At 68.1% G+C, this 112,886-nt stretch carries 112 protein-coding genes, 1 tRNA gene and 1 pseudogene (2 of these 114 only partly in view); 69 read left to right on the top strand and 45 right to left on the bottom strand.

Annotated elements, in window-relative coordinates:
* From scpB to AC3RX0_RS07700, 6 genes are all read left to right on the top strand, one after another.
* A protein-coding gene (scpB, locus tag AC3RX0_RS07725) for an SMC-Scp complex subunit ScpB (RefSeq protein ID WP_491505331.1) crosses the window boundary here: on the top strand, positions 1–62 show its 3' portion. It extends 568 nt beyond the left edge of the window; 62 of the gene's 630 nt are visible here — the last part of the coding sequence; its start codon lies off the left edge, out of view; the stop codon is at positions 60–62.
* Positions 59–838, top strand: a complete 780-nt coding sequence (locus tag AC3RX0_RS07720; RefSeq protein ID WP_491505330.1) for a pseudouridine synthase — start codon at positions 59–61, stop codon at positions 836–838. Before scpB ends, AC3RX0_RS07720 begins: the two co-directional genes overlap by 4 nt.
* Before the next feature lie 5 nt (positions 839–843).
* Positions 844–1,956 carry a prephenate dehydrogenase gene (locus tag AC3RX0_RS07715; protein ID WP_491505404.1) on the top strand — a complete coding sequence of 371 codons (1,113 nt, stop codon included), beginning with the start codon at positions 844–846 and terminating at the stop codon, positions 1,954–1,956.
* Entirely contained in the window at positions 1,949–2,632 is a 684-nt protein-coding gene (gene cmk, locus AC3RX0_RS07710) for a (d)CMP kinase (protein ID WP_491505329.1), read from the top strand. Before AC3RX0_RS07715 ends, cmk begins: the two co-directional genes overlap by 8 nt.
* Entirely contained in the window at positions 2,622–4,145 is a 1,524-nt protein-coding gene (der, locus tag AC3RX0_RS07705; protein WP_491505328.1) for a ribosome biogenesis GTPase Der, read from the top strand. The genes cmk and der overlap by 11 nt, the downstream gene beginning before the upstream one ends.
* Positions 4,146–4,208: 63 nt before the next feature.
* Positions 4,209–5,114 carry an NUDIX domain-containing protein gene (locus AC3RX0_RS07700; RefSeq protein ID WP_491505327.1) on the top strand — a complete coding sequence of 302 codons (906 nt, stop codon included), beginning with the start codon at positions 4,209–4,211 and terminating at the stop codon, positions 5,112–5,114.
* A 215-nt stretch (positions 5,115–5,329) separates the two neighbouring features.
* Here AC3RX0_RS07700 and AC3RX0_RS07695 read toward each other — a convergent pair whose 3' ends face one another.
* The 3 genes from AC3RX0_RS07695 to AC3RX0_RS07685 are packed head-to-tail and all read right to left on the bottom strand — an operon-like array spanning position 5,330 to position 6,538.
* Positions 5,330–5,686 (bottom strand): RNA-binding S4 domain-containing protein, encoded by a 357-nt coding sequence (locus AC3RX0_RS07695; protein WP_491505326.1) that lies wholly within the window; start codon positions 5,684–5,686, stop codon positions 5,330–5,332.
* A complete protein-coding gene (locus tag AC3RX0_RS07690) occupies positions 5,679–5,897 on the bottom strand; it encodes a hypothetical protein (RefSeq protein ID WP_491505325.1) in 219 nt (72 codons plus the stop codon). The genes AC3RX0_RS07695 and AC3RX0_RS07690 overlap by 8 nt, the downstream gene beginning before the upstream one ends.
* 50 nt (positions 5,898–5,947) lie before the next feature.
* Positions 5,948–6,538 (bottom strand): GNAT family N-acetyltransferase, encoded by a 591-nt coding sequence (locus AC3RX0_RS07685; protein WP_491505324.1) that lies wholly within the window; start codon positions 6,536–6,538, stop codon positions 5,948–5,950.
* Between the two features lie 227 nt (positions 6,539–6,765).
* Here AC3RX0_RS07685 and AC3RX0_RS07680 point away from each other — a divergent pair.
* A tRNA-Pro gene (locus AC3RX0_RS07680) sits at positions 6,766–6,839 on the top strand.
* Between the two features lie 247 nt (positions 6,840–7,086).
* Here AC3RX0_RS07680 and AC3RX0_RS07675 read toward each other — a convergent pair.
* The 5 genes from AC3RX0_RS07675 to AC3RX0_RS07655 form a co-directional block, all read right to left on the bottom strand.
* Positions 7,087–7,341 carry a hypothetical protein gene (locus AC3RX0_RS07675; RefSeq protein WP_491505323.1) on the bottom strand — a complete coding sequence of 85 codons (255 nt, stop codon included), beginning with the start codon at positions 7,339–7,341 and terminating at the stop codon, positions 7,087–7,089.
* Between the two features lie 61 nt (positions 7,342–7,402).
* Positions 7,403–9,046 carry a hypothetical protein gene (locus AC3RX0_RS07670; RefSeq protein WP_491505322.1) on the bottom strand — a complete coding sequence of 548 codons (1,644 nt, stop codon included), beginning with the start codon at positions 9,044–9,046 and terminating at the stop codon, positions 7,403–7,405.
* Positions 9,043–10,035 (bottom strand): tyrosine-type recombinase/integrase, encoded by a 993-nt coding sequence (locus tag AC3RX0_RS07665; protein WP_491505321.1) that lies wholly within the window; start codon positions 10,033–10,035, stop codon positions 9,043–9,045. Before AC3RX0_RS07665 ends, AC3RX0_RS07670 begins: the two co-directional genes overlap by 4 nt.
* A gap of 75 nt (positions 10,036–10,110) precedes the next feature.
* On the bottom strand, positions 10,111–11,052 hold the full coding sequence (locus tag AC3RX0_RS07660; RefSeq protein WP_491505320.1) for a site-specific integrase: 942 nt from the start codon (positions 11,050–11,052) through the stop codon (positions 10,111–10,113).
* Positions 11,039–11,398 carry a hypothetical protein gene (locus tag AC3RX0_RS07655; protein ID WP_491505319.1) on the bottom strand — a complete coding sequence of 120 codons (360 nt, stop codon included), beginning with the start codon at positions 11,396–11,398 and terminating at the stop codon, positions 11,039–11,041. The genes AC3RX0_RS07660 and AC3RX0_RS07655 overlap by 14 nt, the downstream gene beginning before the upstream one ends.
* Positions 11,399–11,555: 157 nt before the next feature.
* Here AC3RX0_RS07655 and AC3RX0_RS07650 point away from each other — a divergent pair, with 157 nt between their 5' ends.
* The 11 genes from AC3RX0_RS07650 (at position 11,556) to AC3RX0_RS07600 (ending at position 25,721) form a co-directional block, all read left to right on the top strand.
* On the top strand, positions 11,556–12,119 hold the full coding sequence (locus AC3RX0_RS07650; RefSeq protein WP_491505318.1) for a hypothetical protein: 564 nt from the start codon (positions 11,556–11,558) through the stop codon (positions 12,117–12,119).
* Between the two features lie 1,152 nt (positions 12,120–13,271).
* Positions 13,272–14,834 carry a type I restriction-modification system subunit M gene (locus tag AC3RX0_RS07645; protein WP_491505317.1) on the top strand — a complete coding sequence of 521 codons (1,563 nt, stop codon included), beginning with the start codon at positions 13,272–13,274 and terminating at the stop codon, positions 14,832–14,834.
* Positions 14,834–16,036: a restriction endonuclease subunit S gene (locus AC3RX0_RS07640; protein ID WP_491505316.1), complete on the top strand. Its 1,203-nt coding sequence runs from the start codon at positions 14,834–14,836 to the stop codon at positions 16,034–16,036. Before AC3RX0_RS07645 ends, AC3RX0_RS07640 begins: the two co-directional genes overlap by 1 nt.
* Positions 16,037–17,104 carry a hypothetical protein gene (locus tag AC3RX0_RS07635; protein WP_491505315.1) on the top strand — a complete coding sequence of 356 codons (1,068 nt, stop codon included), beginning with the start codon at positions 16,037–16,039 and terminating at the stop codon, positions 17,102–17,104.
* On the top strand, positions 17,101–20,142 hold the full coding sequence (locus AC3RX0_RS07630) for a type I restriction endonuclease subunit R (protein ID WP_491505403.1): 3,042 nt from the start codon (positions 17,101–17,103) through the stop codon (positions 20,140–20,142). Before AC3RX0_RS07635 ends, AC3RX0_RS07630 begins: the two co-directional genes overlap by 4 nt.
* Positions 20,143–20,342: 200 nt before the next feature.
* Positions 20,343–21,257 carry a hypothetical protein gene (locus tag AC3RX0_RS07625; RefSeq protein ID WP_491505314.1) on the top strand — a complete coding sequence of 305 codons (915 nt, stop codon included), beginning with the start codon at positions 20,343–20,345 and terminating at the stop codon, positions 21,255–21,257.
* A 290-nt stretch (positions 21,258–21,547) separates the two neighbouring features.
* Positions 21,548–22,108 carry a hypothetical protein gene (locus AC3RX0_RS07620; RefSeq protein ID WP_491505313.1) on the top strand — a complete coding sequence of 187 codons (561 nt, stop codon included), beginning with the start codon at positions 21,548–21,550 and terminating at the stop codon, positions 22,106–22,108.
* A gap of 233 nt (positions 22,109–22,341) precedes the next feature.
* Positions 22,342–23,361 (top strand): hypothetical protein, encoded by a 1,020-nt coding sequence (locus AC3RX0_RS07615; protein ID WP_491505312.1) that lies wholly within the window; start codon positions 22,342–22,344, stop codon positions 23,359–23,361.
* Between the two features lie 192 nt (positions 23,362–23,553).
* The gene (locus AC3RX0_RS07610) at positions 23,554–24,729 is read left to right on the top strand and encodes a hypothetical protein (protein ID WP_491505311.1); all 1,176 of its coding nucleotides are present in this window, start codon (positions 23,554–23,556) and stop codon (positions 24,727–24,729) included.
* The gene (locus AC3RX0_RS07605; protein WP_491505310.1) at positions 24,726–25,166 is read left to right on the top strand and encodes a hypothetical protein; all 441 of its coding nucleotides are present in this window, start codon (positions 24,726–24,728) and stop codon (positions 25,164–25,166) included. Before AC3RX0_RS07610 ends, AC3RX0_RS07605 begins: the two co-directional genes overlap by 4 nt.
* 279 nt (positions 25,167–25,445) lie before the next feature.
* Positions 25,446–25,721, top strand: a complete 276-nt coding sequence (locus AC3RX0_RS07600) for a type II toxin-antitoxin system Phd/YefM family antitoxin (protein WP_491505309.1) — start codon at positions 25,446–25,448, stop codon at positions 25,719–25,721.
* 171 nt (positions 25,722–25,892) lie between these two features.
* Here the strand turns inward: AC3RX0_RS07600 and AC3RX0_RS07595 are convergent, their stop codons facing one another.
* The 4 genes from AC3RX0_RS07595 to AC3RX0_RS07580 all read right to left on the bottom strand — a co-directional run bounded on the left by AC3RX0_RS07595 (position 25,893) and on the right by AC3RX0_RS07580 (position 29,076).
* Positions 25,893–26,909 (bottom strand): hypothetical protein, encoded by a 1,017-nt coding sequence (locus AC3RX0_RS07595; protein ID WP_491505308.1) that lies wholly within the window; start codon positions 26,907–26,909, stop codon positions 25,893–25,895.
* A gap of 136 nt (positions 26,910–27,045) precedes the next feature.
* On the bottom strand, positions 27,046–27,474 hold the full coding sequence (locus AC3RX0_RS07590) for a hypothetical protein (protein ID WP_491505307.1): 429 nt from the start codon (positions 27,472–27,474) through the stop codon (positions 27,046–27,048).
* Positions 27,452–28,117: a hypothetical protein gene (locus AC3RX0_RS07585; RefSeq protein WP_491505306.1), complete on the bottom strand. Its 666-nt coding sequence runs from the start codon at positions 28,115–28,117 to the stop codon at positions 27,452–27,454. Before AC3RX0_RS07585 ends, AC3RX0_RS07590 begins: the two co-directional genes overlap by 23 nt.
* Positions 28,118–28,281: 164 nt before the next feature.
* Positions 28,282–29,076 carry a hypothetical protein gene (locus AC3RX0_RS07580; protein WP_491505305.1) on the bottom strand — a complete coding sequence of 265 codons (795 nt, stop codon included), beginning with the start codon at positions 29,074–29,076 and terminating at the stop codon, positions 28,282–28,284.
* A gap of 1,209 nt (positions 29,077–30,285) precedes the next feature.
* Between AC3RX0_RS07580 and AC3RX0_RS07575 the strand changes: the two genes are divergently transcribed.
* On the top strand, positions 30,286–31,572 hold the full coding sequence (locus AC3RX0_RS07575) for a P-loop NTPase family protein (protein WP_491505304.1): 1,287 nt from the start codon (positions 30,286–30,288) through the stop codon (positions 31,570–31,572).
* On the opposite strand, the pseudogene AC3RX0_RS07570 reads toward AC3RX0_RS07575, so the two are convergent.
* Both AC3RX0_RS07570 and AC3RX0_RS07565 read right to left on the bottom strand, forming a co-directional pair.
* Positions 31,569–31,766, bottom strand: a pseudogene (locus AC3RX0_RS07570) (integrase core domain-containing protein); the annotation flags it as partial. The gene AC3RX0_RS07575 and the pseudogene AC3RX0_RS07570 overlap by 4 nt on opposite strands.
* Before the next feature lie 668 nt (positions 31,767–32,434).
* The gene (locus AC3RX0_RS07565) at positions 32,435–33,037 is read right to left on the bottom strand and encodes a hypothetical protein (RefSeq protein ID WP_491505303.1); all 603 of its coding nucleotides are present in this window, start codon (positions 33,035–33,037) and stop codon (positions 32,435–32,437) included.
* A 179-nt stretch (positions 33,038–33,216) separates the two neighbouring features.
* On the opposite strand from AC3RX0_RS07565, the gene AC3RX0_RS07560 reads away from it, so the two are divergent.
* A complete protein-coding gene (locus AC3RX0_RS07560) occupies positions 33,217–34,530 on the top strand; it encodes a hypothetical protein (protein ID WP_491505302.1) in 1,314 nt (437 codons plus the stop codon).
* A 5-nt stretch (positions 34,531–34,535) separates the two neighbouring features.
* Entirely contained in the window at positions 34,536–35,009 is a 474-nt protein-coding gene (locus AC3RX0_RS07555) for a hypothetical protein (RefSeq protein ID WP_491505301.1), read from the top strand.
* 24 nt (positions 35,010–35,033) lie between these two features.
* On the opposite strand, the gene AC3RX0_RS07550 is transcribed toward AC3RX0_RS07555, so the two are convergent.
* A complete protein-coding gene (locus AC3RX0_RS07550; protein ID WP_491505300.1) occupies positions 35,034–35,477 on the bottom strand; it encodes a GNAT family N-acetyltransferase in 444 nt (147 codons plus the stop codon).
* A gap of 40 nt (positions 35,478–35,517) precedes the next feature.
* Positions 35,518–35,928, bottom strand: coding sequence for a VOC family protein (locus AC3RX0_RS07545; protein ID WP_491505299.1), 411 nt, complete (start codon positions 35,926–35,928; stop codon positions 35,518–35,520).
* A 158-nt stretch (positions 35,929–36,086) separates the two neighbouring features.
* Between AC3RX0_RS07545 and AC3RX0_RS07540 the strand changes: the two genes are divergently transcribed.
* Positions 36,087–37,115: an Atu2307/SP_0267 family LLM class monooxygenase gene (locus tag AC3RX0_RS07540; protein ID WP_491505298.1), complete on the top strand. Its 1,029-nt coding sequence runs from the start codon at positions 36,087–36,089 to the stop codon at positions 37,113–37,115.
* A gap of 79 nt (positions 37,116–37,194) precedes the next feature.
* On the opposite strand, the gene AC3RX0_RS07535 is transcribed toward AC3RX0_RS07540, so the two are convergent.
* Positions 37,195–37,980, bottom strand: coding sequence for an SDR family NAD(P)-dependent oxidoreductase (locus AC3RX0_RS07535; protein ID WP_491505297.1), 786 nt, complete (start codon positions 37,978–37,980; stop codon positions 37,195–37,197).
* Between the two features lie 116 nt (positions 37,981–38,096).
* On the opposite strand from AC3RX0_RS07535, the gene AC3RX0_RS07530 reads away from it, so the two are divergent.
* The 4 genes from AC3RX0_RS07530 (at position 38,097) to AC3RX0_RS07515 (ending at position 40,883) form a co-directional block, all read left to right on the top strand.
* Positions 38,097–38,705, top strand: a complete 609-nt coding sequence (locus AC3RX0_RS07530; protein WP_491505296.1) for a TetR family transcriptional regulator — start codon at positions 38,097–38,099, stop codon at positions 38,703–38,705.
* A 96-nt stretch (positions 38,706–38,801) separates the two neighbouring features.
* On the top strand, positions 38,802–39,200 hold the full coding sequence (locus AC3RX0_RS07525) for a ChaB family protein (protein ID WP_491505295.1): 399 nt from the start codon (positions 38,802–38,804) through the stop codon (positions 39,198–39,200).
* A gap of 347 nt (positions 39,201–39,547) precedes the next feature.
* Positions 39,548–40,021 (top strand): DUF805 domain-containing protein, encoded by a 474-nt coding sequence (locus AC3RX0_RS07520; protein ID WP_491505294.1) that lies wholly within the window; start codon positions 39,548–39,550, stop codon positions 40,019–40,021.
* Positions 40,022–40,121: 100 nt separating this feature from the next.
* On the top strand, positions 40,122–40,883 hold the full coding sequence (locus tag AC3RX0_RS07515) for a lipoate--protein ligase family protein (protein WP_491505293.1): 762 nt from the start codon (positions 40,122–40,124) through the stop codon (positions 40,881–40,883).
* Here AC3RX0_RS07515 and AC3RX0_RS07510 read toward each other — a convergent pair.
* The 4 genes from AC3RX0_RS07510 to AC3RX0_RS07495 are packed head-to-tail and all read right to left on the bottom strand — an operon-like array spanning position 40,805 to position 42,600.
* A complete protein-coding gene (locus AC3RX0_RS07510; RefSeq protein ID WP_491505292.1) occupies positions 40,805–41,470 on the bottom strand; it encodes a DNA alkylation repair protein in 666 nt (221 codons plus the stop codon). The genes AC3RX0_RS07515 and AC3RX0_RS07510 overlap by 79 nt on opposite strands.
* Before the next feature lie 28 nt (positions 41,471–41,498).
* A complete protein-coding gene (locus AC3RX0_RS07505) occupies positions 41,499–41,855 on the bottom strand; it encodes a YciI family protein (RefSeq protein WP_491505291.1) in 357 nt (118 codons plus the stop codon).
* Entirely contained in the window at positions 41,852–42,283 is a 432-nt protein-coding gene (locus tag AC3RX0_RS07500; protein ID WP_491505290.1) for an SRPBCC family protein, read from the bottom strand. Before AC3RX0_RS07500 ends, AC3RX0_RS07505 begins: the two co-directional genes overlap by 4 nt.
* Positions 42,280–42,600 (bottom strand): ArsR/SmtB family transcription factor, encoded by a 321-nt coding sequence (locus AC3RX0_RS07495; RefSeq protein ID WP_491505289.1) that lies wholly within the window; start codon positions 42,598–42,600, stop codon positions 42,280–42,282. Before AC3RX0_RS07495 ends, AC3RX0_RS07500 begins: the two co-directional genes overlap by 4 nt.
* Before the next feature lie 73 nt (positions 42,601–42,673).
* Between AC3RX0_RS07495 and AC3RX0_RS07490 the strand changes: the two genes are divergently transcribed.
* The 3 genes from AC3RX0_RS07490 (at position 42,674) to AC3RX0_RS07480 (ending at position 45,350) form a co-directional block, all read left to right on the top strand.
* Positions 42,674–43,912, top strand: a complete 1,239-nt coding sequence (locus AC3RX0_RS07490; RefSeq protein ID WP_491505288.1) for a sensor histidine kinase — start codon at positions 42,674–42,676, stop codon at positions 43,910–43,912.
* Positions 43,909–44,535 (top strand): response regulator, encoded by a 627-nt coding sequence (locus tag AC3RX0_RS07485; RefSeq protein WP_491505287.1) that lies wholly within the window; start codon positions 43,909–43,911, stop codon positions 44,533–44,535. The genes AC3RX0_RS07490 and AC3RX0_RS07485 overlap by 4 nt, the downstream gene beginning before the upstream one ends.
* A gap of 185 nt (positions 44,536–44,720) precedes the next feature.
* Positions 44,721–45,350 (top strand): DUF4822 domain-containing protein, encoded by a 630-nt coding sequence (locus AC3RX0_RS07480; RefSeq protein WP_491505286.1) that lies wholly within the window; start codon positions 44,721–44,723, stop codon positions 45,348–45,350.
* Between the two features lie 138 nt (positions 45,351–45,488).
* On the opposite strand, the gene AC3RX0_RS07475 is transcribed toward AC3RX0_RS07480, so the two are convergent.
* Complete coding sequence (locus AC3RX0_RS07475; RefSeq protein WP_491505285.1) at positions 45,489–46,136, bottom strand: GntR family transcriptional regulator; 648 nt, start codon at positions 46,134–46,136, stop codon at positions 45,489–45,491.
* Between the two features lie 137 nt (positions 46,137–46,273).
* Between AC3RX0_RS07475 and AC3RX0_RS07470 the strand changes: the two genes are divergently transcribed.
* Positions 46,274–47,731: an MFS transporter gene (locus tag AC3RX0_RS07470; RefSeq protein WP_491505284.1), complete on the top strand. Its 1,458-nt coding sequence runs from the start codon at positions 46,274–46,276 to the stop codon at positions 47,729–47,731.
* Positions 47,732–47,777: 46 nt separating this feature from the next.
* Here AC3RX0_RS07470 and AC3RX0_RS07465 read toward each other — a convergent pair whose 3' ends face one another.
* The 8 genes from AC3RX0_RS07465 to AC3RX0_RS07430 form a co-directional block, all read right to left on the bottom strand.
* A complete protein-coding gene (locus AC3RX0_RS07465; RefSeq protein ID WP_491505283.1) occupies positions 47,778–48,515 on the bottom strand; it encodes a maleate cis-trans isomerase family protein in 738 nt (245 codons plus the stop codon).
* A gap of 2 nt (positions 48,516–48,517) precedes the next feature.
* The gene (locus AC3RX0_RS07460) at positions 48,518–50,023 is read right to left on the bottom strand and encodes a dihydroorotase (protein ID WP_491505282.1); all 1,506 of its coding nucleotides are present in this window, start codon (positions 50,021–50,023) and stop codon (positions 48,518–48,520) included.
* A 1-nt stretch (position 50,024) separates the two neighbouring features.
* Positions 50,025–50,801 carry an aspartate/glutamate racemase family protein gene (locus AC3RX0_RS07455; protein ID WP_491505281.1) on the bottom strand — a complete coding sequence of 259 codons (777 nt, stop codon included), beginning with the start codon at positions 50,799–50,801 and terminating at the stop codon, positions 50,025–50,027.
* A 39-nt stretch (positions 50,802–50,840) separates the two neighbouring features.
* Positions 50,841–51,482: a GntR family transcriptional regulator gene (locus AC3RX0_RS07450; protein WP_491505280.1), complete on the bottom strand. Its 642-nt coding sequence runs from the start codon at positions 51,480–51,482 to the stop codon at positions 50,841–50,843.
* A gap of 123 nt (positions 51,483–51,605) precedes the next feature.
* A complete protein-coding gene (locus AC3RX0_RS07445) occupies positions 51,606–52,943 on the bottom strand; it encodes an MFS transporter (protein WP_491505279.1) in 1,338 nt (445 codons plus the stop codon).
* Between the two features lie 519 nt (positions 52,944–53,462).
* Positions 53,463–53,897: a GNAT family N-acetyltransferase gene (locus tag AC3RX0_RS07440; protein WP_491505278.1), complete on the bottom strand. Its 435-nt coding sequence runs from the start codon at positions 53,895–53,897 to the stop codon at positions 53,463–53,465.
* A 134-nt stretch (positions 53,898–54,031) separates the two neighbouring features.
* Positions 54,032–54,301: a hypothetical protein gene (locus AC3RX0_RS07435; protein ID WP_491505277.1), complete on the bottom strand. Its 270-nt coding sequence runs from the start codon at positions 54,299–54,301 to the stop codon at positions 54,032–54,034.
* 165 nt (positions 54,302–54,466) lie between these two features.
* Positions 54,467–55,000: a DUF488 domain-containing protein gene (locus AC3RX0_RS07430; RefSeq protein WP_491505276.1), complete on the bottom strand. Its 534-nt coding sequence runs from the start codon at positions 54,998–55,000 to the stop codon at positions 54,467–54,469.
* 67 nt (positions 55,001–55,067) lie between these two features.
* On the opposite strand from AC3RX0_RS07430, the gene AC3RX0_RS07425 reads away from it, so the two are divergent.
* Both AC3RX0_RS07425 and AC3RX0_RS07420 read left to right on the top strand, forming a co-directional pair.
* On the top strand, positions 55,068–55,718 hold the full coding sequence (locus tag AC3RX0_RS07425) for a helix-turn-helix transcriptional regulator (protein ID WP_491505275.1): 651 nt from the start codon (positions 55,068–55,070) through the stop codon (positions 55,716–55,718).
* Positions 55,715–56,977: an MFS transporter gene (locus AC3RX0_RS07420; RefSeq protein WP_491505274.1), complete on the top strand. Its 1,263-nt coding sequence runs from the start codon at positions 55,715–55,717 to the stop codon at positions 56,975–56,977. The genes AC3RX0_RS07425 and AC3RX0_RS07420 overlap by 4 nt, the downstream gene beginning before the upstream one ends.
* A gap of 36 nt (positions 56,978–57,013) precedes the next feature.
* Here AC3RX0_RS07420 and AC3RX0_RS07415 read toward each other — a convergent pair whose 3' ends face one another.
* The 3 genes from AC3RX0_RS07415 to AC3RX0_RS07405 all read right to left on the bottom strand — a co-directional run bounded on the left by AC3RX0_RS07415 (position 57,014) and on the right by AC3RX0_RS07405 (position 59,232).
* Positions 57,014–57,550: a hemerythrin domain-containing protein gene (locus AC3RX0_RS07415; RefSeq protein WP_491505273.1), complete on the bottom strand. Its 537-nt coding sequence runs from the start codon at positions 57,548–57,550 to the stop codon at positions 57,014–57,016.
* A complete protein-coding gene (locus tag AC3RX0_RS07410) occupies positions 57,547–57,993 on the bottom strand; it encodes an OsmC family peroxiredoxin (RefSeq protein ID WP_491505272.1) in 447 nt (148 codons plus the stop codon). The genes AC3RX0_RS07415 and AC3RX0_RS07410 overlap by 4 nt, the downstream gene beginning before the upstream one ends.
* A 69-nt stretch (positions 57,994–58,062) precedes the next feature.
* On the bottom strand, positions 58,063–59,232 hold the full coding sequence (locus tag AC3RX0_RS07405; RefSeq protein WP_491505271.1) for a polysaccharide deacetylase family protein: 1,170 nt from the start codon (positions 59,230–59,232) through the stop codon (positions 58,063–58,065).
* A gap of 136 nt (positions 59,233–59,368) precedes the next feature.
* Here AC3RX0_RS07405 and AC3RX0_RS07400 point away from each other — a divergent pair, with 136 nt between their 5' ends.
* Positions 59,369–61,087, top strand: coding sequence for an AMP-binding protein (locus AC3RX0_RS07400; RefSeq protein ID WP_491505270.1), 1,719 nt, complete (start codon positions 59,369–59,371; stop codon positions 61,085–61,087).
* Between the two features lie 82 nt (positions 61,088–61,169).
* Here AC3RX0_RS07400 and AC3RX0_RS07395 read toward each other — a convergent pair whose 3' ends face one another.
* The 3 genes from AC3RX0_RS07395 to AC3RX0_RS07385 all read right to left on the bottom strand — a co-directional run bounded on the left by AC3RX0_RS07395 (position 61,170) and on the right by AC3RX0_RS07385 (position 64,008).
* Entirely contained in the window at positions 61,170–61,757 is a 588-nt protein-coding gene (locus AC3RX0_RS07395; protein WP_491505269.1) for a DUF222 domain-containing protein, read from the bottom strand.
* A gap of 172 nt (positions 61,758–61,929) precedes the next feature.
* The gene (locus AC3RX0_RS07390) at positions 61,930–62,532 is read right to left on the bottom strand and encodes a DUF222 domain-containing protein (RefSeq protein ID WP_491505268.1); all 603 of its coding nucleotides are present in this window, start codon (positions 62,530–62,532) and stop codon (positions 61,930–61,932) included.
* A gap of 333 nt (positions 62,533–62,865) precedes the next feature.
* Positions 62,866–64,008 (bottom strand): serine hydrolase domain-containing protein, encoded by a 1,143-nt coding sequence (locus AC3RX0_RS07385; RefSeq protein WP_491505267.1) that lies wholly within the window; start codon positions 64,006–64,008, stop codon positions 62,866–62,868.
* Positions 64,009–64,066: 58 nt separating this feature from the next.
* Here AC3RX0_RS07385 and AC3RX0_RS07380 point away from each other — a divergent pair, with 58 nt between their 5' ends.
* The 14 genes from AC3RX0_RS07380 to AC3RX0_RS07315 all read left to right on the top strand — a co-directional run bounded on the left by AC3RX0_RS07380 (position 64,067) and on the right by AC3RX0_RS07315 (position 76,364).
* A complete protein-coding gene (locus AC3RX0_RS07380; RefSeq protein ID WP_491505266.1) occupies positions 64,067–64,936 on the top strand; it encodes a glycosyltransferase family 2 protein in 870 nt (289 codons plus the stop codon).
* A gap of 74 nt (positions 64,937–65,010) precedes the next feature.
* Entirely contained in the window at positions 65,011–65,382 is a 372-nt protein-coding gene (locus tag AC3RX0_RS07375; RefSeq protein WP_491505265.1) for a PNPOx family protein, read from the top strand.
* 110 nt (positions 65,383–65,492) lie between these two features.
* On the top strand, positions 65,493–66,515 hold the full coding sequence (locus AC3RX0_RS07370; RefSeq protein ID WP_491505264.1) for a YihY/virulence factor BrkB family protein: 1,023 nt from the start codon (positions 65,493–65,495) through the stop codon (positions 66,513–66,515).
* 331 nt (positions 66,516–66,846) lie between these two features.
* On the top strand, positions 66,847–67,242 hold the full coding sequence (locus AC3RX0_RS07365) for a type IV pilin protein (RefSeq protein ID WP_491505263.1): 396 nt from the start codon (positions 66,847–66,849) through the stop codon (positions 67,240–67,242).
* Positions 67,243–67,342: 100 nt separating this feature from the next.
* A complete protein-coding gene (locus tag AC3RX0_RS07360; RefSeq protein WP_491505262.1) occupies positions 67,343–67,741 on the top strand; it encodes a type IV pilus modification PilV family protein in 399 nt (132 codons plus the stop codon).
* Positions 67,738–68,262: a pilus assembly FimT family protein gene (locus AC3RX0_RS07355; RefSeq protein WP_491505261.1), complete on the top strand. Its 525-nt coding sequence runs from the start codon at positions 67,738–67,740 to the stop codon at positions 68,260–68,262. The genes AC3RX0_RS07360 and AC3RX0_RS07355 overlap by 4 nt, the downstream gene beginning before the upstream one ends.
* A complete protein-coding gene (locus AC3RX0_RS07350; RefSeq protein ID WP_491505260.1) occupies positions 68,253–69,869 on the top strand; it encodes a hypothetical protein in 1,617 nt (538 codons plus the stop codon). The genes AC3RX0_RS07355 and AC3RX0_RS07350 overlap by 10 nt, the downstream gene beginning before the upstream one ends.
* Positions 69,870–69,877: 8 nt before the next feature.
* Complete coding sequence (locus tag AC3RX0_RS07345) at positions 69,878–70,735, top strand: prepilin peptidase (protein WP_491505259.1); 858 nt, start codon at positions 69,878–69,880, stop codon at positions 70,733–70,735.
* A gap of 9 nt (positions 70,736–70,744) precedes the next feature.
* Positions 70,745–71,782 carry a type IV pilus biogenesis protein PilM gene (gene pilM / locus AC3RX0_RS07340; protein ID WP_491505258.1) on the top strand — a complete coding sequence of 346 codons (1,038 nt, stop codon included), beginning with the start codon at positions 70,745–70,747 and terminating at the stop codon, positions 71,780–71,782.
* Entirely contained in the window at positions 71,782–72,438 is a 657-nt protein-coding gene (locus tag AC3RX0_RS07335) for a PilN family protein (RefSeq protein ID WP_491505257.1), read from the top strand. The genes pilM and AC3RX0_RS07335 overlap by 1 nt, the downstream gene beginning before the upstream one ends.
* Complete coding sequence (locus AC3RX0_RS07330; protein WP_491505256.1) at positions 72,435–73,145, top strand: hypothetical protein; 711 nt, start codon at positions 72,435–72,437, stop codon at positions 73,143–73,145. Before AC3RX0_RS07335 ends, AC3RX0_RS07330 begins: the two co-directional genes overlap by 4 nt.
* Positions 73,142–74,278 (top strand): type IV pilus twitching motility protein PilT, encoded by a 1,137-nt coding sequence (locus AC3RX0_RS07325; RefSeq protein ID WP_491505255.1) that lies wholly within the window; start codon positions 73,142–73,144, stop codon positions 74,276–74,278. The genes AC3RX0_RS07330 and AC3RX0_RS07325 overlap by 4 nt, the downstream gene beginning before the upstream one ends.
* Position 74,279: 1 nt before the next feature.
* Entirely contained in the window at positions 74,280–75,518 is a 1,239-nt protein-coding gene (locus tag AC3RX0_RS07320; RefSeq protein WP_491505254.1) for a type II secretion system F family protein, read from the top strand.
* 219 nt (positions 75,519–75,737) lie between these two features.
* Complete coding sequence (locus AC3RX0_RS07315) at positions 75,738–76,364, top strand: hypothetical protein (RefSeq protein ID WP_491505253.1); 627 nt, start codon at positions 75,738–75,740, stop codon at positions 76,362–76,364.
* On the opposite strand, the gene AC3RX0_RS07310 is transcribed toward AC3RX0_RS07315, so the two are convergent.
* The gene (locus AC3RX0_RS07310) at positions 76,254–77,831 is read right to left on the bottom strand and encodes a GspE/PulE family protein (protein ID WP_491505252.1); all 1,578 of its coding nucleotides are present in this window, start codon (positions 77,829–77,831) and stop codon (positions 76,254–76,256) included. The genes AC3RX0_RS07315 and AC3RX0_RS07310 overlap by 111 nt on opposite strands.
* Positions 77,832–78,019: 188 nt before the next feature.
* On the bottom strand, positions 78,020–78,901 hold the full coding sequence (locus AC3RX0_RS07305; protein ID WP_491505251.1) for a LysR family transcriptional regulator: 882 nt from the start codon (positions 78,899–78,901) through the stop codon (positions 78,020–78,022).
* Positions 78,902–79,098: 197 nt separating this feature from the next.
* On the opposite strand from AC3RX0_RS07305, the gene AC3RX0_RS07300 reads away from it, so the two are divergent.
* The 4 genes from AC3RX0_RS07300 (at position 79,099) to AC3RX0_RS07285 (ending at position 82,621) form a co-directional block, all read left to right on the top strand.
* Complete coding sequence (locus AC3RX0_RS07300; protein WP_491505250.1) at positions 79,099–80,031, top strand: NAD(P)-dependent oxidoreductase; 933 nt, start codon at positions 79,099–79,101, stop codon at positions 80,029–80,031.
* Positions 80,032–80,084: 53 nt separating this feature from the next.
* Positions 80,085–81,590, top strand: coding sequence for a CoA-acylating methylmalonate-semialdehyde dehydrogenase (locus AC3RX0_RS07295; RefSeq protein ID WP_491505249.1), 1,506 nt, complete (start codon positions 80,085–80,087; stop codon positions 81,588–81,590).
* Positions 81,591–81,713: 123 nt separating this feature from the next.
* Complete coding sequence (locus AC3RX0_RS07290) at positions 81,714–81,941, top strand: response regulator (protein ID WP_491505248.1); 228 nt, start codon at positions 81,714–81,716, stop codon at positions 81,939–81,941.
* A gap of 11 nt (positions 81,942–81,952) precedes the next feature.
* Positions 81,953–82,621, top strand: a complete 669-nt coding sequence (locus AC3RX0_RS07285; protein WP_491505247.1) for a CYTH domain-containing protein — start codon at positions 81,953–81,955, stop codon at positions 82,619–82,621.
* Positions 82,622–82,718: 97 nt separating this feature from the next.
* Here the strand turns inward: AC3RX0_RS07285 and lpdA are convergent, their stop codons facing one another.
* Positions 82,719–84,116, bottom strand: coding sequence for a dihydrolipoyl dehydrogenase (lpdA, locus tag AC3RX0_RS07280; RefSeq protein WP_491505246.1), 1,398 nt, complete (start codon positions 84,114–84,116; stop codon positions 82,719–82,721).
* Positions 84,117–84,125: 9 nt separating this feature from the next.
* Complete coding sequence (locus AC3RX0_RS07275; protein WP_491505245.1) at positions 84,126–84,677, bottom strand: copper resistance CopC family protein; 552 nt, start codon at positions 84,675–84,677, stop codon at positions 84,126–84,128.
* A 199-nt stretch (positions 84,678–84,876) separates the two neighbouring features.
* On the opposite strand from AC3RX0_RS07275, the gene AC3RX0_RS07270 reads away from it, so the two are divergent.
* From AC3RX0_RS07270 to AC3RX0_RS07260, 3 genes are all read left to right on the top strand, one after another.
* Positions 84,877–85,365 (top strand): FHA domain-containing protein, encoded by a 489-nt coding sequence (locus AC3RX0_RS07270; protein ID WP_491505244.1) that lies wholly within the window; start codon positions 84,877–84,879, stop codon positions 85,363–85,365.
* Positions 85,365–86,054: a transcriptional regulator FtsR gene (gene ftsR, locus AC3RX0_RS07265; protein ID WP_491505243.1), complete on the top strand. Its 690-nt coding sequence runs from the start codon at positions 85,365–85,367 to the stop codon at positions 86,052–86,054. The genes AC3RX0_RS07270 and ftsR overlap by 1 nt, the downstream gene beginning before the upstream one ends.
* Positions 86,055–86,217: 163 nt before the next feature.
* Positions 86,218–86,763 carry a MerR family transcriptional regulator gene (locus tag AC3RX0_RS07260; protein ID WP_491505242.1) on the top strand — a complete coding sequence of 182 codons (546 nt, stop codon included), beginning with the start codon at positions 86,218–86,220 and terminating at the stop codon, positions 86,761–86,763.
* 351 nt (positions 86,764–87,114) lie between these two features.
* Here the strand turns inward: AC3RX0_RS07260 and AC3RX0_RS07255 are convergent, their stop codons facing one another.
* Entirely contained in the window at positions 87,115–87,927 is an 813-nt protein-coding gene (locus tag AC3RX0_RS07255) for a ParA family protein (RefSeq protein WP_491505241.1), read from the bottom strand.
* A gap of 94 nt (positions 87,928–88,021) precedes the next feature.
* Here AC3RX0_RS07255 and AC3RX0_RS07250 point away from each other — a divergent pair, with 94 nt between their 5' ends.
* Genes AC3RX0_RS07250 through def form a run of 3 tightly spaced genes read left to right on the top strand, consistent with a single transcriptional unit; the run spans position 88,022 to position 94,229 of the window.
* On the top strand, positions 88,022–91,429 hold the full coding sequence (locus AC3RX0_RS07250) for a pyruvate carboxylase (protein ID WP_491505240.1): 3,408 nt from the start codon (positions 88,022–88,024) through the stop codon (positions 91,427–91,429).
* 50 nt (positions 91,430–91,479) lie between these two features.
* Positions 91,480–93,735: a nucleotide-binding protein gene (locus AC3RX0_RS07245; protein ID WP_491505239.1), complete on the top strand. Its 2,256-nt coding sequence runs from the start codon at positions 91,480–91,482 to the stop codon at positions 93,733–93,735.
* Between the two features lie 2 nt (positions 93,736–93,737).
* Entirely contained in the window at positions 93,738–94,229 is a 492-nt protein-coding gene (gene def, locus AC3RX0_RS07240) for a peptide deformylase (protein ID WP_491505238.1), read from the top strand.
* 33 nt (positions 94,230–94,262) lie between these two features.
* On the opposite strand, the gene AC3RX0_RS07235 is transcribed toward def, so the two are convergent.
* Positions 94,263–96,098, bottom strand: coding sequence for an AMP-dependent synthetase/ligase (locus AC3RX0_RS07235; RefSeq protein ID WP_491505237.1), 1,836 nt, complete (start codon positions 96,096–96,098; stop codon positions 94,263–94,265).
* Positions 96,099–96,269: 171 nt separating this feature from the next.
* Here AC3RX0_RS07235 and AC3RX0_RS07230 point away from each other — a divergent pair, with 171 nt between their 5' ends.
* The 3 genes from AC3RX0_RS07230 (at position 96,270) to AC3RX0_RS07220 (ending at position 99,504) form a co-directional block, all read left to right on the top strand.
* Positions 96,270–96,962, top strand: a complete 693-nt coding sequence (locus tag AC3RX0_RS07230; RefSeq protein WP_491505236.1) for a lysophospholipid acyltransferase family protein — start codon at positions 96,270–96,272, stop codon at positions 96,960–96,962.
* Between the two features lie 26 nt (positions 96,963–96,988).
* Positions 96,989–98,326: a class II 3-deoxy-7-phosphoheptulonate synthase gene (locus tag AC3RX0_RS07225; RefSeq protein WP_491505235.1), complete on the top strand. Its 1,338-nt coding sequence runs from the start codon at positions 96,989–96,991 to the stop codon at positions 98,324–98,326.
* 242 nt (positions 98,327–98,568) lie between these two features.
* Positions 98,569–99,504, top strand: coding sequence for a putative endonuclease domain-containing protein (locus AC3RX0_RS07220; protein ID WP_491505234.1), 936 nt, complete (start codon positions 98,569–98,571; stop codon positions 99,502–99,504).
* Between the two features lie 138 nt (positions 99,505–99,642).
* Here AC3RX0_RS07220 and pknB read toward each other — a convergent pair whose 3' ends face one another.
* Together pknB and AC3RX0_RS07210 are read right to left on the bottom strand one after the other, a co-directional pair.
* The gene (pknB, locus tag AC3RX0_RS07215; RefSeq protein ID WP_491505233.1) at positions 99,643–101,580 is read right to left on the bottom strand and encodes a Stk1 family PASTA domain-containing Ser/Thr kinase; all 1,938 of its coding nucleotides are present in this window, start codon (positions 101,578–101,580) and stop codon (positions 99,643–99,645) included.
* A 91-nt stretch (positions 101,581–101,671) separates the two neighbouring features.
* Positions 101,672–102,955 (bottom strand): LysM peptidoglycan-binding domain-containing protein, encoded by a 1,284-nt coding sequence (locus AC3RX0_RS07210; protein ID WP_491505232.1) that lies wholly within the window; start codon positions 102,953–102,955, stop codon positions 101,672–101,674.
* 138 nt (positions 102,956–103,093) lie between these two features.
* On the opposite strand from AC3RX0_RS07210, the gene AC3RX0_RS07205 reads away from it, so the two are divergent.
* Positions 103,094–103,444, top strand: a complete 351-nt coding sequence (locus AC3RX0_RS07205) for an Rv2175c family DNA-binding protein (RefSeq protein ID WP_491505231.1) — start codon at positions 103,094–103,096, stop codon at positions 103,442–103,444.
* A 9-nt stretch (positions 103,445–103,453) separates the two neighbouring features.
* Here the strand turns inward: AC3RX0_RS07205 and AC3RX0_RS07200 are convergent, their stop codons facing one another.
* On the bottom strand, positions 103,454–104,551 hold the full coding sequence (locus AC3RX0_RS07200; RefSeq protein ID WP_491505230.1) for a polyprenyl synthetase family protein: 1,098 nt from the start codon (positions 104,549–104,551) through the stop codon (positions 103,454–103,456).
* A 65-nt stretch (positions 104,552–104,616) separates the two neighbouring features.
* Here AC3RX0_RS07200 and AC3RX0_RS07195 point away from each other — a divergent pair, with 65 nt between their 5' ends.
* The 8 genes from AC3RX0_RS07195 to murD form a co-directional block, all read left to right on the top strand.
* Entirely contained in the window at positions 104,617–104,976 is a 360-nt protein-coding gene (locus tag AC3RX0_RS07195; RefSeq protein WP_491505229.1) for an SCO2097 family morphological protein, read from the top strand.
* A gap of 239 nt (positions 104,977–105,215) precedes the next feature.
* Positions 105,216–105,647, top strand: a complete 432-nt coding sequence (gene mraZ / locus AC3RX0_RS07190; RefSeq protein ID WP_491505228.1) for a division/cell wall cluster transcriptional repressor MraZ — start codon at positions 105,216–105,218, stop codon at positions 105,645–105,647.
* Between the two features lie 106 nt (positions 105,648–105,753).
* Positions 105,754–106,722: a 16S rRNA (cytosine(1402)-N(4))-methyltransferase RsmH gene (rsmH, locus tag AC3RX0_RS07185; RefSeq protein ID WP_491505402.1), complete on the top strand. Its 969-nt coding sequence runs from the start codon at positions 105,754–105,756 to the stop codon at positions 106,720–106,722.
* Positions 106,719–107,291 (top strand): cell division protein FtsL, encoded by a 573-nt coding sequence (ftsL, locus tag AC3RX0_RS07180; RefSeq protein ID WP_491505227.1) that lies wholly within the window; start codon positions 106,719–106,721, stop codon positions 107,289–107,291. Before rsmH ends, ftsL begins: the two co-directional genes overlap by 4 nt.
* Positions 107,292–107,295: 4 nt before the next feature.
* Positions 107,296–109,077: a peptidoglycan D,D-transpeptidase FtsI family protein gene (locus AC3RX0_RS07175; RefSeq protein WP_491505226.1), complete on the top strand. Its 1,782-nt coding sequence runs from the start codon at positions 107,296–107,298 to the stop codon at positions 109,075–109,077.
* A gap of 16 nt (positions 109,078–109,093) precedes the next feature.
* Positions 109,094–110,506, top strand: a complete 1,413-nt coding sequence (locus AC3RX0_RS07170) for a UDP-N-acetylmuramoyl-tripeptide--D-alanyl-D-alanine ligase (RefSeq protein ID WP_491505225.1) — start codon at positions 109,094–109,096, stop codon at positions 110,504–110,506.
* Entirely contained in the window at positions 110,503–111,612 is a 1,110-nt protein-coding gene (gene mraY / locus AC3RX0_RS07165) for a phospho-N-acetylmuramoyl-pentapeptide-transferase (protein WP_491505224.1), read from the top strand. The genes AC3RX0_RS07170 and mraY overlap by 4 nt, the downstream gene beginning before the upstream one ends.
* On the top strand, positions 111,594–112,886 hold the 5' portion of the coding sequence (murD, locus tag AC3RX0_RS07160; RefSeq protein ID WP_491505223.1) for a UDP-N-acetylmuramoyl-L-alanine--D-glutamate ligase. It continues 264 nt past the right edge of the window; 1,293 of the gene's 1,557 nt are visible here — the first part of the coding sequence; its start codon is at positions 111,594–111,596; the stop codon falls past the right edge of the window. The genes mraY and murD overlap by 19 nt, the downstream gene beginning before the upstream one ends.

The raw sequence follows: 112,886 nt of genomic DNA, 5'->3' as shown, positions 1-112,886 counted from the left end.
TCGACGACATAGGCTCGGACGGCCTGGACGAATCGCGGGTCGGAAGGGGGAGCGGGCGATGACACACGCCGAGGGTGTGCGCCTGCAGAAGGCCCTCGCACACGCGGGAGTGGCTTCGCGCCGGGTCGCCGAAGAGCTGATCGCCGCCGGCCGCGTGCGCGTGAACGGCCAGGTGGTCGACGAGCTCGGCTCGCGCATCGACCCCGAGAGCGACCTCATCGATGTCGACGGCGTCGCCGTGCAGCTGGACCAGACGAAGCGCTACGTCATGCTGAACAAGCCCACGGGCATCGTCAGCTCGATGCGCGACGACCGCGGACGGCCCGATCTGCGGCGCTTCACGAAGGAGTGGGACGAGCGCCTGTACAACGTGGGGCGGTTGGATGCCGACACCAGCGGTCTGCTGGTCCTCACGAACGACGGCGGCCTGGCCCATGTGCTCGCCCACCCCTCGTTCGGGGTCACCAAGGTGTACATCGCCAAGGTGCGCGGCACCGTCACCCCGCAGACGATCGGACGCCTCACGCGCGGCTTCGACCTCGACGACGGCCCCATCCACGCCGACAAGGCGCGACTGCTGGACCGGTCCGCCGGCACGAGTCTGGTCGAGCTGACCCTGCACTCGGGCCGCAACCGCATCGTGCGCCGCATGATGGCCGAGGTGGGGCATCCCGTCGTCGACCTCGTGCGCCGCCAGTTCGGGCCCCTTCACCTGGGAACTCTCCCCGTGGGTTCGGTGCGCGAGTTGACTAAAGTGGAACGCGGCGCGCTGCTCACTCTGTCGCGCCGTGAGCCTGCGGACCCCACTCCGCCGGAGGATGATCCGGAGACCTCGTGAGCGATATGACGACCGTGCCTGCACGCGGTGCTGCACGCACCTCGGGGACGGTGCGGATCGTCGGGTCGGGGCTGCTCGGGGCGAGCATCGGCCACGCGCTGACCGCGCTGGGCATCGACGTCGCGCTCGACGACACCTCGCCGGCGGCGCTGCGCCTGGCCGTCGACTACGGCGCCGGCCGCACCGCCCGCGCCGACGACCGGCCGCGCCTGGTCGTGGTCGCCGTGCCGCCGGATGTCACGGCCGCCGTGATCGCGCACGAACTGGCCGCCTTCCCCGACGCCGTCGTCACGGACGTCGCCAGCGTCAAGCTCGAGCCGTTGCGCGCCCTGCGGGAGCGCGGCGTGGACCTCACGCACTACATCGGCTCGCACCCGCTGGCCGGACGTGAGCGGGGCGGGGCGATATCGGCCCGCGCCGACATCTTCATCGGGCGGCCGTGGGTCGTCTGCCGCGACGCCGAGACGAGCGCCGCCGATCTGGCCGTGGTCGAGGGCCTCGCCCTGGACCTCGGCGCGATGCCGCTGGAGATGGACCCCGCCGAGCACGACCGCTCGGTCGCGTTGACCTCGCACGTGCCGCAGCTGGTCGCGAGCCTGCTCGCGGGGCGTTTCGTCGACGCCGCCGAAGGGTCGCTGCAGCTGGCCGGGCAGGGCGTGCGCGACACGACCCGCATCGCCGCATCGGCCCCGGAGCTGTGGGTGCAGATCCTCGGCTCGAACGCCGGACCGGTCGTCGACATCCTCGATGCGCTCGCCGGCGACCTCGCGGGCGTCGCCGACGCGCTGCGCCACCACGATGCGCCGGGCGCGCGCCGGGCCGTTGCCGACACGATCCGTCGCGGCAACGAGGGCGTCGACCGGCTGCCCGGCAAGCACGGCCAGAACCGCCGGTTCGACCAGGTGGTCGTCATGGTCGACGACACCCCGGGCCAGCTCGGCCGCCTGTTCGGCGAGCTCGGCGAGCTCGATGTGAACGTGGAAGACCTGCGCCTGGAGCACTCTCCGGGCGCCCAGTTCGGCCTCGCCGAGATCAGCGTCACCCCGGCCGCCGTGCGCCGCGCGGTGGACGGCCTGACCGAGCGCGGCTGGAAGATTGCGAGCAGCACCATTGACTGACATCGTCATCGTCGCCATCGACGGACCCGCCGGGTCCGGCAAGTCGAGCGTCTCGAAGCAGGCGGCCCGTGCCCTCGGCTTCGGGTACCTCGACACCGGCGCCGCCTACCGGGCTCTCGCGTGGCACGTGCTCGAGCGGGGTGCGGACACCGCCGACGCCGACGCGGTGCGGGCTGCGGCATCCGACTTCCCATACGCCATCTCGCTGGATCCGGACGACTACTGGGTGCGGGTCGGCAACGTCGACGTGACCGCCGCGATCCGCGAGCCGCGGGTGTCGTCGGCGGTGAGCCCGGTCGCGCGCATGCCCGAGGTGCGTGCCCAGGTGAACGCCCTGTTCCGGCGGCTGGCCGCCGAGTCGGCCCGGCCGGGCGTGGTGATCGAGGGGCGCGACATCACCACCGTCGTCGCCCCCGATGCGCCGGTGCGGATCCTGCTGACCGCGGCCCCCGAGGTGCGCGCCGCGCGCCGCAGCGCCGAGCTGGTGGGCCACGATGCCGCGGACGTCGCGGCGGCCCTCCACAAGCGCGACGCATCCGATTCCACGGTGGTCGACTTCCTCAACGCCGCAGAGGGCGTCCAGGTCGTCGACTCCACCGAACTCGACTTCGCGCAGACCGTCGATGCGGTGCTGCGCGTCATCCACCAGAAGCAGGAGAGAGCCCATGGGCGCTGACGACGAATACGAGGGCGGGCCCGACCACCTCGCCGAGCGGCTCGCCGCGATGGACGAAGACCTCGCCGACCGGCGCGCCGACGCCCTGCGCGCGTCGCTGGACGATTACGAGCTGGAAGATGAGGATGCCGAGCTGCTCGAGGGCGTCGCCCTCGGCGAGGACGGCATCGAGTACCTGCCGGCCCTGCCGGTCGTCGCGATCGTCGGCCGGCCGAACGTCGGCAAGTCGGCGCTCGTGAACCGCATCCTCGGCCGGCGCGAGGCCGTGGTCGAAGACACCCCGGGCGTCACCCGCGACCGCGTGATGTACAAGGCGGAGTGGATGGATCGCCCGTTCACGCTCGTCGACACGGGCGGATGGGAGCCCGACGCCAAGGGCATCGACCGTTCGGTGGCCGCCCAGGCCGAGGTCGCGATCGACCTGTCGGACGTCGTGCTGTTCGTCGTGGACGCCATGGTCGGGGCCACCTCGACCGACGAGCACGTCGTGCGACTGCTGCGCAAGTCGGGCCGGTCGGTGTTCCTCGTCGCGAACAAGATCGACGACGCCCGGCAGGAGCCCGAGGCCGCGGCTCTGTGGAACCTGGGCCTGGGGGAGCCGCACCCGGTCTCGGCGATCCACGGCCGGGGCGTGGCCGACCTGCTCGACGAGATCCTCAAGGTGCTGCCGGACGAGTCGGCCGTGGCCAAGCAGGAGATCGGCGGCCCGCGCCGCGTCGCGATCCTCGGCCGTCCGAACGTCGGCAAGTCGTCGCTGCTGAACAAGGCCGCCGGCGAAGAGCGCGTGGTCGTCAACGAGCTGGCGGGCACGACCCGCGACCCGGTGGACGAGATCGTCGAGCTCGGCGGCAGGCTGTGGCGCTTCGTCGACACGGCCGGCATCCGCCGCCGGGTGCACCTGCAGCAGGGCGCGGACTTCTACGCGTCGCTGCGCACGTCCGCCGCGCTCGAGAAGGCCGAGGTCGCCGTCGTCGTGCTCGACGTGTCGCAGCCGATCAGCGAGCAGGACATCCGCATCATCGACATGGTGCTCGAGTCGGGCCGCGCGCTCGTGCTCGCCTACAACAAGTGGGACGTGCTGAGCACGCCCGAGTTCGAGAACATCGACCGGCGCCGCTACCTCGAGCGCGAGATCGAGCAGGACCTCGCGCACGTCGCCTGGGCGCCGCGTGTGAACATCTCGGCGCGCACCGGTCGGCACCTCGACAAGCTTGTGCCGGCGCTCGAGACGGCGCTGGAGTCGTGGGACACCCGCATCCCGACCGGCAAGTTCAACGCGTTCCTGGCTGAGCTCGTTGCCGAGCACCCGCACCCGCTGCGCGGCGGCAAGCAGCCGCGCATCCTGTTCGGCACGCAGGCGGGCACGCGTCCGCCGACGTTCGTGCTGTTCACGACCGGATTCCTCGACCCCGGCTACCGCCGGTTCGTACAGCGCCGGCTGCGCGAGCTGTACGGCTTCGAGGGCTCGCCGATCGTGATCAACATGCGCGTGCGCGAACGTCGCCAGCGCTGAGCGCGTGCGACGCTGCGTGACGCGGCGGGCCCCGGCATCCTCGCACTGTGACAGGCTGGAACGGTGAGGATCGAGTATCCCGAGTTCGGCGAGCATCGGCGTCCGTCCGGTCCGCGCGACCCCGGCGATGCCTGGGTCGTCACCGACGAGGGCGACCGGTACTGGGGCCGGTACGGCGCGGCGGGACTGCTGGCGTACGACCGCGACCGCGGCGTGCTGCTCCAGCACCGCGTGTCGTGGAGCCACTTCGGCGACACGTGGGGGCTGCCCGGCGGCGCGCGTCACGAGGGCGAGTCGGCGTGCGACGGCGCGCTGCGCGAGGCGCAGGAAGAGGCGGGCGTGCCCGACGGCGCCGTGCGCGCCCGGCTCGAGAGCGTGCTCGATCTGGACGTCTGGACGTACACGACGCTTGTCGGCGACGTGGTCGACCCGTTCGAGCCCGTGATCAGCGACCCCGAGAGCCGGGCGCTCGAGTGGGTGCCGGTCGACGCGATCACCGATCGGCCGCTGCACCCCGGGTTCGCCGACGCGTGGCCGCGGCTGCGCGGGCTGCTCGAGCTGCGCCCGGCGGTCGTCGTGGATGCGGCGAACGTGATCGGCTCGGTGCCCGATGGATGGTGGCGCGACCGCGCCGGTGCGGCGTCGCGGCTCGTGGACCGCGTGGAGCGCCTCGCGAAGCGGGGAGTCGGCGCCGCCGCCCTCGACCTTGCCGAAGACACGTGGTTCCCCGAGTTCTCGGTCGTCGTCGAAGGGCAGGCGAAGGCGATGGATGCCGCCGCCGACGGTGTGCGGATCGTGCGGGCCGCGGCATCCGGCGACGACGCCATCGTCGATCAGGCCCGGCTGCTGGCCGAGGCGGGGCGCCGCGTGACCGTCGTCACGAGCGATCGCGAACTCGTCGATCGTGCGCACGACGTCGGCGCCGGCACCCGCGGCACCCGCTGGCTGCTCGACCTGCTCCCCGCGTAGCCCCCGGACCCCCGCCTCAACCCAGCTCCGCTCAGCTCAGCCCAGCCCAGCTCCGCTCAACCCGGCCCAGCCCAGCTCAGCTCGGCTCGGCTCAACCCAGCTCAGCTCAGCTCAGCTCGGCTCAGCTCAGCTTGCCGCACCGAATCCATAGGGATTGGGCGAGTCAACACCCTATAGGGCATGGATTCGCCCAGTCCCTATGGATTCGGGCCGTCTCACCGCCCGCGCAGGCGGTCGATCTCGCGGCGCTCGCGCTTGGTCGGGCGCCCCGCACCCCGATCGCGCTGCGCGACGACGGGAGCAGGGTCGCGCGCGGGGGTGCGATCCTCCATGGCGGTTGCGGCCACGGCCGCGCCGACCCGCTTGGCGATCGTCTGGCGCACAACCAGGATCCGGTCGAAGCCGGCGATCCGAACCCGCAGTTCATCGCCGGGCCGCACGGCCTGGGCGGCCTTGACCCGCTCGCCGTTCACGCGCACGTGCCCCGCCCGGCATGCTGTCGTCGCCGCCGAGCGCGTCTTGTACACGCGCACGGCCCAGAGCCAGGCATCCACCCGCACGGAATCAGCCATGCGCCAGCCGTTCCATCCGCGGTCCGATCTGTCGCCCGCGGACGGCTCGGACCATGCCCGCCGCGATCAGCCCCTGGCCCAGGCAAGAGGTCAGCATGACGAGCGGACTCGTCCCGTCGTCGTCCGCGGCGAGGGCTGCCACGTGCACGATCGACACGACGACGTAGGGGAGGAAGCCCACCCACCGGGCGGCAAGCGACACTGGCGGCACGGGTCCATCGTAGGCGCGCGCCGCGTGGCGTTCGCGGCGACCCGACCCCGTCAGGCCGCCTGATCGTCGAGCGTCAGCTGCACGATGGCCAGGTCGGGCTTGGGGCGCGCGACCTCTTCGAACCCGGCGGCGAGGAACACCGACAGGATGCCGATGTACAGGTCGTTCGTCGGCCGCTTCGTGCGCGGCACGTCGACCGGATACGCCTCGAGCACCCGGGCGCCGTTCGCGCGCGCGTGGTCGACAGCGGCCTGCAGCAGCTCGTGGTTGAGTCCCTTACCGCGGAACTCGCGGCGCACCACGAAGCACGTCACCGCCCAGACGTCCGGATCGTCCCAATCGTGCGGCGAGGCGGCGAACGTGCGTGTGTGCGCCAGGCGTGTCTGGGCCGTGCGGGGCCCGACGCGCACCCAGCCCGCGGCTTCGCCGTCGACATAGGCGATGAGGGCGGGGGAGGGCGCGGCCTCGAGTTCGGACCGCAGCATGTCGGTGCGCTCTTCGCGGGACGTGTTCTGCCAGTCCTTGTTGCGCAGCATCCACCACTGGCACTGGCAGCTGGCACCGTCGCCGCCCCCGGTCAGCGCGTGCTGCGCGTCGTCGAAGCGGCCGGCGGTGGCGGGTTCGATCGTGATCGTTGACATGTCCGCGACCGTAGTCGGCGGGTCCGACATCGACAAGGGCGGGAACTGAAGTGGTCGGCGACGCCGTTGTCGCCGACTTCCGACAGCCTACGTTCGCGGCGCGGGAAGCCGGGTAACGTTTCGGCATCGTTGTCGATGGATGCCGCAGCCTGGCATGGTTCGGGTGTCGTTTCGCGCAGTCCGCCCGGACGGGTTAGGATGGTGGAGTTGTCCACTCCGGTGGGCATCGGGATGTGGCGCAGCTTGGTAGCGCACTTGACTGGGGGTCAAGGGGTCGCAGGTTCAAATCCTGTCATCCCGACGGAATGGGCTGTTGGCAATACTGATTGCAAAACAGCTGGAGAAAAGGGAAGGGCGCCTGCTTCGAGCAGGCGCCCTTCCCTTTTTCGTGTCTGCGGAGTTCGACGCGAGTCCGTAATGGTGATTTCTGGCGATCCTGGGAGAGAAAACACGAACGCGCCCGGTTTTCGGGCGCGTTCGCTTGTCCTGGTGTAGCGGGGGAGCATGCCGGCGTGCCGCCGGCGGGCGTTGTCAGCGCGTGAGGGATCTCACGTGCGCATCGGCGTCAGCGTGAGCGGGTCGCGTTCCAGAGCGCCTGGGGGCGTTGATGACGAGGTTGTTCGATTGCCCCGGGGGATGGTGAGGTCACCGTTGCCCGTGGTCTTGGTGTAGCGGTTGGCCCACACGCGGTCGCGGCGGCGGAGGATGGGAGCGCGCGGTGCAGTGCGCGCGCGTTCAATCGCCTGGTCGCTGAGGAAGGCGGCGATCTTGCGGAGGTTGTGGTTGACGATCAGGAGCGTCACGAGAATCTGTGCGGCGGCGATACCGCGGACGCGGCGGCGTCCTGCGGTGGCGATGTCTTCGTCACCGGATGCCTTGAGCTGCTGGTTCTCGGACTCGACGGTGTTGCGCGTGGTCGTGGAAGGTCTCCCACTCCTCGCTTCCATAGTCGAAGGCCTGCTGGGGTGCTTGCATCTCGGTCAGGTCGAACGAGGCGGAGTGCTTCTTGCAGATGGTGTCCAGGAACTCCTCTTCGAGGGTCTCGGGCTCCACCTCGGGGCGGTTCTTCTTGGCCGCGGTGAGCATCATCTCTCGCAGTGGGCAGGTCACCGTCGGGCTGGGGCCGAGGGCGGGGCAGCGGAGCATCGTCTTACCATCGGCCTTGGCCTTCTGCTTCACATGCAGGCGGTAGGCCTTCCGTTCCTCCAGGCGCGCGCGGAACGTCTCGACATCGATCTCCTTGTCGAGGAAGTTCTTCGTTGCGTTCAATAGTGGCGCCGGTGTGCTCGGGCAGTAGACATCGCCTTCGACGAAAAGCCCACCATGCTGGCCGCCCTTCACACCGACGCGGTCGGAACGGTAGTCGGTGGACGGGGTGAAGCCGGTCTTCAGGGCTGGCTTGAGAAGTCGGAACGGCTTGGCGTTGGCCCAGTACTGCTTGTCCGCGTCGGCGATCCCAGGTGCGAGTTCGAAACTTGCTGCTGCTTCGAGGAGACGCGCGGCTTCCTCCGCTACCTCCATGTTCGGGATGCTCAGCGAGGCCGCGACGACGAGGCTAGGGAACCGCTTCGAGCCTGGCTGTTCGGCATCGACTCGGACGGCGAGGTTCGCCACCCAGCCCCAGTCGTAGTTCGCCCACTCGCCTCGCCCGGGCGCGGTCTGGTCGACCTGACCCTTCTCGTTGTCGACTCGCTCGCCCTTGCCGCTCTTCACATGCCATCCGGCGAACGCGTCGACGGGGCCGGGGCTCATCTCACCGAGGTTTGCGGTGCGCTCCGCCTTGACTTTGCTTGCGAGGTTGACTTTGCTTGCGAGGTTCTTCCGACTGTATCCCTTGGTGGTGGGGGTGCCGATGTAGGTCTGGTCGAAGGAAACATCCAGCTGCTTCGTCGCCCGACGGACGGCCCGCGGCTGCGCCATGAATGTCATGCGAATGAACAGTCGGGTGTACTCGTCGAGACGCGCCTTGTACTTTTCCGCGCGCTGCTCGTCGTGGTTTCGGAGGATTTCCTGAATCTGTGTGTAGGTCTTGGCGGTGTAAAGCTCCTGGGGGTACGGGTCCATCAGCTTCTTCATCCTGTGGAACGCACGGATCGTGTTCGTGTACCACTTCTTTGCAGTGGCGACATGGGTGGCGAAGCTCACGGGCGACTCGGGGAGGTCGAGAAGTTCGCGGGACTGTGCGGACAGCCGGTGCTGCAGCACATAGGCGGCACGCCGGATATGCAGCGGGGCTCCTTCGTGGGCCAGGAGCAGGAGAGCGGTGAGCACGGCACGGATGGAGATCATTGCGGGCCGACCGCCCATCCCGTCGGGGTTGGAGTCTTCCGCCGCCCAGCGGTCGAGCTGCTCGAGAATCCCGGACTGCCGCACGCGAGTTTCGATCAGCGCGACGGTGACATCGTCGAATTGCTGAAGGTTGCGGCCACGGCCGAGGATCTCACGCTCCGTGATCCCGCACTCGCTCTCGCCAGGTGCACCGTAGTAGTCGACGTCGGTGGAGATCATCGCGCGACCTCCGCTCCGACGAGCTGAGCTGTGAAGTCGGTGACGTCGAGCGCGTTCGCGTGCTCGTAGTACCTCACAAGCGACTCGTAGTGGTCGAAGCCGGCGATATCCCGCAGGACCTGGAGGGGGACGTGGTTGTTGATGTGGTGCACGAGCCAGGCGGCGCGAAGGGCGGCAGGGGTGGGGCGTACCGGGGCTGGATGGTCGGTCAGGAAGGTCTGGATGGTGCGAGGCGGGTACTCTTCGAAGCGGTGCCCGCGGAACAGCGGTTCGCTAGTGTGCTCGCGGCCTTCGATACTGCGCAGCAGCACACGTGCCCACGCGTGTCGCACGGGAACGCGGCGGGGGTGCGCGCCGACGACGTTGATGAACACGACGTCGCCGTCGCGGTCGATGTCGCTGACACGCGCATCAACGATCTCTGCCGCGGTCATGCCCGCGCCTCCGGCGAGGCCGAGGAGGGCCTGTGCGTTCTGCCGCTTCTTGATGGTTGTGAGCGAGTTCGCCCAGCTGTGCATCGTGGCGATCTGCTTGGTCGTGAACGGGGCGCGAACATTGCCGCCGGGGAGCGGCAGGGCCACGAGATCGGCGTCGGCGAGTTCGCGGCCGACCTTCACGAGTTGGCGGGAAACGCCCCACCGGTGTGACACGGACCGGTTGGTGTGAGCGGACGCGAGGTACCGGTCGATGTTGAGCTGCGTGTAGACGCGCTCGATGGACAGGTCGGTGCCAGTGCGCGACCAGACCCATATGTGGAAGCGGGCGGTCATGGTCACCAGCCGGCGGGTGCCGTCGTACGTGCTGGGGAGCATCGCGGCGGCCGTCGCGATGGTGAAGGACCGTACCGCGTCCCATGCGCCTTTCTCGCACGCATCGTTCGGCCGATACCCGAGCATGATGCGCCATGCGAACTCCGGGATCTGCGGGCTGGACTTGCGGAGTTCAGCGAACTGGGTGGGAATGTCGGTGAGTCGGTGTTTCGGGGTCATGCAGCGCATGTACGCGGCGCGGACGAAAAGCTCGCGTGCGGCGTGTCGCGCCCGACACAACACCGGGCACCTTCCCTACTCAGCCCGACTGTCGGGCATCGCCTTCCGCGGCGGATTCGGTGCTCGTGTAGGAAGGAACTTCGTGACCCGGTCGAGCGCGGCCAGGTTCTCCAACCCGGCAATCCGCAGCAGTTCGCCGGGCGGCGTTCCGGACTGCAGGTGGGTCAGCATCCACGTCGTGCGCATTCGTGCTGGCCGCACGTCCAGCTCCGTCGTGTGCCCGCGGTGCAGGAAGTCGGTAACTTGTCCGGGCCGAACGCCGGTACGGCCGCGCCGGAACAGCCAGTCGTCTAGTGCGGCCCCACGTACCGCCTCCCGAAGCCCCGTCTCCCACGCAGGAAGGACCGGGACCAGGCGTGGCCGCCGATCCCACACCAGCACATGCACGCTGTCATGCCGTACGTCCACGTCGCTGACGCGAAGGGCCAGGAGTTCGCGTGTTGCCAATCCCGCCCCGAACCCTAGCGCGAGCAAGACGGATGCATCTTGGCGGCGCGTGCTGCTTCCCTGGCCACTTGCCCAGCTGCGCAGGGCTGCCACCTCCGACGGGGCATACGGGGGAGTGGGCTCGGATCGTGTGATGGGGAACGGCTGCTCGGAGGGCGGCGTGACGGCATCGACGATGGCGAACAGCATCGACCGGTACGTTGCGCGACTACCGCGGGTATATGCGGTCATTCCACGGTGAACAAATTCCTCGACGACGCGCCGACGGAAGATGCGGCCCACCTCCAGGTCCAGACCTTTGGTCTGCCACGCCCACAGCACGAACGCTGCCGCAACCGGATACAGTGCCCGCGGCTCACGCCCCGTGAGCCGCACTGTCCTGGACACCGCGGCCACAACGACCGGCTCTAGCGCGTTCCAGTACGGCGCGGCCTTGATCGGCACGAATCGGGCAGCGACGATATTAGCCGGCTCGTCCCTGACCTCGTCGCCGCGGTCATGCGCTGTCACGGCGCGGTCCTTCTGGGCGCGGTCCTTCTGCGTGCGGATGAGCAGGAGATACGGCGCTCTTGATGCTGATGACGGCCGCAGTGCTACGGCGCGTGAACGTCACACCGGGAACCTTCCGGTCGATGAGCAGCACCATCGGAACGCCGACTCGGCACGTCGCGACGGTGAGTATCGTCGCCGGCGCGGGATCGATGACGACGCGGACGCTAGGGCCGACCTCCTCGGTCCTCGTGACCAGGCGCTGATCCATATCCAAGTGGTGCGTCGCGCCGTCCTCGGTTGCGACGACGAAAACGCCCTCCGTCTCGTCCTGCAGGCGATCCAGTGAGTCATCGTGAGGCGCCATGGGACCTCCGTTCGCGTGACCGTAACGCTACGAGAGCCCGGCGCACTGGCTCCGCCGACTCAGGGACAAACGCGCCGGCACGCCGAGTGGTCACCGCCGGAACACCGGCTGCGCATAGGTGCATGTGGACGCACCCTCGCGCCCCGAAAGGACCAGCGTGCCCGCCCCGAGCCACGAAGAACTCCACGCCCAAGCCGTTGCCCTGTGGCGTTCAACCCAGCCGAACGATCCCGCCGCCATGATCTACGCCGACGCGGTCACGACGCTGTTCGCCGGCGGGCCTGTGAGGCAGCGGCGTGCGACGAAATGGATCACGACGCTCCACCGATATGAGGACCACTGGTGGGAGATCGGGCAGGCACCGCGGGAGAACACCCGAGACCGATCCACACTGCCCGACGGGGAACGCAACCTCGGCGAGTGGGCCCGGTACCAGCGTCGCTTCGAAGATCAGCTCAACGGCTACCAGCGTGCACGCCTGGACGTGTCACCCGCGTTCGAGTGGGACCCGCTCGAGGCCCTTTGGCGAGGGCGGTTCACCGCGTGTGTGACGTTCGTGCAGATCAACGGGCGACTTCCCAGGCTGCACGCCGACGACCGCGAAGAGTTCGCACTGGCGCGCTGGCTGGGCCGCCAGTTACACCGGCTTCAATCGGGCAGGCTGGATCAGAAGCGCGCACACGAACTGCACCACTTGCTTCGGATCAGCCGGCGCCTCTGACATCGTCGCTCGCTCCGCGCACCGCCGCGCCCGAGTAGGCAACAGGCAGAGTTGTGAAGACTTGAACGCCTCAGAATCTTTCCCGCGACACGCCGCGACACGCCGAGGAGCGTTCTCCACATGAAATAGCATTTAGCAAACCACGCCGACTGCTCCGTCTGTGGATAACCCTTGCATAGGCGTCGAGAATGCCGGAATCCTGCGGAAGCGGGGCCGCTAAGTTGCCCTGCCCGCTGTGGATGAAACGGTGTAAAAGCTGTGTAGAGCCTGTTGAGAACGGCGAGAAACTACTCGGATGTAACTACTATCCCTAGTGGTCGGTCGCAATGTCCGTCCCCATATGTACCATTGAGGTGTAGGAAGCACGACAAGCCCGAGAAGGCCTCGGGTCGAGCCGAGGGTCTCAGGCTTGCGAGCGTCAACTTTGGACGGTGTGACGTTCTCAAGCTTAGACCCAAATGCGGGTTAGGTCACCATTGACTCGACTCCGGCTCTAGTTCTTCCTCGCTCGTAGGAACGGAGCCAGTGATGGTTTCTAAGTTGGTGCCCGGAGACAAGGCCCCGCGTTCGGGGCAGTATGTGCAGGTCGGCCCGCGTGGCGGACACGGCGCAGAGCGCACGGTGACACGCGGGGAGCCGATGCCCCCGACGCCGAAGCCGAACATGAGCTACAAGCTCGTGGACGCGACGAAGCACGGGAAGCGCTGATGGTCGTGCGACGGGTCAATGGCCCGTTCACCATCACATGCCGCCACTGTGGCGCGAAGTACGGCCCGTTCACTCGGGTTTCTTCGTTCAAGTGCGGTAAGTGCGGCTGGATCGTTCGCATCGGCTGATCTTCGGCACGAAAGGCGGGGGTGCGGCTTCGGCTGCACCCCCGTTCTTCAGGTGAGGCTCCCAATCACCCACTCTCACCCGTCGGTTCAGCAGGCGCGACTAACGCACCGGCTACCGCTGCAAGCCGTCTCATTCCTTCGCGCACCCGGGCGCATTCACTCGACCACCTCCGCGCGGATCGTGCTCGGGCGTAAGGATCGGGCGGGCTGTGACGTCGATTGTGTGGGCCGGCGACGTCGGCGTACGCCGCTACATTGGGGATTGCCCGCCGCCGCCTTAGCTGGTGCGCGCCGTCACGGGCGCAAGGAGAAACCCATGACACCGACCACCAAAGAAGCCCAGCGCGCCGAGCTGCACAAGACGATCTGGCGGATCGCGAACGACCTGCGCGGGTCAGTAGACGGGTGGGACTTCAAATCCTATGTGCTCGGGATGCTGTTCTACCGCTTCATCTCTGAGAACCTCACCGCCTACATCAACAAGGGCGAACACGACGCCGGCGACAACGGCTTCGACTACACTCGCCTCCCAGACGAGCAGGCCGAGTTCGGGCGTCAGGAGACGGTGGCGGAGAAGGGCTTCTACGTACTCCCGTCAGAACTGTTCCAGAACGTGCGCCGTCGCGCACCCCAGGATGAGAACCTGAACGAGACTCTTGAGCGGGTGTTCAAGAACATCGAAGGATCAGCGGTCGGCACCGACAGTGAAGACGACCTTAAGGGCCTGTTCGATGACCTCGACGTAAACAGTTCGAAACTCGGAAACACTGTTGCCCGACGCAACGACAAGCTCGTCAAGCTGCTCGACGCCATCGGCGACCTGCCGCTGGGGAACTTCGAAGACAACGCGATAGACCTGTTCGGCGACGCCTACGAATACCTCATGCAGATGTACGCCTCCCAGGCCGGCAAATCCGGTGGCGAGTACTACACACCCCAAGAAGTCTCCGAAGTCCTCGCCCGCATCACCGTCATGGGCAAGACACGCGTCAACAAGGTCTACGACCCCGCAGCCGGCTCCGGGTCCCTGCTGCTGAAGTTCGCGAAAGTCCTCGGCCGTGACCACGTCGGCGGGTTCTACGGTCAGGAGGTCAACCTGACCACCTACAACCTCGCGCGGATCAACATGTTCCTGCACGACGTCAACTACGAGAAGTTCGATCTCGCCCACGGCGACACGCTCCTCGACCCGCAGCACCGGGACGACGAGCCGTTCGAGGCCATCGTCTCCAACCCGCCCTACTCCATCAAGTGGGAGGGCGACGCCAACCAACTCCTGATCAACGACGACAGATTCGCGCCCGCCGGTGTCCTTGCACCGAAATCGAAGGCCGACCTGGCGTTCACGATGCACATCCTCAGTTCTCTGGCTGTCAACGGCACCGCCGCCATCGTCGAGTTCCCCGGCGTGCTCTACCGCGGAGGAGCGGAGCAGAAGATCCGCAAGTACCTCATCGACAACAACTACGTCGACGCCGTGATCCAGCTGCCACCGGACCTGTTCTTCGGCACAACCATCGCCACATGCATCATCGTGCTCAAGAAGTCCAAGGCCGACAACGCTGTGCTCTTCATAGACGCGTCGGCCGAGTTCAAGCGAGTCGGCAATAAGAACAAGCTGATGCCAGGCGACCAGCAGAGGATCCTCGACGCGCTGGAGAACCGAGCGGACGAAGCTCACTTCGCCACGCTCGTGCCCAATGAAGACATCGCCACCAAGGCGTACAACATTGCGGTGTCGTCGTACGTAGAAGCTGAGGACACTCGCGAACAAATCGACATCACCGCGCTGAACGCGGAAATCGCCCGCATCGTCATCCGACAGGCCGAATTGCGTACGTCTATCGAGACTATCGTTGCGGATCTGGAAGGCGCGTGATGAGCCGCATCGATGATCTGATCGCGGAGTTTGCTCCGCACGGGGTGAGGTTTAGAGAGCTCGGCGAAGTTTTGGGAAACCGGGACAGTCGGCGTAAGCCGGTCACTCGCTCGGTCAGGGTTGCTGGCGACTACCCGTACTACGGGGCTAATGGCATCCAAGACTACGTTGCCGAGTACATCTTTGAAGGCACATTCTTACTAATGGGTGAAGACGGGAGCGTCATCCAGAAGGACGGTACGCCTGTTCTGAACTGGGCAAGCGGAAAGATTTGGGTGAATAACCACGCCCACGTGCTCGTACCGCGGGACAGTTCGATTGACTTGCGCTTCATGTACTTCTACCTGCAAACGGTGGACATCACGGCCTACGTGACTGGAGGAACACAACCCAAGCTCAATCAGCGCAACCTTAACCGCATTCCCGTGGCGGTCCCGCCTCTCGAGGTGCAGCGGGAGATTGTGAGAATCCTGGATCAGTTCACTCAGCTGGAGGCGGAGTTAGAGGCGGAGTTAGAGGCGGAGTTAGAGGCACGTCAACAGCAATATGCGCACTATCGGGATGACCTGCTTTCCTTTGATGACTCGGTCGCCAGGATCGCGATGGGTGAGGTCATCGAGGACTTGAGAACAGGCCTCAATCCTCGCCAGAACTTCAAGCTGAACGCGCCCGGCGCGAAGAACTTCTACATCACGGTTCGTGAGCTCGCCGGGTTCACGCTGCGTCCGACGGAGAGAACTGATCGTGTTGATGATGCCGGATTGGCTCGCATCCAAGCGCGATCTCACTTGAAAGCTGGCGACGTCCTGTTTTCAGGCACTGGAACGATTGGACGGACGGCATTGGTCGCCGAGGAACCCACTGATTGGAACATCAAGGAAGGTGTCTACGCACTGACGCCGAGGCAGGGCATCATCCGGTCTCGGTTCCTGATCCATCTGTTGCGCTCTAGAGATACTCGCCGGCGCATCCTGGCTTCGGCTGATGGATCAACGGTCGCGAGCGTCTCCATGGCCTCGCTTCGACGTGTACTTCTGCCGGTGCCAAGCCTCGAAGAGCAAGATCGACGTGTCTCACTATTGGATAGCTTCGAGACACTCACCAACGATCTCAGTATCGGACTCCCCGCTGAGATCGCAGCTCGCCGTAAGCAGTACGAGTACTACCGTGACAAGCTGCTGACCTTCAAGGAGGCTGTCTAGATGACGAGCATTCACGGCACAGTCGCGAGCTTGGCCGACGAGGTAGTGCAAGGCCTCGCCGACTCGCGTAGCGCCCTGATTTACGCTCCGAACACAATCGGTAAGACTCGGCTCGCTCAGCATCTTAAGGAACGCGATCCGGAGGGCGTAGTTCTCTACAACTCCTTTGTTGAGGACGTATTCACCTGGGACAATGAGCGAGTCGTGCTCAAGATGAACTTGGCGTCGGAGCTATTAAAAACTATCGTGACTCAGGGTCTTGACAGTGCGATCATCGATAATTTCCAAGCTTTCACGGGCGGCAGAATCGAACCGAGGCTTGACTTCGAAAGCGGGGAGGTTAGCTTTGGAATACACAAGGGTGACGACAGCTCCACGGACGATATCAAGATATCGCGCGCAGAAGAGAGCATATTCGTTTGGAGCGTCTACTACTCTGTTTTGAGTGAAGCAATTGAAACGCATCGTGATAGCCCCGAGCTGCGTTCAACGTCTGACTATGACCAGCTAACGCTTGCGGTCATAGACGACCCAGTTTCATCTATGGACGATGTGCGCATCGTGTCGGTGGCGCTCGCGTTATCGGACCTTATTAAGCGCGCGTCGCAGATCGATTTGAAATTCGTGATCTCGACTCACCACGCTCTCTTCTTTAATGTTCTGTTCACCTCGCTCCGTCGGAAGAGTGACCGAGCCTACGTTCTTGCGCGGGGGCGAGACGCAGGGTGGACACTTGCTAAACAGCCGAAGGACTCGCCTTTCAGCTATCACCTCGGCATTATCGAAGATATTCAAGAAGCGATCTCCGCGAATGCGATTGATCGAGCCCACTTCAATCAGTTCCGAGCACTGCTCGAGAAGACGGCCAACTTTCTCGGATACACAGGCGGTTGGGGCGATCTGCTCGTCGGACCAAATGCCGCCCTGGTGACGAAGGTACTTAATCTGTACAGCCACGACCGATTCTCTGATATCGATGCTTACGACGTGGCCGAAGAGTACAAAGAAGCTTTTGGCGGCGAGTTTCAGGAGTTCCTGAAGACGTTCAGATGGGCGGCCGCCGAATGAGTAGTACTGCTCGACCAAAGTATGACCCCATCGCCGTGTCGTCTGAGAGCACGGTCGTTGCTGAGTACATCCCTGATATGGCGGGTGCTGGTTCGTATCAGTCCGAGTCTGCGCTTGAGCAGGAGCTGATCCGGGTCCTGAAGTCGCAGGCATACGAATATCTGCCGGTCACGTCCGAGGCGCAGATGGTCGCGAACCTGCGCACCCAGCTGGAAGCACTGAACCAGATCACGTTCTCCGACACGGAGTGGGCGGAGTTCTTCGAGACGAAAATCGCTGGCAAGAACGACGGCATCGTCGAGAAGACTGTGCGCGTTCATGAGGATCACGTCCAGCTTCTGAAGCGTGATGACGGGTCTACCAAGAACATCATGTTGCTGGACAAGCAGAACATTCACAACAACCGTCTGCAGGTCATCAATCAGTACGAGATCGGCCACGGTGAGGGCGGCGCCACGTACGCGAACCGCTATGACGTGACGGTGCTCGTCAACGGTCTGCCGATGGTGCATATCGAACTGAAGAGGCGCGGTGTGGATATCCGGGAGGCGTTCAACCAGATCGACCGGTACCAGCGGGATAGCTTCTGGGCCGGTTCGGGCCTGTTCCAGTATGTGCAACTGTTCGTGATCAGCAACGGCACGCTGACGAAGTACTACTCGAACACGACGCGCAGCCACCACATCATCGAGGGCAAGAAGCAGACCAAGGGGCGGAAGACGTCGAACTCGTTCGAGTTCACGTCGTGGTGGGCGGATGCGCAGAACAAGCCGATCCAGGACCTGACCTCGTTCGCGAAGACATTCTTCGCCAAGCACACGCTGCTGAATATCCTGACCCGTTACTGCGTGCTCACCGCTGACCGGTTGCTGCTGGTGATGCGCCCGTATCAGATCGTCGCGACGGAGCGGATTCTGCAGCGGATCGACATTTCCACGAACTACAAACGTCTCGGCACGGTCGCCGCGGGCGGGTATGTGTGGCACACGACCGGGTCTGGGAAGACCTTGACGAGTTTCAAGACCGCGCAGTTGGCGTCGAAGCTGTCCAGCGTGGACAAGGTGCTGTTCGTCGTGGACCGCAAGGACCTCGATTATCAGACGATGCGAGAGTACGACCGTTTCGAGAAGGGGGCGGCGAACTCGAACACGTCGACGGCGGTGTTGAAGAAGCAGCTCGAGGACCCGGGTGCGCGGATCATCATCACGACGATCCAGAAGCTGTCTCACTTCGTCCGCGCCAACAAGGGCCACGAGATCTACTCGGGCCATGTCGTGGTCATCTTCGATGAGTGTCACCGGTCGCAGTTCGGCGACATGCACACGGACATCACCCGGGCGTTCAAGCGGTACAACCTGTTCGGGTTCACGGGGACTCCGATCTTCGCTGCCAACGCCGGCAGTGGTGGTAACCCGGGGTTGAAGACCACGGAGCAGGCGTTCGGGGACAAGCTGCATACGTACACGATTGTCGATGCGATCTCCGACAAGAACGTGCTGCCGTTCCGGATCGACTACGTCAACACCGTCAAGGTCGGTGCAGTGGTCGACAAGCAGGTGTCGGCCATCGACACGGAGAAGGCGCTGCTGGCGTCGGAGCGCATCAGCCAGGTCGTCGAGTACACGCTTGAGCACTTCGACCAGAAGACCAAACGCACCGCCGGATACACCCTCGACGGCAAACGGGTGCGCGGCTTCAACGCCATCTTCGCCACCGCGTCGATTGATGCCGCACGCCGGTACTACAACCACTTCCAGATCCAGCAGGCGGAGCTCCCGGAGGACCGTCGCCTCAAGATCGGGCTGATCTACTCGTACGGGGCCAACGACGCCAGTGACGACGGCATCCTCGATGATGAAGCGTTCGACACGGATGCGTTGAGCGCGGACGCCCGTGGATTCCTGGAGGATGCCATCCAGGATTACAACGACATCTTCGGTACGAGCTTCGACACCACGTCGGACCGGTTCCAGAACTACTACAAGGACCTCTCGCAACGGTTGAAGAACCGCGACCTGGACCTGGTGATCGTCGTGAACATGTTCCTCACCGGGTTCGACGCGACCACGCTGAACACGTTGTTCGTGGACAAGAACCTCCGAGCGCACGGCCTGATTCAGGCATACTCGCGCACCAACCGCATCCTCAACTCCGTCAAGACCTACGGCAACATCGTCGCGTTTCGTGACCTGGAAGAAGAGACCAACGCCGCCCTGGAGCTGTTCGGCAATAAGGACGCCCGTGGTGTCGTGCTCCTCAAACCGTACGGCGAGTACTACGGCGAATACGCCGAGAAGGTCCAGGAGCTGCTCGCGTCGTTCCCTCTGGGACAGCAGATCGTGGGGGAGGAGTCGCAGAAGGCGTTCATCCAGCTGTTCGGGCAGATCCTGCGGCTGGAGAACATTCTCACCGCGTTCGATGACTTCGCCGGGCACGAGAAGCTCACTGACCGGCAGGGGCAGGACTACCGCAGCGTCTACCTGAACCTGTATGCCGAGTTCCGCAAAGACTGGGCCGCCGAGAAGGAACTCATCAACGACGATGTCGTGTTCGAGATCGAGCTGATCAAACAGGTCGAGATCAACGTCGATTACATCCTCATGCTCGTGCAGAAGTACCGGGCGGAGCACGGCGACGGGGAGGACAAGGAGATCCGCTCTGAGATCTCCCGTGCCATCGATGCCAGCCCGACATTGCGCAACAAGAAGGACCTCATCGAAGCGTTCGTAGACTCCGTCTCCGTCGACGGATCCATCGACGAGGAGTGGCAAGCGTTCATCGCCGCCAAACGGGAGGCGGAGCTGGAAGCGATCATCGAGGACGAGAGCCTCCGGGCGGAGGCGACCCGGGAGTTCATGGGGACCGCGTTCCGTGACGGAATCCTCCGCACGACGGGCACCGCAATTACCGACGTGCTCCCACCTGCCAGCCGTTTCGCCGCGGACGGCGGCCATGGGGAGAAGAAGCAGCGTGTGATCGCGAAGCTCGGCGCGTTCTTTGAACGGTTCTTTGACCTCGGCCGCGGAGCTGGCGACTAGGGATGTGCTGGCGTCGGTTGAACGGGTGGGCAACAGCCGTGTAAACGCCGGCAACGAACGCCGCGGCAGGGTGGGGGCCAAAGGCTTGTCGTCATCGACTGGTGCTCTTGAGCTAAGAACACCGGTCGCCGCCGGGATATCTGCGGTCGTTCTCGTTGAGCGAACGTAGTGGCGCAGTAGGTTGACGGGTGGAGGGCTCAGTGGCATCGGACTTTACGCGCAACATCACCAGGATCGAGGCGCAGCTCACGGCAGAAGCTGACAGCAGCAGCTTTCTTGCCGGCGGCCAACTGGAATGGACGTGGGCGGTGGCCATGCCATATCGGGTGCTCGCTGACCCGTACGGGATGGGCGTCATGCCGCTGTCGCCCGCTGACACGGTTCGGCGCAACGAACATGGCTTCTCAGAGGGCAACTTCGAGCATGGTCTGGGCTACTTCGCCGCTCTCCAGTCGTTTCTCACCTATTCGTTCGGGTGGACTCGTCGTGACCGGGGTCTGCTCTGGTGGTACGACCACGGCCAGCCAGTGGAGGACTCCCGATTCGCGCTGTTGAAAGCCGTCTGGGACGCCGATGGCATGTTGCTCCGCTACCTCGCCTGGTGCGTGGAGCGCGCTTCACATGCCCCATCCTCACGGTGGCTCGGCGAACCGCTGCACCGGTGGGCGTCAAAGGTGGACCACCGGCCGGTCGTTCTGTCTCCTTCTTGGCGCGACCGGCTAACTCGAGAGGCTGCGGCCGCAGAGTCAGACGATCTCTGCACCACACCCTGGGGCAAGCACCTTGAACATGGCGACCACATTGGGGCGCCCTCCGGTTGGGATTGGGCCGGATACGGGGGAACCGCGACGGCTCCGCGCGAGATGGATGGTGCCGCGCGACTGGTGGGAGTGGACGCCTACAGGCGACGCGCGATTCTTGTCACTGACTTCGTCGGCGGCTGGTACGAAGCCCTCGCTGAGCTCGGTGCGGAGTTGCCGCCACTCGACACGGGCAGAAGCTGGCGAATCGACGTCTTCGTAAAGCCGATTGGTTACCTGGGCGAATACCGACGGTCACGGGCCACTGGACTGTGGTTCGCCGGACGGCACCGATACCACACGGTCGGAAACTGAACGCGCGCAACTGACCCGCGAGAGTTCCGCAGGGCCTCAGCAGCATCGACGTTGGCTACGCCGCGTCACGAGTGGCTGTCCGACCCGCAGCACAACGATGTCGCGGGATCGGTTGTCTGCGACCACCGATCAACGGAATCGTCGAGACCGTCAGATTAATCGAGCCCCGGCGCCGGCCGCGCCGGCTGGACGGAGACTTCGATGATGATGCCACACCGGACGAACTGTCTGCCCATTGTTTACCAGCCTCGAGTGCCGGCCACTGGCGGTGCACCCTGGAGACGGCGGCCGTGACCGACCAGGACCCGTCAGCAGGTCATAAAGCGACACAGCCGCCACTGACCGAGCAATCAGAGCCGGGCAGCTACCTGGTTATCACCGCGTCGCGCACCCTCTATCACGTGCAATTGGTCACCCGCGACCAGCCCCCGACCATCACCCGATATCCATCTCAGAACTCGCTGCTGCTCGACGGCAAACCGCTGACCGGCGTACGCAGCTTCTCCTTCGACACGAAGACGGGACTCGGCCAAGTCGACTGGTGGAAGGAGAACACCGCCGATTACGACCAACCCGACCGTCCATACTTCGGGACAGTGCGCGCCACCAGCCGCGTCATGCTCATCCTCCAGGTCGGCACCGCATTCGAACATGAGCCGGCATCCTCGAGCCGCACCCAGCACACGGAACACGTTGACGCCCTGCTCGCCGGGCTCCGCACAGCATTGGCAAGCGTCGATCCGGACGAGGACTTTGTTGACCTGTTGACCCTGCTCGAGCGGCGTGGACGTGAGCCGGGATCCGGCGTGGGGACGGATGCGGGGCCAGTCGGACATGCCGGGCGAGACTGATGGCGTGCAATGACGCACCGGTCCCTCTGATGGATGTTGTCGCGGAGACTCGCCAACTGCTGGAGGATCTCGATGACGTGCCCTGGCCGCAGATGGACGTTCTGTTCTACATGCGTGGCTACGACGAGCTTCACCTCGCACTGGAGCGATTGCTGGATGCCATCACACGAGAACACCGGGACCCGTAACGGGACTCTCGCCGCCCGCTCTTGCGCCAGCCGCGGGAGGTGGCGATGACGACGCTTTTCGCGGTTCGCAGCATCCACACTCTTACCATCGTCGATGTCGCCGCTCGCACGATGCTATCTGCGCCCCTTACCGTTACGCCCACCCGCCAGCCTGCATGGGAGTCGGTGAACCTGGAGCTTGAGGGACCCCCGGGCGCTCCCGCACGCGCGCTCACTGATGCCACCGTCCTCGATGACATCGCCTTCACCGGCGGCGTGCTCAGGCGGACAGGAGAAGCCGATGGCGACGTTGTCCTGTGGGTCGTGCCCGTGCGCACCTACGAGCATCATCCTGCTCACGCCGACATGGTGCTCGCGGGCGGCTACGTGTTCATTCACGGACCATCGGGCTCGCACTATCGCATGCAGCCACACGGAAGAAATGCCCGAGCGCGCCGGTTGGGTGACGACCTCGACAACCTTCGGGGTGACGCGCCATTGTTCGCGTTCCAATGCCCGCGGGGACTCGCGTCGGCCATCATCTCCGCTGGGGACCCGGTGACCAGTCGCCGGCCCTCGAGAGCCGAGCGGCGCGTCACGCTCCTACTGACGGCGTCTGGTTCCATTCACGCCATCACCCGCGGCGGTCAATGGAAGAAGCTCACTTCGCAGAAGGGCAGCATCCCGGCCGGGTGGGGTGCGTGGCGCACAGCACGGGTGACTCGCATTCCGTCCAACGCTGCCGACGCGCGCACAAGAGTCGTGGAGGCGTTACAGCAGCGGGATGCGGGCGGAGGCCTCGCAGGCATCCGTCCCGGGGACCACGTCTACCTCTCGACCGATAACGAGTGGACCGTCACAAGTCGCGTGGTTCGAGTCGTCTCTGGGGCCTTCATGGATGAAGTCTCCGGTGCGGAGGACGACGTGTTCGTGTTGGCAGCGGCTGATGCGGCATGGGTCCTCGAGAAGGGAATGCTCATGCGCATGCCCGACGGTGAGGTCAGTCGGGCGCCGCGGTTTCTCGCGGTGGGTGACCAGCTCGCGGATTCTGTCATCACACACGTGACACGGGTGGACAAGGAGTGAGCCACTCGTGCAGGACTGTGGGGCTGGAGGCGGCCCAGGGAGGCGCAACAACGGACAGACGGCCCCGAGACGTCGGTAAACGTCTTCGGGTGGGCCATCGCGCATATCGAAGACGCGTCGTCGGCGGCGTGTCGCGTCGAGGCGGCAGAGCTGCACCGAGATAGTGAACGAGGAGCAGAGCTTGGGGGAGCTATGCAGGTTCATGTCAGTCTCGGTGGGGGCCGAGTACGCATCGAGCGCGATGCACTCGTTGCGTTGCTGGACAACTCCGTCGCGAACGACCGAGCTGCATACCGGCATGCTCTCGAGAGCGGCGAGATCAACTACACCGACCTCGTGGACGTTGCGCGTGGGGGGAACATTCCGGTCCCGCTCTTCTTTGCGCCGACGGCCGTTATCGAGTCTCAACTTGAGCTTAAGAGGCGGAAGCTCCTCAACGGCCTCACCAAGATCTCGTTCTCACTGAACGCTCGCGATCCGGTCAAACTGAGGGACATCGAGCTGATTCTCAAGGACCTGATCCGCAAGCAGCAGCTGCTGAAGAAGCATGACCCGACGCTGGCGAAGAATGCCATCGTTGGATCACTTTCCAGACGTGGAAGGAGCGTCGAGGCAGACGCTGCACGCCTCGTGGAGATGCTCGGCATCACACCGGAGACGATTCGCGAGGCGCCGAAAAAGGACACGGCGGTGGACCGGCTCATCCTGCGGCTGGAGAAGAACCAGGTGCTCGTTTCGCAGAGTCAGCGCCTCTTCATGCCGCAGCGTCTGCACGGGCTCCACTTCAGCGGGATGACAGTCAAGGACGCGAAGGTGCCCTACATCTTCCTTCCCAGCGGCGACGAAGGCGAACGCATCTCACCCGCGGGGCGCCGCACCTTCACCCTCACGCTGCTGACAGTGCTGGTGGCGCGCGGCATCTTCGCGCCCGTGAACTACGACAGCACAGCAGCGGCAACCACCGGCAAGTACGAGTACGACCTTGCTGCCCAGATTCTCATGCCCGCAGCGGAGTTCAAGAGGTTCCGCCCACGCACGCGTGCCGACTTCGAGGCTGTGGCGGACGAGTTCAGGGTCACCCCGAGCGCCGCAATCGTTCGAGCCCTCCGCCTGGACCTCATCGACAATGACACTGCCGGGGCGCATTTGGCCGAGCTGCGAGCGGAGTTCGCCAAGCAACCCAAACAGCGGCGCAACACCAGCAAGCCGGTCAACGCGGTGCGCAAGTACAACGGCCGCGAACTGTCCCGACGCATGTTGAGAGCCCTCGATGAAGGAAGACTCTCGGTCGGTGACTTCTGCCGTGAGGTGTGCCTCAACAACCTCGCCCCGAGCGACATCGAACAGTTCCGGCGAGGCTTGCGATGAACGAGACCTTCTACCTCGTCGACAACAACGTCCTTGGGAAGCTCACCTACGCTCAGCTTGGATCCGCCTTCTTCGCTCAGTACTGTCGAGTGCCGGACGAGGTGCTCCACGAGGCTGGCCCTGCCCGCGCGGCAGCACTCCAGACGGTCCGCTATCCGACGACACCTGATGTGCTGAGGGCCGTACAGACAGTTATGGCAACTGTCCCGGCCAGCGACATCAAGCTGGTCAACCTATACCGCAACAAGGGCACCGCCGATCCCTTCCTCATCGCCTGCGCCCTCGTGGAACAGCAGAACTCAGCCGACATGTTGATCCGGCCAGAGTGGGTGCTCGTCACCGACGACGATGCCGTGCGGAGAAAGGCCGAGGAGTTCAACATCGCCTGGATCTCATCCAATGAGCTTGTGGTGTTGCTTCAGGCAGAGTCGGCCTAGAGGCGGTCGGCGTGGAAGAGTGTCAGGTACCGAAGCATGCTGGGCGAACGAGCCACCTGGTAAGCCCTTGTGGCTCCCTTTGCCGGAGGTGTGCCCCGGGTGAGGACCGTCTGTTCGACATTGCCACGCATTCGCGTTCCCCAGACGTGCGATGCGGGCAAGGCCCCGACACGCCCTTCGGATTCCGTACGTTGGCGCACATGAGCCGCGTTGCCGAGGAATATGCGTCGAATTCAGCCAGGGCTGTCAATTCGCTCAGAGTAGGGCGAGCATGTCACTATGCGGACTGTGTCGCTCCCTGAGGCCAAAGCCAGGCTTTCGGAACTCGTGAAGCATCTCGAGCGCGAGCCCGGGTTAATCGGGATCACCGACGAAGGGCGTACCTCGGCGGTTCTGATGAGCAAGCACGTGCTGGACGCGTTGAATGAGACGCTGTTCTGGTTGTCGCAGCCTGGCATACAGGAAGAGGTCGCAGAGACGCGGGCGCGGCTCGCGGCCGGGGAGGCCCGGACTGCCACAGAAGTGGATGCACGGTACCGGTTGCGTCTGCTGTGATCTCCGACGTTCGGTTCGCGGACGCGGTCCCCATCGTTTGACGGACAACCGAGGAAGATCGCCTGGCTGCTCTGCGGTCGCTTCGTGAAGTTCCAGGGCGCCTTTAAGGAGTCCGCCAGCTTCCTCGGGACCCGACGGAGGCGCAGACAATTGCTCTGTTGACTGTTGCTCTCAGTGCCCGAGCCGCATGCCAAGCCGAGCATGCAAGGCGCTGAGTTCGGTGCGCGTCCGGGCAGCGACCTCAGCGAAACTAAGCGAGTAATTGTGCTCCACCAAAGCCTGCCGGGGACGCCGAGCATCAAGAGCAGCAGCAGGGTACCCGTGGTGCGGCGTGTAGTGGATTAGGTCGTTTCGAAGCTGTCGTGCAGGGTCGCCGTCAGTGAGATCGTTCACGGGGACAAGATCAGGGAAGAGCCGCCGCACCGTCTTCGTCGCATGAAACAATGCAATGTACTGAAGCTTGAAGACCGTTGCGTCGTCATCCGCGATAGCCGGCGCCGCGAGAGTCAGGAACGCTAGCGAGTTCCATATGAGATGAAGATAGCCGGACTCAGGCAGGTCGAGCCCCGAACTGCCGTAGTACTTGGTGCTGCGAACATCGCGGTTCCGGAAAGGCCTCAGCGCATCGATGAACGATGAGGCAGCGCTGACTCCATTGGTCAGGCTGGCGGCCTGTCCGACCATCGTCGCCGCCATCCGCTCCACGACCGGCCTCCTCTCAAGAGCGTGCTTTCCGAGAATCACCCCAACCAAGTGAGTGTTCAGCACGACAGTGCCGCCGTGAAGATACAGCCCGAGATCCGACTCGAAACGACGCGCCCACGCGTAGGGGGTGTTCCCGAGAAACGCATCCGCATGGGCAGCGGTGAGCTCACTGAACCTCTCGATGGCGCCGGCCTGACCTTCCTTGCTCGCATCGAACCATTTCGATGCATTGCGAATCTCCGCAACAAGGTGGAGCTCATCCGCGGGGAGTCCCGCCGCAACGTTTGGGGCGTGCTGTTTCAGCCACTTCCGGGTCTCATGGGTGATGATCGCCAGGGCAGGAGTAAGTGCCATTGAGGCAATGGAGCTCTGTTTCGAAGGGCATCGCTGCAGGGCGCGAGCTGTCCGAACGACGAAGCGAGCATCCTCAAGAATAGATGCGACCGAGGCCGCCGCGTGCGCTTCGCTGAGTCCTGCGGCCATCGTGAGTTCATCGTACGGGGTGAGGCCCGTATTGGGTCAGCCAAGCGGCGGGACGGAGCTGTACTCGCTCAGAAGCCCAGGAGGGTCTGCACGTGATGTGATTCCGGCCCGGCGCCTCACTCCGTGACCGGTGGCCTCAGGCGGGTATCACCAGCGGCAGGAAGTTCCCGTCTGCGTCGAGGGCGGACAAGGGGTCGTGGTGGGCCACATCTACATCGATGAACTGGTAGCGGCGGGTGAGGAGATCTCGGATTCGTCCTTCGTGCGGATGCTCTGGCAACGGGCGCAGCCCCCACCGCATAGCGACCTGCGCGGTGTGCATGTAGAGGAGGCGGTTAAGGTCCTGGAGGTCGATAGGTCGCGGGATCGGAGGCTCGTCAGCAGTTTCCGGGCGTCTCATGAAAGCTAGCTCCCGAGAAGGGTCGAGTGAGTCAAGATCAATGCTCAGATGCTCGATGCGCCATTGGAGGGCCACATTGATGAGTGCCCCGATGATCTGCCAGTCCAGCCATCCATCGGCCCGGAGATCTGTGACGCGCTTCCTAACGCCGTCGTCGGTCAGCATTGCGCCATGGAGTACTTCCAGACCGCCGCATTGTCGTATGTCGTCCAAGTGGCCGCCACAAACTGTTCGTGGTCATATCCGGGACCGGGCTCAGTTGACGCGGCGAGTGGGGTGTCATGGGTTGGGGGGAAGGCGGACGAGGACGCCGCGGTGACGCGGCGGCCCATTTCCCGAACTTGTTCGACTCGAGGAAGTCGGCCGATTCCTGATAGGGCCGGACGCACAGCAGTTTGTGGTGGAGCCCGTCGGCCAGCATCAGCTCTATGATCGACTGCAAGTCGTCTTTGGGGCGAACGTGCGTGATGCTGACTAATCCGAGTGTTGTGGCCACCAGCTGCCCCGCCAACCTGTTGACGTCTGTCGCGGACTCGCTCACGGTAATGGTCGCGGCGTAGACGTCCGCCCCCGGGGAGGAGATCGACGCGCGCCCTCGCCCGGTGGGTTTCACGACGATGATCGCATTGACTGTGCAGGGCAAGAGTACGGGGTGGTGCTTGGCGATGTCGGCGAGAACGACCTGGAATGCGGCGATGAATCCTTCCGCAGCCAGCACGTTGCGGTGTTCGTTGGAGAAGGTGAAGACCCATCGAACGCCGAGTGCGCAGAAGTCCGCGCGCCGCTGCGGTCCGAGGTCCGCGAACACCGGCCCGGTGAAGTATGTCGATGCTTCGTCTTGGAACGTCTCTTCGTCCTGGTCGACGAGGGCGTCTGGCTGAAGTGCCTATTCTGCAAGGTAGTCGTGGAGCTCCCCGGGGGTGTGGGCGTCTTCAAGAAGAGGTTCGAGCTCTGGCCAGAACTTCCTCACCGTTACAAGTTGTCCGAGTTCGTTTGCAGCTGACTGGCAAGCGCGGGGTATCGGTCGAGGTCGAATCCGCCCGGAGCGTGAGCGGCGCGGGCGAGCATGGCCATCCGCGTCAACGCAGAAGCTTCCACCCGGCAGCCGGTGAAATGCGTCGCTGAGGCAGCGTCGAAGAGAGCCGCGGGGACCGCTGCTCTCGTTTCGTCCTTACTGCTGAGGTTCGCGAATGTGGCGGCGTGGAACGCATACATCTTCGCGGCGTGGTTGAGGTAGATGCTGGAGATGAACCGGAGGATGTTGACAGCATTGTCTGCCAGGTCTCCGCGCAGGCATCGAGCCTTCGCCTTGTGGAGCTCACTTAGAGCGTCGAGAAGCTGCCCGCGCCTATAGAACGACACAGCGCGGGAATGGCAACGCTCGGCAACCGTCGCGTCGCCTTCGACTTCAGCAACAGCATCGTCGAACGCGTCCCGGACAGCTGAGTACCCCGACTGCGTCGCCAAGAGCGGGGCCCAAAGGTTGAGGACATCACTGATTCGGCTCAGCGCGTACCCTCGCGCAGGAGGGAGGAGAGCGGCCAACTTAGTCAGGTACGCCATCGCTGTCGGCAGGGAGACAAGCTCATCCGCGTCGATGATGGTGTCGTCGATGACATCAAGGTCGGCGACGATGCCAGCGCCTGCCGCGGCGTCGACCCGTGCAGGGGTGCCGCTCGTGGCTTCGATACGCCCCAAGTCTGGGAAAAGGTGCCGCACGAGATAAGCGAGAGCGACGATGCCCAACGAGAACGAAGGAAGTCCCACCAACCAGCGTCAGTGTCGCTGTCAGACAAAGTTCTCATACGGCGGGGGCAAGAGGTGTCAGCCGTAGTATCCGGAGATACTCGCGACAAACAGGATAAGCGCAACGCTTCCGGCAACGGCCCCTACGATCCCGAGTGTGACGCCCTGCTTCCATCTCGGGAGGGGCTTTGCCACTCGCCCAGCGGCAATCGCGTAGATGCTCAGTCCGAGACCGACTGGGCCGATGATTGAGAGCCAGGTGCCTGTGAGGAAGTACCCGGCGACCGCCAGAGTGAGGCCCGTGATGGCGGGCCCGAGCTTGAACCGGCCACTGCGGACGGCCGTCGTCTGAGTGAAGTACGGTGCGGCCCCGTATTGAACCGGTGGGGCTTCTCGCGCGGGTGGGATCGGGGTGGCCGTCCGTCGTTGCCAGTTTGCGTAGTAGGCACGCGCAAGTGCCTCATCGCCCGCCACACGCTGAGCCTCCGGGCCCGAGATCTCGAGCCCAATCGCGCGCCGACCATAGTCGGATCGAAGCACTGCTCTGAATTGCTCGAACGAAGTTCCCACCAGCTGACCATATTGCGGCTCCGGGCGTCCAGCAAGACAGTGCGGTGCGGTGTAGGGATAGCCATGCGACCGCTCCAGCCTCGGGCGCCCCCGACAGGCGGTGCGCAGCGCGCCCGGGCAGCGGGGGACGAGCACCGAGCTAGGCGTACCTATGCAGGTAGATGGGCGAGCGCAGAAGCGGTCGAGAACGAGCGACTCAACGCGCGGGGCGTAAATGTCTCGGCATTCATAGCTTTCACGACACCTGCGGCGGTGCTAGCGTCTGCGCAATGGCGGTACCGCGAACACGGGGGACCGGTGGATGATGAAGTGGAGTCAGTTGAGGCCGATAGGGCGTACCGTTCTCGCGACTCCATCGTCCCCACGACGGAGTATGAGGGCACGAACGCTGCGCGCATTTGCACGCGCACGGGGTATGTGCCCTGACTGCAATCAGGCGCGACCACAGTTATCGAAGACGGAGCGTACGGCCTTCATGCATCTCAGTCATATCGAGGTTCAAGGATTTCGGGCCTCGGCAGACCCCATTGGTCTGCGATCTACCGACGTAACAGTTTAGGCCCGGAATCTCGCAAGAGTTTCCGGGTCTTCTGCGTGTCTGGGACCGCCGAGGGCACGTAAAGGGCACGCGTCGTCCACTGGCTCTGCCAGTATTGGCGCATGGCAGAAGCGCGCGTCTACACCGTGTACGAGGTCTTCGGGATGTCGCGTGATGTCCCTCCCAACTACATCGTCCGGAAGGCTGTCGACGCGGCGTTCGTGGACGCCCTCACGCAAGACAAACACATCGTTGTGCATGGCAGCTCGAAGCAAGGGAAGACTTCGCTGCGGAAGTACAACCTGAGTGAGGATGAGTACCTCGTCGTAACTTGCTCCAATAAGTGGACGCTGCGCGACCTGCACACCGCGGTCCTCAAAGCCGCGGGATATGTAGTGGAGGGCACCACTACCCGAACGGTCGGTGGTGACTTCAAGATCCGGGCGGAGATCAAGGCGGGATTAAAGGTGCCCTTCGTCGAGATGGGAGGCGCGGGTGGTACGGATGTTGGACACCACTCAGAGAACAAAGTGGAGGAACGAAGCCTCGAACTCGATCCGTCAGATGTGAACGACATCATCACAGGGCTGGCGGAAGCCGAGACGCCCAAGTACATCGTGCTCGAAGACTTCCACTACCTACCGGAGGAAACTCAGAAGGATTTCGCCGTAGCGTTGAAGGCCTTTCACGAGGCGTCAAGTCTCAGCTTCATCGTGGTGGGAGTGTGGATCGACGAGAATCGCATGACCCAGCACAACGGCGACCTGGGCGGACGCGTGGTCTCGGTGAATGTCGACAAGTGGGAAGAAGATGATCTCCGTAGTGTGATCTCCGCGGGCGCTGACCTGCTCCGCATCAGGTTCGATGATGACTTCATCGACTCTGTTGTTCGGAGCGCGATGGACAGCGTGTGGATCGTGCAGGAAGCGTGCAAGCTCGCGTGTGAGGCCGCAGGGATCTTCCAAACTCAAAGCCAGATCGCTGCTGTAAGCGGCGACGGTGAGGCTTTGGTGAAGAAGGTTGTTGATTCCGACTCCGCCCGTTTCAACGGCTTCTTGACTCACTTCGCCGACGGGTTCAAATCGACTCGACTAGACATGTACCGCTGGCTATTGTTCGCGGTGGTGACCGCGGATCCCGGCACACTTGAGGCTGGAATCTCCTATAACGAAATCTCGAAGGTCATCAACGCGGCTCACCCTGAAGAGAAGATCAACCTTGGAAACATCACGCTCTCACTCGCAGCCATATCGACGCTGCAGGTGAACAAGCTGGCGGTGAAGCCAATCGTCTTGGACTACGACCAGACAGCGAGACGACTGGCCATCGTTGACCGAAGCTTCCTCGTTTGGTTGCAGCATCAGGAGGAGGCTGATCTGCTCGAAACCATCGGGGTTGAGCCGCGCTAGATGTACTTCCCTGTGAGGTTGTGAACGCGGGCTGAGGGCACTTCGCCTCCGATTCCGGTGCGGGGTCTGTGGTGGTTGTAGTGATGCAGCCAGGCGGTACACGCGGCTGCGCGCTCGTCTTCGCTGGCATAGGGCCTCGCGTACGCCCACTCCGCGGCGAGAGTGCGGTTGAAACGCTCCACCTTCCCTTTCGTCGGGACTGCTGCACGGATAGGTGACAGGTTGTAGTCACGCGGCCAGTGCAGCAGTCCCGCCGGCGGAGATTCGACTCCGGAACTATGGCATTCATCGAGACGCATTCTCCGCGGCGTGTAAGACGCTTGAGTGGTTTGGCTTGCTGACTGTGAAACCGATGGGGCGACACGAAGACGGTCGCGCCGAAGAGGGAGTGCTGCAGGTCCACAGGCTGGGGCTTGTGCACGATGGGTTTGAGGTGCCTGCGGTCAAGGCTGTTGCTGACACGCTGAAGGTGCAGTTGTCGCGGCGCTGATGCCTGGAGCTGGGGCCAGCGTGCAAAGGGTCTCGCTCTCAGTTCGGCGGCCGTCGCCCTTGCGATCCTCGCGCAGCACCGGCGGGCGCCTGCCGCCGAGCGCTGGCTCATTCGCACTCTGAGTGGCGTTCCATACTCGCGGAGCGCCTCGGCACTGTCTTGCATCAGGTTGCTGTCGCCGACACTTGGCACGCTGACCGAGCAACAGGAAAAGCGTCCTACTGCTACAGGAAAGGATGCTCGGACAGCTCGGCGCTTCGTGCACCACCCAGGGTTGTGCCAACAGCCCACGGAATGCGAGAGGGACCGGCCGGATGGCCGGTCCCTCTCGCATTCCTCACGACGGAGCCGAGCCCGCATCGCGGCGCTGCGTCACTTCGCGTCGTAGCTGCAGGTGACCGTGCCGCCGGTGGATGTCTCGTCCGCGACGACGGCGCCGTTCCACAGGATCTTGCAGCCGACCGGGGCGGACGTGCCCTTCGCGGCTGTGACGGTGATCTCGGTCGACGACGACTTCGTGGTGAAGCGCTTGAACCCGCTCGTGTGCCACTCCTCGTCGGTGTAGATCTGGAAGTCGTCGGCGTACGTGACGGTGAAGGTGGGGCCGCCCGTGGCCTGCACCTCGACCTGCGCCAGCTGCGGGCGGGTCATCAGGCCGATGACGAGGCATCCGATCAGCACCGCGTCGATGACGAGGGCGACGATCGCGAGCGTCAGCGCCCCGGCGAGTCCACGAGGCCCGGCGTCGGGCCTGCGGGCGCGGACGCTCAGCACGAGTGCGACCACGCCTGCCGCCGCGCCGACGACCAGGACGGGAAGAAACAGAGGGCTCGGAAAGCCGGGAAGCAGCGGGAACAGCATCGCGGCGATCACGAGCGACACGATCGCCAGCCAGAACGCGATCAGTCGGCGGCGTCGCGTCGGCCCGCCGGCTGTCATCGTCGGCTGGGCGGCTGATCCATCCGCGTGCGTCATAAGGTCCCTTCATCGTGCGACCGGACGGCCTGCGACCGGGTCGCCCTGGAGTCTATCCGCACCGAAACCGCCCGGCAGATGGGGAATTGTCCCCATGGGCCGCTGCCGGCCTCGACCGTAGGGTCGAATCGAGGGGCGTGGCGCCCCGGCTGAGATCGATCGCGCGGGAGAGAAGGACCATGGCCGGATACGAAGAGCTTTCCGACATCATCGGACAGATGAAACGGGCCGCGATCGACTGCTGGATGGCCGACCAGAGCTTCTATCCGTCGTGGGGCAACGACCAGATCTACGCCAAGTGGGGGTGGATGCTCAACTTCTACAACCGTCCCGATGCCAACGGCAACGGCGGCGGCGATGGCAACGGCGTCAACGACTCGTGCGCCGCGCAGTTCGACGAGATCCGCGCGGCGATCGACCAGCGCGTGTCGCAGTGGCTCGGCTTGCCCGACGGCTCGCTGTGCGTGGCTCCGCAGCAGGCGGCCAGCTCGTCGGCCGCCATCTTCGGCGCATCCGGCACCGGCGCCTCGGTGCAGAACAACGGCGAGATCGTGACATCCAACCAGACCGTCAGCGAAGTGCTCATCAACAAGATCGAAGGGCGCTTCAAGGCCCCCTTCCTCGACAAGTACTACTCGCAGTTCTCGAACATCCAGTACGGGCTGGGCGCTGCCTGCGCGATCCTCGAGGCGAACTACTCCGCCGAGAACAAGATGTGGCCCGCCGCCCGGGCAGACGTCACCAAGATCTGCGAGGACGCCCGCGACGCGTGGGCTGCGACCGCGGAGCAGGAGGCGGCAGCGTCCGGCACCCTCACCCTGACCGTGGTCGGCGCCGTCGCCGGTGCTGTCGCCACCGTCGCCACCGCGGGCACCGCGGCGCCCGCCGTCGCAGCCCTCGTGGGGCTCTCGACCGTGGCGACCGGCGCGGTCGCCGGCATCGCCGCGACCACGGCGGTCTCGGGCGGCAGCTACCTCGACATCCTGAGCTCCCTCGACGAGGCCTTGAACGACCTCAACGACGCGCTCTACAAGCAGGAGGACGCGCTGAACACGATGATGTCGGACGCGGTCAGCACGATCCGCGGCGACCTCGCCAGCTTCGACCTCGACGCATTCAGCCTCGGCACCTATGCCGGCGACGACGGTTCGATCAGCATGCAGCAGGAGAACGCCGACATCATCTCCAACAGCATGACCCGCATCGACGGGGCACTGGGAAGCGCCTCCACGGCGCTGGGCAGCTCGCCCGAGTCGAGCCCCACCCCTCGGGACTATCGCATCGGGTACAGCGCAGACGGCACCCACTGGACCGCCAGCGAACTGTATGCGCTCACGGCACGCTGCCTGACGCTCACGATCTCGGAGTACGGGCGGGGCCAGAAGCTGTTCGAGGCGACGGTGGCCGACTACTTCAACACCGACGCCCACGCGAAGCAGCAGGTCGCATCGCTGATCGCCGACGAAGCCCTCACCACGGACGTGGGGGTGTGAGCGGCATGGAGAGCCGATTCCTGGGTCCCATCGTGCTCGACGGAGGCATCGGCGGCGGGACGATGGATGCCTCGATCCCGTTCGAGGGCGCGCCGTTGGCCGTTCGCATCGAGATCGACTTCCCCGACAGATTCGGGGAGACGATCCTGAACGACATCGACATGGTGCTGGGGAACCTGCCGTTCGTGGACGGGCTCGCCCGCGAGGCGATCGCCGATGGACTGCGCCGGGAGAGCACCGCGGCAGCGCAGATGTACCGGGTCTGGGAGCGCAAGCAGTCCGGCAGCGAGGAGGAGTTCCTCAACGCGCTTCGGCCGGCGCAGATCACGATCCTCCCGGACGGCGGCCGTGGCAGCCGGGATCGCGTCACGATGACGTACGGACCCGCCGATGCCACGGTGTCGGGGAAGATCACGGTGCGGTTCGTCGAGCCGAGCGGCCCGGAGCTCGCGCCGCCGCCCCGCGACGGATTCGCCTGAGCCTGCTGCCCACCACGCCGCGAGTCAGAGCGCCAGCACGACGTCGATGTAGGCGACCGGCCCCACAGAGTGGCGGCTGCCCGGAACCTCGCGCATTCCGCGAGCGACATAGAACGTGAGGCTGGTGTCGCGGGACTCGGCCCAGAGGGTCGCCGCGCCGCGGGCGCGCAGCCGGGTCCGCGCAGCCTCGAAGAGCGCGGATCCCACGCCCCGGCCCTGCAGCACTGCGGCCACGGCCATCTGCCGCAGCCGCCACGCCGGCATGGCGACCGGGAACGCGGGGTCCGCGGGGATCAGGCTGGCGACCCCGACGACCGTTCCGGCGCCGTCGGCGGCAGCCAGGTGGAAGGCGCCCGGGATGTCGTCGTCTGGCATGTGCAGGTCGAGATCGACGCGGTCACGACGCAGCAGCGCTCGCCGCAGCGGATAGGTCGCGTCGAGGGGCACCTCGAAGACGTCCCACGTCATGACCCGAGTGTGTCACGGACCGGCGCCGCCGGGCGGGCCCTCAAGCCTCGACGGCCTGCCGCGGCGGGTTGTGCATGAACTCGATGCGGATGCCGTTGTCGTCCTCGAGGAACGACGCGTAGTACCGGTCGGTGAACCGCGGATACTCCTTCGGGTCGCGCACGACCGTCCAGCCGGCGTCGAGGGCGATCGCGTGCAGCTCGTCGACCTGCGCGCGCGAATCCACGGCGAACGCCAGGTGCTGCCATCCGACGCGGCCGTGGACGTGCGGGCCGGTGCCCGACTCACGGGCCGGCATGAGGATCAGCTCCGTCTCGTCGCCGGTGTGCCACGCGACGGAGTTGTCGGCATCCTGACGGATGTAGCCGAGTGCCGTCAGCACGGGGTCGAACTGCGCGATCGACCGGGGCAGGTCGTCGACGGTGATGCCGAGATGATCCACGAGAGCCATCGGGCCATCGTAGAAGACACCGCCGACACCCGCTGCCGACGCACTGCAGGACACGACCGCCCGGGTCTGAGTGTCCTCGCCGCTGTGACGGGGCCGTGTCGTGAGCGGGATGCCGCGGCCCTGGGAATCCGGCGCGGCGATCGCGGGTTGTTCCCGGCGTGAAACAGATCGAATTCGGACTCGACACCTTCGGCGGCGTCACGCGCGACGCACAAGGAGCGCCCGTGCCGCACCCGCAGGTGATCCGCGACCTCGTCGACGACGCGGTCGTCGCCGATCAGGCGGGACTGGACTTCTTCGGGGTGGGGGAGCACCACCGCCCCGACTTCGCCGTCTCGAGTCCCGAGATGGTGCTGGCCGCCATCGCGTCGCGCACCGAGCGCATCAGGCTCGGCTCGGCCGTCACGGTGCTCAGCTCGGACGACCCGGTGCGCGTGTTCGAGCGCTTCGCGACGCTCGATGCCGTCTCGAACGGGCGGGCCGAGATCGTCGCCGGCCGCGGCTCGTTCATCGAGTCGTTCCCGCTGTTCGGCTACGACCTGGACGACTACGAGGTGCTCTTCGAAGAGAAGCTGCAGCTGCTGGCCGCGCTGCTGAAAGAGGAGCCCGTCACCTGGCAGGGCTCGACCCGGGCGGCCCTGAGCGACCAGCGGGTCTTCCCCACGACAACGAGCGGCCTGAAGGCGTGGGTCGGCGTCGGCGGCAGCCCCGAATCGGTGGTGCGCACGGCGCGGTACGGGCTCGGCCTGTTCCTGGCGATCATCGGCGGGCCTGCGGCCCGGTTCGCGCCCTACATCGACCTGTTCGAGCGCGCGCAGGATGAGTTCCGCATCGCGCATCGGCCGATCGCCGTGCACTCGCCGGGCCTGGTCGCCGACACCGACGAGCAGGCGCGCGAGATCGTCTACGACGGATGGCTGGCGATGCGCACGCAGATGGGCCGCGAGCGCGGCTGGCCGGCGCCGTCGCCGGGCGATTTCGAGCGCGAGATCGAGACCGGCGCGTTGTACGTCGGCGGCCCCGAGACCGTGGCCAAGAAGATCGTGCGCACCCTGCAGACGCTCAAGGTCGACCGGTTCGACCTCAAGTACGACCAGCCGGTGCCGCACGCCGACCAGCTGCGCTCGATCACGTTGTACGGCCAGAAGGTGGTCCCGATGGTCGAGGACATGCTGGCCGACATGTGACCCGTCGCGTCTCGCGGTCTCGCGGGGCGGAGACGGTGCGCATGGGCGGGGTCGGGTCCCGCCCGTGCGGGTCTGAGGGTCAGAAGTGGGTGCCGCCGTCGATGCGCACCTCGGTGCCGGTGATGAACGCGCCGTCGTCGCTGGCGAGCATCGCCACGACGCTCGCCACGGTCTCGGGACCGGCGAAGCCCTGGCCGAGCGCCGGCTGCAGCTTCATGAACAGGGCCATGTCGGCGTCGGCGGGAAGGCCGGGACCCTGGCTCTGCTTGCTCTGACCCGAGCCGTCGGTCATGCCCGATGAGATCGAGCCGGGCTGCACAGCCGTGAACCGGATGCCCTGCTTCGCGTACTCGGCGGCCAGCGCGTGGGTCATCGACTGCACACCGCCCTTGCTGGCGGCATAGGCGGCCATGTACGGGTGGGCGAACATCGCCGAGGTCGAGCTGAAGTTCACGACGGCGGCCCCCGTGCCCTCGAGCAGCGCGGGGATCGACTCGCGGATCATCAGGAACGTGCCCACGAGGTTGATGCGCAGCACCTGCTCGAACGCGTCGAGGGTGGTCTCGAGCGTGTGCGACGAGCGCAGGATGCCGGCTGCATTCACGAGCGCGTCCAGACCCCCGAGCCAGGCCGCGGCATCCGCGACGCCGGTCTTCACCGACGCCTCGTCGGCGATGTTCACGACGACGGTGTGCAGACGATCGGCGGCATCGCCGGCCTTCGTGGCCGTGTCGGCCAGTCCCGCCTCGCTGACGTCGGCGGCAACGACCCGCCCGCCCTCGGCGAGCATGCGCAGCACGGTGGCCTGTCCGATTCCGGATCCGCCGCCGGTGACGAGGACGCGGCGACCTTCATAACGGTTCATTGTTCGACCTTTCGACGATGTCCGACTCTGTGATCTGCACGGTATGTCAGCATGGCATATCGTGTCATTTGGTCCAACTCTGTCGCTCGGTCGCGTATTCCCCGTAGGGTGAAGCCATGGATGCCGCACCCTCGCTGACCGAGAGGCGCAAGGCCGCGACGCAGCTCGAGATCGCCGACACGGCGGCGCGGCTGTTCGCCGAGCGTGACGCGAAGAGCGTGACCGTCGAGGCGATCGCGGCGGCATCCGGTGTGTCGGTGCGCACCTTCTACCGCTACTTCCCGACGAAGGAGGATGCCGTCGGCCCGCTGCTCACGGTCGGTGCCGCCGCCTGGCAGGGCGCGATCCACGACGCGGGCGACGGCGACCCGCGCGAGATCGTCTCGGACGCGATCGCACGCGTGCTCACACCGGCCACGCCGCTCGAGCGGGAGGCGATGGTACAGACCCGCGGGCTGCTGCGCGCGGCCGCCGCCGACCCCGCCCTCCAGTCTGTGTGGCGCCGCGTCAACGGCGACTCCGAGACACGGCTGCGCGAGCTCATCGCCGCCCGGCTCGACGAGGGCGCCGATCCCCTGACCGCCCGACTGCTCGCGGCGGCGGCGACCGACGCGATCCGGGTCGGCCTCGAGCAGTGGTCGGCGACGGACGCGTCGGACGAATCGCCCGCGGATCTCGCCCTTCGCGCGTTCGAACAGCTTTCGGAGGGCATCCGAGGCGTATAGGCCCCTGCCGCAACTCGCCTGCGTTTGCAAGGCCCTTCCGTGCTCGCCCGCTCAGTGCTTCTGTTGCGTGCAGGGGCAACGGAAGGGAGACCCGCAATGCCCGCATCCAAGGAACTGCCCGACACGCTCAAGCGCTCGCCGAAGCACGCGCAGGAGATCTGGTCGAAGGCGCACGATTCGGCGGTGGGGACCTATGGCGAGGGCGAACGATCCCACCGCACCGCGTTCGCCGCGCTCAAGCACGAATACGAGAAGGTCGGCGACCACTGGGAGAAGAAGGGCAAGGCGGGCCCGAGCGACCGCAAGGCCGCCGGTGATCGGAACACCCGCGCCAAGACCCGCGGCGGCGTCGATGCCAATTCGACGAAGCAGCATCTGTACGACGTGGCCAAGAAGCTCGACATCGACGGCCGCTCGTCGATGTCCAAGAGCGAGCTCGTCGACGCGATCGACAAAGCGAACCGGCGCGAGACCCGCAAGGCGCGGGAGCGCTGAATGGCGGGCCCGACTGCGATCCTGCTCAACTGCACGCTCAAGCCGTCGCCGGCCCCGTCGCGCACTCAGCTGCTCGGCGGCCAGGTGCCCGGTCGTGGTGGGCGACGAGGACGGTGTCTACCACATCACCGACATCCGCTGCTGCGCGAGCGTCCGTACCCGGTGTGACCGCCGTCGTACCGGTACCGTCCCACGGGTCTCGGCAGCGCCGGGCGATGCGAGGACTGTGAAACGGATATCGCGCTCCTGTGAGCGCGCACCGCGGGCCGGTGACGGCGGGAGGATTCCCTTGGAGCGGCCCGCAGCGCGGGCGGGCTGCGCCGTTGCCCGGAACGCAGGAGGCGACGATGACACACACCCCCGATCGACCGCGCGAGCCGCACTATCCGGTCTCGCTCGACGCGCCGTACTACGGCGCGAACTTCGCCATCGCGTTCACGCGGTTCTGGAGGAAGTACGCCACCTTCAGCGGGCGCGCGAGTCGCAGCGAGTACTGGTGGTGGATGCTGTGCGGCGGCGTGGTGGCGGTCGTGCTCCTGTCGATCTATGTGCCGTCCCTGCTCGCAGCACGCACCGGCCACGGCTTGCGCATGGACACCGGGCTCGCGGTGGTCATCGTGCTCGGCGGGGCGTGGTTCCTCGCCTCGATCGTGCCGTCGCTGGCGCTGACCTGGCGGCGGCTGCACGACACGAATCGCAGCGGCTGGTTCTGGCTGCTGGGACTGATCCCCAGCGTGGGCTGGATCGTCATCCTCGTGCTCATGCTGATGCCCACCGACGCGCGGGGCATGCGCTTCGACCGGGCGCCCGTGCCGGTGTGACCCGCACCGACGGTCTGCCAGACTGAACCGGTGAGCATCGCGACGACCCGGCTTCAGGGCCATGAGACCCCGTACGTCGGGCACCGCTGAGCCGATGCCGATGCTCCCCGCAACCCTGCTGATCCGCGACGAGCCGGCGTCGGATGCCGCGTCCGCCCTCGAACGGTCCGTGGAGCTGCTGCGCGACGTGGCAAGCGGCGCGATCGCCGACGACCGGGTGGTGCGCACCTACGCGCCGCCGCCGACCGTCGCCATGAGCCGGCGCGAGAGCCGCATGGGCGGGTTCGACCGGGCCTGCGCCGAGGCTGTCGCCCGCGGCTTCGCGCCGGTCGTGCGCCCGACCGGCGGCCGGGCGGTGGCCTACGACGAGTCGTGCATCGTGTTCGACCTGATCGAGCGCGAGCACGATCAGGCCGGTCCGCAGGACCTGTTCGCCCGGGTGGGTGACGCGCTCGTGTCGGCCCTCGGGCGCCTGGGCGCCGACGCGCGCGTGGGCGACGTGCCGGGGGAGTACTGCCCGGGCGAGTTCAGCATCAACGCGCGCGGCGCGGTCAAGCTCGTCGGCACGTCGCAGCGCGCCGTGCGCGGGGCGCGCCTGCTCAGCGGCATGGTGCCGCTGGGCGCAGTGGACCACCTCGTCGACGTGCTGCGGGTCGTGAACACGGCGCTCGCGCTGGAGTGGGATGCCGCGACCTTCGGCACCCTGCAGGACGAGGCATCCCCCGCCTCTCGCGTCGCCGTCGCAGACGCCCTGGTCGGCGCCCTCATCGACCTGCCGTCGCCTCAGCCCTCGCGCCGACGGACGATCTCTGCGATCCACACCGGCGCGAAGGGCGAGGTGCATCCCGGCGGGGTCGGGTAGTCCGCCAGCACCTGCAGCCGCTCGCCGATCGCGACCGCCCGCGCGCGGCGGGACGGATGGTGGATGCCGATTTGGGCGAGCGTGTCGTTCATCGCCCACTGCAGGGCGGGCGCGGCATCCTTCATCTCCCGCTCGATCTGATCGAGCAGAGCGTCCAGATCCAGGCCGTCGGGGCGCTTGACCACCCGCTGGCTCGTGAGCGACCAGGCTGCGGCGGCCACCACGGGGTCGGGGTCGTCGAACCAGCGCACGCGCAGCTCGTCGGCCAGCGGCGACTTCTTGGCGACGTAGTTCACGAACCAGTCGGTGACCTTCGGCACCCGGGTGTCCCGCATCATCGCGTCCAGCTCGTCGGCGTCGAATGCGCGCGGCGAGCAGACGAGCAGCGCGACCAGCCGGGCGGGGGTCTCGCCGGTCGCCCACAGCGCGCGGGCGAGCGCCTGGTCGGTCTTCAGGGGCTTCGCGACGGCGCGCAGCTTGGTGAGGTTCACGCCGTGGTCGTCGCCGTGCTTCTCGTTGACGGCGCGCATGCGCGGGTCTTCGAGGTCGGCGAGCCGGGCGCGGATGTCGTCGACGGCGGTGGTCATGCCCTCGAGGGTACGTGACGGGCGCGGCTCACGCGGTGCCGAGCACGTCCGCCACTCCGGTCGGCGGCGCACCCGGGCCGCCGATGAGCATGCCGGCGGGCACCCGCCACGCCGTCACCTCGGGAGTGAACGCGCCGGCGAGCACGCCCGGATCCTGGGCCGACAGCATCCTGGCCTCATCGATCGGACAGGTCATGATCGCGATGCCGTCGACGCCCGGGGCGTTCTCGGCGGGCCCGGCGGCGATGAGCAGCCCGCGCTGCCAGAGCGCGTGCAGGTGCGCCAGATGCGCGTCCTGCACCCGCATCCGTTCGTCGCCGTCGAGCGTGGGCCCGGGTCCCGGCAGCAGCCGCACCAGCACGAACTCGTCGAAGGACAGCGTCATGCCAGGCCGCTGCCGGTCTCGAGCACGGACTTGAGACCGGCGATGATGAACGACCAGCCGCGCACGTTCACTGCCGTCTTCGGGGCGTCGGCCAGCCGGTCGTGCACGACGGTGAGCTTGACGAAGCCGGCGTCCTGCGGCTCGATCGTCCAGGTGACGCGGCTCTCGGGCTCGGCGGCAAGCTCGGGGTCGTAGAGGCTGCGCCACCCGTGCGACAGGCGCCGCGGCGGATCGCATTCGTAGATGTCGTTGTCGCCCCACACCTCGCCGTCGGGGGAATGCGACACGATGCGGCCGCCCACCCGCCAGTCGGCGTCGACGGTGCTGCCGAAGAAGTACTGCCGCCGGAACTCGGACGTGGTGATGGCCTGCCACACCTTCTCGGCGGATGCCTTGATGTAGGTCTCGAAGACCAGTTCGTCGGTCATGATGACTCCAATCGCTGCTTCAGGTCGCTGAGAGCGGCGGCCCTGTTCTCGACATACCGGTGGATCCACCGGTCGTGGATCACCCGGATCGGCATCGGATTCAGGTGATGACGGGTGAGGCGACCGTCTCTGCGGGTCACGACCAGGCCCGCGTCGACGAGCAGCTTGAGGTGCTTCATGACGCCGAACCGGGTCATGTCGGGCGCCACCGCCTCGAGCTGGGTCAGCGACTGGCCGTCCTCGGCGAAGAGGGCGTCCAGCAGCCGGCGCCGAGTGGGATCCGCGAGCGCCTTGAAGACTCTGTCGTCGTCGTCCACCTGTCCAGATTAGGTGACTATATAGTCACATGTAAAGGACTTTCGGAGAGGATGCCGGAATACTTGACGTGACATGACCACGACGCCGAACCCTGCGGTCACGACCGCGAGCCATCCCGCGATCCCGCGCCCGGGCGTGCGGCTGCCCGCGGTCGACCGCGCCGTCGACATCGGGTTCGGCATCCTGCTCGTCGTCTGCGCCGTGCGCTACTTCACGTACCACGAGTTCGGCGGCCACGGCATCCTGGCCCTGATCCTGGCGCTCGGCGCCGGCGCCAGCTACGCGGCCGCCGTGCTCGGGCGCACGCGGGCGCCCGAGCACGGGGCGACCCCGCGCGCAGTCGTGGGCACGCGCCAGGGCATCGGCCTGCTGGTGGCCACCGCGTTCTGGCTGCCGCTCGCCGTGATCGCGCCGTCGTTCGGCTGGTGCGGGTTCGCGCTGTTCTTCGCGGTGCACCGTGTGCTGCGCGGCGCGGTCGCGTTCGCACTGTCGGCGGCCATCGTCGTGGCCGTCAGCGCGGGGCTGCTGCTGATGTCGCACGGCGAAGACCTGGGGCTCGTGCTCGGGCCGTTCTTCGGCGGCATGGTGCTCGCGTCGGCCTACGCCGCGCTCGACCGGGCGCTGCAGACGCAGCGGACCCTGATCGGAGAGCTCATCGACACGCGCGAGCAGCTCGCCCGCTCCGAGCGCGACGCCGGAGCACTGGCCGAACGCGAGCGGGTCGCCGGCGAGCTGCACGACACCGTGGTGCAGCGCACGGCGAGCGCGCTGCTGCTGCTCGAGTCCGCCGAGCTGCAGGACGACGGCTCGCCCGGCGTCGTGCGCGAGGCGCGCGACGCGCTGCGCCGGTCGCTGGTCGAGACCCGCCAGCTCGTGCAGGGGCTGGCCGACCCCGCCCAGGCGCCGGCGTCGCTGGCCGCCGTGCTGGGTGCGCAGGCCGTCGCCGCCGGGGCGGCGTTCGACGTCGTCGGGCACGAGCGCGCGGTGCCCACGCCCGTCCTGCACGCTTTGCAGCGGGTCGTGCAGGAGTCGCTCGTGAACATCGGCAAGCACGCGCACGCGCAGCACGCGCGAGTCACCGTGACCTACTTCGCCGACGAGGTCGGCGTCGACATCGCCGACGACGGCGTCGGCATGGCGGCGGACGCCGCCGACGCCCGGGCGACCGACGAGGGCGGCTTCGGCATCCGCGCCATGACGTGGCGCATGCAGAACCTGGGCGGGCGCCTCGAGATCGAGTCCCAGCCCGGCCACGGCACGGTGGTCGCCGCGGCCGTGCCGGATCGGACGAGAGGGGATGCCGCGTCATGATCCGGATCCTGCTGGTCGACGACCATCCCGTGCTGCGGCACGGCGTGCGCACCCTGCTGGACACTCAGCGCGACTTCGAGGTCGTCGCCGAGGCGGGCGGACTGCCGGATGCGTCGGTGATGGCCGAGGCGCATGCGCTGGACGTGGCGCTGGTCGATCTCGATCTGGGCGCGGGCGAGCCCGACGGCATCGAGGTGACGCGGGCGATCCGGCGGCTGCAGCCGCGGGCGCGGGTGATCGTGTTCACCGCGTACGACTCCGACTCCGACATCGTGCGGGCCATCGAGGCCGGCGCCACCGGGTACCTCGTGAAAGACAGCAGGCCCGCCGAGCTGTTCCAGGCGATCCGTGCGGCCGCCGACGGCGACCAGGCGCTGGCCGGGCGCATTGAGGCGCGGCTGCTGCGACGGGTCGACCGGCCCGACGAGACGCTCACCGCTCGCGAGCTCGAGGTGCTGACCCTCGCCGCCTCGGGCCTGTCGAACCGGGACCTGGCACGCGAGCTGATCGTCAGCGAGGCCACCGTCAAGACGCACCTGCACCACGCGTTCATCAAGCTCGACGTCGACAGCCGCCAGGCGGCGATCGCTGCCGCGGTCAAGCGCGGGCTGATCCGGCTCTGAGGCGCGTCCGGGCTGTGGGGCCGTCTGCGGGGCCGGTCTGCTCAGGCACCTCGAAGGCATGATCAACCGAAAGGTTGACGGCCGCGGCGAATCCCGCCCATAGCGTGGAATGCGTTCGGTCAGGCCGCGGCGAAGAGCCCGGGCAGGATCGGGCGCAGACCCCGACCACAGACAGGAATCACGTCATGAGCTCTCGCTTCACCCCCACTCGCGGCTCGCTGATCGCCGCGTCGACCATCGCCGCCGTCGCCCTGGGCCTGGTGCCCGCCGGCGCCGCGATGGCCGCCCCGCAGCAGGCGCCGGCCGCCGCCGTCTCGCACGCGTTCAAGAGCCCCTCGGCGGTGCTCTCGTCGACGGCCTGGCAGACCACGGACGCGGTCGACCAGGACGGCAACCACATTGCGCTCACCGACGCCGCCGTGGCGAACTACGTCGGCTGGGCGTACTACAAGACCGACGGCTCGTTCACGATGTACAACCTCGACGACTCGCCGAAGATGCAGGGCGACTGGAGTGTCTCGGCCGACGGCACGGAGCGCACGCTCGTGGCCAAGGACGCGGACGGCAACGTGCTGTTCACCCGCGTCGTGCCCATCACCGAGCTGAGCAAGCGCGTGTTCACCTACCGCGTCTACCCGAACGCCGGTGACACGAGCGTCTACTACGACATCGTCCACACCCCGACCCGTCACACCGAGCCCGGCACCACCGCCGGCAACGGCCACGGCGACAACGGCCACCACGGCGCCGGCAACAGCGGCAACGGCAAGGGCGGCCACCACGGCCACCACGTCAACCACGGCGACCGTCGCTGACGCACAGCCCGGACGCACAGCCCGGAAGCACAGCCCGGAAGCACAGCCCGGAAGCACAGCCCGGACGAGAGCGGCCGGTGCGGGAGATCTCCTCCCGCACCGGCCGCTCTGGTCGTATGAGGCGCTGGGCGCTTGCGGTCAGCGGCCCTGCACGGCGTCGGCGGGCGCGCGCTTGATCTCGCGGCTGGTCTCGAGGTGGGCTTCGGCCAGGGCCGCGGCGGACGCGGCATCCCGTCGCTCGATCGCGTCGAACAGGGCCCGGTGCTCGCCGACGACCGTGTCGACGGCGTCGTGCTGCCCGAGCACCCACCGCAGCCGGCTCGACAGTGTCACGCCCAGCTCGCTGAGCAGGGCGTTGCCGGCCAGCTCCGTGGCGATCTCGTGGAAGTCTGCTTCGGCCCGCCGGGCGGCCACGACATCGCCGGCGGCGACCGCGGCGGCCTCGGCATCCACGCTCCGGCGCAGCCGGTCCAGGCCCTCGGCCGTACGACGCTGGGCGGCCAGCTTGAAGGCGAGCACCTCGAGCGCCGAGCGCACTTCGTCGATGTCGGCGATGTCGCTCGGGGTGAACTCGCGCACGATCGCCCATGAGCGGGGCCGCGCAGTGACCAGGCCCTCGCCGATGAGCGTCTTCAGCGCGTCGCGGACGGGGATGCGGCTGACGCCGAGCTGGTCGGCGAGGTCGCGCTCGACGAGCTTCGATCCGGGCTCGCGCACTCCGTCGAGGATGTCGTTGCGGATGCGCGCGGCGATCCGGTCCGCCTCGGAGCTGTACTGGTGGCCCACGGGTCCTTCTCCCTACGTGTCGTGGGATGCGTCATGGTATACCGTATCGCGGCACGGCTGGGAGACGCTCGCGGCCGGGCGGAGAGACCCTCGCGCCCTGGCACTCCCGAGCGCAGCGCCGACGATACGGTGGAGCGATGGCGAACGACCCGCGGTGGGAAGAGTACACGCCCGACCCCCGCCGGTGGCAGGTGCTCGGGGTCCTGGTCGTCGTCCTGTTCATGTCGCTCATGAGCGTGAGCAGCATCAACGTCGCGCTGCCGACGATCGAGGCGGGCCTGCACGCCACGCAGTCCGAGCTGCAGTGGGTGCTGTCGGGGTACGCGCTCACGTTCGGCATCGGTCTGGTCGCCGCCGGCCGCGCCGGCGACATCTACGGGCGGGCGCCGCTGTTCGTCGCCGGGGTCGTGGTGTTCACGGCCGCCTCGGTGTGGGCGGGGTTCGCCCCCGATCCGTTGCAGCTGAACCTCGCCCGCGCCGTGATGGGCGTCGGGTCGGGACTGCTCAGCCCGCAGGCGGTCGGCATGATCCAGCAGTACTTCCGCGGCGCCGAGCGCGGCCGCGCGTTCGGCATCTTCGGCAGCGTCGTGGGCGTGTCGGTCTCGATCGGCCCGCTGCTGGGCGGGCTGCTGATCCAGGCCGGGGGAGCGGCGACCGGCTGGCGGTGGACGTTCTTCGTCAATCTGCCGATCGGCATCCTCGCGATCGTGCTCGCCGCGGTGTGGATCCCGAAGCCCCTGCTGAACAGCCACCGCACGCCGGTGCCCGGCCAGACGCCGCCGAACCGTGACCTCGACCCGGTCGGATCGGTGTTGCTGGGCCTTGCCGTGCTGGCCGTGATGGTGCCGTTCCTCGAGTCGGGGGCCTCGCCTCTCGTCTGGATCGCGCTGCCGGCGGGCATCGGCATCCTGCTCCTGTGGATCTGGTGGGAGAACCGCTACAAGGACCGCGGGCGCGAGCCGATGGTCGACATGCAGATCTTCCGCGTCACGAGCTTCGCCAACGGCACGCTGTTGGTGGCGCTGTACTTCCTGGGCGTGACGAGCGTGTGGGTGCTCGTTGCGCTGTACATGCAGGACGGGCTGCATCACACCGCCCTGGAATCGGGCCTGGTGGGCCTGCCGAGTTCGATCCTGTCGGCTATGGCAGCTCTGTGGGCGGGGCGCAGCGTCGCCAGGCTCGGTCGCAAGGTCGTGATCGGCGGGCTGTACTCGGCCCTGGTCGGACTCGTGCTGAGCATCGTGGTGGTGTGGCTGCACGCGATCGGCGCGGCCAGCGAATGGTGGCTGCTGGTGAGCCTGTCGTTCATCGGCATCGCGCAGGGCGCGGTGATCAGTCCGAACCAGGCGCTGACCCTGGCCGAGGTGCCGCTGCAGTACGCGGGCAGCTCGGGCGGCATCATGCAGACCGGGCAGCGGATCGGCACCTCGGTGGGCATCGCGATCATCACGGCGATCGCGTTCGGCGTGCTGGCTGCGACGAACTGGTCGGTCGCGTTCAATGCCGGCTTCGCAGTCATCATCGTCGTCGTCGCGATCGCGCTGCTGGTCGCCTACCGGGACCTGCGTCAGCGGCACGGCAACGCCTGGCTCTGACCGACGCGCAGGGGGCGGATGCCGCGGCCCGGCCGGGCGTCCCGGATCAGGCGAGCAGCCGACCCCACTTGGGGTCGAGCAGCGGCGCGCCGGCGAGCTCGAGGCAGCGCCAGAGCGTGACGGCGACCGAGTCGAGCACCGGTACCCCGGTGCGCTGCTCGACCTCTTCGGCGACGGGCGCGCCGTAGAGGTTCGTGCACAGATAGACGAGCGCGTCCGGGCGGTGGCCTGCGACCTCGACCGAGGGCTCGACGAGGCTGTCGGGCAGCACCCGCGCGAAGGACTCGTTGTCGCTCAGGCCCACGGCGTGGTGCGCGGCGACCGTGATGCCCTCGGTGCCGTAGCGCTGCACGACGAGCTCGTTCACGTCGGGCGTGTACGGCGTCACGAGCCCGACCGTGCGGGTGCCGAAGCGGGCGAAGGCGTCGAAGTACGCGAGCGTCGAGGTGGTGGCCGGGATGCCGGTGGCCCGGGTGATCTCGCGGGCGATCGCGTGATCGTGCTCGATGCCCAGCCACGACCCCGACGTGCCGTTCCAGGCGATCACGTCGACGTCGGCGGTGGCCAGCAGCTCGGCCGCCGCGCACATGCCGGCGGTGTCGAACTGCTGGTCGGAGCCCGAGTCCAGTGCGATGCGGGTGACCGGGATGCGGGCGGAGTGGATCGTCACGTCCTCGCGATCGCCGAGGATGCGATAGCTCATCGGCTCGAGGCACGTGTTCGACGACGGCACGATCATGCCGATCCGCGTCGGGCGGGCGGGGGTCACGGTGTTCTGCGACATGGTCATGCCGCCTTCACCGATGAGTCCGCCGACGATTCAGCCGCGGTGTCCGAACCGTGCGCGGCCTCGGCCGAGACCTGGTGCGGCGCACGGGCGACGAGCCCCTGCCGTGCCTGGCTCTGACCGCCGCGCGCGACGAAGCGGCCCACAGGCCCCGGGTCGTGGAACCCCTCGGCGTCCTTGACGACCCGTCCGCCGGCGACCACGGTGTCAGGCCAGCCCCACAGCCGGGTGCCGTGGAACGGCGAGAAGTCGGTGCCCATGTGCAGGTCCTCGCCGTCGACCCGGCGGGACTCGGCGGGGTCGAAGATCACCAGGTCCGCGTCGAACCCCTCGGCGATCGCGCCCTTGCCGGGCAGCGCGTTCACGCGCGCGGGTCCGGCCGAGAACAGCTCGACGAAGTGCTGCAGCAGGGCGTCGTCGACGGTCAGCTGCGCGCCGTCGGGGTCGATCAGCGCGGTGAAGGCCGCCGGCATCCGGGTCTCGACGCCGGGCAGTCCGTGCGGCATCTGCCGGATGTCGTCGCTGTGCTCGCGCTTCTGGCTCAGGTCGTAGCAGGAGTGGTCGCTGGCGATGCCGTGCACGTCGCCGCCGCGCACGCGCTCGCGCAGCCCCGCGACGGTCTCGGCCGACCGCATCGGCGGGCAGCACGCGAACCACTCGGGGAACTGCGACGCGTACACGCTGTCGTCCAGCAGCACGTAGTGCGGGCAGACCTCGGAATAGGCTTCGTGCCCGCGCGCGCGGGCTTCGCCGACCAGGTCGACGGCGCCGGGCGTGGACTGGTGCACGAAATAGACTGCCGCGCCGGTGTATTCGGCCATCGCGAGCACGTCGCGCACCGAGGCCTCTTCGGCCAGCTCCGGCCGCGTCTCGGCGAGGTGTTCGATGCCGATCCGGCCGGCGTCGGCGTGGTCCTGCGTGCAGTCGACGATCATGGCGTCGTGCTCTGCGTGGATGAGGGTCAGCCCGTCGAGGCGCTTCATCTCCTTCATCACCTTCAGCACGGTGTCGTCGTCGCTCATCGTGGTGCCGCGGTTGGTCATGTACATCTTGACCGAGCGGATGCCCATGTCGGCCAGCTCGTCGAGCTGGGCCGGGACCGTGTCGTCCCACGTGATGACCGAGCCGTGCAGCGCGACGTCGCAACGCGATTCGCGGGCGAGCTCGCGCTTGTTGCGCGCGGCCGCCAGGGGCGTCTCGGACGCGTCGCGCGGGATGCCGAAGTCCATCACGGTGGTGGTGCCGCCCCACAGGGCCGCCGACGAGGTCAGCGCGTAGTCGTCGACCGTGCGGTAGCGGCCGGTGATCTGCGCCACGTGGCAGTGTGCGTCGACGCCGCCGGGGATCACCGGCAGCCCGCGCGCGTCGATCACGCGGTCGGCGGGCGGAATCGGCGCGGACGCGTCGAGGACGGCGTCGATGCGGCCGTCGGTGACGACGATGTGGCCGTTCGTGGTGTGATCGGCGTTCACGATCTTGGCGTGGGCGATGACGAGGTCGGTCATGTCACTCGCCTCCTTCCGGGGTGGCGGACGTGTTCTGGGTCAGGGTGAGGGCGCGCTCCAGGTCCGCCGACAGCCCGGTGCGGGGTTTCACGGGCGGTGGAGCGAAAGCGCCGGCGCGATGGATGCCGCAGGCCAGGCCCACGACGGCTTCGGTCAGACGCACCCCGGCGCCGATGCCGTCGATCACCGGCACCGGGATCTGATCGGCGACGCTGCGGGCCAGGCCCGCCAGCGGTGCGCCGGCGAGGATGATGACGTCGGCGCCGTCCTCGGCCACCGCCTGCTGGGCGAGCGCCACCAGGGTCGGGGCGAAGTCCTGCTGCACGGTGTCGATGCCGCGCAGCGCCTGCGAGATGGAGCGGATGGATGCCAGGCGGCCGGACAGGCCGAACCCCTCGACGCATTCGCGGTACCACGCGGTGATCCGGTCCGAGATCGCGATGATCGAGAAGCGGTGCCCCTGCAGGGCCGCGGCGCAGAACGCGGCTTCCGAGATGCCGATCACGGGCACGTCGACGAGCTCCTTCAGCGCCGGCATCCCGGGATCACCGAACGCGGCGACGACGACGCCGTCGACAGTGCCTGCGTGCGCGGCGATCACCTCGGCGACGGCGCCGGCGGCGATCAGCGACTCGAGCCGCGTCTCGATGTACTCGACGCCGTACGGGGCGGTGGCCAGCACCAGCTCGGTGCCGGGGGCTGCCGAGCGCTCGGCCTCGGCGCGGATGAGGGCGGTGACGTCCTCGCTGGTGTTGGGGTTGATGACCAGGATTCTCATGTCAGTCTTTCGTCGGCAGACCCGGCTGCCGGCGACGGCTCACACGGTGTCTGAATACTGTTCGCGGTACTTCGCGATGTGCTGGGCGGACTGCGCGGCCGCCCGGTCGGGGTCCCGGCTGGCGATGGCCTCCAGCAGGTCCCGGTGTTCTTTGACCAGCTCGGGCAGGTCCCGGACGTGCCGGAACAGCCAGTGCATGCGTCCCTGCAGGGGCTCGAGCGCCGTCTTCAAGAAGGCGTTGTCGGCGATCGCCGAGACCTCGTCGTGGAACTCGCTGTTCAGCCGGTGCACGTCCATCAGATTGCCGCGGGCGAGCGCCTCGCTCGCCTGGTCGACCAGCGCGGTCAGCCGGTCCAGGTCCTCGCTCGTCGCGCGCTCCGCGGCGAGTCGGCAGGCCAGCACCTCCAGGGCAGAGCGGACATTGAACAGATCGTCCACGTCCCTGGGCTCGAGGGTCGCCACCACCGAGCCGCGGGCCGCCGGCTCCGTGACCAGTCCCTCCTGCTGCAGCATCCGCAGCGCTTCGCGGACGGGCAATCGCGAGACGTTGAACTCGGCGGCCAGGTCGCGCTCCACCAGCCGCGCCCCCGGGGCGTAGCGGCCCTCGAAGATGCGGGTGCGCACGGCGTCCCTGATGGTCTCCCGCAGTGGGGCGACACGCTGACCGGCCTCCTGTGGCAACGGGTCCCCTTCCGCCGGAGGTGTTGGAATCCCAGCCTACCGACGGCGCGGGGCCGCGCCGCCCGCGACCCGCGCACGGGCGGGTGCGGGCGGCACGTCCCGTGCCGATGGAGGCTGAGATGGTCACGCCGCCAGCCGCTTGCTGTAGTCGAGCGACAGCACCGAGACGCCCATGATGATGGCCGAGGCGACGAAGTAGAGCAGGGCCCAGGTGAAGCCGCCGGTCGCGCCGACGATGAAGCCGATCGCGATCGGGGTGACCAGACCCGCGACGTTGCCGCTGAGGTTCATCGCGCCGCCGAGCACGCCGGCGTCGGCGCGTCCGCCCAGCGTCGCGGGCACCGACCAGAACAGGCCGACCCAGCGCAGGAAGAACAGCACGACCGACAGCAGCGTGACCGCGGTGATCGGGTCGCCCACGATCGTGACGCCCACCAGGCCCAGCGTGACGATGAGGCTCGAGATGCCGAGCATCGTGCGCATCACGGCGTTCGCGCCGTGGCCGCGCGAACGCAGCCGGTCGGCCAGCAGGCCGCCGAGGATCTCGCCGACGAAGCCGGCGCCGAAGATCACGAATGTCGACCAGCCGACCGTCTTCAGGTCGAAGCCCTTGGCCTCGGCGAGGTAGAGCGGCCCCCAGGTGAGCAGGCCGTAGAACACGCCGTTGAAGCCGAGCCAGCCCAGGCACATCGCCCAGAACGAGCGGTAGCGCAGGTACGGCAGCAGGCCGCGACGCTTCTCGGCGCCCTTGGGCGCGAGCGCCTCTTCTTCGCGGTGCGCGGCCTCGATGTAGTCGGCCTCGGCGACGTTGACGGCCTTGTGCGCACGCGGGTTGTCGCGCACGTACCACCAGACGATCAGGCCCAGGATGACCGTCAGCGCGCCGGCGATGATGAACGCGGTGCGCCACGAGCCCGAGGTCGCGATCAGCCACGTGATGAGGATGCCGCCGACACCCGCGCCCAGCGGTGCGCCGGCGTCGAGGATCGTCGCGCCGCGGCCGCGCTCCTTGGCCGGCATCCACAGCGCGTTGAGCTTGCCGCCCGACGGCATGACGCCCGACTCGGTGACGCCGATCGCGGAGCGTGCGATGAACATGCTCATGAAGCCGCCCGCCAGGCCCGACACGGCGGTGGCTGCACCCCAGCCGACGCACGATGCGGTGACGACCTTGCGCGGTCCGAACCGGTCGATGAGGTACCCGACCGGGATCTGCATGAGGGCGTACGTCCAGAAGAACGCCGACAGCAGCAGGCCGACGAGTTCGGGGGAGAGGTTGAAGTCCTTCTGGATGACGGGCAGCGCCACCGAGATCGATCCACGGTCGACGTAGTTGACCGTGACCAGCACCAGCAGCAGGCCGAACAGCTTCCACCGCACCCGGCTGGGCTTGGCGTCGCCGGTCAGGTCGACGCCCTGTGGGACGGCGACCGGCGCGGTCTTGTCTTTCTGAAGGGACACGAGGTCCTCCTTCGCATCGTCGGGAAGGGAGATCCGGCTCATCGGGGAGCCTGAACCCTGGGTATCGGGATCCCAGTTTGGGATCCCAGAATGAGAGTAGGACTGGATGGCATCGTCGTCAAGGGTTGGGATCCCAGATTTCTCGGCGGGTGGACGCCGTGGCCCGCCGTGCGCGGAATCGGAGATCCCGCCCGACGCGCCGGAGTTCGGCATCTCGCCCCGGCGTGTCGGCGCCGAACTCCGATTCCGTGCTCGGATAGTTCCGGGGATGGATGCCGCGGCCCCTGCCGGGCGCAGGGGGTCCCACGTTCATCGAATGACGTTAGATGTTTTCGTATACCAAAGATAGTGGAGGGACCTGTGCCTCATCCTCGTCGGCGGGATAGGTGACGGTCTCTCCGGGGTCATCGCCGCTGCTTTCCAGCGCGCTCGGTGTCGCACCGCAGACCCCGGACGTGGGCCGGGTCCCGCTTCGCACGCTACGCGAGTCTCAGCCGCACATAGCCCCGAAGCGGACTCTCAAGGTGTGAAACGCAGCACGTTCGTGTCCCTTCGGACGAATCCAACTGACTCGTAGAGTCGCAGCGCGGCCTCGCGGGACGGTCGCGATGTCAGCTCCAGTGAGCGAAAGCCACGGGCCACGGCGATGTCGATCATCGAAGTGAGCAGAAGTCGCCCGAGGCCCTGTCCCCGCACCGACTCGTCTGCCACCACATCCTCGACAAGACCGCGAAGTCCCGAGGGCAACGGAAACGACACGAGAGTCGCCATGCCCACGATCACTCCGTTCTGGCGTGCCACCAGCAGCTCGGTTGCATCATGGCTGAGCATTAGCTCGATCCGCGCCCGATCATATGCTGCCGATGAGGACAACTGCCCGAGCAGACGTTCGATCATCGATGCGTCGGAGTCCGTCAGCACAACAAGCGTCTCGACATGGGGATTATCGGCCACGTCACTGAGGGTACCCGAGCGGATTGGCGCTGACGCCTCGGCGAACGGAGAGGGATTGTACTCGTCTCGGCGAGAGCCACGCTCCAGGAGAATTCGGCATCCTCGAATACGCACCTCCGGCGGTTGGTCGCCCGCTACGACATAGCCTGCGCGAAGATCGGGGCGGCGACGAAGTAGCCGACGACAATGAGGGGGCTGGCTGCGAGTGGAGCCCACGAGAGGTCTCGTGCTTTCCAAGGGGTGATGATCGCTGCGGCGATCGTGAGCGCAAAGGAGGCGCCGGCAAAGCTGAAGTACACCGCCACGGCGTGTTGGCCGCCGGTCCAGTCGCAAGACGTTCCGCACGTGCCGCCAGCACCAAATGAAAGACCCATCCAGAACCCGGTCGTCACGAGGAAGACCACCACCTGGATGATGGCAACTCCGAGTACGGCAGCGACGGACCCCCTCCGTTGCCGTACTGGGCTGTCTGACTTCATGTTGGATCCCTCAGTTGGAGTTGGTGACCAGGACGTGCCCGCGATAGGGGGAGTGGATGCCGCGGCCCGCGCAGCGGAAGGACCTGCGCCTCACCCCTCGTCGCCGGGGTAGGTGATCGTCAGCCCGTCGACCCGGGCGAAGGACGTGAGCGTCTCTTCCCGCGCGGCGCCGGCGCCGATGATGTCGAGCACACGCTCGCCGCGCACGATCAGGGCGTCGCCGATCAGCGAACGGTGGCACCGCCACGGCACCGCCTCGGCGCACATGATCGCCGTCGGCCGATCGCGCGCCACGGCCAGCAGCTCGTCGATCCCGGCCGCGAACTTCGGCGTCTGCATGTAGTCGGCGTAGCCGCGGAAGCTCTCGTTGCGCCAGCCCGTGTTGACCGACGCCTTGGTCGTATGGCGCAGTCCGCCCAGCGCCGCCAGGTGCCCGTAGGCGATGCCGCGCTCGGCCAGGGCCGGGCCGAGCGCATCCTCGTTGAACTGCGGCGTGTGACGCGAGCGCGGCACGGTGCGCACGTCGACGATGCCCTGCACGCCGTTCGCATCGAGCAGCTCGGTGAACTCGTCGATCGTGCGCGTCGAGTGGCCGATCGTCCAGATCGTGACGTCGTCGCCCATGCCTCGACTGTACGGAGCGCGGCGCCGCGCGGGGCCGACGTGACTGAGCCTGGGTAGAATGGCATCCATGGCAACGGGCATCCGGGCCAGCCGACGCGAGGACGTGCTGCGCCTCGTAGAGGAATCAGACGAACCGCTGACGATCGCGGCGCTCGCTGATCGGCTCGGCATGCACCCCAACACGGTCCGCTTCCACCTCGAGCGGCTCCTCGCCGACGGCCGCATCGAGATGACCAAAGACGCGCGCGGTCAGCGCGGCCGCCCCGCACAGCTGTTCGGCGCGGCGCGCGTCGACGACGGCGCGGACTCGTCCCGCTATCGGATGCTCGCCGAGATCCTGGTCGACGCCCTCGACGACGGCCCCGGCGGCGTGGGCGCCGCTACCGACGCCGGGCGTCGATGGGGCAGGCACGAGGCCGAGCGGCTCGACGTCGACGATCCCATGGCGGGCCTGATCGGCATCCTCGACCGCATCGGCTTCGGCCCGCGCACCGTCGACGGATCGCACGTGGACGTCTGCAGCTGTCCGTTCCGCGAGCTCGCGCAGCAGCGCCCGGATGTCGTGTGCTCGGTGCACCTGGGCATCATGCAGGGGGCGCTGGATGCCTGGGGGACGGACGTCGTGGTCAGCCGCCTCGACCGACGCGAGGGTCCCGAGCCCTGTGTCGCCCACTTCACGGCGAGACCGGACGACCAGGAGCTCTCTCAGAACCCATGACCGACGCATCCGCGCCACGATCCTCGCTCCTTCACCACACGGGTCTTCCGTACTTCGTCATCGCCTTCATCGCGCGACTGCCGTTCGCGATGATGGTCGTCGGCGTGCTGACCCTCGTCGTCTCGGCGCGCGGGTCGCTGTCGCTCGGCGGCCTGACCTCGGCCGCGGTCGGCCTCGGCACCGCGTTCTTCGGGCCGCTGCTGGGGGCGGCCTCGGACCGGTTCGGGCAGCGGGTCGTGCTGCTGGTCGTGGGCACGGCCAACGGCGTCGCGCTGGCCCTGTTCGCGTGGATCGTCTACAGTCCGGCACCGGATGCCGCGATGCTCGCGTGTGCGTTCCTCATCGGTGCGACCGCACCCCAGGTGTCGCCGCTGTCGCGGTCGCGGCTCGTGACGATCGTCGCCGAGCGGATGCGCGGCCCTCGCCAGGAGCGCGTGTTCAACGCGACGATGGCGTACGAGTCGGCGGCCGACGAGACGGTGTTCGTCATCGGCCCGTTCGTGGTGGGCGTGCTCGCATCGATGATCGCGCCGTGGGCGCCGCTCGTGGCGGCGGCGATCGTGACGGTCGTGTTCGTCACGGCGTTCGCGCTGCATCCGACCGCGCCGCGGCGGCAGACCCGCGCGCACGGCCGGCCCACCGGCCCGGTCTCGGAGCTGTTCCGCCCCGCCCTGATGGTCGTGGTGGTGGGGATCCTCGGAGTCGGTCTGTTCTTCGGCGCGACGCTGACCGGGCTGACGGCGTTCATGGACGACCGGGGCGTGCCCGAGCAGGCGGGCGTGCTCTACGGCGTGATGGGCATCGGTTCGGCCGCGTTCGCGCTGGGGGTCGCCGTCTTCCCCGAGCGGTTCACCCGCGCGTGGCGCTGGGTGGTGTTCGGCGGGGTGATCCTGGCCGGGACGATCGCCCTGCCGCTGGTGGGCACGGCCGGGCAGATGGCGTGGGCGCTGGGGGCGATCGGCATCGGGGTCGGGCCGACCCTGGTGACCCAGTACAGCTTCGGCGCCGAACGCAGTCCGGTGGGACGATCGGCGACCGTGATGACGATCCTCGGCTCGGCGGTGATCGTCGGGCAGGCGATCGGGGCGGCCGTGACCGGCGAGGTCGCGCAGCGCGCGGGCGCGCAGGCCGCGCTCGTGCTGCCGATCGTCGCCGCCGCGATCGTGGTCGGCTCGGCGCTGGTGAACGTCGTCCTCACGCGCCGCGCACTGCCCGCCGCCCAGGTCCCTGAGCGAGCGGTGCCGCGCCCAGGTCTCTGAGCCGGCGGTGTCCGCCCAGGTCCCGGCGAGTTCGCCTCAGGCGGCCTCGCAGGTCCAGCCGTCGGGGTACGAGCCCGACGCGAGGAACTCCGCCAGCTGCGCCCGCGCGTCGTCCGGCAGGTCGGCGTCGGCGCGCGGGTAGACGACCGGCTCCTCCTTGCTGTTGTGGCTGTCGAGCAGAGCCAGCAGGTCCTGGCACGAAGCGCGAAGGGATGCCGCGTCCGCCGCATCGTCGAGAGACACCTCGATCGCGTCCATCGAACGCCACAGCTCGCCGTGCTCGCGCAGCATGACGAAGATCGGCATCATCATGGCCTGCTTCAGCGGCGGGAACAGGAACTGCTCCTCGAGGTAGATGTGCCGGCGCAGTGCGTGCATCGATTCCCGCAGGGCAGCGGCGTCGCCGCCGACGTCGAGCTGCGCGAGGTAGGACTCGATGCCCGCGTCGATCGCGTGGTGTTCGCGCGTGAGCGCGTCGGCCAGCTCCGTGCCCGTCCCGGACGAGCCGCCGGTCGAAGCAGCGCCGGCCGACCCCGTCCCGGTCGAGCCGCCGACCGGCTCCATGCCGCTCATCGGTCCTCGAGCGCGGCGTCGACCGCGATCGATGCGCCGGCGAACAGGCGAGAGACGGGGCAGAGCTTCGCGGCCTCGTCGACGATCGAGGCGAAGGTCGCGGCATCCAGCCCCGCCACCTGCGCGCGCACCGTGATGTTCGAGGTCGTGATCGTGGGCACCTCGCCGACCGGGTCGAGGTGCACCTCGGCGGTGACGGTCAGACGCTGCGGGGGAGCGTCGTGCTGGCCCAGGGTGAGGGCCAGCGCCATCGAGAAGCACGACGAATGGGCCGCGGCGAGCAGCTCTTCGGGACTGGACTTGCCGCCGGGGGCTTCGGTGCGCGAGGCCCACGTGACCTGCTGGCCGTCGAGGGCGCCGCTGGAGGTGGATCCGAACGTGCCGGTGCCCGAGGCGAGGGCTCCGTCCCAGGTGGTGGTGGCGCTGCGTACCGCGATGCTCATGTCGCTCCTGTCGTCGATTTTCCACAAGAATATCTGTGTAAAACCGACTCTACTCTGAGCACGAAGGCCTCAGCCGATGGCGTCGGCGAGGTCCTTCACGGTCATGCCGTACGACATCCGCACGCGCGGCAGCTCGAGCTTGTTCGCGCCGGTGGCCACCAGTCCCCACTCGGTCGTGAACGCCATTTCGAAGCCTGCTGCGCGCAGTCCCTTCTCGGCGGTCTTGTCGAAGTCGCCGAACGGATACGCCATGACCTGCGCCACGCCGAGGATCTTCGCCGACTTCTTCATGTCGGCGGCGACCGCGGCAGCCGACAGGTTCACCATGCGTCCCTTGCCGTTCGCACCCGGGCGGTGCATGTCGTTCGTGTGCGAGCGCTGCTGCACCCAGATCGACGGAGACGGCCACGTCTTGTTCTTCGTGATGACGAACGAGGTGGTCAGCAGCTTGTACTTGTCGACGATCGGCACGCCGAGCTGGAACCACGACTTCGCCGCGTCGTCGTCGGTGATGATGACCGACAGCTTGGGCAGGGCGAGCCGGCCGTCGATGAACGCGCCCAGCTCGTCCCACGTCGGCAGGTAGAAGTGCTTGTGCGCGATGTACGCCATCTGCGCATCGAACGATCCGGTGTAGATCCAGTTCGCGCGCAGCCGGTTGTGCACGCCGTCGGGCGCCGTCGTGAACTGGTGGTACATCAGCACCGGCACCCGGGTGTCGGTCGCGCGGAACTGCTCCGGCGTCTCCCACGCACCGAACAGCGTGAGGCGCCGGTCGGTGCATTGCACGAGCCGCGAGCCGTTCACGCGCGTGAGCGGGTCTCGGGTCGTGGCATCCTTCGCCGTCGGATACCACCCGGCGAACACCGCGCCGCTGCGCGACGGGATGGGCAGCGGCGCGAACCGCAGGCCCTGGGTCTGCAGCTGCGGGTCGGCGGCGGCGTGGTCGACCGAAAACTCGACGGCGCACGCGGTCGGGTCTAGGCGCCCGGCCTTGGCGTCGGCGTCGGCGAGCAGCCCCTCTGGAGTGTTCGGGACGGCTGATGCGGCCGGGAGAGGCGCGTGCGAGGCGGCGGCCACCGGGGCCGATGGCACTTCGCGGGCCGAGCATCCGGCGATCATCGGCACGATCAGCAGCGACGTCACAAGAGCGAGGATGCCGGTGCCCGTGCGCCGTCGACGTGCGGTCGTGCGGCGCGTCCGGCCGGCTGCCGCACGCGTCGAAGAAGGCCCGGTCATGGCTGTGCCGGCGCCGCGAAAATGTTGTCCGCAGTTCCCATTGCGGCACTCCCCGATGTCCCCGGGGCATGCCCGGACAGAAGATGATAACCCGCCCGGCGTAGGCTTCGATCAGAATCGACGCAAGGGAGCGCACATGCCCGCACACGGACGCACTGCGACGGCCGCGACCGAGGCCGTTCGAGCGGCAAGAGACTTCCTCTTCGAGCACGGGACCGACTATGACGCGGCGGTCGGTGGCTTCGCCTGGCCGCAGCTGGACGCGTTCAACTTCGCGCTCGAATGGTTCGACGTCGTGGCCGGGGAGCACCCCGATCGGGCGGCGGTGACGATCGTCGAGGCCGACCTGTCGGCGCGGTCGTGGTCGTACGGCGAGCTCTCGGCGCGCAGCGACCAGGTCGCTTCGTGGCTCGCGTCACTCGGCGTGCATCGCGGCTCGCACGTGATCGTCATGCTGAACAACACGATCGAGCTGTGGGAGGTCATGCTCGGCATCGCCAAGCTCGGGGCGGTGTCGATCCCGACCTCGACGCTGCTGTCGGCGTCCGACCTGGCGTACCGTGCCGAGAAGGGCGAGGTCGACGCGGTCGTGACGCTCACGTCGCTGGCCGACCGGCTGTCGCAGGTGCCGGCATCCCTCATCCGGATCGGCATCGGCGACGATCTGCCGGGCGGCTGGATCGGGTGGGATGCCTCGGCCGCCGCCGACGAGACCTTCGAGCCCGATGCGCCGACGCCGGCGACCGACATCGGTCTGCTGTACTTCACGTCGGGCACGACCAGTCGGCCCAAGCTCGTCGCGCATACGCAGGTGTCGTATCCGATCGGGCATCTGTCGACGATGTGGTGGCTCGGGGTGCGGCCGGGCGATGTGCATCTGAACATCTCGTCGCCGGGGTGGGCCAAGCACGCGTGGAGCAGCTTCTATTCGCCGTTCCTCGCGCAGGCGACGGTGTTCGTGTTCAACTACGACCGGTTCGACGCGGGCGTGCTGATGCAGGTGATGGACAAGCACCACGTCTCGACGCTGTGTGCGCCGCCGACGGTGTGGCGCATGCTCATCCAGGCGGATCTCGGGCAGCTGACGCATCCGCCGCGGGAGCTGGTGGGCGCCGGCGAGCCGCTGAATCCCGAGGTGATCCATCGGGTGCGCACGGCATGGGGCTCGACGATCCGCGACGGATACGGCCAGACCGAGATGACGTGCTGCATCGGCAATTCGCCGGGGCAGGTGGTCAAGGACGGTTCGATGGGCCGGCCGACGCCGGGCTACCCGGTCGTGCTGATCGACCCGGTGACCGGGGAGGTCGCCGCGGACGAGGGCGAGGTGTGCCTGGATCTGGCGCAGGGCGTGCTGGGCATCATGGCCGGGTATTACGAGGATGCCGCGGCCACCGCCGCGTCGCGCGAGGGCGGCGTGCACCATACCGGCGACATCGCGTCGCGCGACGCCGACGGGTACCTCACGTATGTGGGGCGTGCCGACGACGTGTTCAAGGCGTCGGATTACAAGATCTCGCCGTTCGAACTGGAGTCGATCCTGCTCGAGCACGATCTGGTCGTGGAGGCTGCGATCGTGCCGAGCCCCGACGAGGTGCGGCTCGCGGTGCCGAAGGCATACATCTGTCTGACCGCGGCGGCGGCGTCGGATCCGGATGCCGCGGCTCGCGCGATCTTCGCCCATGCGCGTGAGCGGCTCTCGGCGCATCTGCGGATCCGCATCATCGAGTTCGTGGACGATCTGCCCAAGACGATCTCGGGCAAGATCCGTCGCGTCGATCTGCGTGCGCGCGAGGCGGAGCGGGTCGCGTCCGGCGACGGGGCCGGTCAGCATCTCGACCGCGACTATCGCTGAGCGGGTTCTGGCCAGGGGGCTCGCCGTCGATCGTGGGCCGAGAACGATCAGCGCCCATCCGAGATGCGCGACGGGACGCCGGTCATGCGGCGTTGTACTCGAAGCGGGCGCGGCCGCCGAGGCGGGGCGTGCGCGCGGGGTCGACGGTCGCCGGTGGAATGAACCAGACCTTGGCCTTCGTGCCGTGGCCCTCGATCTCTATGTCCCAGCCGTTGTCGTGGATGCGGTGATGGCAGCTCTCGCAGAGCAGCACGCCTTCATCGATGTTCGTCTCGCCGTGATCTCGCGCCCACCATCTGAGGTGATGGGCTTTGGTCATCCCCGGTGGCAGGTTGCACATGGCGCATCCGCCGTCGCGTTCGACCAACAGCATCCGCTGCGCGAAGGTGAAGAGGCGTTTCACGCGGCCCCAATCGAGCACTTCGCCCTTGCCGTCGAGAACCGCGGGGATGATGTCGGCTGCCGCGGCGCAATGCCGAGCGGCGACGGCTGAAATCGGCTTGGTGATTCCGTCGATCTGCGCCAGGCCGATGCCGTCTTGAAGGGTCTCGAGGTCCATGCGGACGACGACCGTGACTCCGTTGGTGGGTCGATCGTCGTCGCAGCCGAGCGCGTGCTCGGCGAGGTGGACGAGGGCTTCGGCCTGCAGACGCTGTATGGACGGCCGCACCTGATCGTCGTCGCCCGTGATGACGTCGTCGCGCGTGCCGGAACGCGTACGACACGATTGCGTCGATCGCTGCCTTCACCGGGGCGCCGTGCGCGATCTCGACCTGCCCGTCGATCTTCAAGAACCCGTCGTGTTCGAAGACGCGCAGGAACTCCTCAGAACGCCGGTTGCGTTATGCGGGCTCGACGCCGTCCGGGTCGAGGTATGCCTCAGCCTGAGCGACGAGCTTGCGAACCTGATCGAGAGACAAGCCGGGCGCAGCCTGCACGAGAAGAAGCTCCGCCGCATCTCGGTCTTCGACCGTCGAACGCACAGAGACCTTGTCGAGCATGCCGATGATGAGGGCGGCAGCGGCTTGTGTCAGGGTTCCGGCGCGCATGGCGGCGGCGACATGGGGGTGCTTCGCGGGCAACGGCTCGCCGGTCAGAGCCGTGCGCCCCTGAATCGCCTTGCCGACCATGATCTGGCGATTCGAGTCGCCGGCGCCCGAACCTGTCGTGGCCGCGAGGAGCGCGGCTGCGTTGCGATACCCCTGCTGCTTCGCGAGCGAGTCTGCGCCCAGTTCGGGCCGGGACTCGTGGGCGACGCCGGCCGCGACCTGTGCCCGCACCGTATCGAGCTGTCGCCCCAGAGCGCCCAATGCCTCGGTCACTCGGACCAGCTCGGCCCGTGTCAATTCCGACGCCGGCTGGGCGGCGTTCGACGGCGCACCGCCGGTCCACGCGAGCCGAAGATCGGCTATCGCGTTCTCAAGACCAGTGAGTTCGTCGTCCATGCTCCAATAGTACACAGATACGAATCTGGGTCAACAATATGGCTGATGTCCTAGGAAATCTGTGGACACATCGGCTCTGACGTCAACTGGGGAGGAGGCGACATGAGTAGAACAGAACAACGAATATCAGGCAGTGGCAGTTCGCCTCGGTGGCTCTCGTGCGAACGAGGCACTGGATGGCGTGAAGACCGCTCGGTCATCGACCTCTGGCTCACCGAACCGCGGGCGACGTGCATGCCGCACCCCCGGCATCCGTCGCGCAAGCGTCGTTTCGTCTCGCTGCGCTCGCTCAACGACCGGGACAACGACCGGGGCAACGACCGGCAGCACCCCTCAGGCGTACACGGCCCGCTCGAATGCGGCCACGCCGTCCTCGGCGACCGGGTCGAAGAACGGCAGCAGCTGCGTCGCCCAGACCGCGGCGACGCCCGACGTGCGGTCGATCCAATAGAACACGTTCGCCATCCCCGCCCAGGTGAGCGAGCCGGCCCGGCGCCCACCGGCGACGTCGTCGTCGTTGCGCAGGAACGAATACGCCCACGACTTGCGTGCGCCGGGAAAGAAGTCCGCCTCGCGCGTGAGCGCCGGTATCGCCGACGGCAACGGTGTGACCTCCACGCCCGGCGCGCCCTGCACCGCCCACTCCACCGTCGACGGCTGCAGCACCCGTCCGTGGGCGCCCATTCCGTCGCCGAGCCACACCCGAAGCAGCGCGAGCAGGTCGGGCACGGTCGAGAACAGCCCCTGGCCGCCCATGTCGAGCTCGGGCACGGCCGGCGGCGCCACCTTCGTCGGCGCGATCGCCCCGTCCCGCTGCCGCCTGTACACGGTCGCCAGCCGCCCCCGCATGACATGCGACACGTCGAACGACGTCGAGGTCATGCCGCACGGTGCATATATCCGTTCTGCGAAGACGTCCTCGAGCCGCTTGCCGCGCACAGCGGCGACGATCAGGCCCATCCAGTCCATCGAGGTCCCGTACGTCCAGCGCACGCCCGGGTCGTGCAGCAGCGGCGTGTTGATCGAGTCCCATAGGGGAGTGGCCGAGGGATGCCGCATCCGCGCCCGTGCGAGGATCGCATAGCGCTTGTCGAACATGTCGTACGCCAGGCCCGAGGTGTGCAGCAGCAGCATGCGCGGCGTGATGTCGCGCACCGGCGGCCGGGTGCGCACGTTGCCGTCGTCGTCGAGTTCTTCGAGCACCTGCAGATCGGCGATCGCCGGCACGTACGTGCGCGCGGGCGCGTCCAGGTCGATCAACCCGTCCTCGACGCATTGCAGCGCAGCTGTCGCGGTGAACGCCTTCGTCGCCGAATACAGGGCGAGCACCGTGTCGTCCGATGCCGGATGCGCACCGGCCGTTCCCGACGCTCCGAGCCAGGTCGTGGCATCCCGATCCGTCACGCCGGCGATGACAAGGGGGGCCCCGGCAGCGACCGAGGCCTCGACGACGTCGTCGAGCTGTTCTGCACGCATGCTCCCACCCTGCCACGTCGTCGGCCTGTCGCGGGTGCGCCGTGGATAGGCTGAAAGTGTGCCTCAGCACCTGCGTGTCGCGGTCGTGATCCCGTGTCGCAACGACGCGGACTTCCTCGAGCCATGCCTGCAGGCGCTCGCCGCCCAGACCCGCAGGCCCGATCGCGTGATCGTGGTCGACAACGCGAGCACGGATGCCTCGTCAGCGGTGGCCCGAAGCTACGGCGCAGACGTCGTGGCCGAGGCCCGCATCGGCATCTGGCCGGCCGCTGCGCGCGGCTATGACGAGGCACTCGCCAGTGCAAACCTGGTCAGCGCCGACCTGAGCCGCGCCGACGTGATCAGCGCCGATACGATCAGCGCCGACCTGATCAGCGCCGACGTGATCGCCCGGCTCGACGCCGATTCGCGGCCGCACCCCGACTGGATCGCCCGCGTCGCCGACGCATTCGCCGCCGACGCGGACCTGGGCGTGTTGACCGGGGGAGCGGAGTTCTACGACGGCGGGCGCATGGCGAACTACTTCGGCACGCACTGGTATGTCGGCGGCGGAACGTTCTGGATCGGCAAGCTCACCGGCGTGCCGCTGGTGTTCGGCTCGAACTTCGCGATGCGCGCGAGCGTGTGGCGGCGCGTGTGCGGGCTCGTCGACCGCACGAATCCCGGCATCCACGACGATCTGGATCTGACGATCCGGCTGCGGCCCTCCGACGGCGTCAGGTACGACCCGGCACTGCGCATGCCGATCTCGGCGCGGCCGTTCGCAACGCCCGCGGCGCTCGGGCAGCGGCTGTTCAAGGTGTTCCCGACGTTCGCCGCCAGCTGGCCCGAGGGCGTGCGCTGGCTGCGCGACGACGGACTGCTCGCCGGCGATGCCATCCAGCCCGACGGACCCGATAACGGCCCCGAGGTGGTGCAGCCGACATGACTCGCTCAGGTCCTGCCCGCAGCACATCGCGGTGGGCGCGCGTGAGATCGTCGATCCGCACCGGATACCTGCGCGTGCTGAAGAACACGTTCAATCGGCTCACCCTGCGTGCTGCCAGAGCCGGTCGCGGCCCGTTCTCTCTCGTACGCCACGTCGGCCGCACGTCGGGATCGACCTTCGAGACGCCGATCATCCTGGCCCGGCGCCCCGACGGCTTCGTTGCCGAACTCACGTACGGCACCACGGTGAACTGGTACCGCAACATCGTCGCCGCCGGGCAGTGCGACGTCGTCTACCATGGCGTCGAGCATCACATCGACCGCATCGAGCCGTGCAGCACCGAAGACGGGCTGAAAGCGTTCGGCAACCCCCGCGCGATCGTGCTCAGGCTCTTGCGCCGCCACGAATTCCGGTTGCTGCACGAGGCGCCGACCGAAGCCGGGTGAGACGCACCCCGCAGACCTGAGGCGGTTGCCCAGCGGCGTCAACCCCGTTCCGTTCCCATCCGCGATCGCAGAGACTGTAGAGCGAACCGACGCGAGCGGGGGAGTGATCCGTGACCCGAATCCCAGAAGAACGCGACACGAACCACTCCGTGAAACGTGCCGTCGCCCGCCTCATCGCCTGGGCGCTGCGCCTGAAGGCCGTGCGAGCCTTCTTGCACTACAGCGAGCATCGCGGTCCGCAGCTGGCCGACAGCATCACCTATCGCGCCCTGTTCAGCGTGTTCGCCGCCGTGCTGCTGGGGTTCACCGTGGCCGCGGCCTGGCTCGCCGGCAACGATCAGGTGAGGCAGGTGCTGATCACGGGGGTGGATGCCACGATCCCGGGCCTCATCGGCGACGGCGGCGTGATCGACCCGGCGCAGCTCGCGGCGCCCGCGGCCCTCACGCTCGCCGGCGCGGCCTCGCTGATCGGCCTGGTGGGGGCTTCGATCGGCGCGATCTCGTCGACCCGCTCGGCGCTGCGCCTGCTCGCCGACCGCACGCACGACGACGTGTTCTGGCTGTGGGTGCTGCTGCGCAACCTGGGCCTGGCGATCGCGATCGCGGTGGGCATCGCGGTCTCGTCGGCGGTGACGTTTCTCGGCACGCAGCTGATCGACCTGGTCGGCGGCTGGGCCGGCAGCGCGGTCGCGGGCTTCGCGGCGACGGTGCTGTCGGTCATCGTGGTGTTCGTGCTGGATGCCGCGCTCATCGCGCTGCTGTTCGTCGCGCTGGCCGGGCTCAAGGCGCCGGCGCGCGCGATCGTCCCCGGCGCGATCGTCGGCGGGGCCGGCCTGATCGTGCTGCAGGAGCTGTCGAGTCTGTTCGTGCGGGGCGCGTCGAGCAATCCGCTGCTGGCGTCGTTCGCGTCGCTGATCGCGCTGCTGCTGTGGTTCAACCTGTCGGCGCAGGTCATGCTGATCGCGTGCTCGTACATCGTCGTCGGGGTGCGCGAGCGCGACGACCGCGTCCGCGAGAGATTCGGCGCGTCGACGTTCGCGCAGCGCCGGGTGCACAACGCAGAGGATGCCGTCGCCCTCGCGACCGACCAGCTGAGGCGCGCACGAGCGGCCGCCGCCTCTTCCGCTCGTTGAGCGAGCGCAGCGAGTCGAAACGCGACCCCACGTGAAGCACCAGCGAGACGAAACGACGCCCCACGCGAAGCACCAGCAAGACGAACCGCGGGAGCCTCACCAAACTCACAGGCAACAAATTCCTCACAAGTACTTGCGGAAACGTGAGATATCTCTCATTATTCATTCAGGGCTGGAACTGGAGAGGCATCACGGGGATGTCGTTCCACCCTCACTGGGATCCGACTCGCATATCTGGGGATGTGAGGCTCGAAGTTGTGCCGCACGCGATTCGCCGCAGGAGTTGGACTGACCTGGTGTCGTTTTGTCCACATCTGACAAGGAGACACGCATGCGTGCAACCATCTACAACGCCATCAAGGCCCGCCGCGCGGAGCGCGGGGAGGACCCCGAAGGCGGCTTCTCGCTGATCGAGCTGATCATCGTCGTGGTGATCCTCGGGATCCTCGTCGCGATCGCGATCCCGCTGTTCGCGAATATTCAGGCTACGGCTGAGAAGAACGCGCTGGCAGCGGCTGCTGCGAACGGGGCGACTGCAGCCGCCGTTGCCTTTGGCGCGGGTACCGACGCCACCGCCGCGGCGGCATCCGCCGGCTCCAATGGAATTACCACGGCACTCGCGAAGGGCACCGGCGTCGACAACGTGTGCGTGAGCGCCGCAAAGTCTGGCCAGACAACGGTGTATGCCGGTCCCGGGGCCCTTGCGGACGGATCCGCCTGCAAGTAGCCGAGTGCGAGCATTTTCAAGCTCGCAGCGAGGCTGGGGTCGCAGTTCACCCCAGCCTCGCGCAGCCATCTGATCTGCATTCTGGGGGAGGACGATCACCATGTCTGGGCGCACGGTGCACATCGATGATGAAGGCTTCGGCCTCGTCGAGGTGATCATCGCGATGTTTCTGCTGGCGATCATCGCGGTGGCGATCCTCCCCGCGATGTGGAACGGCGTTCGGTACTCGTCGCAGCAGTCGTCGGTCGCCACGGCCACGCGCCAGCTCAACGGGCTCGTCGAGCAGGCTCGTCGGGTGGGCACGTGCGCGGCGCTGACGGCAGCGGCAGCCACGCAGTCATTCACCGACGGCGCCGGCCGTACGTTCTCGACCTCGGGTCCGACGCCGTCGTGCACACCGGGGTCGGCCGTGCCGCTCAACCTCACCGCCATCCAGTCCGGGGTAGCACTGGCCACCGTGAACGCTCTCGTCTACGTGCCGGCACCGGTGACGCCGTGAGAGTCCGCCACCACGATGAAGAGGGGCTGACCCTCGTCGAACTCATCGTCTACGTAGTCATCCTCGGCATCCTCTCGGGAACCATCGCGCTGATCTTCGTGAACACCTGGAAGGCACAGCAGGCCGTCGCGTCGCAGACGCAGGCGACCACGCACGGGCAGCTCATCGGATCCGAGATCGAGAAAGCCGTGCGCAATGCCGTCGACGTGCAGGTGTCGACCGATGCCACGGGATCCACACTCATGGTGAGCACGGCTCTGCCCGGATCGCAGCACTGCCAGGCGTTCTCGTTCATCGGAGGTGACGCGCGGATGACACTGAGCGCTGCGGCCATCACGACGACGGCCGACACGTGGCCGCTCTGGCAGACCGACGTGATCCAGAGCGGATCGACACCGTTCTTCTCCGAGGTCGGCGATACGGTCTCGTACGTGTTCAGTCTGAACTCGTCGTCGGCGCCCGTACGCTTCTCGGGAGAAGTCGCGCAGCGCAGCGCGCAGGGGGAGTCGACATGCTGGTGATCCACGATTCACGCCCGTCCCGCGGCCGGCGCGACGACGAGGGCATCGCCCTGGTCACCGTCATCATCGTCATGCTCGTCGGCTTCGTCGCCGCGGCCGTGGTCGCCGCCTCGGTGCTGTTCGCGATCCGCACGAACGTCGGCAACAAGAGCACGACTCAGGCGTTCATCGCCGCAGAATCCGGGCGCGATAAGGTCGTGTCGCAGATCGCGAACGGCTGCTCGACGGCTTCGGCCCTCGCGGCCACCTCGGCTGCGGCGCCCGTCTTCACGACGCAGGCGTACACGACGACCGGCGCGCAGCCGACCTCATCGACCGGCATGACGATGACGTGCCCCACGAAAGACACCACGTACGTGCTGATCCACTCGACCGGCACGGGACCCGACGGGTCCACGAGCACGATCGACACCGTGTATCGCTGGACGGCGCAGCTGTCGAACGTGCCCGGCGGTGTCGTCACGTACTTCTCGGGAACCGTCAGCCAGGGGGTGTCGCACTACACCGGCGACCTCGTGCTGCGCAATGGCGACTGGTCATGCAACATCGACGGTGTGCTCGACGGCGACCTTTACGTACTGTCGGGGAGTGTCACGATCAGTCAGAACTGCACGATCAACGGCGACGTGTGGGCCAACGGCCCGGTCACGAACAACTCGTCGGGATGGCACATCAACGCCAACGGCACGAGCACGGGGTCGGTGACGACGAACGGCTATGTGCTCCTCGATTCGAACGGCTCTCCTTCGATCGCCGGTTCGATCAACGCGAAGGGCAGCGTCACACTGAAAGCCGCGGGCGGCAACACCGGCACCGTTGGGGGGACTGTCATCTCGTCAAGCTCCGCTCCGATCATCGATCCGGTCAGCGGCGGCTCAGGATGGACGACGGGTGGCGCCGGGGTGAGCGCCACCGACCCCGTGTTCACACCATCGCTGGACTGGCTGCGGCAGGCGACGAAGTGGATCGACCTGAACAACACGTCGGGTTGGGGCACCATGATCGCCGGCGACTGCTCCAAGCTGCAGAACTCGGGCACGGCCAGCCCCTACCTGATGGGCCTGCTGACGACCGGCACGACGCCGCTCGCCGTCGACTTCACCGCGTGCAGCAAGAATCTGTCGGCCACTCTGACGGCGGGGACGATGACGCGCGACCTCGCGATCATCATCAACCCGGACCAGACGATGACATACTCGGTCGGCGGCTTGACCGCGGCATCCACCCACCAGCTGCTGCTGGTCCACGCCGACGGCAACCTCGACGACCGCGACGCCGACGGCGCCCCTCAGCCCACGTGCGGCTACAACGGCACCAAGAACGCCGAAGACACGTTCGGTACCACCGGCGTAGTCAGCTCGAATATCCATGTCATGATCTACACACCCTGCGGCCTGAACGGCACAGTGACGGCGAGCTTCACGGGCCAGCTGTACGCGAACGACACCTCGAATTTCCACTCGGGCTCCGCGTACACCTGCGCCGCCATGTCGTGGCCGAGCGCGCTGCCGAGCGTGGGCTGCAAGATCAAGGGGGCCGGCGGCGTGTACGACGATTCCACCGTCGTGCAGGCGCTGGGCGAGCTCGTGTCGCAGGTCGAGGAATAGTGGATGCCGTGACCGCCTTCATCGTCGTCTTCGCAGCCCTGTTCGGACTCGTCATCGGTTCGTTCCTGAACGTCGTTGCCTATCGTGTGCCCGCGGGAATCTCGCTCCTGCGCGAGAGCCGCTGCCCGGAGTGCGGTGCACCGGTGCGGTGGTACCAGAACGTTCCGGTCGTCTCGTGGCTCGCGCTGCGTGGACGGTGCGCCAACTGCCGCGGTGAGATCGCCGTGCGGTACCCGGTGGTCGAGGCCGTGACGGGAGCGATGTTCGTTGCGGTCGCGTGGTGGGTTTTGAGTGCGGAGACGTGGGGCTTTTCGGGCGTTTCGACTCGCTTCGCTCGCTCAACGACCGGCGTGGGCGGTATAGCGGCGTGGGAATGGGTGGTGATGCTCGCGTTCTTGTACTTCGCCAGTGTCGCGGTCGTGCTCACGCTCATCGACCTCGACGTGCACCGGCTGCCCAACGCGATCGTGCTGCCGGCGTACCCGGTGCTGTCGGTGCTGTTCACGGTCGCGTGCGCGCTCGGGGCCGACTGGTCGAACCTGCTGCGTGCCGTGATCGGCGGCGCGGGGCTGTATCTGTTCTATGCGATCGTCCGCCTGATCAGCCCGCGTGGTATGGGCGGCGGCGATGTCAAGCTCGCCGGCGTCGTCGGGCTCGTGCTCGGCTGGATCGGCTGGAGCGCGCTGGCCGTGGGTGCGTTCGCCGCGTTCCTGCTCGGCGGCGTGTTCGGCGTCGCGCTCATGGTCGCCCGTCGCGCCGGCGGCAAGACAGCGATCCCGTTCGGTCCCTGGATGCTGCTCGGCGCCTGGGTCGGCATCTTCGCGGGGGAGTGGCTCGGCGGCCTGTATCTGGGTCTGTACGTCTGAGGGGGAGAGATGACGAAATCGATCGTCGGTGTCGAGATCACCGAAGAGAGCGTGCGCGCGGTCGAGGTGACCGCAGGGCGCACACCGCAGATCGTCGCCTACGGCGAGGTGCCGCTGCCGCCTGAGGCGGCCCGCGACTCCGAAGTGCTCGACCAGGGTGCGGTCGCCGTCGCGATCCGCCAGCTGTGGTCGAGCGCGAGGTTCCGGTCGAAGGAGGCCGTGCTCGGCGTCGCGAGCCGGCGCATCCTCGTGCGCGAATACGCCACGAAGGCGATGAAGCCCGAACTGCTCAAGCAGGCCCTTCCGTTCCAGGTGCAGGATCTGCTGCCGGTGCCGGTCAGCCAGGCGGTGCTGGACTTCTACCCGATCCGCCAGCACGAAGACCAGCTGCAGGGTCTGCTGGTGGCCGCCGTCTCTGAGACGATCGAGCAGATCATCGCGACGTTCGCCCGCGCCAAGGTGCGCATCACCGACGTCGACCTGACTGCGTTCGGACTCGCTCGAGCCACCGCGGCGCTCGTGCCCGTCGGCACCGGCGCGATCGTCTACGCGGGTGACCACACCACCCAGGTCGTGGTCACCCGCGACGGGGTTCCCGACTTCGTGCGGATCGTTCCCGTCGACCTCGAGACCCCGGCGGTCGGCCGCCGGCGGGCCGCGAATCCCGTCGATGGCGACCCGCTGGATGCGCTGCTCACCCCCGCATACGAGCCCGAGACCGAGCTCGTCGCCGCCGGCGCACTGCGCCGCGGCGGCATGCGTGCGAACGAGGCCGATCGCCCGTACGGCGACTTCCTCGCCCGCGTGCGCAGTACGCTCTCGTTCTACTCCAACCGCCCGGGCACCAGCCCATTCGACATGGTGCTGCTGACGGGACCCGGCGCCGTCATCGACGGACTCGGCGATTCGCTCGCCGTCAGCGTCGATGCCCCGGTGCGACGGGTGGGCGCCACCGATCTCGCCGTCGGACGCATACCCCTGCCTCCGGGTGAGCATGCCCACGCTCTTGTGAGCACGCTCGGACTCGTGCTCGGAAGGAACCGCTGATGGCCCGCTCTGCTCCGGCATTCGCGGGCGCCGCCGGCGGCATCCCGCATGTCAGCCTGCTGCCGCGCGGCGAGGTCGCTCGACGTGAACGCGACGCGCTCATCCGCCGATGGTTCTGGATCGTGTTCGCCGTCATCATCGTCGCCGCCCTCGCGGTCGGCGGCGCCTACGCGTACAGCGTCTACGCGCAGCAGCAGCTCGCCGCCGAGCAGGCGCGCACGAACGACCTGCTGGTGCGCGTCGGCTCGCTCGCGGACGTCAGTCAGACGCTGGCCGCGCAGAAAGAGCTCGAAGGGTTCCGCGCCGACGCGATGGGCAACGACTTCGACTGGGCTCGCGTGATCGCCCTGGTCGAGAAGGGGCTCCCCGGCGACGTGCGACTCACCGGATTCGACGTCACCAGCGGCGCCGCACCAGCGAAGGCCGCGGCAGGTGCCACCGCGATCGGCCTGTCGGGCACGATCACCTTCGAGAGCGACACGCCACAGCACAGTGGTCCACTCATCCGCGCACTGCGCGCGGTGAAGGGCATCGCATCGGTTGACGGCACATCGCTGACCGAGAGCGCGCAGGTCAAGGGCGCGGTCGTGTACACCCTCGACATCGCCTTCGACCAGTCCATCTATTCGGGCGCCTACGCGGCAGGGGGCAAATGATGCAGAAGAACCTCGTCCACCTGATCGGCGGCGTGGTCGCCGCCGGCGTGCTGCTGCTGGCCGTCGTCGCCGGCGTGGTGCCGCTGGTCGCCGGGGCGTTCTCGACCGGCGATCAGACCGCCCAGGTCGCCTCGACCAACCGGGCCTACGAGATGCAGATCGCGGGCCTGCAGAAAGCCAAAGAGACGATCGGCGACACGCAGGCGAACGTCGCACGTCTGCACGCGCAGATTCCGGCGGCGGCCGACCTCGACCGCGTGTTCGACATCATCGCGAAGGCGGCCGCGGCATCCGGCGCACAGGTGCAGGGCGTCACGCGCGGTGACGCCGCCGCTTTCGTCCCCCCGACGGCAGCCGCGCCCTCGTCCGCGACCGCGTCGGCACCGGTGCCCACCCCCGCTCCGACCCCGGCCGCGTCCGCTACGCCCGCCGCCGCTCCCGCGTCGGGGGCGGGATCGACCGGCACCGGCTCGGCCGGCACGGGATCGGCCGCCGCCGCGACCTCGGCTCGCGTGCAGATCCCCGTCGCGATCGACGCGACCGCCCCCGACGTCGCCCACGTGGCCGCATTCCTCGACGGTCTGCGCGCCGGGCCGCGACTGATCGGCAATGTCCGCACGACCGTCACCCCCGGCACGGGCGATGTCACGATCCACGTCGATGCGCTCGCCTACGTCGAGGCGACCGAGAAGGGAGCCGCGAAGTGAACGGCGACCTGACACGTCTGCTCGAGGTCGGGGCACAGTACGAGGCATCCGACATCCACATCACGGCCGGCCGTGTGCCGCTCATGCGCTCCGACGGCGATCTGGTGACCATCCCCGGCTACGAGCAGGTGCTCACGCATGACTGGGTCGAGAAGGTGGCGTTCGACCTGATGAGCCGCGACCAGCGCGGCGAGTTCATGGAACGGCACGAAGTCGACCTCGCCCACGCCGAGCCGTCGATCGGCCGGTTCCGCGTGAACGTGTTCCAGCAGCTGGGCGACATCGCGATCGCCCTGCGGTACATCCCGCAGAAGGTGTTCACGCTCGACCAGCTGGGCATTCCGCAGATCGCCCGCGACCTCGCACTGCACCCGCGCGGACTCGTGCTGCTGACCGGCCCCACCGGCTCGGGCAAGTCGACGACGCTGACGGCGATGGTCGACATCATCAACAGCACCCGTCCCGTGCACATCGTCACGATCGAAGACCCGATCGAGTTCCAGCACACCAGCCGCAAGGCGCTGATCCATCAGCGCGAGGTCGGCAGCGACACCGCGTCGTTCAGCGAGGCGCTGCGCCGCGTGCTGCGCCAGGACCCCGACGTGATCCTGGTCGGCGAGCTGCGCGACCCCGAGTCGATTTCGATCGCCCTGTCGGCGGCCGAGACCGGGCACCTTGTGCTCTCGACCCTGCACACGCAGGGCGCGGCGAAGGCCGTCAACCGCATCGTCGACGTCTTTCCGTCCGACCAGCAGTACCAGATCCGCGCCCAGCTGGGCGACACGCTGCGCGGCGTCATCAGCCAGACGCTGCTGCCGATGGCGCAGTCGAGCGGGCGCGTGATCGCCACCGAAGTGCTCGTGAACACGCCCGCCGTCGCCAACCTCATCCGCGAGGGGCAGGTCGCGCAGCTGTACAGCGCCATGCAGGCCGGCAGCGGCGTTGGGATGCACACGCTCGACCAGGATCTGCGCCGCCTCGTCAGCGAGGGCGTCGTGGCCGTTGCTGTCGCCCGCACGTTCGCCGAAGACCCCCGGTCGCTCGAGGGCGTGCACGTGCGCAGCCAGGGCTTCGATGCCGAGTCGTGGTCGGAGCACGCGGGCGAGAACCAGCTCGCAGAGTGGGGGTCGTGACATGCCCGTCGTCCAGGAGTTCGCCTATCGTGCGTTCGATGCGACCGGGGGGAGCATCGTCAAGGGCACGGTCGAGGGTGCCAACGAGTCGGCGGTCGCCGGCAAGCTGAAGGCGCAGGGGCTGACGCCGCTGGATGTCACGCTGCTGTCGAAGACCGGACTGCATCGCGACATCGCCCTGCCGAGCCTGAACCGGGGCGTGTCGGCCAAGACTCTCGCCGTGTTCACCCGTCAGATGGCGGCGCTGATCAACGCGGGCCTGCCGCTCATGCGTACGCTCGCGGTGCTCACCGAGCAGACCAGCGACCGCAAGCTCGGGCCCGTGCTCGCCCAGGTGGCCGCAGACGTCGAATCCGGGTCGTCCTTCTCGGGGGCTCTCGCCCGCCATGGCTCCATGTTCCCACCCCTCATGATCTCGATCGTGCGGGTGGGCGAGACCGGCGGCTTCCTCGGGCCGGCGCTGAACACGATCGCCGAGAACTACCAGCGCGAAGCCGAGCTGCACGGCAAGATCAAGTCGGCGACGACCTATCCGGTGGTCGTGCTGATCATCGCTATCATCGGCGTGCTGACCATGGTCACGTTCGTTGTGCCCGTGTTCGAGAAGATGTTCAAGGGTCTCGGCAAGGGGCTGCCGCTGCCTACGCAGATCCTCGTCACGATCTCGCACAACATGGTGTGGATCCTGCCGGCTCTCGTCGTGCTCGCCATCGTGGCGTGGGTGTGGTGGGCGCGCAACCGCTACACCGACCGGTACCGCAAGGTCGTCGATCCGCTCAAGCTCAAGCTGCCCGTGTTCGGCAAGCTGGCCACCAAGATCGCCGTCGCCCGGTTCAGCCGCAACCTGTCGATGATGCTCGACGCCGGCGTCCCGATCATCCAGGCGCTCGGGATCGTCGGACAGGCCGCGAACAACTTCAGGATCGAAGAGGCCGTCCGCGACATCCAGGATTCCATCCGCGCGGGCAAGTCGTTCGCCGCGCCGCTGCAGAAGGCGCACGTGTTCCCCGAGATGGTGCCGCAGATGGTCGCCGTCGGCGAAGAGTCGGGAACGTTGGCCGCCATGCTCGGCAGCATCGCCGACTTCTACGAGGACGAAGTGGCCACGGCTACCGAGCAGCTGTCGTCGCTGATCGAGCCGATCCTGATCGTCGGGCTCGGCGTGGTCATCGGCAGCATGGTGATCGCGCTGTACATGCCCATCTTCACGCTGTACGGGGACCTCGCCCAGCAGCACTGAGAGACCGGATGCCGTGACCCGCCTGTGCGCGACATTCTCCTTGTCGCAACCCCAGACACTGCCAGGTCGCGGCATCCTTTTTCCCATATCCTCCGTCGTCTCCTCAGCGTCAGTTGCGAGCTCGCCTGGCCTCGAACAGCGATTCGAATGTCGGATGTCGATGACAGAGTATGAGTATGTCGATCTTCACCGATCTCGAGTCTCACGTGGCGATGCTGCGTGGCGATCGGTGCGGGTCCCGAACCGGCAGCGCTGCCCGCCGCCGTCGTGGGACGCGGGGATGACGAGGTCGTCGCCCTAGTCACCGAGGCGACCGCGGTGTCGCGCAGCAGAACTGGCGTACGACCGGTTCATCGACCTGCTCCGATCGGCGCGCTCGCCGATGCGCCGACCGTGTTCGGCAGCCGACAGGCCGGCATCCGGGTGATCATCACCCAGGGTGCGCTCGACAAGGCGAACCGCGCCGAGCCGGCGGTCGCGTCCGCGCACGACGACACGGCGACTCTGCCGGTTTGGCTGGCATCACAGCGCGCCTGCGACATCGGCATGAGTGAGAACGTGCTCGACACCGCCGGCAATCCGCTCGACACCGTCGGCAATCCGCTCGACATGGTCGAGAAGCGCGGCTCTTCACCCCGAACAGAAGCGGTCGCGTCACTCCCGCTACCTGAGTGCGCGCAAGCACCCGCCGGGCTCTACATCACATCAAGACGCGCAGCACCTATGTGCTCAACGTCAGACCGAGACGCGCAGCACCTCTTCGATCGTGGTGAGCCCCGTGGCGACCTTCTCCCACCCGTCGTCCCGCAGCGCCACCATGCCCTGCTCGAGCGCGATCTCGCGTAGTTCGCTGCCGGTCGCGTGCCCGACCAGTCGCTGCTCGAGCTCGTCCGACAGCGCCATCACCTCGTGCAGTCCAATCCGCCCGCGGTAGCCGGTGCCTGAGCACGCCTGGCATCCCACGGCGCGGAACACCTGCGCCTCGCGCCACAGACGCTTGGGCATGCCCACGTCGCGCAGCACAGTCAGGTCCTCGCCCAGAGGCTGACGGCACCGCGTGCACAGGCGCCGCGCGAGTCGCTGCGCCACGACCGCCGACAGGGCGGTCGCCACCAGGAACGGCTCGGTGCCGATCTCGGTGAGCCGGCTCAGGGCGCTCGGCGCGTCGTTCGTGTGCAGCGTCGACAGCACGAGGTGCCCGGTGAGGGCCGCTTCGATCGAGATCACCGCGGTCTCCTGATCGCGGATCTCACCGACCAGCACCACGTCGGGGTCGCTGCGCAGGATCGAACGTAGTGCGGACTGGAACGTCAGGCCCGCCCGTGGGTTCACCTGCACCTGGTTGATCCCCCCGATTCGGTACTCGACCGGATCCTCGACGGTGATGATGTTCACCTTGGGGGTCGAGACCGTGCGCAGCGCCGTGTACAGGGTCGTGGACTTGCCCGACCCGGTCGGCCCGGTCACCAGCACCATGCCGTGCGGGCGCGAGATGGCCGCCGTGAAGCGCTCCTGGTTGAACGGTGAGAAGTCGAGATCGGCCATCGACATCAGCTGCGCCGAGGTGTCGAGGATGCGCATGACGATCTTCTCGCCCCACACCGTCGGCAGCGTCGCCACTCGCACGTCGATCGTGCGTCCGTCGTGCGTCACCGACAGGCGGCCGTCCTGCGGCTTGCGCTTCTCGGCGATGTCGATCTGCGACATGATCTTCAGGCGTGAGATCACGCCGTCCTGGATCGCGCGGTCGGCCTTCTGCATCTCGTGCAGCACACCGTCGATGCGGTACCGCACCGTGAGCTGGCGTTCGCCCGGCTCGATGTGGATGTCGCTGGCTCGGTCGTTGATCGCCTGCGAGATCAAGAGATTCACGAACCGCACGACGGGGGCATCGGCATCCCCGTCGTCGTCCAGGGCCTCGGCGAACGCAGCTTCCGACGTCGAGCCGAGGTTCTCTCCGATCTGCTCCGAGAGATCGCTCAGCTCCTCATCGCTGCGCAGATAGCGCTCGAAGGCCTGACGCAGCGCGTCGGCGGCGACCACGACCGGATCGACCTGCAGGTCGGTGATGCTCGTGATGTCGTCGATCGCGATGATGTCGGTCGGGTCGACCATGCCCACCACCAGACGGCCTCGCCCGCGTTCGAGCGGGATCAGCTGATAGCGGCGGCACAGCGCGCTCGGCACGAGCGCGACCACGTCGGGCGGCAGCGAAGCCCCCGACATGTCGAAGAACCGAAACCCCGTCTGCAGCGCGATGGCCTCGGCCACCTGCGCCTCGGTCACGACGTGACTCGTGATCAGATGCTGCATGAGTTCGGCTTCGTCGCCGTGCGTCGCCAACGCATTAGACATGTCCGACGCGCGCACTGCGCCCGTCAGCACCAGAGTTTGCGCAAGATCGCTCACGCGGATACCCACTTCCCCAGTAGTGAGACCGTTCCCAGTCGCGAGATCCCCAGATCTCTTGCGACTCATTCTAAGCGCCCGACGCGAAATGTTCATAGCGTGACCACCGAGACATACTCCTTCAGCGATGCCAGTGTGGCTGCAAGCGCGGCATTGCGCGGACCTTCATCACGCACCACAGCCCAGTATGACAGCGGGTGGGCGTATAGGTCGCGCATCACCGGAACAAGCCGCTCGTCGCGGTCGGCGAGAAAGTCCGGCAGCACCCCGATCCCGGCGCCGCCGGCGGTCGCCTCGATGTGCGCGAACACGCTCGTCGAGCGGATCGACGGGGGAGACGCGGGCAGCCGCTGCACGGCCGTGTCCAGGTCGTCGACCTGCAGCGACGACTCGACGTAGTACACGAGTGGATGACCCGACAGCTCGTCGACCGTCGTCGGCGCCTCGTGCGACGCGAGGTACGCCGGCGACGCGTACAGCCGGAGCGAATAGTCGCACACGGGCGTCGCGAACGCCCGATGCACCTGCGGGCGGCCGACCACGATCTCGAGGTCCACGCCCGAGCGGTTCTGGCGCACGCGCTGCGTGGCCGCCAGCAGCTCGATCGCAAGGCCGGGATGCTCGCGCTGCAGAGCACACATCGCGGGCACCAGGAACGCCGAGGTGAATCCCTCGGGCGCAGCGATGCGCACCATCCCGTCGACCGGGTCGCCGCCGGCGTCCTCGCCGAGGGCGCGCAGCGTCCCCTCGATGGCTTCGGCGGCGGCCAGCGCCCGCTGGCCGAGCTCGGTGATCTCCCACCCGCCGGCGCCCCGCACGAGCATCCGTCCGCCCATGGCGTCCTCGAGGGCCGTGATGCGCCGTGACACGGTCGAGTGGTTCACTCCGAGCACCTCGGCGGCGGCCGTGTAGCGGCCCAGACGCGCCACGGCGAGCATCGTCAGGAGCGCATCGGGCGCGGGATACAGAGGCACAGGACAAGTGTGCACGAGCGCACGCTCGTAGTGCAACGATGCAGTGAGAGTGTGCATTGATCTGCAGTCGATCGCGAGCCTATCCTGGCCATGACGCGGAGGTCACGGCGCCGCCGCGCAGCACTCGCACGAGTGGTTCCTGCACTCAGCCTGCAACTCGGCTGCGGCAGGAGCACAGGCACCTTCGAGGAGGCAGGATGTCGACCATCGCGTGGATCGGGCTCGGGCACATGGGCACGCCCATGAGCGCAAATCTCGTCGCAGCAGGGCACACGGTGTGCGGCTTCGACATCTCACCGGCGTGCCTCGAGGCGGCCGCCGAACGCGGCGTGACGACCGTGGCCAGCATCGCCGAGGCGCTCGACGGCGCCGAGGCGTGCTTCACGTCGCTTCCCATGCCGCAGCACGTGCGCGGCGTGTACGAGGGCGAGGACGGCATCTGGGCCCATGCCGCCGCCGACACGCTGCTGCTGGACACCTCGACCGTCGACGTCGAGACCTCGCGCTGGTGCCACGACGGGTCGACGACCCGCGGCTTCCACTTCGTCGACAGCCCCATCTCGGGTGGCACCTCCGGTGCCGAGGCGCACTCGCTGACGTTCATGCTCGGCGGCGACGCCGCCGATGTCGAACGCGCGACCGCGTACGCCCAGGCCATGGCGGGCTCGGTCATCGCGTGCGGCGGCCCGACCGCCGGCATCGCCGCGAAGCTCGTGAACAACATGATGCTGTTCGTCTCGATGATGGGCGTCGCCGAGGGATCGCAGCTGGCCGAGCAGCTCGGCCTGGACCCGCAGGTGTTCTGGGATGTCGCGAACGTCTCGTCCGGTCAGTCCTGGCCCCAGCGCACCTGGTACCCGGTGCCGGGCGTGGTCGCCAGCGCTGCGGCGAACCGCAACTTCGATGCAACCTTCTCGGTCGACCTGGCCCGCAAGGACTGCGGCCTGGCCGTCAAGGCCGGCGAGGCCACCGGCGTGCACCTGCCCGCCGCCGAGCTCGCGCTCTCGCAGCTCGATCAGCTGTCGGCCGAGGGCCTGGGCGGCAAGGACTGCACACTCGTGACCAAGCTCGTCACCCCCGACGGCGCCCTGCGCGGCTACACCCCCGACCCCTCGCACGCCCCGGCCTGACCCCGCTCGTCGACCGAGAGAACCGGCATCCGTACCCATCCGAAGGAAACATCATGAGCACCACCATCGAGACCACTCTCACCCAGATCCCGCACGTCATCGGCGGACAGCTGGTCGACCCCGGCGAGCGCCGCGGCGCCGTCTACAACCCGTCGCTCGGCACGCAGACCGGCGAGGTCGGCCTCGCCTCTGCCGAGCTCGTCGCCGACGCGGCCCGCATCGCGGCCGCCGCGCAGAAGAAGTGGCGCGACGTCGGCCTCGTCAAGCGCACCCAGCTGATGTACCGCGTGCGCGAACTGATCGTCAGCCGCGGCGAAGAGCTCGCCCGCATCATCACCGCCGAACACGGCAAGACCGTCGCCGACGCCCTCGGCGAAGTCACCCGCGGACTCGAGAACGTCGAGTTCTGCACCGGCCTCATGCACCACCTGAAGGGCGAGTACTCCGAGCAGATCGCCACCGGCCTGGACGTGCACCAGGTGCGCCAGCCGCTGGGCGTGGTCGCGTGCATCACGCCGTTCAACTTCCCGGCCATGCTGCCGCTGTGGATGGTGCCCACTGCGATCGCCGCCGGCAACGCGGTGATCCTCAAGCCCAGCGAGCGCGATCCCTCGGCCGCGGTCTGGATCGCCGACATCTTCCGCGAGGCAGGACTGCCCGACGGCGTGTTCAACGTCGTGCACGGCGATAAGCAGACCGTCGACGCGATCCTGGCCGACCCCATCATCAAGGCGGTCTCGTTCGTCGGCTCGACGCCGATCGCGAAGTACATCTACACCGAGGCCGCGGCCCACGGCAAGCGCGTGCAGGCCCTGGGCGGAGCCAAGAACCACATGGTGGTCATGCCCGACGCCGACTTGGATGCCGCAGCCGACGCCGCCGTGTCGGCAGGGTTCGGCTCGGCCGGCGAGCGATGCATGGCGATCTCGGCCGTCGTCGCCGTCGGCGGCGTGGGCGACGCCCTGGTCGCCAAGGTCGCCGAGCGCATGAAGAAGCTGCGCATCGGCGACGGGTTCGACCCCGACAGCGAGATCGGTCCGCTCATCACCTCGGCCGCGCGCGAGCGCGTGCGCGGATTCGTCGACGGAGTGTCGGATGCCGGAGCCACCCTGGTGGTCGACGGACGCGAGCAGAAATTCGACTCGGACGGGTTCTTCCTGGGCGCCTCGCTCGTCGACGACGTCAAGCCCGGCATGGCCGTGTACGACGAAGAGGTGTTCGGCCCGGTGCTGTCGGTGCTGCGCGTGGACACCTATGACGAGGCCGTCAAGATGATCAACGAGAACCCATACGGCAACGGCACCGCGGTGTTCACCCGCGACGGCAAGACCGCCCGCCAGTTCGAGTACGACATCGAGGTGGGCATGGTGGGCGTCAACGTGCCGATCCCCGTGCCGGTCGGATCGTTCTCGTTCGGCGGCTGGAAGAACTCGCTGTTCGGCGACACGCACATGTACGGGTCCGAGGCGTTCAACTTCTACACCCGTCGCAAGGTCGTCACCAGCCGCTGGCCCGAGCCGAGCGAGAGCCAGATCAGCCTGGGCTTCCCCACCCACTGAGTTCGAGAGGCGGCCGGGCCGCGGCATCCCGCTGCGCCCGGCCGCGCTCAACGACCCGGTGCCGCCGCCGCGCCGCGCAGCGGGTTCTGCCGCAACCCACGTCTGCGCCACTACGCTGTGATCATGGCCATCGCACGTCTTTCCGGCGGCCCGCTCGACGGGCAGATCATCCCGCTCGAACCGGGGGTGTCCGACTCGCTGATCATTCCCTACGGCGGCGGACAGCTCGTCTACCGCCGCCAGGGCGTGTCAGAGCACACCGGCGCGCACGACGGGCCCACCGAGAGCCGCTTCGTGTACGCCGAGTCGACCGAAGACATCAATCCCGATCCCGACGGCCGGAACGAGTGAGCCCGGAGCACGTGAACCCGGAGCACGTGGACCCGGAGCCGTCGCACACGGAGTCGTCGCACTCGGAGCCGTCGCACACCGTCGAGATCGAGCGCAAGTACGATGTCGGCGATGACGTCGCACTGCCCGACTGGCGGGCTCTGCCCGGCGTCGCCTCGATCGACGCGCCCGAGCCGCGAGACCTCGATGCGCGGTACTTCGACACCGGCGATCTCGTGCTCGCGCACGGCGGAGCGGCGGTGCGCCGCCGCGAGGGCGGCCCCGACGCCGGCTGGCACATCAAGGTGTCGGCGGCCGACGGCAAGCACGAGTGGCATTGGCCGCTGGGCGAGGACGATGCAGGGGATGTCCCGACCCACGTCGCCGCGGCTCTCGCCGATCGCGCATCCGGCCCGTTCCTGCCGCTGGCCCGCATCCGCAACCACCGGATCGCCTATGCGCTGCGCGACGCGGCCGGAGGACTGGTCGCCGAGGTCGTCGACGACCACGTGACGGCCCGCAACGAACGCTCCGGCAGCGAGCAGACCTGGCGCGAGTGGGAGGTCGAGCTCGGTCCGGCGACATCCACCGCGCCCGCCGACGTCGCGGCCTTGTTCGCCGCGGCCGACGACCTGGTGGCCGCCGCCGGCGGCCGGATCGCGGCATCCGCCTCGAAACTCGCCCGCGCCCTCTCTGCCTGACCTTCGGCGACACGCGGCATGACGCAACGACGCCGCCCTCGGCTTCGAGCAGGGCGGCGTCGTCGGGTTCCCGGAATCCGGGAGACTGACTTTCAGTCTAGAGGTTGATCATGTGTCCGACCAGACCGTGGAAGCCCTCTTGCAGGGCCTCCGACAGCGTCGGGTGGGTGTGCACGTTGCGGGCTGCCTCGAGCGCCGTCAGGTCCCACTTCTGCGCGAGGGTCAGCTCGGGCAGCAGCTCCGAGACGTCCGGGCCGATCAGGTGCCCACCGAGCAGCTCGAGGTGCTCGCCGTCGGCGATGAGCTTGACGAACCCGATCGGCTCGCCCAGGCCGTTGGCCTTGCCGTTCGCCGAGAACGGGAACTTCGCGACCTTCACGTCGTAGCCGGCGTCGCGCGCCTGCTGCTCGGTGAGCCCGAACGAGGCGACCTGCGGCGAGCAGAACGTCGCGCGCGGCATCATGCGGTAGTCGCCCAGCGGCATCGTCTCGGCGCCGCCGATGGTCTCGGCGGCCACGACGCCCTGCGCTTCGGCCACGTGGGCCAGCTGCAGCTTCATCGTGACGTCGCCGATCGCGTAGATGTGCGGCACGTTCGTGCGCATGTAGTCGTCGATGTCGATCGCGCCGCGCTCGGTGAGCTTGACGCCGGTGTTCTCGAGGCCGAAGCCCTCGACGTTCGGGGCGAACCCGACCGACATGAGCACCTTCTCGGCCTCGAGCGAGCCCTGCTGGCCGTCCTTGCCGGTGTAGGTGACGGTGACCTTGTCGTCCGAGTCCTCGACCTTCTCGACCTTCGTCGAGGTGAGGATCGGGATGCCGTAGCCCTTGTACTGCTTCGTGATCTCCTTCGAGACCTCGGCGTCCTCGTTGGGCAGGGCGCGGTCGAGGAACTCGACGATCGTGACGTCGACGCCGTAGTTGCGCAGCACGAAGCCGAATTCCACGCCGATCGCGCCGGCGCCGACGATGACGATCGACTTCGGCAGCTCACGCGTGAGGATCTGCTCTTCGAACGACACGACGTTGCCGCCGATCGACACACCCGGCAGCGTGCGCACCTTCGAGCCGGTCGAGATGATCGCGTTGTCGAACGTGAGCTCTTCGACCTGGCCGTCGGCCTTGGTCACCGTGATGGCGTTCGGGCCCGTGAACGAGCCGCGCCCCTCGTACTCGGTGACCTTGTTCTTCTTCATCAGGAAGTGGATGCCCTTGACGTGCGTCTCGGCGACCTTGCGGCTGCGATCCCACGCGACGCCGAAGTCGAAGTGCACGTCGCCCGAGATGCCGAACAGGTCGGCCTTGTGCAGCACCTGGTGCGCGAGGTCGGCGTTCTTCAGCAGGGCCTTCGAGGGGATGCAGCCGACGTTCAGGCAGATCCCACCCCAGTACTTCTCCTCGATGATGGCGGTGGAAAGACCGAGCTGGGCGCTGCGAACGGCCGCGACGTATCCGCCGGGGCCGGCGCCGAGAATGACGACGTCGTAATGTGGCATCCTCACAGCCTACCGGTCGCCGGCGCGCTTCGAGCGGGTGACCAGCAGCACGATGACGGCCGCGACCACGATGAGCAGCCCCGCGCCGATGATCCACGGCAGCACGGCGTCCGACGCCTGGGCCGCAGGCGCCGACGGGGCGGTGTCGGCCGCGCAGGTCGACGAGGGGGACGCCACGGACCCGTTGCCGCCCGCGACGGTGAAGGCGAACTCGTCCGAGACGGGGTGCCCGTCCTGAGAGACCACGCGCCACAGCACCGTGACCTGCCCGGTGACACCGCCCGAGATCGGCTGGGTCACCACGTTGTCTTCGATCTGCGCCGGTCCGTTGTTCAAGACCTTGCACGAGGCATCCATCACCTTCACCTGGTTCGCGTCCCCGCCCGCGTTCTGCACGGCGTCGCTGAAGGTCAGGGTCACGGTCGCCGGCAGCGACTGGACGGTCGATCCGTTCTCGGGATTGGTCGACAGCAGCTGGTCGTGGGCGGATGCCGGGGCGGCGACGCCGAGGACGACGGCGGCAGCGAGAGCGAAGGTGGCGATGACAGCGGGGATCCTCACGGCCGCGAGCCTACCCGCCGAGTCTGGATGCCCGGGCGGCTCGAGCTGTCTCGAACGGCCTCGGGCAGTCGTGTGACCGGTGTGGACAGCGTTGCCGGAGTGGACAGCGGTGCCCGCCGTTCAATAGGGTCGATTTCAGGTCTTTCTGCTCTCGCGGCAGTGATGCCATCGGTTAGTCTGGGGGAAAGGAAGGACGACCGTGGACCAGTATCGTCGGACGGACGCGGGGGGCATCCACCGCGGCTCGGGTGCCGCGCACAACAGTGACGCCACTCAGACGTTCGGTCACGACTCCGATCTGTCGTTCGTGCCGTTCGGCAGTGATCTGTCCAGCGCGGAGCTCGCGGCGATCGATGCGCTGCCCGCCGGGGCTGCGCTGCTGATCGTCCGGTCGGGTCCGACCGCCGGGGCGCGCTACCTGCTCGACACCGACGTCATGACAGTGGGGCGGCATCCCGAAGCGGACATCTTCTTCGACGACGTGACTGTCTCGCGCCGTCACGCCGAGATCACGCGCGACGGCAAGCGGTTCGAGATCGTCGACCAGCGATCGCTCAACGGCACGTATGTGAACGGCGAACGGGTCGACCGTGCGACGCTCGCGAACGGGGCCGAGGTGCGCATCGGCAAGTTCCGATTGAACTTCTTCGTCTCACCCGCCGATCTCGAGCAGGCACCGGAGAGCTGATGCCCGCCTCACCCGCACCCCGCCGCGCAGCGTCCGGGGGCGCGCTGAGCATCGGCCAGGTCCTCGCTCGTCTCAGCCCGGAGTTCCCCGCGCTGACGGCGAGCAAGCTGCGCTTCCTCGAAGTGCAGGGGATCGTGACCCCGATGCGCACCGCCTCCGGCTATCGCAAGTTCACTCCCGCAGACGTCGAGCGCCTCCGCTTGGCCCTCACGCTGCAGCGCGACCACTATCTGCCGCTGGCGCGCATCCGCGAGTTCATGGCCGATGTCGACGCCGGGCGTGCTCCTGCGTCGCCGGCCGCCGTCCCGCCCTCGATCACGCCGCCCGCACGCCGGTACCGGCGCAGCGAGCTGCTGTCGGCGGCGGGGGCGGCTCCGCAGCTGCTGAACGACGCGGTCAGCACCGGCATGATCGCCGCCGCCGACACGTACGACGAACAGGCGCTGGCCGTGCTGCGGGCGCTCGTGGCGCTCGATCGGCACGGCATCGAGCCGCGGCACATGCGGGGACTGCGCCAGGCCGCCGAGCGTGAGGTGGCGCTCATCGAGACCGCTCTGGCGCCACTGCTGCGCCGCACCGACGCCACCGCACGCGGGCGGGCGGGGGAGCTCGCGCCCGAGATCGCCGCGCGGCTCGGCGAGGTGCGGATGATCTTCGTGCGCAACGCGATCGATCGCCTGGTGCAGTGAACGGGCGGGGGATGAACGGGCCGCGGGGCGCGGCCCGGGCGGGCGTCGGTATGACGAAGGCGCGCGACACGCGGAGCGGTACGGGCCGGATGTCGTTGCCGGGGGGACGATGGTCCTCTAGCGTGGGGGAAGCTCCATTGGATTTCGGAGAAGGGGGATCTCGATGACCGCGGAGGAAGCGGCAGGCGAACATCGGTTCGCGGTGGACCTCCTGTTCACCGACGGACTTCCCGCCATGGACGACGAGGTGGGCTATCGCGGCGCCGTCGCCGCGCGCGCAGCCGGCATCACGTACCGGCAGCTGGACTACTGGGCGCGCACCGAGCTGGTCGAGCCGACCGTGCGCGGAGCCACCGGTTCGGGCTCGCAGCGCCTGTACGGCTTCCGCGACATCCTGGTGCTCAAGCTCGTCAAGCGCCTGCTCGACACCGGCATCTCGCTGCAGCAGATCCGCACTGCGGTCGAGCAGCTGCGCGCCGCCGGCATCCGCGACCTCGCCGGCACGACCCTCATGAGCGACGGTGCGTCGGTGTACCTGTGCACGTCGAACGACGAGGTCATCGACCTGGTCAGCCGTGGCCAGGGCGTGTTCGGCATCGCTGTGGGCAAGGTGCTCACCGAGGTCGAGTCGACCCTGCTCGAGTTCGACCCGCAGAAGCCCGACCCTGTCGACGAGCTCGCCGCGCGTCGCGCGAAGCGCACCGCCTGACCTCGCGCTCGTTGCTCGCCGATCTCAGTCGTCACCTCTGCGGCTCGTGCGCGGCATTTGTGGTCGCAGACGAGGGCTGGGCCCCGGGCATCCGCGAGCGGATCCGCATCGCGCGCCGATCTGCGCATGCCGCGAACCCATGCCGATCACACACGCCGCGAATCCATAGGGACTGGGCGAATCAATAGCCCAGGGGGTATGGATTCGCCGAATCCATAGGGAATGGGGACCAGTGGCGCGGGCACAGGATGCCGGCGCTCAGGCAGGCCGGCTCAGGCAGGCTGGCTCGGGCGGCCGGGCTCGAGCAGGCCTACGCAGCCGGGGCGCAATCCGACCCCGGCAGCCGCACGCTCAGGGGACGGGGACGCCGTCCGGCGAGGGGATGCGGCCGGTGCGCATGATGCGGTCCAGCAGCGCGTCGAAGTCCGCCGCGAGCTCCTGCGCCGAGTCGCCCGGCCAGATGTGCAGGGGCTTGGCCGCGCCCTGCGCCTGCTGCAGCGACGTGCGCTCGGGCAGCTGCGGCGAGAGCACGAGCGGACCGAACATGTCGCGCAGCTCCTTGATGCGGAACTGGTGCTCGATCGACTGCGGGCGCACGCGGTTGACGACGATGCCCAGCGGCTGCAGCCGCGGCGAGAGGCCACGGCGGATCTCTTCGATCGCGCGCAGCGCGCGGTCGGCGGCCGCGACCGAGAACAGGCCGGGCTCGGTGACCACGATCACGCGGTCGCTCGCGGCCCACGCGGTGCGGGTCAGCGCGTTCAGCGACGGGGCGCAGTCCACGAGCACGAGGTCGTAGTCGGCCTCGACGGCGGCCAGGGCCTCTTCGAGCTTCCAGACGTCGCGCACGCTCGGGTGCGGGCCGTCGAAGTTGATCGCCGAGGGACTGCCGATCAGCACGTCGATCGTGCCGGGGTGCACCTTGGTCCAGCCGCTGGAGGTGATCGCCTGGCGAACCACCTTCTCTTTCGGGCTGGCCAGCACGTCGGCGATGTTCAGCCGACCGGCGACCTGGATATCCATCCCCGTAGAGACGTCGGACTGCGGGTCGAGATCGACGACGAGCGTTTTGACACCGCGGGCGAACGCCGCAGAGGCGAGCCCCAATGTCACGGTCGTCTTGCCGACTCCACCCTTGAGCGAGCTGACGGAGAGGACGTGCACAAGGCCCTACGTTACCGTCCTCTAGGCTGAGAGCACACTCAGCCACGAAAGGCGATCACGCCTGCCTGCGGGATCGCCGCCCTATGGGGGTCGCATGTTCGAGAAGATCCTGGTCGCCAACCGCGGTGAGATCGCCATCCGTGCGTTTCGCGCGGCATACGAGCTGGGTGCGCGCACGGTCGCGGTCTTCCCGTACGAGGATCGGCATTCGCTGCACAGGCTGAAGGCCGACGAGGCGTACCGGATCGGCGAGCAGGGGCATCCCGTGCGGGCGTACCTGGATGTCGACGAGATCATCCGCGTCGCGCGCGAGGCCGGCGCCGACGCCATCTACCCGGGCTACGGTTTCCTGTCCGAGAACCCCGAACTGGCCGAGAAGGCCGCCGCCAACGGCATCACGTTCATCGGTCCGCCCGCCGCGGTGCTCGAGATGGCCGGCAACAAGGTCGAGGCCAAGCGCCATGCGATCGAGGCCGGGGTTCCGGTGCTGCGCTCGACCGAGGCATCCGACGACGTCGACGCCCTGCTCGCACAGGCCGACGAGATCGGATTCCCGCTGTTCGCGAAGGCCGTCGCCGGCGGCGGCGGACGCGGCATGCGGCGCGTCGAGACCAAGGCAGAGCTCGCCCCCGCGCTGGCCGAGGCGATGCGCGAGGCCGGCAGCGCGTTCGGCGACCCGCGGATGTTCCTCGAGCAGGCGGTCATGCGTCCGCGCCACATCGAGGTGCAGGTGCTCGCCGACGCGCAGGGCGACACGGTGCACCTGTTCGAACGCGACTGCTCGATGCAGCGGCGCCACCAGAAGGTGGTCGAGATCGCGCCGGCGCCGAACCTCGACGACGAGATCCGCCGCGCCCTGCACCGGCACGCGGTCGCGTTCGCCCGGTCGATCGGCTACCAGAACGCCGGCACGGTGGAGTTCCTGCTCGAGACGGCGGGGGAGCGGGCCGGCGAGGTCGTGTTCATCGAGATGAACCCGCGCATCCAGGTCGAGCACACCGTGACCGAAGAGGTGACCGACGTCGACCTGGTGCAGGCGCAGATGCGCATCGCCGCCGGGGCGACGCTCGCAGAGCTCGGCCTGCGGCAGGACGACATCCGCCTGCGCGGCTCGGCGGTGCAGTGCCGCATCACCACCGAGGACCCGACGCAGAACTTCCGCCCCGACACCGGCAAGATCACCACCTACCGGTCGCCGGGCGGCGCCGGCATCCGCCTCGACGGTGGTACGACCGCGGCAGGATCCCAGATCAGCCCGCACTTCGACTCGATGCTCTCCAAGCTCATCTGCCGGGGCCGCGACTTCCCGTCCGCGGTCAAGCGCGCCCGCCGGGCCCTCGCCGAGTTCCGCATCCGGGGTGTGGCCACCAACATCCCGTTCCTGCAGGCCGTGTTCGACGACCCCGAGTTCCTCGCCGGCGACGTGTCGACGCTGTTCATCGAAGAGCGCCCCGAGCTTCTGCGCGGCCGTCCCTCGAAGGACCGCGGCACCAAGATCCTCACCTGGCTCGTCGACGCCACCGTGAATAAGCCCCACGGCGCGAACCCGGTGACCGTCGACCCGGTGGCCAAGCTCCCCACGGTCGATCTGACCGTGCCGGCGCCCGACGGGTCGCGTCAGCGCCTGCTGCGCCTGGGCCCGGCCGGCTTCGCCGCCGAGCTGCGCATGCAGAACCGGCTGGCGGTGACCGAGACGACCTTCCGCGATGCGCACCAGTCGCTGCTGGCCACCCGCGTGCGCACGCGGGACCTCGCCGCCGTCGCCCCGTACGTCGCGCGGCTGACGCCGCAGCTGCTGTCGGTCGAGGCCTGGGGCGGGGCGACGTACGACGTGGCGCTGCGGTTCCTCGGCGAGGACCCGTGGGAGCGCCTGGACGCTCTGCGCGAGGCGATGCCGAACATCGCGATCCAGATGCTGCTGCGCGGGCGCAACACGGTCGGCTACACGCCGTACCCCACCGAGGTCACCGACGCGTTCGTGCGCGAGGCCGCGGCATCCGGCATCGACATCTTCCGCATCTTCGACGCCCTCAACGACGTCGCCCAGATGCGACCGGCCATCGACGCCGTGCTCGGCACCGGGACCTCGATCGCCGAGGTCGCCGTCTGCTACACCGGCGACCTGCTGAACCCCGCCGAGGACCTCTACACGCTCGACTACTACCTGCGCCTGGCCGAGCAGATCGTCGACGCGGGCGCCCACATCCTCGCGATCAAGGACATGGCGGGCCTGCTGCGGCCGGGCGCGGCGGCGAAGCTCGTCGCCGCGCTGCGCGACCGGTTCGACCTGCCCGTGCACGTCCACACGCACGACACCGCGGGCGGCCAGCTCGCGACGCTGCTGGCGGCCAGTGCGGCCGGCGCCGACGCGGTGGATGCCGCAGCCGCGCCGATGTCGGGAACCACGAGCCAGCCCTCCCTGTCGGCGCTGGTCGCGGCCCTGGCGCACACCGATCGCGACACCGGCATCGACCTGTCGGCGGTGGCTGATCTGGAGCCGTACTGGGAGGCGGTGCGCCACCTGTACGCGCCGTTCGAGTCGGGGCTGCCCGGTCCCACCGGCCGCGTGTACCACCACGAGATCCCCGGCGGGCAGCTGTCGAACCTGCGCCAGCAGGCGATCGCGCTCGGCCTGTCGGAGGACTTCGAGCTCATCGAGGACATGTACGCCGCCGCCGACGCGATCCTCGGGCGGGTGCCCAAGGTCACGCCGTCGTCGAAGGTCGTCGGCGACCTGGCGCTGCACCTCGCGGCCGTCAAGGCCGACCCGGCAGACTTCGAGGAGCACCCCGAGCGCTACGACGTGCCCGACTCGGTGGTCGCGTTCATGGCCGGCGAGCTGGGCGACCTGCCCGGGGGATGGCCCGAGCCGTTCCGCACCAAGGTGCTGGCGGGGCGCGACCTCAAGCACGGCATCACGCCGATCACCGACGAGCAGGGCGCGGCGCTCGAGGCCGACTCGGCCACCCGGCGGCGGATGCTCAACGAGCTGCTGTTCCCGGCCCCGACCCGTTCGTACCTGCAGCTGCGCGAGCAGTTCGGCGACCTCAGCGTGCTCGACACGGCCGACTACCTGTACGGTCTGGTGCCCGGGACCGAGCACGTCGTCGAGCTCGAGCGGGGCGTGCAGCTGTACGTCGGGCTCGAGGCGATCGGCGAGGCCGACGACAAGGGCATGCGCTCGGTCATGACGACCCTCAACGGCCAGCTGCGGCCGGTGTTCGTGCGTGACCACAGCATCGACGTCGAGGCGCGTCAGGCAGAGAAGGCCGACACATCGAAGCCGGGGCAGGTCGCCGCGCCGTTCTCGGGTGCGGTGACGGTCAAGGTCGTCGAGGGCGAGACCGTCGACGCCGGCCAGGCGGTCGCATCGATCGAGGCGATGAAGATGGAGGCGGCCATCACCGCCCCCGTCGGCGGCGTGGTCGAGCGGATCGTGCTCGCCGGCACCTCGCAGGTCGAGGCCGGGGATCTTTTGGTCGTCATCACTCCGCGGCAGTAGCCTGGAGGGCGGCCCACCCGGGCCCTGATGCTTCTTGGAGACGACCCGCTGTGACGCCCGATCACCCCGACCGTACGCCTGACGAGACCCCCGAGCTCGGCGTTCTGCCCGATGTCGCGCGTGCCGACACCGTCGCTCTCGGGCTTCTGGGTGCCACGACCGCGCAGGTGAGCGTCACGCTCCCGCCCTCCGACGAGGACGACCTGCCCGACGACGATGTCGTCGGCGACGAGCTCGCGTTCGACGACGAGGACGAGTCGGCCGAGGACGCCGATGCCGCGGACGATGGGTCGGCGGATGAGGCGGTCGAGGACTCGCAGCTGGATGCCGCAGCCGACGCCCCCGCAGACGCCGAGGTCGCGGCCGCTGCGGCCGAGGACGACGACGTCGAGGTCGTGGCCGAGGCGGGAAGCCTCGGCGGCGAGCACCAGGAGGCTGATGCAGCCGGCCGCACCGTGATCGACGACGACGAGATCGTGCTCGACGGCGACGACGTCGTGATCGATGCTGATGATGTCGTGATCGGCGACGTCGTGCTCGAACACGCCACGCTCGAAGACATCGAGCCGGAGGACGCCGCGCCGGGGGACGCGGTCGTCGTCGAGGACGTCGACGTCGAGGACGCCGAGGTCGACGAGCCGGTGGTCGACCAGGAGGCGAACGGCTCCGCAGTCGATGCGGAGGCGGCCATCGAGTCCGCCGAAGACGCTGACGCCGACGCGGTCGCCCCCGACGATGCCGATCTCGCGACGGTCCCGGCGAACGGCAATGTCGATGCCGACGACGAGGATGCCGATGATTGGCGCGAGGCCGATCAGCCGTTCGACCGTGCCGCATTCGCCGCGCTCATCGATGACACGATCGCGCGGTACGCGCACGCCGAGGCGGCGCCCGAACTCGACGCCGATGCCATCGTCGAGACGGATGACGTCGATGCCGAGGCGCACGATGCCGAGGCGAACGATGCCGAGGCGAACGATGCCGAGGGTGATGACACGATCGGCGAGGCCGACGACCCAGAAGCCGACGCAGGCGATGTCGTCGCAGACTCAGCGGGCGCCGTCGACGAAGGCCTTGCCGCCGTCGACGCAGACTCCGACCCCGCCGCCGCAGCGGCCGGCTCTCACGATACGGTGGCCGAAGCGGCACCCGAGCCGCGCGGCGCGTATTCCGCCGTCCTCGACTCCGAACCGGTCGACGCCGAACCGATCGATCCCGACCCCGCCGCAGGTGCGCTGGAGGAGGCATCCATGAACGACAAACCCGCCGGACGCGCCCACGACGTGGAGCGCGTGCACACCAAGCGCCCCGAGATCACGCTGACGTCAAAGCGGCTCGGCGAGTTCGACTCCGGCAAGGAGACCTCCGACCTGCTGACCGCCGACCGGCTGCTCGAGCGCGGCAAGATCCTGGGCGCCGAGCCCGAGGGAACCTGGCAGCACTTCGTCTACGCCTTGTCGGGCGGGCGCATCAACCTCGGCGACGGCAAGCGTGCGCGCGAGCGCAAGGAGCTCACCAGCCGCATCGCGGCGCCCCTGACCGGCGGCGCACGGTTCGTGCCGGTGCTCTCGCGCAAGGGCGGCGTCGGAAAGACGACGATCACGACCCTGCTCGGCATGGCCCTCGCCGACGCCCGCGACGACCGGGTGATCGCGATCGACGCCAACCCCGACCGCGGAACCCTGGCCGATCGCATCGCGCGACCGAGCGGCAAGACCGTGCGCGACCTCGCACGCATGCAGGGGGACGTGACCGGCTACAACGACATCTCGACGATCGTCGCCCGGGACGAGACGCGACTCGATGTCCTGGCATCCGATGCCGACCCCCGGGTCTCGGAGGCGTTCAGCGACGACGACTACCAGGACGTGGCGGGCCTTGCCGCCCACTACTACTCGATCGTGCTCACCGACACCGGCACCGGGATCGTGCACTCGGTGATGGGAGCGACCCTCGGCCGCGCCGGCCAGCTCGTGGTCGTGTCGGGCCTGAGCATCGACGAGGCGCGCCTGGCGTCCGAGACCCTCACCTGGCTCGAGACCAACGGCTTCGCCGGGCTCGTGCGCAGCGCCGTCGTGGTGCTCAACAACGCGCGCCCCGGAGCCCCGCTCGTGCGCGAGGACGAGCTCGAAGCGCACTTCACCACGCGCGTGCGCGCCGTGGTGCGAATGCCGTACGACGCGCACATCGCGACCGGCAGCGCCATCACGTTCCACGACCTGCAGCCGGCCACCCGCGAGGCCGCCCGCCGGCTCGCGGTCTCGGTGGTCGAAGGTCTGCGCGAGCACGGCACGGTGGCGGCCTGACGATGGCGGTGCGTGAGATCCGCCTCTTCGGCGACCCCGTGCTCCGTTCCACCGGCGCCGTCGTGACGACCTTCGACGAAGGCACCCGCGCGCTCGCGCGCGACCTGGTCGACACCGTCGAGCTGCCCGGACGCGCCGGGGTCGCGGCATCCCAGATCGGCGTCGGCGTGCGCGCGTTCAGCTACAACGTCGACGGCCGGCTCGGATACGTCTTCAACCCCGTGCTCGTCGAGGTCTCGGGCGAGCCCGCGGCGATCGGGGAGGGATGCCTGTCGGTCCCGGGTCTCTGGCACGACGTGGTGCGCTATCCGCACGCGAAGGTCGAGGGGGTCGACGCCGACGGCAACCCCGTCACGATCGAGGGCGACGGGGTGCTCGCCCAGGCGCTGCAGCACGAGACCGACCATCTCGACGGCAAGCTCTACATCGACCGGCTCGACAAGGAGGCCCGCCGCATCGCGATGCGCCAGATCCGCGAGTCCTCCTGGTTCTGAGCGTCGCGGGCCTCGCGGTCTGTGATCGCCGTCCTATTTCAGCGACAGGCCCGTGGTCGAGGTGGCCGGCAGGTTGTAGATGTCGTCGATCGCCGAGGCGAAGTCCTTCAGGATCACGTTTCGCTTGATGCTGAGCTTGGGCGTCAGGTGTCCGCTGGCCTCGGTCCACTCCGTGGGCAGGATCGTGAACTTGCGGATCGACTCGGCGCGCGAGACGAGCTTGTTCGCGCCGTCGACAGCCCGCTGCACCTCGGCCCGCACCTGCGGATTGGCAGCGCACTGCTCGAGGGTGAGGTCGCCCGGCAGGCCGTTGTTGGCCAGCCACGTCGGCAGCATCTCGGAGTCGAGCGTCACGAGCGCCGCGATGAACGGGCGCTGCTCGCCGACCACGACCACCTGGCTGACCACGGGGTTGGCGCGGATCGGATCCTCGAGCACTGCGGGGGCGACGTTCTTGCCGCCGGCGGTGACGATCATCTCCTTCTTGCGGCCGGTGATCGACAAGAACCCGTCGGCGTCGAACGAGCCGATGTCGCCGGTGCGGAACCAGTCGTCCTCGAACGACGCCGCGGTCGCCTCGGGGTTGTGCCAGTACTCCTTGAACACGTTGATGCCGCGCACCTGGATCTCGCCGTCGTCGGCGACGCGCACGCCGACACCGGGCAGCGGCGGGCCGACCGTGCCGATCTTCGTCTTCGTCGACAGGTTCACGGTCGCCGGAGCGGTGGTCTCGGTCAGGCCGTACCCCTCGAGCACCGTCACGCCGAGGCTCGCGAAGAAGTGCCCGAGCCGTTCGCCCAGGGGCGCCGATCCCGAGATCGCGTAGACGACGTTGCCGCCCATCGCCGTGCGCAGCTTGCTGTAGACGAGCCGGTCGAACACACGGAACTTCAGCCCCAGCCAGAACGGGATCTTGTGCCCGTCCTGCAGCAGGCGCGAGTGCTCGATCGCCGTGCCCGCGGCGGAGCGGAAGATCTTGCCCTTTCCGCCGGACTCGGCCTTCTGCTCGGCCGAGTTGTACACCTTCTCGAACACGCGCGGCACCGCGAGCAGGAACGTCGGCTTGAACGAGCCGAGCGCCGGCAGCAGGTTCTTCGTGTCGGGCTGGTGCCCGGTCTTCACACCGGCGTGGATGTCGAGGATGCTGATGAACCGCGCGAACACGTGCGCGGTCGTGATGAACAGCAGAGTGGATGCGCCCGGCGTCTCGACCACCTCGTGCAGCGACCGCGACGCGTTGCGGGCGAGCTCGACGAAGTTGCTGTGCGTGAGCACGCACCCCTTCGGGCGCCCGGTCGTTCCGGCGGTGTAGATGAGCGTCGCGATGTCGTCGCCCTGGGCCAGCGACCGACGACGAGCGATCTCGTCGTCGGAGACGGATGCGCCGTCGGCGCGCAGCGCGTCCAGCGCCCCGTCGTGCATCGACCAGACGCTGCGGATCAGGGGCAGGTCCTCTTGCGCCTCGGCGAGGCGCTCGGAGTGCTCGGGCAGCTCGGCGATGCACGCGACCGCGCCCGAGTCCGACAGGTTCCACTGGATCTGCGAGGCCGAGCTGGTCTCGTAGATCGGCACCATGACGGCTCCGGCGTAGAACAGCGCGAAATCGACGAGCGTCCACTCGTAGGTCGTGCGGGCGATGAAGCCGACCTTGTCGCCGGGCTGCAGCCCCCCTGCGACGAAGCCCTTGGCGAGGGCGATCACCTGGTCGCGGAAATCGGATGCCGAGACATCCCGCCACCCGTCGCCCTCCGGGACGGCGAACAGCGCGAGGCCCGGCGTGGCAGTGACGCGGTCCTCGAGCAGATCGGTGATGTTGGCCTGCGGGTCGGCAGGCACGATGGCGGGAACGTCGAATGTGACGGGGGTCATTCCGGCATCTCCTTCGGTACCGTTTCGGGGTGCTGTCCCCGAGTCTAGCCCGTGCGAACGCGGTGCCCCTGTGACATCGGGTCTCACGGATTGCGAAACCCGATCTCGCGACAGCGTTGCCGCGCCGTCGATGGGTAGACTTTTCGACGGCACCGGAGGGGAGGGCGGGCGATGTTCTATTGGCTGATGAAGTACGTGGTGATCGGCCCGGTCCTGAAGGCGATCTTCCGCCCGTGGATCGTCGGTCGCCGCAAGGTCCCGACCACGGGAGCGGCGATCCTCGCCAGCAACCACCTGTCGTTCGCGGACTCGATCTTCCTGCCGCTGCTGATCGACCGGCCCGTCGCCTTCCTGGCCAAGAGCGATTATTTCACCGGCCGCGGCATCAAGGGCTGGGCGACCCGCGTGTTCATGAAGGCGACCGGGCAGATCCCCATCGACCGCTCCGGCGGCAAGGCGTCCGAGGCATCCCTCAACACCGGGCTGCAGGTGCTCGGCCGGGGTGAGCTGCTGGGCATCTACCCCGAGGGCACCCGCAGCCCCGACGGCCGGCTGTACCGGGGGAGGACCGGCATCGCGCGCATGGCGCTCGAGGCCAAGGTGCCCGTGATCCCCGTGGTGATGGTCGACACCGACACGATGATGCCGATCGGCCGTCGTCTGCCGCGGATCGCGCGGGTGGGCGTCGTGATCGGCGAACCGCTCGACTTCACCCGGTACACCGGGATGGAGAACGATCGCTACATCCTGCGCTCGGTCGTCGACGAGATCATGGTCGCGCTGCAGCGGCTCGGACAGCAGCAGTACGACGACGTCTACGCTTCGACGGTCAAAGACCGTCTTCCGTCATCTGCGAAGTCGTGATATCCGCCGGCCGGTAGACTTGCCGGATGCTGCAGCACCTCGACGGCCTGGATCACTGGCGGACTCTCCCCATCAAGCAGCAGCCGGAGTGGAACGACGACGAGGCTGTGGCCGAGGCATCCGCTGAGATCGCCTCCATGCCCCCGCTGGTGTTCGCCGGCGAGGTCGACGCATTGCGCGCGAAGCTCGCACGCGCCGCGGCGGGGCAGGCGTTCCTGCTGCAGGGCGGCGACTGCGCTGAGACGTTCGCCGGTGCCACTGCCGACAAGATCCGCAACCGCATCAAGACGGTGCTGCAGATGGCGGTGGTCTTGACCTACGGCGCGTCGCTGCCGGTCATCAAGATGGGGCGCATGGCGGGCCAGTTCGCCAAGCCCCGCTCGAGCGAGAGTGAGACCCGCGGCGACGTGACGCTGCCCGCCTACCGCGGCGATATCGTCAACGGCTACGACTTCACCGAAGGATCGCGCCGCCCCGACCCGCAGCGCCTGCTGCGCGGGTACCACACCGCGTCGGCGACGTTGAACCTCATTCGCGCGTTCACGCAGGGTGGCTTCGCCGACCTGCGCGAAGTGCACAGCTGGAACCAGGGCTTCGCGAAGAACCCCGCCAACCAGCGCTACGAGGGACTGGCCGGCGAGATCGACCGCGCCATCAAGTTCATGGAGGCGGCGGGCGCCGACTTCGACGAGCTGCGCGGCGTGGAGTTCTACACCGGCCACGAGGGCCTGCTGATGGACTACGAGCGGCCGATGACCCGCATCGACTCGCGCACCGACACGCCCTACAACACGTCGGCGCACTTCCTGTGGATCGGTGAGCGCACCCGCGATCTCGATGGTGCGCACGTCGACTACTTCTCGCGCATCCGCAACCCCATCGGCGTCAAGCTCGGCCCGACCACGACGCCCGAGACGACGCTGGCCCTGATCGACAAGCTCGACCCCGAGCGCGAGCCCGGGCGCCTGACGTTCATCACCCGCATGGGTGCGGGCCGGATCCGCGACGCCCTGCCCCCGCTGCTGCAGGCGGTGAAGGATGCCGGAGCCACCCCGCTGTGGGTCACCGACCCCATGCACGGCAACGGCATCACGACGCCGACCGGGTACAAGACCCGCCGGTTCGACGACGTCGTGGACGAGGTGCGCGGCTTCTTCGACGCGCACCGCGAGATCGGCACGTTCCCGGGCGGCATCCACGTCGAGCTCACGGGCGACGACGTGACGGAGTGCCTGGGCGGCTCGGAGCAGATCGACGAGGCCACGCTGGCGACCCGCTACGAGTCGCTGTGCGACCCGCGTCTGAACCACATGCAGAGCCTCGAGCTGGCCTTCCTGGTCGCCGAGGAGCTCGAGCGCCGCTGACCCGGCGGCTGCCGTTCGGCTCGGCTCGGCCTCGGCTGCTCGCCGGGCCCCCCACCGGGGGTCGCTCGCGCCCCGCTGTGGCCCAGATTGCACGAACTGCGCCGATCCTGCGGGTCCGTACGCCGTTTGCGCATCCTCGACCGGGACGGGTCGGCGCTGGACAGAGCGGGCGCCGGGAACCGGCATCCCATCGCCCTGTGGATAACCGAGAATCGGCCACCGGGATACGCGAGTATCGAGCCATGGATGCGCTGCCGAACTGGATGGACGGGGTCGCCTTCACCGTGGCCGAGGGGCGGGCGGCGGGTCTCACGACGGCGTGGATGCGCCGGCCGGAGGTGCTGCGCCCGTTCCACGGCGTGCGCGTGGCCGGCTCGGCAGGGCGTGTCGACGACGGACTGATCGACCGATGCAGCGACCTGCGCGTTGTCCTGCCGGCGGCGGCGCTGTTCAGCCATGCGACGGCCGCGGCGCTGTACGGGATGCCGCTGCCCGCCGACCTCGAGGAGCGGTTGCATGTGCTCCTCTGCGATGCGACGCCGGTCCGGCGCCCGGGCGTCGTCGGCTGGACGCGTTCATCCGCCCCGGACCCCACCGACATCGTGCACGGGCTTCCGGTGACCTCGGCCGCCGACACCTGGGCCATGCTCGCGTCGATGTCGTCGAAGCGCGGCGGGGCACTCACCCGGGAGTGGCTCGTCGCGATCGGCGACCACCTCATCTCGGGCAGGCGCACCAAGTACGGCCGCGAGCCCGCCCTGGCGACGATCACCGAGCTGACCACCGCGATCGACCGGCACGGCAGGCGGCGGGGAGCGGCCGCGCTCGCGTGGGCGCTGCCCCGACTCCGAATGCCGGTCGACTCGCCGCAGGAGACCTTCCTGCGGCTCGGGCTGGTCGCCGCAGGCCTGCCCGAGCCCGTGGTCCAGCCCGGGATCGCCACGAGCGCCGGGGTGCGGCATCCTGATCTCGCGTATCCCGACCAGCGGCTGCTCATCGAGTACCTCGGCGATGTGCACCGCGTCGACAAGGACACCTGGCGCCGGGACCTCACGCGCGTGCAGCTGTTCGAGGACGCCGGCTATCGCGTGATCCTGGTCGGCGCCGACGACGTGACCGATGAGGGGATGCCGGGTCTCGCCGCCCGCGTCCGCCGAGCGCTCGCGAAGTCGCGCTGAGTCGCGGCGAGCCACAGATGCCGTGGCTTCTGGGCGCGGGGCGGACGCCGATCGAGATCGCGCAAACTGCGCGCGCACCGCAGTGAACCGCGCAGTTCGTGCGTTCTCGACGGCAGCGGAAGGCGCGCTCCCCAGCGGTCAGCCGATGGCGATGCCGGTGATCGTGACCCGGCTGCCCGGCAGCTTCATCGTGCCGCCCGCCGGGTCGGTGGACGTCACTTTGTAGATGCCCCAGAAGGGCTGCGGGGGCAGCGAGTCGGTGTTGACCGTGAAGCCGGCGTTCTCGAGGTTCTGCACGGCGTCGCCGAGCTTCTGATTCGTCACGTCGGGCACAGCGCGTGGCGCCGGCCCCTTCGACACCACCAGCGTGATCGAATCGCCGGGCCGCCAGTCGCCGCCGCCCTTGCGCGGCGCGACGCTGATCACGTTCCCCTTGTCGACGTTATCGCTGTAGTCCTGGGTCGTCTTCGGTTCGAGACCGAGGTCGGTGAGCGTCGCGACGGCGTCGTCGGCCGGCTGGCCCACCACGTCCGGCAACGGACCCTTCGAGACCGAGAGGGTCGCCGAGCCGCCCTCGTAGACGACGCATCCCTTCGTGCAGTCGACGGCCTTGTCGCTGTCCCGCGCGGTGAAGGATGCCGCGATCACGGTGCCGTCCTTCGCGTCGGTGAAGAAGTACGCGTCGTCGCCGATCGTCACCTTCGCCCGGCTGAGTCGATCGCGTGCGTCCTGCTCGCTCATCCCCTTCAGGGCCGGGATGTCGTGCGGGGCGGGTCCGTCCGACACGAGGATCGTGATCTTCGCGTCCTTGTCGACGCGTGTTCCGGCGCCCGGCCGGGTGTCGATGACGTTCCCCTTGGCGACGTCGAGGGCGTACGCGTTCTCGCGCACCGGCGTGAGGTGGGCGGCGGCGACGATCTTCTGAGCCTGCACGAAGGTCTTGCCGGCCACGCCGGGCACCGCGATCAGCGATCCGGGTCCCGACCCGAACCACCAGCCGGCGCCGCCGGTGAGCACCGCGGCGAGCACCACGAGCACGAGCAGCCACGTCCCGCGAGTGCGCCGCTGCTTGGCGCGGCTGCGCAGACGCGTCGCGTTGTCGTCGTCCTCGACGGGGACGGTGGGGATGCCGCCGGTCACCGGGAGCACCTTCGTCAGCTCGTGCGAGTCGAGGCGATCGGCCCCCACGATGCCGGCCACGGCGAGCGTGCGCTGCACCTGCGGGGCGATGCCGAGCTGCTGCTCGATCTCGCGCAGCCGATCGAGCATCTCGGCGGCGTCGGCGGGACGCTCGGCCGGTTCCCTCTCGGTCGACCAGAGCACGAGCTCGTCGAGCTGCTCGGGCACGCCCGGGTTCTTCATGCTCGGACGGGGGACGGAGTCGGTCGCGTGCTGGAACGCGATCTGCATCGGCTGCTCGCCCTTGTAGGGCTGCTCGCCGGTGAGCATCTCGTACAGCATGATCCCGAGCGCGTAGATGTCGCTGCGCGCGTCGGCGGTGCCGCGCGTGACCAGCTCGGGGGCGAGGTACGCGATCGTGCCCAGCAGCAGCTGGCCGCTGGCAGTGTTCGCGGTGGTGGCCCGCGCGAGGCCGAAGTCCCCGATCTTGATGCGGCCGTCCTCGGCCAGCAGCACGTTCTCGGGCTTCACGTCGCGGTGGACGATGCCCGCCCGGTGGGCCGCCGAAAGGCCCGAGAGCACGGCATCCATGATCGTCACGGTCTGCGCGACGCTCAGCCGCTTCTGATCCCGAAGCAGCTCGCGCAGCGTGATGCCCGGCAGGTACTCCATGACCAGGTAGGCCATCTCGCCCTCTTGACCCTGATCGAACACGTTCACCACATGCGGATCGGCCAGCCGTGCCGCGGCCCGCGCCTCTTGGATGAACCGGCTCTGGAAGATCGCGTCGTCGCTGAGGTGGCTGTGCATCACCTTGAGCGCGATACGGCGCTCCAGCCGCAGGTCGGTCGCGACGTAGACCGTGGCCATGCCGCCGCGGGCGATGCGCGCGCGCACCCGGTACCGGCCGTCGACAAGCCGCCCGATGAGGGGGTCTGCCTGCGCGCTGGTGCTCACGCTGCGAGTCTACGGAGATATAGCTGAGAGCCAGGGGAGCGGCTCACCCGCGACATCGGGCCGCGAGCGCGGCCCTGTGCGAGCGGCGCGCTCATCCGATGGCGGCGAGCCAGGCGTAGGCCGGCTTCTCCCACTGCGCGTAGGCATTCGGGTAGGCCGAGATCTGCACGGCCTGCGCCGCCTCGGTGAAGTCCATCTGCTCCCACCCGCCGATGTCGAGCAGGCCCCGCGTGTGGCCGGCATTCGGGTTGCCCCGCCCGCCGAAGAACGCGCGCACGGAGCGGTCGGCGTCGCGCACCTGCGCCGCTGTGCCCCATCCCGTGCTCGGACGCTGCTGGAACAGGCCGAGCGAGTCGCGGTCGCCGTAGTCCAGGTTGCGCAGCCCCGACTCCTGCATCGCGGTGCCCAGGGCGATGGCGAGCCCCTTCTTGGGCACGCCCAGCTGCTTGCCGATCCGCACGATGAGGCGCGCGTTGGCCGCCTGCTCGGTCGTGAGCCCGGGGATGCCGCTGGACGGGATGCGGATGCGCTGGCCCGGATAGATGATCGAGTTCCAGTCCATGCCGTTCGCGTGCAGCAGGGCCGTGACGCTCACCCCGTTGGCTGCCGCGATCCCCGACATCGTGTCGCCGGCGAGCACCGTGTAGGCGTCGCCGATCACGGTCGACGCGGGCTCGGGGTTCGGGCTCGTGCTCGGCGCGGGCGCCGCCTTGGCCGGAGCCGGCGCGGACGCCTTGGCCGGCGCGCTCGCCTTGGCCGGCGCGCTCGCGGCGACCGCCCGACCGGGGATCACGAGCTTCTGCCCGGGGTAGATGACCGACGACCAGCGCAGGTGGTTCGCGTTGAGCACCGCCTGCGTGGACTGTCCATGCCGGCGCGCGATCGCGCTGACCGTGTCACCCGAGCGCACCGTGTAGCTCGACCCCTTGACGGTGGCCGGCTGCGTGGTCGTGGTCTTCTTGTGTGTGGATGCCGCAGCCTTCGGCTTCGTGGATGTCGCGGCCTTCGCGCCGCTGGGCGGCGTGAGGCGCAGGACCTGCCCCGGATGGATCACGGCAGACCTCCCCAGTCTGTTCCAGGCCAGCACGTCCTTCCAGTTCAGCCCGTACCGGCCGGCGATCGCGAACACCGTGTCGCCGCGCACCACGCGATGGGTGGCGGGGACACGCCGTGCGGGCGCCGTCTTCGTCAGGGCGGGAGAGCTCGCAGCAGCCACCGCCGGCACGATCCCCGTCCTGGGCGTCAGAGGCGCGCGCTCGGTCACCGGTGCCGCGTGCGCGGGCAGCGCGGTGAGCGAGAGCGCCAGCGACCCGGCGATCGCGGCCGGCAGAGCGACGGCCGTGTGACGGATGGTGCGGTGCGGTTGCTGTGGCACGAGTTTCCCCCCTCGGTGACCATGACACCGTGTCACGGATGTCGATCTGTGTCAACAGGAGATAAAGAGGTGGCCAATGTGACGAATGTGAAGAATGGTGTTTCGACCGACCCTTCCGCGGCATGAGATAGTGGCCTCGTGAGCGCTGAGAACACGGCATCCACGTCCATCGAATGGCTGACCCTGCCTGAGGTCGCCGAACGCCTCGGCGAGAGCATCGGGCGCGTGCACCGCATGCTCGACGATCGCCACTTCGTCGCATCGCGCCGCGACGGCGTCGCACGCGTGCCGGCGGCCTTCCTCGTCGAGGACCGCCCGCTGTCGTCCCTGCGCGGGACGCTGTTCGTGCTGCACGATGCCGGCTTCGACGACGACGAGGCGATCGACTGGCTGTTCGCCCCCGAAGACACGATCGGCCTGCCGCCCATCGATGCGCTGCTGCAGGGGCGCAAGAGCGAAGTGCGTCGCGTGGCCCAGACTCTCGCCTGAGCGCGCCGATCAGGCCGAGCGCAGTGCGGCGGCGCGGGCGAGATCACGCAGCTGCGCCACCGCGGCGTTGCCCAGCCGGGCGCCGCGCAGGGCACGGTCGGCCGCCGCGACGTACTCCCCGATGAGCGTCTCGACGCGTTCGAGTGCTCCGCTGTCTTCGATCGTGCGGCGCAGCGCCGACACCTGCGCCTCATCGAGGCCGGGGTCGCCGACGAGCTCGTCGACGATGCGGCGGGCCGTCGGCGACAGCGCCTCGCGCGCGTACGCGATGAGCACTGTGCGCTTGCCTTCGCGTAGGTCATCGCCCGCGGGCTTTCCTGTGACGCCGGCGTCGCCGAACACGCCCAGCACGTCGTCGCGCAGCTGGAAGGCGAGACCGACCGGGTGGCCGAAGTCCGACAGCGCCTGCAGCTGATCGGCATCGGCGCCGGCCAGCTGCGCGCCGATCAGCAGCGGCTGCTCGACGCTGTAGCGCGCCGACTTGAGAGAGGCGACCCGCAGCGCGCGCTGGGCATGCTCATCGTCGGCGGCGTCCACGTGCGCCGACTCCTCGGCGACGTCGAGGAACTGGCCGATCGTCACGTCCCGCCGCATGGTGGCGTACTGGGCACGGGTGGCCGCGGCGATCTCGCCCGGCTCGGATGCCAGCGACCGCTCCAGCAGGTCGTCGCTGAGGGCCACCAGCAGGTCACCGAGCAGGATGCCGCCGGCGCGTCCGAAGGCCGCGGCATCCCCGTCCCACGACGCCTCGCGGTGCATGCGCTCCAGCCGGCGATGCGCGGCCGGACGGCCCCGGCGTGTGTCGGAGTTGTCGATGAGATCGTCGTGCACGAGCGCCGCGGCGTGGAACACCTCGAGGGCCGCCGCGACGCCCACGACAGAGGCGGGGACGGTGGGCGCGGAGCCCGTGCGGGCCTCGGCGACCGCCTCGAATCCGGTGAGGCAGAACCGGGCGCGCAGACGCTTGCCGCCGACCACGGCATCGGTCGCGGCATCCATCATCGCCAGCGCCTCGGGACCGAAGCCTGTGACCGCGTCGCGCTGGCGTGAGAGGAAGTCATCCAGTTGCTGGGAAAGCGCCGCGATCGGGCCTGGGGAGGATGCCACGGGCCTAGCCTAGTGATCGAACCGACGGGTAGACTCGTAGTAAGAATTCCAGCCGAGGGGGATGCATGCCACTCTCCGAACAAGAGCAGCGTCTGCTCGATGAGATGGAACGCCATCTCATGAACAATGACGCCGATGTCGTCCACGCACCGCGTGATGGCCGCGCCCTCAGCTATCGCAACATCGTGTACGGCACGGTACTCGTGCTGATCGGGCTCGGCGCTCTGATCGCCGGGGTCGCTCTGCCCCAGATCGTCGTCGGGGTCATCGGCTTCGTGCTGATGCTCGGCGGCGTGATCCTCGCCGTCACTCCCACCCGACGACTGCGTGGTGCCCGAGACCCGCGTCCAGCGGAGTCGGCCAGGCCGTCGTTCATGGACAAGATGAACGACCGCTGGGACCGGCGGGGGCACGACCAGCAATAGTTCCCGACGCGCACCGCCGCGGCTTCTGATCCACACCGACCTTCGGGTCGGTGTTTTTTTGTGCCCGCAGACCGGCGTCGGCGGCGGTGCGGGCCGGTGGCACGTGCGAGCGCGTCTGCGGAATGGGCCGGGGGAGCGGCGGTGGAGGAAATCCCGTTCTGGTGGTGGTGAAGTGGAGGATAGTGGAGTAAAGTGGGGTCAAACCTCGCGGGGGGCCGGATGAAGGGGGGTGATCGGCGATGTTGCTCGGGACGCATACTCCGAAGCTCGACGACAAGGGCCGCGTCATCCTGCCGGCGAAGTTCCGCGACGATCTCGGCGCGGGCGTCGTGGTCACCCGTGGACAGGAGCGCTGCCTCTACGTCTTCGCGACCGACGAGTTCGAGCGCATCCACGAGCGGATCCGTGAGGCTCCGCTGACCAACAAGCAGGCCCGTGACTTCCTGCGCATGTTCCTGTCGGGGGCCAGCGCCGAGAAGCCCGACAGCCAGAACCGCATCACGATCCCGCCGCCCCTGCGCTCGTACGCGGGGCTGGGCAAGGAACTGGTCGTCACCGGTGTCGGCGCCCACGCCGAGATCTGGGACGCGGCCGCATGGAACGCATACGCCGAGAGCTATGAAGACGCCTACGCAGAGATGGAGCAGGAGGTGATCCCGGGGCTGTTCTGATCCCTGTTCGTGATGCCCAGCCGCTCACGCCCTGACGCACTTCCCCGGCGCCAGGTCAGAGCGGATGGGGATCAGGATCCGGGATCGGATGCCACCGCCGAAGCTCATGGACATCCGCGACATCCACACCCCCGTCATGCTCGAGCGCTGCATCGAGCTGCTCGCTCCCGCGCTCGAGCGCGATGGCGCCGTGCTCGTGGACGCGACCCTCGGCATGGGCGGGCACTCCGAGGCCTTCCTCACGCGCTTCGCCGGGCTGCACCTGATCGGCCTGGACCGCGACCAGGACGCGCTGCGCATCGCGGGCCGGCGGCTGGAGCGCTTCGCCGACCGCATCACTCTCGTGCACACGGTCTACGACGGCATCGGCGACGCCATCGCCGGCGCCGGTCTTTCCGCCGTCGACGGCATCCTGTTCGACCTCGGCGTCTCGTCCCTGCAGCTGGACGAGACCGAGCGCGGCTTCGCCTATGCGCATGACGCCCCCCTCGACATGCGCATGGACCAGTCCGCGGGGATGACCGCCGCCGACGTCGTCGCCACCTACGGCGAGGGCGACCTGCGGCGCATCTTCGAGCGCTACGGCGAAGAGAAGCTCGCCGGACGCTACGCCCGCGCGATCATCGCCGCGCGCCAGCAGGCCCCGATCGAGCGCTCCGGGCAGCTCGTGCAGATCCTCGTGGCGGCCACCCCCGCCGCCGCGCAGCGTGCCGGGCACCCCGCCAAGCGGGTGTTCCAGGCGCTGCGCATCGAGGTCAACGCCGAGCTGACCGCACTCGAGCGCGCGGTGCCGTCGGCCCTCGACGCGCTGAACGTCGGCGGCCGCATCGTCGTGCTGTCGTACCAGTCCCTGGAAGATCGCCTCGTCAAACGGGCGATCGCCCGGGCCTCGGCATCCACCGCCCCCGCGGGGCTGCCGGTCGAGCTCCCCGAACACGCCCCCCGATTCCGCCCGCTGGTCAAAGGCGCAGAGCTGGCGACCGACGAAGAGCGCGCGCGCAACCCGCGCGCGACACCAGTGCGGTTGCGCGCCGCCGAACGCGTGCGCGCCGCCGTCACGAAGGAGGACGCATGAGCATCCAGACCGCGCTCGCCCGGCCGCTGCCGGCGCCCGGACTCGAACCGGTCGGGGACCGCCGCCTGCACGCGGTCGACGCGCCCGCGCCCCGGCGCAAGCCGCGGCTGGTGTACGGGCTGGTCGCCGTGATCGGGGCGCTCGCGATCGTCGGTGCGCAGATGGTGCTCTCGGTGATGACCACGCAGACCTCGTACCAGGTGGCGCAGCTGAACACGCAGCAGCGGCAGCTGACCTGGCAGAAGCAGATCCTGGACGATGAGGTCGCTGGCCTCAGCTCTCCGCAGTACATCGCCGCCAACGCGGCAGCCCTCGGCATGGTCGTGAACGAATCGCCGAGCTACCTGCGGCTGAGCGACGGCACCATCGTCGGGGCGAGCAAGAAGGCGTCTGGCCGCTCGTCGATCAACCCGCTGGGCCGCGGCGCGGTCGCGAACCGGCTCATCGCAGACACCCCGCTGGTGACCGATCCGCACGCCACGATCGACGGCACCGGACGCGCAGTGACGACGAAAAACGTGACACCCGTTCCCGTGACCGACGGACTGCCCACGGTTCGCACACACTGAGAACATGACGACGAGCAGCACCCGATCGCCCCGCCGCCGCACTGTGGTGGCACTCGCCGTCGTCCTGATCGTGCTGTGCGCGTTCGTGGTGCGCCTGATCGACATCCAGGTGGTCAACGCGCGCGAGAACGTCGCCGCCGCCGTCGACCACGGGCTCGGGGTCACCGAGACGATCGCGGGCACGCGGGGGGCGATCGTCGACGCCTCCGGCAAGCCGCTGGCCACCAGCATCCTCACCTACACGTGCCAGTTCGACCCGTCGAACGTGCGCGACATCGAGCGCACCGCCGCCGACGGCACCAAGCTCGTCACCGCCTGGTCGGACGTGTCGGCCCAGATCGCGAAGTTCACCGGCCAGTCGGCCGACGAGGTGCGCCAGATCGTGTCGGACGCGCTCGTGCGGGACCCGCACTCGCAGTACGCGCTGCTGGCACGGGGCCTGTCGACCGAGCAGTATCGCGGCCTCATGGACCTCGGCGTCGACTACATCGCGTGCAGCCCGAACCCGGCGCGCACGTACCCGAATGGGGCGGTGGGCGGCAACCTCATCGGCTTCGTGGGCGCCGACGGCCAGCCGCTGGCGGGACTCGAGCAGCAGGACAACCAGTGCCTGGAGCCCGCGAACGGCACGCTGACGTTCCAGAAGGGCAAGGACGGCGTCATCATCCCCGGCACCGAGAGCGAGAGGCCGGCCGTGAACGGCGGCACGCTCAAGCTCACGATCGACACCGACCTGCAGTGGTACATGACTCAGCTGGCCCAGCAGGCGACGCAGGAGATGCACGCCCAGTTCGCCACCATCACGGTCGTCGACGTCAAGACCGGCAAGCTCAAGGCGGCCGCGGAGTACCCGACGGTCGATCCGAACAACTTCGACGCGAAGGGCAGCTACCGCTACAGCCGCATCTTCAACTGGCAGTTCGAGCCGGGGTCGACGTTCAAGGGCATCACGGCTTCGACGCTGTTGGATGCCGGGGCGGCGACGCCGACGTCGACCGCGGTCGTGCCCGACCGCAGGACGTTCCCGAACGGGGCGCGCGTGAGCGACGCGACGCGGCATCCCACCTACGACTACACCCTGGCGGGTGTGCTGATGGACTCCTCGAACGTCGGCGCATCGACGTTCAGCCAGCGGGTGAGCCTGAAGACCCGGTTCGAGTACCTGCAGAAGTTCGGCATCGGATCGGGCAGCGCGATCGAGTTCCCCGGCCAGACGCAGGGCATCGTGCACCCGTACCAGGACTGGGACAACCAGATGCGTTACGACACCTCGTACGGCCAGGGTCTGACCACGACCGTGCCCGAGCTGCTGGGCGCGTACGACGCGATCATCGACGGCGGCATGAAGAAGCCTCTGCAGCTGGTCGAGTCGTGCACGAAGGCCGACGGCACCGTGGTCACCCCCACGCTGCCCAAGCCGACGCGGGTGATCAGCGAGAAGACGTCGGCCGAGATGCGCGAGATCCTCGAGAACGTCGCGTTGCAGGCCACGTACGCGAACATGATCAAGATCCCCGGCTACCGCATCGGGGTCAAGACGGGAACCGGTCAGATCTCCAACGGCGGCCGCGGGTACAAGCAGGGCGTCTATTACACGACCATGATCGGATTCGCCCCGGCGGAGGACCCGCAGTACCTCGTGGCGGTGACGCTCGACGAGCCGACTAAGGTAAGGTCATCTTCGGCCAACGCGCCGTACTTCAAGAAGGCGATGACCCAGGTTCTGAAGACCTACCGGGTCATGCCCGCCACGACAAAGCCGAAGATCCTGCCGAAGTTCGGCTGACCGGCGCCCCGCAGTCATGATCGCACTCACACTCGCACAGCTCGCCCGCGCTGTGGACGGACAGCTCCGCCTCGCCGGCTCCGACACCGACCAGACCGTCGTCTCGGGCGCGGTCGACACCGACTCCCGCCAGATCGGTCCTGGTGACATCTTCGTCGCCAAGCCCGGGGAGACCACCGACGGGCACCTGTTCGTGGCCCCCGCCGTCGCCGCCGGGGCGGTACTCGCGATCGTCGAGCACCCCGTCGACGCCGAGGTCACCCAGGTCGTCGTCGCCGATGCCGTGCAGGCCCTGGCCGATCTCGCCCGCGACGTCGTCGCCCGCGTGCGGGCACGGGGCGACCTGCGCATCGTCGGCATCACCGGGTCGAACGGCAAGACCACGACCAAGAACCTGCTCGCCCGCATCCTGCAGGATGAGGGCGAGACCGTCGCGCCCCGGGCCTCGTTCAACAACGAGGTCGGCGCGCCGCTGACGATGTTGCGCGTGACCGAGCAGACCCGGTATCTCGTGAGCGAGTTCGGCGCGTCAGGGCCCGGCGCGATCGCCCGCCTGGCGGGTCTGGTCGAACCCGACATCGGCGTGGTGCTCATGGTGGGCATGGCCCACGCCGGCGGCTTCGGCGGCATCGAGGGCACCGTGAAGGCCAAGTCCGAGCTGATCCAGGCGCTGCGCCCGGGCGGCCTGGCGGTTCTGAACGCCGACGACGGCCGCGTCGCCTCGATGGCGTCGATCGCCGAGGAGCGCGGCCTGCCGGTCCGCTGGTTCGGCACGTCGGCGGCCGCCGACGTGCGTGCCGACGATATCGAGACGGATGCCGCGGGCACGCGGTGCCTGGTCACCGTCGACGGCGAGAGCCTGCCGCTGCACCTGAAGGTGCTCGGCGCCCACCACGTCATGAACGCGATCGCGGCGCTGACCGCCGCGATCGCACTCGGGGTCGAGGCATCCACCGCCATCGCCCGGCTCGAGACCGTCGAGCTGGCCGAGCGCTGGCGGATGCAGCCGATGGGCAGCGACCGGGTGCGCATCATCAACGACGCGTACAACGCCAGCCCGGACTCGATGGCCGCCGCCCTGCGCACCCTGGCGCAGATCACCCGCCCGCACGAGCGCACAGTGGCCGTCCTCGGCGCGATGAGCGAGCTCGGCGAGTACGCCGGCGAAGAGCACGACCGCATCGGCGAGCTCGCCGTGCGCCTGCGCATCCAGCGCATCGTCGTGGTCGGGACCGAAGCCCGCCGGCTGTTCCTGGCCGCCGTGGGCGAGGGCTCATGGGACGGCGAGGCCGTCTTCTTCGCCACCGCCGATGAGGCCTACGACTACCTGATGGGCGAGCTGCGCGACGGCGACCGCGTGCTGGTCAAATCCTCCAACTCCGTGGGGCTGCGGTTCCTCGGCGATCGTCTGGGAGAATCGTTCTCGTGAGATCACTCCTGACTGCAGCTGCGGTCTCGCTGGCATTCACCCTGTTCCTCACCCCCGTTTTCCTGCGGGTGTTCCGCACGTGGGGATGGGGCCAGGTCATCCGCACGCCCGAGGACGTGCGCAACCCGAGCCACGGCGCCAAGCGCGGCACGGCCACCATGGGCGGGGTCATCTTCATCGTCGGCGCGGTGGTCGGCTATCTCGTCGGCTGCTACACCGGCAACAACCCGCCGACCGTCTCGGGGCTGCTGGTCCTGTGGATGATGGTCGGGTTCGGCGTCGTCGGGTTCATCGACGACTTCATGAAGGTGCGCAGCCAGCGCAGCCTGGGCCTGAGCGGCTGGCGCAAGATCCTCGGCCAGATCATCGTGATCGTGCCGTTCGGCGTCATGGCGCTCGGCTTTCCCGACGAATACCAGCAGACCCCGGCCTCGGGCACCGTCTCGGTGGTGCGTGACGTGCCGGTGCTGAACTTCTTCGCGCTGGGCCTGGTGATCGGGTGGATCCTGTACCTGATCTGGATCAGCTTCATCGGCGTGGCCTGGTCGAACAGCACCAACGTCACCGACGGCCTGGACGGGCTGGCCACCGGGATCGGCATCTTCACGATCGCCGCGATGAGCCTTGTGACGTTCTGGCAGTTCAACCAGTCCTGCAGCGGCGTGGGCCTGGTCGACGCGTACCAGCCGGCGTGCTACCCGACCCGCGACCCGATGGACCTGACGATCGTCGCCGCCTCGTTCGTGTCGGCCCTCATCGGGTTCCTCTGGTGGAACGCGCCGAAGGCCAAGGTCTTCATGGGCGACGTCGGGTCGCTGTCGATCGGCGGCGTGATCGCCGCGCTGTCGATCCTGTCGCACACCGAGCTGCTGGCCGTGCTGCTGGCGGGCGCCTTCATCATCGGACCCGGGTCGGTCATCCTGCAGCGGCTGTACTTCAAGATCACCCGAGGCAAGCGCCTGTTCCTGATGAGCCCGTTCCACCATCACCTCGAGATGCGCGGCTGGCCCGAGATCACGATCGTGGTGCGGATGTGGATCATCGCCGGCATGCTCGCCGTGACCGGCATCGGCCTCTTCTACGTCGAATGGCTCTCGCGCACATGAACGACCGGCTCGATTCCCTGACCAGCTGGCACGCCGACTGGTCGGGGCTGCGCGTGGCCGTGCTCGGACTCTCGGTCACCGGATTCTCGGTCGCCGACACGCTCGCCGAACTCGGCGCGGACGTGCTCGTGGTGACCGAGAGCGCCGCTGAGGAGTACGCACGCCTGCTGCCGGTGATCGGCGCGCGCGCATACACCGGCCCGCTCGACGAGGTGCCCGCCGAGCTCGTGGAGTTCGCTCCCGAGGTGATCGTCGCCTCACCCGGCTTCGCACCCGCGCACCCGGTCATCGCCTGGGCGCAGGACGCCGGCATCGCGCTGTGGGGCGACATCGAGCTCGCGTGGCGTGTGCGCGACAAGGTCACCCGCGCCGACGGCACGCCCGCCGAGTGGATCCTCATCACCGGCACGAACGGCAAGACCACCACGACGCAGATGACGGCCACGATGCTCGTCGCCGGCGGCCTGCGCGCCGCCCCCTGCGGCAACATCGGCGTGCCCGTGCTCGACGCGGTGCGCGACCCGGCCGGCTTCGACGCGCTCGTCGTCGAGATCTCGAGCCACCAGCTCTGGTACCTGTCGCACCAGGTCTCGCGGCCGGGCGCCGTGTCGCCGCACGCGAGCGTGTGCCTGAACCTGGCGCCCGACCACATGCAGTGGCACGGGTCGTTCGAGGCGTACCGCGACGCCAAGGCGGTCGTGTACGCCAACACGCGCGTCGCCTGCGTCTACAACCGGGCGGATGCCGCGACCCGGCACATGGTCGAGGACGCCGAGGTGATCGAGGGGGCGCGGGCCATCGGCTTCGGCCTCGACATCCCGGGCCCGAGCGACCTGGGCGTCGTGGAGGGCATCCTCGTCGACCGCGCGTTCCTCGACGAACGGCGCACGAGCGCGCTGGAGCTGTGCACGATCGACGACCTGGCCGAGCACGGCCTTGCCGCCCCGCACATCGTCGCCAACGCATTGGCGGCCGCGGCGCTGGCCCGGTCGCTGGGGGTCGAGCCCGCCGCGATCCGCGACGCGCTGCGCGGATTCCATCTCGACGCCCACCGCATCGAGATCGTCGGCACCGGCAGGGGCGTCACCTGGGTGGACGATTCGAAGGCGACGAACCCGCATGCCGCGGCATCCTCTCTCGCCGCCTACCCCGGAGCGATCTGGATCGTCGGGGGACTGCTGAAGGGCGTCGACATCAACGACCTGGTCGCCAGCCGCGGCCCCGCGGCCAAGGCCGCCATCGTGATCGGCCTCGATCGGGGCGAGATCGTGACG

It is taken from the genome of Microbacterium sp. W1-4-2 (assembly GCF_058349885.2).
This window is presented reverse-complemented; position numbering and strand designations above follow the sequence as displayed.

Coding starts and splice junctions, on each gene's coding strand:
- der (WP_491505328.1), top strand. CDS start 2,622: ATGGGCGCTGACGACGAATACGAGGGCGGGCCCGACCACCTCGCCGAG.
- AC3RX0_RS07465 (WP_491505283.1), bottom strand. CDS start 48,515: ATGTCGCAGAACACCGTGACCCCCGCCCGCCCGACGCGGATCGGCATG.
- AC3RX0_RS07170 (WP_491505225.1), top strand. CDS start 109,094: ATGATCGCACTCACACTCGCACAGCTCGCCCGCGCTGTGGACGGACAG.
- AC3RX0_RS07635 (WP_491505315.1), top strand. CDS start 16,037: ATGACGAGCATTCACGGCACAGTCGCGAGCTTGGCCGACGAGGTAGTG.
- AC3RX0_RS07300 (WP_491505250.1), top strand. CDS start 79,099: ATGTCGACCATCGCGTGGATCGGGCTCGGGCACATGGGCACGCCCATG.
- AC3RX0_RS07535 (WP_491505297.1), bottom strand. CDS start 37,980: ATGAACCGTTATGAAGGTCGCCGCGTCCTCGTCACCGGCGGCGGATCC.
- AC3RX0_RS07400 (WP_491505270.1), top strand. CDS start 59,369: ATGCCCGCACACGGACGCACTGCGACGGCCGCGACCGAGGCCGTTCGA.
- AC3RX0_RS07480 (WP_491505286.1), top strand. CDS start 44,721: ATGAGCTCTCGCTTCACCCCCACTCGCGGCTCGCTGATCGCCGCGTCG.
- pilM (WP_491505258.1), top strand. CDS start 70,745: ATGACGAAATCGATCGTCGGTGTCGAGATCACCGAAGAGAGCGTGCGC.
- AC3RX0_RS07175 (WP_491505226.1), top strand. CDS start 107,296: ATGACGACGAGCAGCACCCGATCGCCCCGCCGCCGCACTGTGGTGGCA.
- def (WP_491505238.1), top strand. CDS start 93,738: ATGGCGGTGCGTGAGATCCGCCTCTTCGGCGACCCCGTGCTCCGTTCC.
- AC3RX0_RS07645 (WP_491505317.1), top strand. CDS start 13,272: ATGACACCGACCACCAAAGAAGCCCAGCGCGCCGAGCTGCACAAGACG.
- AC3RX0_RS07460 (WP_491505282.1), bottom strand. CDS start 50,023: ATGACCGACCTCGTCATCGCCCACGCCAAGATCGTGAACGCCGATCAC.
- AC3RX0_RS07225 (WP_491505235.1), top strand. CDS start 96,989: ATGCTGCAGCACCTCGACGGCCTGGATCACTGGCGGACTCTCCCCATC.
- AC3RX0_RS07350 (WP_491505260.1), top strand. CDS start 68,253: ATGCTGGTGATCCACGATTCACGCCCGTCCCGCGGCCGGCGCGACGAC.
- mraZ (WP_491505228.1), top strand. CDS start 105,216: ATGTTGCTCGGGACGCATACTCCGAAGCTCGACGACAAGGGCCGCGTC.
- AC3RX0_RS07310 (WP_491505252.1), bottom strand. CDS start 77,831: ATGCAGCATCTGATCACGAGTCACGTCGTGACCGAGGCGCAGGTGGCC.
- AC3RX0_RS07195 (WP_491505229.1), top strand. CDS start 104,617: ATGCCACTCTCCGAACAAGAGCAGCGTCTGCTCGATGAGATGGAACGC.
- ftsR (WP_491505243.1), top strand. CDS start 85,365: ATGCCCGCCTCACCCGCACCCCGCCGCGCAGCGTCCGGGGGCGCGCTG.
- AC3RX0_RS07610 (WP_491505311.1), top strand. CDS start 23,554: ATGCAGGTTCATGTCAGTCTCGGTGGGGGCCGAGTACGCATCGAGCGC.
- AC3RX0_RS07500 (WP_491505290.1), bottom strand. CDS start 42,283: ATGACCGACGAACTGGTCTTCGAGACCTACATCAAGGCATCCGCCGAG.
- AC3RX0_RS07490 (WP_491505288.1), top strand. CDS start 42,674: ATGACCACGACGCCGAACCCTGCGGTCACGACCGCGAGCCATCCCGCG.
- AC3RX0_RS07530 (WP_491505296.1), top strand. CDS start 38,097: ATGGATGCCGCACCCTCGCTGACCGAGAGGCGCAAGGCCGCGACGCAG.
- lpdA (WP_491505246.1), bottom strand. CDS start 84,116: ATGCCACATTACGACGTCGTCATTCTCGGCGCCGGCCCCGGCGGATAC.
- AC3RX0_RS07510 (WP_491505292.1), bottom strand. CDS start 41,470: ATGACCACCGCCGTCGACGACATCCGCGCCCGGCTCGCCGACCTCGAA.
- AC3RX0_RS07485 (WP_491505287.1), top strand. CDS start 43,909: ATGATCCGGATCCTGCTGGTCGACGACCATCCCGTGCTGCGGCACGGC.
- AC3RX0_RS07545 (WP_491505299.1), bottom strand. CDS start 35,928: ATGGCTCTCGTGGATCATCTCGGCATCACCGTCGACGACCTGCCCCGG.
- AC3RX0_RS07410 (WP_491505272.1), bottom strand. CDS start 57,993: ATGAGCATCGCGGTACGCAGCGCCACCACCACCTGGGACGGAGCCCTC.
- ftsL (WP_491505227.1), top strand. CDS start 106,719: ATGAGCATCCAGACCGCGCTCGCCCGGCCGCTGCCGGCGCCCGGACTC.
- AC3RX0_RS07615 (WP_491505312.1), top strand. CDS start 22,342: ATGACGACGCTTTTCGCGGTTCGCAGCATCCACACTCTTACCATCGTC.
- AC3RX0_RS07295 (WP_491505249.1), top strand. CDS start 80,085: ATGAGCACCACCATCGAGACCACTCTCACCCAGATCCCGCACGTCATC.
- AC3RX0_RS07455 (WP_491505281.1), bottom strand. CDS start 50,801: ATGAGAATCCTGGTCATCAACCCCAACACCAGCGAGGACGTCACCGCC.
- AC3RX0_RS07430 (WP_491505276.1), bottom strand. CDS start 55,000: ATGGGCGACGACGTCACGATCTGGACGATCGGCCACTCGACGCGCACG.
- AC3RX0_RS07685 (WP_491505324.1), bottom strand. CDS start 6,538: ATGTCAACGATCACGATCGAACCCGCCACCGCCGGCCGCTTCGACGAC.
- AC3RX0_RS07605 (WP_491505310.1), top strand. CDS start 24,726: ATGAACGAGACCTTCTACCTCGTCGACAACAACGTCCTTGGGAAGCTC.
- AC3RX0_RS07365 (WP_491505263.1), top strand. CDS start 66,847: ATGCGTGCAACCATCTACAACGCCATCAAGGCCCGCCGCGCGGAGCGC.
- AC3RX0_RS07290 (WP_491505248.1), top strand. CDS start 81,714: ATGGCCATCGCACGTCTTTCCGGCGGCCCGCTCGACGGGCAGATCATC.
- AC3RX0_RS07640 (WP_491505316.1), top strand. CDS start 14,834: ATGAGCCGCATCGATGATCTGATCGCGGAGTTTGCTCCGCACGGGGTG.
- AC3RX0_RS07230 (WP_491505236.1), top strand. CDS start 96,270: ATGTTCTATTGGCTGATGAAGTACGTGGTGATCGGCCCGGTCCTGAAG.
- AC3RX0_RS07590 (WP_491505307.1), bottom strand. CDS start 27,474: ATGCTGACCGACGACGGCGTTAGGAAGCGCGTCACAGATCTCCGGGCC.
- AC3RX0_RS07405 (WP_491505271.1), bottom strand. CDS start 59,232: ATGACCGGGCCTTCTTCGACGCGTGCGGCAGCCGGCCGGACGCGCCGC.
- AC3RX0_RS07560 (WP_491505302.1), top strand. CDS start 33,217: ATGGCCGGATACGAAGAGCTTTCCGACATCATCGGACAGATGAAACGG.
- AC3RX0_RS07235 (WP_491505237.1), bottom strand. CDS start 96,098: ATGACCCCCGTCACATTCGACGTTCCCGCCATCGTGCCTGCCGACCCG.
- AC3RX0_RS07250 (WP_491505240.1), top strand. CDS start 88,022: ATGTTCGAGAAGATCCTGGTCGCCAACCGCGGTGAGATCGCCATCCGT.
- AC3RX0_RS07565 (WP_491505303.1), bottom strand. CDS start 33,037: ATGACGCACGCGGATGGATCAGCCGCCCAGCCGACGATGACAGCCGGC.
- AC3RX0_RS07720 (WP_491505330.1), top strand. CDS start 59: ATGACACACGCCGAGGGTGTGCGCCTGCAGAAGGCCCTCGCACACGCG.
- AC3RX0_RS07470 (WP_491505284.1), top strand. CDS start 46,274: ATGGCGAACGACCCGCGGTGGGAAGAGTACACGCCCGACCCCCGCCGG.
- AC3RX0_RS07385 (WP_491505267.1), bottom strand. CDS start 64,008: ATGCGTGCAGAACAGCTCGACGACGTCGTCGAGGCCTCGGTCGCTGCC.
- AC3RX0_RS07630 (WP_491505403.1), top strand. CDS start 17,101: ATGAGTAGTACTGCTCGACCAAAGTATGACCCCATCGCCGTGTCGTCT.
- AC3RX0_RS07655 (WP_491505319.1), bottom strand. CDS start 11,398: ATGGCGCCTCACGATGACTCACTGGATCGCCTGCAGGACGAGACGGAG.
- AC3RX0_RS07595 (WP_491505308.1), bottom strand. CDS start 26,909: ATGGCCGCAGGACTCAGCGAAGCGCACGCGGCGGCCTCGGTCGCATCT.
- AC3RX0_RS07550 (WP_491505300.1), bottom strand. CDS start 35,477: ATGACGTGGGACGTCTTCGAGGTGCCCCTCGACGCGACCTATCCGCTG.
- AC3RX0_RS07575 (WP_491505304.1), top strand. CDS start 30,286: ATGGCAGAAGCGCGCGTCTACACCGTGTACGAGGTCTTCGGGATGTCG.
- AC3RX0_RS07600 (WP_491505309.1), top strand. CDS start 25,446: ATGCGGACTGTGTCGCTCCCTGAGGCCAAAGCCAGGCTTTCGGAACTC.
- rsmH (WP_491505402.1), top strand. CDS start 105,754: ATGGACATCCGCGACATCCACACCCCCGTCATGCTCGAGCGCTGCATC.
- AC3RX0_RS07335 (WP_491505257.1), top strand. CDS start 71,782: ATGGCCCGCTCTGCTCCGGCATTCGCGGGCGCCGCCGGCGGCATCCCG.
- AC3RX0_RS07695 (WP_491505326.1), bottom strand. CDS start 5,686: ATGGCTGATTCCGTGCGGGTGGATGCCTGGCTCTGGGCCGTGCGCGTG.
- AC3RX0_RS07505 (WP_491505291.1), bottom strand. CDS start 41,855: ATGACGCTGTCCTTCGACGAGTTCGTGCTGGTGCGGCTGCTGCCGGGA.
- AC3RX0_RS07520 (WP_491505294.1), top strand. CDS start 39,548: ATGACACACACCCCCGATCGACCGCGCGAGCCGCACTATCCGGTCTCG.
- AC3RX0_RS07425 (WP_491505275.1), top strand. CDS start 55,068: ATGGCAACGGGCATCCGGGCCAGCCGACGCGAGGACGTGCTGCGCCTC.
- AC3RX0_RS07515 (WP_491505293.1), top strand. CDS start 40,122: ATGCTCCCCGCAACCCTGCTGATCCGCGACGAGCCGGCGTCGGATGCC.
- AC3RX0_RS07390 (WP_491505268.1), bottom strand. CDS start 62,532: ATGGACGACGAACTCACTGGTCTTGAGAACGCGATAGCCGATCTTCGG.
- AC3RX0_RS07330 (WP_491505256.1), top strand. CDS start 72,435: ATGATGCAGAAGAACCTCGTCCACCTGATCGGCGGCGTGGTCGCCGCC.
- AC3RX0_RS07670 (WP_491505322.1), bottom strand. CDS start 9,046: ATGATCTCCACCGACGTCGACTACTACGGTGCACCTGGCGAGAGCGAG.
- AC3RX0_RS07220 (WP_491505234.1), top strand. CDS start 98,569: ATGGATGCGCTGCCGAACTGGATGGACGGGGTCGCCTTCACCGTGGCC.
- AC3RX0_RS07525 (WP_491505295.1), top strand. CDS start 38,802: ATGCCCGCATCCAAGGAACTGCCCGACACGCTCAAGCGCTCGCCGAAG.
- AC3RX0_RS07320 (WP_491505254.1), top strand. CDS start 74,280: ATGCCCGTCGTCCAGGAGTTCGCCTATCGTGCGTTCGATGCGACCGGG.
- AC3RX0_RS07420 (WP_491505274.1), top strand. CDS start 55,715: ATGACCGACGCATCCGCGCCACGATCCTCGCTCCTTCACCACACGGGT.
- AC3RX0_RS07260 (WP_491505242.1), top strand. CDS start 86,218: ATGACCGCGGAGGAAGCGGCAGGCGAACATCGGTTCGCGGTGGACCTC.
- AC3RX0_RS07715 (WP_491505404.1), top strand. CDS start 844: ATGACGACCGTGCCTGCACGCGGTGCTGCACGCACCTCGGGGACGGTG.
- AC3RX0_RS07665 (WP_491505321.1), bottom strand. CDS start 10,035: ATGACCCCGAAACACCGACTCACCGACATTCCCACCCAGTTCGCTGAA.
- AC3RX0_RS07360 (WP_491505262.1), top strand. CDS start 67,343: ATGTCTGGGCGCACGGTGCACATCGATGATGAAGGCTTCGGCCTCGTC.
- AC3RX0_RS07555 (WP_491505301.1), top strand. CDS start 34,536: ATGGAGAGCCGATTCCTGGGTCCCATCGTGCTCGACGGAGGCATCGGC.
- AC3RX0_RS07415 (WP_491505273.1), bottom strand. CDS start 57,550: ATGAGCGGCATGGAGCCGGTCGGCGGCTCGACCGGGACGGGGTCGGCC.